Raw genomic sequence first — 115,343 nt, 5'->3', positions numbered from 1 at the left:
TCAATACCGAGAGCCGTTACCTGGCTCCGGCGGAAGCCGCCGCAGCCGTCACGACGGCGGCACGGCGGGCCCTTGGGGAGCAGCGCCAGGTCTTCAAGAAGATCGACTCCCTGCTGCGGGGCAATGTGGGTGTGGAAGTCGCGGCAACACTGGCGCAGCTGACCGGTGGTCGGGGCATTGGCCTGGCCGTTGTAGCTCCCGCCTTCCCGGGCACGGGAAGAACCACCCAGGGCGGCGTGGTCCACGTCAACGGCGTTCGGAACTCGGAAGGAAACTTCGGCGGTGATGTCGCCGCGGCACTGGCTGCCGGTGGGTTAACCGTCGAGGCAACCGGCGCGGCCGGACCCAACCCCGAGGAACTGGCGCGGCACCTCCGCGAGATGCAGGAACGCGGGACTGACGCCGTCGTACTGGACGCTGCTTCCGATGACGACCTGAAAACCATCGCGGCGGCGGCGGAACTGCTCGACTTCCCGACGCTCCTCGTGGGCTCCGGCGGACTGGCGGGGCACATTGCCGCGCGTGAGTGCGAAACGGCTGCGCGGAATGCGCAGGCACGGCACATAAGCCGCACACTAACGGTGATCGGCAGCTACTCCGGCCTTGCCCGGCAGCAAACCCAGGCACTCGTGGAGGCCGGCGCGGAACACATCACGCTGGACCACGCCGCGCTGGACGATACGGCGGTCCCCCGCCTCGTTGCCCAGGCGATGGCCCGCACGGATGTGGTGCTGACGCCGGATCCGATGGGCATCGTGGACAAGTCCCAGGCACTGGTGGTGGCAGAGGCCCTGGCCCGCGCCACCGCTGCCGGGATCGGACACTGCGACGCCCTCGTCCTCACGGGCGGCGAAACGGCCACTGCAGTCCTGAAGGCCCTCGGCGCCGGCAGCTTCACGGTCGTCGGGGAGGTTGAACCCGGCGTCGTCATGAGCCTGCTGCCCGAGCCACTCCCCCTGCTGGTCACCAAGGCCGGCGCTTTCGGGGACGCCGGTACGCTGGCCCGGACCAAAAAATTCCTTACTGCCACAACGACTGAAATGAGTATCAAATAATGGGACGCCCGATTGTTGCCATCACCATGGGCGATGCGGCCGGCATCGGTCCGGAGATCATCGTCAAGGCCCTGGCTGACAACGAACTGCGGTCAAAGGCCCGCATGCTCGTCATCGGCGATCTCCGCCGGCTGCAGCTTGCCGCGGACATCGTCGCCAGCCCGCTGACCCTGCGCAAGGTCGCCGAACCGTCGGAGGCCCTGTTCGACGAGGGCACCATCGACGTGCTGGACATCGACTGCATCCCGGAGGACCTGGCGTGGGGCGAACTCTCCGCCGCAGCCGGCCACGGCTCCTACCTGTTCATCGAGAAGGCCGTTCAGCTGGCCATGGACAAGAAGGTGGATGCAATCTGCACCGGCCCGCTGAACAAGGCCGCACTGCACGCCGCCGGCCACAAGTACCCGGGCCACACCGAACTCCTCGCCGAACTGACCGGCACCGAGGAAGTGTCCATGATGCTGACCGCCCCGAAGATGCGCGTCATCCATGTGACCACCCACATCGGCCTCATCGATGCGATCGCCAAGATCAACGGTGACCTGGTGTACCGGACCATCAAGCGCGGACACGAGCTGCTGCAGGCTTCCGGCATCGAAAACCCGAAGATCGCGGTGTGCGCCATCAACCCGCACGCGGGCGAAAACGGACTGTTCGGCTATGGCGAAGAAGCCGAGAAGATCCAGCCGGGCATCGAGAAGGCCCAGGCGGACGGCATCAACGCCTTCGGCCCGCTCCCGGCCGACACCCTGTTCTTCCTCGCCGGCCGCGGCGACTTCGACCTGGTGGTGGCCCAGTACCACGACCAGGGCCACGGCCCGGTGAAGGTCCTGGGCCTGGAGAACGGCGTGAACATCACCGTGGGCCTGCCCGTGGTGCGCACGTCCGTGGACCACGGCACCGCCTTCGACATCGCCGGCAAGAACATCGCCGACCACGAGTCGCTCCTTGAGGCACTGCGGCAGGCAGTAGACCTGGCGCCGGCACGCGAAGAGACGCTCTGAGCACTCCGCATGAGACAAACGGCCGGTCAGCGTAATATTGCTGACCGGCCGTTGCCGTCCCGGCCCTGTGGTTGAACCTGTTGAAACCCCAAGCCGGAACTAGCATGGTTACCACTGCCACCGCCATGCCCACGGGAAGGAGACCGGGAATGCTGAGCGCAAACGCGCGGCGCGAGGAGATTTACCACCTTGCCGTGACCACCGGCCTGGCCTCCGTGGAGGAACTCTCGGCCCGGTTCGAGGTGACCGCATCCACCATCCGGCGCGACCTGGCGCTGTTGAACGGGCAGGGCCGGCTGGCCCGCACCTACGGCGGCGCCATGGCCCTGGGCGCGCACCCGGAGGCGTCCCTGCGGCAGCGCACCGGCGAAGCATTTGAGCAGAAGCACGCCATCGCCCGCTGGGCAGCGTCCGTGATCCGGCCCGGGGAGAACGTCCTGCTCGACGCCGGCTCCACCGTGGGTGCCCTGGCCCACGAACTGCGGGGGTTCGAGAAGCTGTCCGTGACTACCCCTGGCATCAACACCCTGCAGGAGTTCGCTGAGTCCGAGGGCGTCGAGGTGGACTGCCTGGGCGGCCGGCTGCGCAGCGTTTCGCAGAGCTTTGTGGGGCCGCTGGCCGAAGCGGCACTCGAGCGGATGAGCTTCGACCGGGTGTTCCTCGGCGCCGACGCCGTCACCGCAGAGGACGGAATCTGCGAAGCCGACCACGCCCAAACCCGCCTCAAGGAACTTATGGCCCGCCGCGGCAGGGACGTGTACGTCCTGGCGGACTCGTCCAAGCTCGGGCTCCGGCCCTTCCACGCGTGGGCACGGCTGGCACTCCCCTGGACCCTGGTGACGGACGACGGCGCCGACCCCGCCCAGGTGCAGAAGTTCCGTGACGCGGGGGTACAGGTTGAGGTGGCCTCCGTCGGTGGTTGAGCTTGGGCCCACGCCCGCAGGGTTCCCTGGCCGAGCTTGCGAGGTTAGGGCGCGGGCGGGGAGCGAAACCAGAGCCGCTGGGCACGCTGCTGCTACAACGATTGAAACACCCAAACAGAATGGAGACGCGCTTGCACGCCGTGCTCGAATACACCTACGCAGACAACTACCTTGAGTCCCGCGAACAATACCGCGCGGACCACCTCAGGGCAGGGTGGGAAGCAGTCGAACGCGGCGAGCTTCTGCTGGGCGGGGCAGTTGGCGAAGGTCCCTTCACCGGGCTGCTCATCTTCACCGGCGAGAACCCAGTCGAGGCCGCCGAAGCTTTTGCAGCGGCTGACCCCTACGTGATCAACGGCGTTGTGACTTCGTGGACCGCCCGCCCATGGACAACAGTGCTCGGAAACGAAGCGGCCGCACCCGTTCGCCCCTAAGTCCAGCCCACCACACCTGATCTTGCGGCGGCAGATGACCATCCCGAAGGGACAGCCGACGGCGAGCCAGGAGTGGTGTTCCACCCCCCTTGTGCCTGTGCAGTTCGGGCGTATGGTACTGCCATGGAACCGTTTCGGGTCATCCTGCTTCCCGGCTCAGTGCTCCCCGCGGGCTTGGCTTATAGAGCCCTGATCCAAGCCCTGGGGCCGGAGGTGCAAGCCGTCGCCAAAGACCTCGAGCTCTACAAGACCGATGAGCCGCCTGCGGACTGGACCCTGGACACCGAGGTGGACGGCGTCCAGCGCGAAGCCGACGAACGGGGCTGGCAAACATTCCACCTCGTCGGCTACTCCGGTGGCGGCGCCGTCGCACTTGCGTTCGCCGCCAAACATCCCGACAGGCTGCAAAGCCTGGCCCTGCTGGAGCCCGCCTGGGCGGGCAACTGGGACTGGAGCGCTGCGTACACGCGTCACTGGAAGCAGTACCAGGAGTTGGAGGCCCTTCCTCCCGAGCAGTTCATGCCCGCCTTTATGCGTCTGCAGGTGAGGCCCGACGTCGTCCTTCCGCCGCAGGCGCCCGGCCCGCCGCCGCCGTGGATGGCCAAGCGGCCCGCTGGGATCAGGGAGTTCCTGCGCAGCTTCAAAGAATATGACCTGGACAGGGCACGGCTGGCCGCTTTCGACCGGCCGGTATTCTTCGCCCTGGGCGGCTTGAGCCATCCGGACGACTACGGGGAAATTGCAGCCCGGCTGGCCAGGGTTTTCTTCCCGGACTTCCACCTGGAGGTGTTTCCCCACCGCCACCACTTCGATCCGCCGCACCGGATCGAGCCCGACCGGCTGGCAGAGGGGCTCCGGCGGCACTGGGCGTCGGTGGAAGCCGGCACTCCCGCCGCATAGAAGCACACGGGGTCCAACGGCGACATTCCTTATGCCGGACGCCCCGATGCGCCGGACGCCTCGAGGACCTGCTGAAGCCCGGTGATGGGCATGTCCGGGAACTCTGCGCGCCCCGGCCCGAACTGGAACGCGGCTGCCCCCGAGTCTTCCCAGACGGCCGCCCCTGCAATCCTGGCAAGGAGCGGTGAAACCGGGCGCGCGGCCACGGACAACAACCGAATGGCGGCGGCTGGAATGCGTTGAACGGATCCGTGGCCGGCCTGGGCGAGCAGAGCCTCCGCCACCTCATTTGCAGTGAGCGTCTGCGAGCCCCACTCGATGACACGGTTCCGCAGCGCCGGGTCGCGGAGGGCACGGACCACGATGGCGGCCGCGTCCCGGACCGAGGTATAGGTCACCGGGGCGGACCCCGAGCCAAACACGGGCAGCTTGCCCTTCGACTCAAGCGGCGCCCTCATGATCTCCAGCCGCTGTTCCAGGAGCGCGCCGATCCGGACAACCGTCCAGTCCATGCCGGATGAGCGGACCGCGTCCTCCGCCACCGCCTTGCAGCGCAGAAAATCAATGGCCCCATCAGCGGCCGCACCGGGCATGGACATCATCACCACGTGCCGCACTCCGGCGGCGGCTGCGGCGCGGACCAGCCGGATGGCGCCGTCACGGTCAACCGCGCGCGGGTTGGAATCCTTGAACCCAAATCCCGAGGCCGTGAACACCACTTCTGTGCAGCCGGACACCGCTTGCCGGCAGTCTGCGTCGGAGCCGAGGTCCCCGCGGAGGAGTTCGACGCCGTCGCCCATCTTTTGGGGGAAAGGCTGGGACTTGCCCCGGGCCATGATGCGGACCTGTTGCCCGGCGGCCAGGAGCAGGGGAACCACCGCGCTGCCCAGGCGGCCCGTGCCGCCGACCACCAGGATCATGGCCGGTCACCTCCGGCTGCCCCCTGGACTGCCTCCCGGACGGCTTCGTTCACGTCGCCGGGGTCGTGATCCACGGGTTCGAGGTAGAACTGGGCCGCGCCGATTTTGTCGTCGCGGAGGGTGAAGATGGCCACCCCTGCGGCGCACTGCACGGATCCGTCCGGCCGGGTGCCGCGGTTGCTCCATTCCATCCAGAGTTTGCCGTTCGGGCCGGTGGCCGCGTCGTGGACGGTAAGGGTGAGGTCCGGCAGGCCGGCGAAGAGCGCCGTCCAGTTCTTCCGGACCTGCGCCGAGCCCGTGAAACTGCGGGCCGGATGGACGGGGGTGGTGTTCCTGTAGTCCTCCGCGAACTCGGACACCAGGGCCTCAAGGTCATGGCGGTTGGCCGCGGCCACCATGCGCCGCACCGGGCCTTCGGGGACGCGCCCGATTCCTGAAGCGTCCATGATGTGCTCCTTAGTCTCCGTCCCGGGAGGCGGAGCGGCTGCTAAGCCAGTATTTGATACAGTGAGCTGTATCAAACTGATACAAGGAGCTTAGGCCCGATGGGACCCGCGGTCAACGGTGCGCCACCCCGCTCCCGTGGCTACGACGCCCGGCGCCGGCAGGAGGCGGCCGAGGAGGCCAGGAAGCGGGTGCTGGCCTCCTCGCGCGCGCTGTTCCTGGCCCACGGGTACGGGCGGACCACCATCGCCGCCATCGCCCACGCCGCCGGCGTCTCTAAGGAATTTATCTACAAGGGGTTCGGCGGGAAGCCCGGGCTGGTTCGTGCCATCTTCGAGCAAAGCCTGCTGGGAGCCGGGGGCCCGCCGGCGGAAGAGCGGTCGGACCGGGCGCAGGCCACAGCCACCGATCCCCGCGAACTCATGGAGCAGTTCGGCCGGTTCATCGCAGAGATCAGCCCGCTGGGCTCGCCCGTCTACCTCCTCATCAGGGACGCCGCGGCGAGCGGGGACCAGGATATGGTCGGGCTCCTGCGTGACGTGGACGACGAGCGGTACCAACGCATGCTGCACAACGCGCGCCAGGTGCTCGGAAGGGGATTCCTGCGGCCGGGCCTGACCGTGGAGGAGGTGGCCGACGTCTTCTTCATGTGCACCTCGGCCGAGCTCTACGAGACCCTGGCCATCAAGCGCGGCTGGAGTGCGGAGCGCTTCGGGACGTTCATGGCCAGGACCTTGGCGGCCAACCTCTTACCGGACAGATAAGGTCGGCAGGCGCGATCAGCGCCAGCCGAGCTGCGGGGCCACATCCTTCAGGATCGACTCGATAACATGCGCGTTGTAGTCAACGCCCAGCTGGTTCGGGACCGTGAGCAGCAGGGTGTCTGCCGCGGCGATTGCCTCGTCTTCGGCCAGCTTGGCGGCCAGCTCGTCCGGGGCACCCGCGTAGGACCGGCCAAAAACCGCACGCGTTTTCTCGTCAATGTTGCCTACCTGGTCTGAGCTGTAGCGGTCGCGGCCGAAGTATTGCCAGTCGCGCTCGTCGGTCAGTGCGAAGATGCTGCGGCTGACCGAAACGCGCGGCTCCCGCTGGTGCCCTGCTTCCGTCCACGCCTGCCGGTAGAGCTCGATCTGCTCGGCCTGCTGGACGTGGAACGGCTTGCCGCTCTCGTCGTCCTTGAGCGTGGAGCTTTGCAGGTTCATGCCGAGCTTGGCCGCCCAGACGGCCGTGGCGTTGGAGCCCGAACCCCACCAGATGCGGTCGCGCAAACCCTCGGAGTGAGGCTCGATGCGCAGCAGGCCCGGAGGGTTCGGGAACATCGGGCGCGGGCTCGGTTGCGCGAACCCCTCGCCGGTGAGCACCTCAAGCAGACGCTCGGTGTGCCTGCGGCCCATGTCCGCATCCGACTCGCCCTCGGCGGGGACGAAGCCGAAGTGGCGCCACCCGTCGACCACCTGTTCGGGTGAACCCCTGCTGATGCCCAGCTGAAGCCGGCCACCTGAGATCAGGTCGGCCGCGCCCGCGTCCTCGGCCATGTAGAGCGGGTTCTCATAGCGCATGTCGATCACGCCGGTACCGATCTCAATGCGGTTTGTCCGTGCCCCGATCGCGGCAAGCAACGGGAAGGGGGACGCGTATTGCTGCGCAAAGTGGTGTACGCGGAAGTAGGCGCCGTCCGCACCCAGTTCCTCTGCTGCGACTGCAAGGTCGATCGCCTGCAGCAGCGCGTCCGATGCACTCCGCGTGCCGGACTGGGGGTGGTCAGTCCAATGACCAAAGGACAAAAATCCGATGTTCTTCACACCGGAGAGCAACAGGGCGGCCCCGGTCCCTTATTCCCGCACCAGCCCCGCGCGTGCTCCAGCCGCTTCAGCCAGCTAGGGCTTACCGGCGGGCGAGGCTGCCCGAGGGGATGCCGCATATCCAGGCCGGGCTTGCAAACGGGGCCCGGAACCTGAGCAAAAGCTGAGCTAAACCTGGGGCAGCAGCCTGCGGCCGGACTATACGATTTCCCTGGACATCCGGGGCCATGGTCTTCCGGCGCAACGTAAATGGGGGAATTGATGCAGGAACTGGGCCGCATCTATTGGACACGGCAAGGCCTTCGCCTGGCCTACTCGGCGGTGATGATCTGGTTTGCTGTCGCGTTGATGTCAGCGCTCATGGCGAAGGTAACCCCGGCTGCCGGAGCAGGGCCCTCCTCCGCCGCCGGGGTTCTGCGCGGCCTGTTCGATGGCGTCGTCGCCGCGGTCACTCTCCCCGGCGTGGCCGCCGTCGTGCTCGGCATTGTCGCGGCCGTGATGACGAACCGGGACGTTCGACGCCGCGACCCGGTCCGCCGTTTCACCCGCCAGCAGCGCCGCGAGGGGATGGCCCGCGCCGGTGGCTTGTGCGAGCTGGAAGCCGACTTCGGGAGGCGCTGTGGCCGCCCGGCCGAGCACGGCGACCACTTCTATCCGTGGTCCAAGGGCGGTTCCACCAGCCTGCAGAACTTCGTCGCCGCGTGCGCCCGGTGCAACCGCGCCAAGCGTGCCAGGATTCCGTCGCCGGCCCAGCAGCAACGGTTGGAACGACGACGGCGTGACTACGTTCCGCCGTCGTCCTCCGTCAGCGTCGGTGAACGGCAGCCGCTTCCCTAGGCAGGTGCTCTGCCGACGCGTCCACGCGGGTCATTCTCAGCGGACCGTCGCCTTGGCCACGGTGATCGTGATGCGGCCCGTGACCGCGTCTGGGCTGGCCCCGTTGGTGGCGGTCACCCTGAACGTGAACTTGCCGGCCTTGGTCGGGGTTCCGGACAGGACTCCCGTGGTGGTGTCCAGGCTGAGCCCTGCAGGCAGTGCACCGGAGGACACCCGGAAGGTCGGGGCCGGGGCACCCGTGGCGGCGAACGTGTAGCTGTAGGCTGCACCCGTGTTCGCTTTTGTGGGCGGTGTGGCCGCGGTGAACACCGGCGGTGCGTCCGCGGTGACGACCGACACCGTGTTGGAAAAGGTGTTAACGACGTAGACAGTCGACCCGCCCGGGGCGACCGCAACACCGGTAGGGTGCGTCCCGACAGAGATTGTCGAGGTCACCATGCGCGACCCCACATCGATGACCGACACCGTGTCCGAACCGGAGTTCGTGACGTAGGCTGTCGACCCGTCCGGGACAATCGCAACACTGTCCGGGGCCCACCCGACCGGGATGGTGGAAGTCATCTTGCCCCTGGCTACATTGATGACCGAAACTGTGTCGCCCTCGTTGTTGGCGACGTAGGCTGTGGACCCGTCCGGGGTGAAAGCAACGCCTGTCGGAGACGACCCGACCGGGATGGTGGAAGTCATCTTGCCCTTGGCGACATTGATGACTGACACCTGGTTGGAATCCTGCCCGTTGGTGACGTAGGCCTTCGACCCGTCCGGGGTGAACGCAACGGCGTTCGGAAGCGGCCCCACCGGGATCGAGGAGGTCATCGTGCTGGAGGCCACATCGATGACCGACACGGTGCCAGAACTGCTGCTGCCACTGGTGACGTAGGCCCTCGACCCGTCCGGGGCGAACGCAACGGCGATCGGAGTCGCCCCGACCGGGATCGAGGAGGTCATCGTGCTGGAGGCCACATCGATGACCGACACCGTGTCGGAACTGGCGCTGGTGACGTAGGCAACCGACCCGTCTGGGGCCACCGCGACACCGATCGGAGACGGCCCGACCGGGATCGTGGAAGCCACCGTGCCCGACCCGACATCAATGACCGACACCGTGCTGGCTTCCCAGTTGGTGACGTAGGCTTTGGACCCGTCCGGGGCGAACGCAACATTCCTGGGGCTTGTCCCGACCGGGATCGTGGAAGCCACCGTGGCCGCAGCGGTTGCAGGGATATTGCCAACCGGCATGAGGGCCGCCAGGATCATACCCGTGATGGCCGCACGCCGGCCGCGAAGGCGGGCAGCGGACGAACGCATGGCAAACAGGCGTTTCCCCGGCCCCAGTGCTCTAACGACTTGGCCCGAAGATGGACCCTGGTGTCCCCTGGACAATGTGCTGAGTAGCTGCATCACGTTTCCCCCTGTTGAGAGCGAATCCTGTTGTGGCGCGATCCTGCGGCCTTCGGAAGATCACCTGCCGTCGTTGACGGCCGGAAATCGTTTCGGCGCAGCTTTGCGTCGAAACCAACGGATGCCGCAGGCGACCCCTCTACCGTGGACGACATAACGGCTTGAGCCGGAGTCTAGACACCAGGCAAACCCACGGTCACCGTGGCCGGTACCTGTTCTTTTCGGCTGGAACTACCTGTTTCGCCGGCAGACCCGTTCCCCTCGGCAGTAACGCGCCAGTAACGCCTCCGGGGGTGTAATGCCCGCAGGGTCTGGGCTCGGTCGCAGAAGGTCGTGGGCAATGACTAGTTCTCTCCCGAACGCAACGGGCCGGATCTTCATCAGTTACCGGCGGGAAGAGACCGCCTACCCGGCCGGCTGGCTCTACGATCGGCTCGCGGACCGTTACGGCGGCGGCCAGGTCTTCAAGGACGTGGACTCGATCCAGCTGGGCGACGACTTTGTTGAGTCAATCACCAGGGCCGTGGGCTCCTGCGACGTGGTGCTCGTGCTGATCGGCGATGAGTGGCTGACCATCGCTGACGAGCATGGCCGGCGCCGGCTTGACGACCCTGACGACTTTGTACGCCTTGAGGTCCAGGCTGCCCTGACCCGGAACGTCAGGGTCATCCCCATCCTGGTGGACACGGCCAGGATGCCGCGCGCCGATGAATTGCCCGAGAGCCTGGTCAGGCTGGTGCGCCGGCAGGCCCTGGAATTCAGCCCGGCCCGCTTCGAGTTCGACACCAGCCGGCTCTTCAAGGTCCTGGACACCACTCTTGCCGAGGTGCGGAGAACCCAGGACGACGGCGGGATCCCGGCGGCGGCAGCACCTCCTCCAGCCCCTGCACCGGACCGCGCGCCCCTCCGCGCCCAGCAAAATGGCAGCACCGAAACATCGCGCCGCCGGCCCCTCTCCAAGCGGATGCTTCTTCTGGGCGGGGCGGCCGCCGCCGTCGTAATCCTGCTGGTGGTCCTGCTGGTCGCCAATCTCCAGACGAGGACCTCGCCAAATGCCAACTCTGTTGACCGGCAGGCGCCCGTCCAGGGAGGCGGCGGAATCGACGTCGACTCCTCCCCCGTCACGAGCGAAGACGGGATCGAGCTGACTGAGCTGCAGGCGGCCAGCCGGCGGGATCCCGATCCTCCCCGCGTCGGCGACACCATCACGGTGAGCTACGCCTTGACCAACACCACGGACCAGCCCCTGCAACTGGAGTACACGTTTGTTGGAGCCCGGGATGCGGAAGGGGAACACCACGATGCCGAGGACATGAACGAAGGAAAAGCCCTTGAGCCCGGAGAAACCCTCACCGCCCAGGGCAGGGTCCTGATTACCAGCGCCGGCAGCTGGGAGATGTGGCCCTGCTACGTGCTGACCGGGGACCGCTTCTGCCCCGATAAGTGGCAGGTGTTCTTTGTCCTTGCCGAGTAGCTGACTTCAAGGGAAGGGAAAGCCCATGGCACGCCGCGAGGAGGAATCGGATCCGGCACGACCCATCACAGCCGTGCGCACTCCCGCCGCTGAGGATCCCACATGGGACCGGCTGGAGGACCAGATCAGCTGGTATGACCGCAAGAGCGCGGACAACCAACGCCACTACAAATGGCTCAAGCTGCTGGAACTCGCGGTGGCCGCGGTGCTGCCGGTGGTGGCCGGCATACGCAGCCCTGTCCTGGTGACCGGCGCACTGGCCGCCGTCATCGTGGTCCTGGAGGGCGCCCAGCACCTCTACCAATTCCAGGAGCGCTGGATCACCTACCGTTCCACCGCCGAGGCCCTCAAACACGAACGCTACCTGTACCTTGCCAAGGCAGGGCCGTACCTGCGTGCGGACCGGCACCAGCAGCTGGCAGAGCGGATCGAGGGCCTGATCTCCCAGGAACACGCGAAGTGGACCAGCAGCCAGCAGCAGACCCCGAGCCACTCGGAGGAAGGCCGGTAGCCAGGATTCCGCTCCCGGGCCAGCAGCAACGGATGGAACGACGACGGCGGGACTGCGTGCCGCCGTCGTCCTACTCAGTGCCGGCGAATGGCAGCCGCTTCCCTGGGCAGGTGGTCTGCCGGGTCATTCTTGAAGCCACGTTGTACCGCCGCGACGGCTTCGACGGCCGAGCGGGGGCTGGTGAGGAAAGGTGTTTCGAGGCCGGCCAGCAGGGCGGCGGCAGGTTCCATGCTCGCCTGGGCGAGGACCACGACGTCGCAGCGGCCTGCGAGCATACGCGCCGCCTGGGCGATACATGAGTGGTAGGCCTCCGCGTCTCCGGCCAGGAAGGCATCCCACGCACCCTCCACCACGCTGACCTCAACAGTGATGTCAGTTTCCGCGTCCGCGGCCTCCTCGGCGAGGACACGGGTGGTTGGCTCGATGGTGCTCGTGAGAGCCACGAGGACTCCGATGCGTGGGCCGAGGGTCACGGCCCGGCGAAGCATCGGCCGGTCGATCCGGATAACGGCCAGTCCGTCACCCGACAGCTCCTCCGCTACCTCGCCCAGAGTGGAGCAGGTGCACAAGATGATTCCGCATCCGGCATCCCGAAGTTCCGCCAGATGGGCTGCGACGACGGCACGTACCCTCTCCGCCATCCCGTCCTGCCGGGCAAGTTCCAGGGCTTCGGGATCCACGCGGTGGACCGTGGAGGCGGACGGCAGATGCTTGCGCGAGAGGGCGTCGAATGTCGCCACGTGGACCTCCGCGGTGTGGAGGAAGCCGACCTTAGCGGCGGCATCGGGTCTAAGTTGCGTCATGGTGCCCGACTGTAACAGAGCGTGCCTTCTCACCAATGGACGGCGAGGTCTGCGTTCACCCGGCCATGGCTCCAAAAAGTCCCGATGCCCTCAATGGTGTTTGTGCTCGCTTCGACCTTGGCGCGGACTGTCCAATTGCTTGCGCCGGGGTTGGCACTCCAGGCGAGCGCGGCAACGGCAGCGACAATCGGTGACGACATGGACGTCCCGCTGCCGATGTCATAACCCTGGGAACGGTTGTACTCCCTGGCAAGGACAAATTTGTGGTTGGGGAAGGTGGAGTAGACGCTGACCCCTGGCGCTGCGACGTCCACCCAGGTGCCATACGTGGAAAACGATGCCTTCTTGTCGTTGTTGTCGGTTGCCCCCACGGCAATGACGTTGGGGTAGGCGGCGGGGTAATTCATGCTGGTGTTTCCACCGTTGCCGGCTGCAGCAACGAGCAACACGCCAGCATTCCAAGCGTTGTTCACCGCAGTTTCCAGGGTGGTTGACGCCCCAACGACCAAGCTCATGTTGATGACCCGCGCACCATTCTGGACTGCCCAGTTGATGCCGTTCGCCAGTCCTGCGCTGGATCCCATCCCCGTGTCGCTGAGGATTTTTCCAGCCAGGATGGTGCAGTCCCGGCACACACCGGCAACGCCGATGCCGTTCTCGGCGACGGCAGCGACGATGCCGGCGACATGCGTGCCGTGGCCGTAGTTGTCCTCATTGTTTCTCGACGTGGTGAAGTTGGCCCGTGCAACCACCTTCGGGTTGATGTCCGGGTTGTCGGTGGCGACGCCGGAATCGAGGACAGCAACTTTGGTCACGCCGCCCTTCGTGACGTCCCAAGCTTCGACGGCGTCCACATCCGCGTCAGCTGTGCCCTTGGCAACAGTCACCGTGCCCGCGGTGTTCGTGAACGGTTGGGCAGTGTTTTCCAGGGCGTACTGGCTCGGGAAGTAGGTGTCGTTAGTGGCCGGAGTGACCACAAAATCCGGTTCCGCATACTCAACCGCCGGGTTCCGGCTGAGTGCCGCAACGAGCTGCAGCTCCTTACCCGCCGGCACCGTGATGAGGTGCGCGCCAGTACTGCCGACGCCGGGCCCGTCACTGAGCCCGTGCGGGCGGAGGACTCCCGGGGCCGCGCCGCTGTCGCGGAACTTTACGAGGATCTGCCCCGCCGTGATCGAGGGGCTTGGGGCGGCATTGCCCGGGACGACTGCGCCCAGCAGGGCGCCAACAACCATAACAAGAGCGGTGAGACCGGCCAGCACGAGTTTTTTCATACGGTCATCTTCCGCGCACGGGCACATGCTGGATAGGGGGAAAGACCCTCATGTCCCGCAGCCGCCATCCGGGGCGAGTGCCGCCGTCGTACTTGCACGTGGCAAGGCCCGTTACCGGAGTTGTTCGAGAACCCGCTTGAGGTTCTGAAGGTTCCTCGGGAGCTGTCTCCTGGCCGCGAACCGGGCCACGCTGGGAATGAGGAACCTGCCTATGCCATGTCCTTCAAAGTCCACATCAATGGTGACCCGCGATTCGGCGCCGTCCCCCGCAGGTTCGATCGTGCCGTGGGCATGAGCTGTGAGTGGTCCGCCCACGCCCTCGACCGTCCAGGTGCGCGGCGGATGATACCGGCTGATCACCTCGGTCCTCGCGAACCGTCCTGGGCCAACTCTTCGGGTGACGGCAGCCCGCGCACCAGGTCCGGCGGGAGAATCACTGATGGGGCTTGCCGTGACTGCACCCACCTGCCATTCGGGGAACCTGGCAAAGTCGGTGGCGTAGGAGAACACGTCCTCAGGCCGACGGGCTACTTCAATGCTCTGACGGATCGGTTTCATGTGTTCTTCCTTGAGGAGTTCGGTCTCCCCCTACAGCAATTTTATCGCCGCGAGCACCGGCTCCGTGAGAAACCTCATGGACCCAGCAGGATTCCTTTCCCCACCCACAACCACAAACGGTCCCTAGACCTTGCTGTGCGCTTGCCCTATCGTTGGGGAACCGATCACCGTCGACCGGAAGCTCCGCACTGGAGGTGCATGATGGGCATCATTTCGTCCGGCTTTCATGGAAAGCGGCCCTCCGGCAATCCAGCCTTACCTCCAGGCCAGTACGAGACGGCGAGTTTTCCGGTCCTGAGCGCCGGACCTGCACCGCACATCCCCCAGAATGACTGGGAATTCTTCATCACCACTGAAGCCGGTCGGCGGCACGCCTGGTCGTGGGAGGCGTTTATGGACCTCCCGCAGGTGGACGTCCCGACTGACATCCATTGCGTGACCAGCTGGTCCAAGCTGGGCACCACGTGGCGGGGAGTCTCCCTGGACACGTTGTTCGAGGATGTGGAAACGAGCTGCGGGTACACGACGGCCCACTCTTACGGCGGCTACACCACCAATGTTCCGCTGCCGGATCTCCTGGGCGGCCGGTCCTGGGTGGTGTGGGAATTCGACGGTGAGCCGTTGGAGCGCGCCCACGGCGGACCCGCCCGGCTGCTCGTGCCGCACTTGTACTTCTGGAAGAGTGCAAAGTGGGTCAACGGCCTTGAACTGACGCCGGCCGATATCCCGGGCTTCTGGGAATCCAACGGGTACCACGTCCATGGGGACCCGTGGCGTGAAGAGCGGTATTCATGAGGCCGCACCCATGACGGGGCTCTGGCGCGTCGCCGAAGTGGTCAGCGGCGTGCCCGAATCGGAAACGTCCAGAACCATCGGTTTGCGGGTTGACGGTCTGATGGGCAACCTTGCCGGACAGCACATCGATATCCGGCTTACGGCGGACGACGGTTATTCGGCGGTCCGCTCCTACTCGGTCGCTACGGCCGGCATGGATGAGCTGTTGGAGATCACTGTTGACGAATTGCCTGACGGTGAAGTTTCCCCCTATCTGGTCAGGGATGTTGCCATCGGTGACCAGCTGGAGATCCGTGGCCCTGTGGGCGGCTGGTTCGTCTGGCGTCCGACGGACACGAACCCGGTGCAGCTGATCGCGGGCGGATCCGGCATCGTGCCGCTGATGTCCATGATCCGGGCGCATGAGGCCTCGGAAAACCCGTCCCAGTTCCGGCTGCTGTATTCGCTCAAGTCACCCAGGGCGGGGTTCTACCGCGAGGAGCTGCTCACCTTGAGCCGGGAATCCCGTAAATTGACCGTCGACTACGTCTACACACGCGAAGCGCCACCGGGCTGGCCGGCCGCTCCTCAACGGCTCACGGCGGAGGTGCTCCTGGCGAGTATCCTGCCGGCGGACCCTGCACCGGACATCTTCATTTGTGGCCAGACTGTGTTCGTCGAAACGGTCGCAGAATGGCTGGTCCAGGCAGGCTATCCCGCCGCCTCGATCAAGACCGAACGCTTCGGCGGGACGGGAGGAACCCGGTGACCGGCAAACACGCTTTCCCCGGAGCTGAGAACCCGGGCCCTGAGGACCGGGACATCGCCGGTTTTGAGCACAACCCGATACCCCATCTCGATGGCAACGCGGCGGCAGGCCCCCTGTGGGAAGTGTTCCGCTTCGATATCGTCGCGGCGATCGGACGGTGCAAGCACTGCGGCGCGGTCCGGGCTTTCGCGGAGGCAAAGGTCTACGCTGACGCTCCAGGCATCGTGGTTCGCTGCAGTTCCTGCGGGGGCGTCCTGTTGCGCCTGGTGGAGACTCCCACCCAGTTCTGGCTCGACCTCAGCGGACTGAGCTACCTGCAGATTGACCGCGAGGGCTAGGAGTTCCCCAGGATTCGGTCGCCGGGTCAGCAGCAACGTTTGGAAGGACGACGGCGGGATTACGTTCCGCCGTCGTCCTCCGTCAGTGCCCGCGAACGGCAGCCGCTCCCCTGACATGCGGCTGCCCTCCGCCCCTACGGGTGCACCAGCACCTTCACGGCCGTGTCCTTGTGGTTGATCAGGGTGTCGAAGCCCTGCTCCACCAGGTCCTCCAGCGCGATCCGGCCGGTGATGAAGGGCTTGAGGTCCACCTTGCTCTCCTGCACCATCCTGATCACGGCGGGGTGGTCACGGATGTAGGCGATGGTGCCGCGCAGGTCAATCTCCTTGAGCACCAGCTTCTGCATGTCCACCATGGCGGGCGCACCCCAGATGGACACGTTGACCACCACGGCGCCGGGCCGGACGGCGTCGAGCATGGTGTCCAGCACCGCGTTCACGCCCGCGCACTCGAACGCGACGTCGGCCCCAGTCCCGCCAGTCAGTTCCCGCACCCGCGCCGGGACGTCCTCCTTGCTCGGGTCCAGAACATGGTCCGCCACACCGCTGGAGGTGGCCTTCTCCTTGCGCGCCTGGCTCAACTCGCTGATGATCGTAGCCACGCCCATGCCCTTCAGGACCGCGGCGGTGAGCAGCCCGATGGGTCCGGACCCGCCAACCAACGCCGTGTCACCAGCCTTCACGCCGCTGCGCGCCACCGCGTGGTGCGCCACGGACAGCGGTTCGATCAGCGCCGCCTCGTCCAGTGGAATGTCCCCGATGGGGTGCACCCACCGCGCGTCCACCACGATCTTCTCGCTCAGCCCTCCACCGCCGCCGGACAGCCCGATGAAGCCCATCTGCCGGCACAGGTGGTAGCTGCCCGCCTGGCACATGTCGCAATCGCCGTCCACAAAATAGGGTTCGACGACGACGTTGTCACCAACTTCCAGCCCCTCCACGCCTTCGCCGACTTCTGAGACAGTCCCGGAGAATTCGTGCCCCAGGGTCACCGGGGAGTCCTCGTGGGACAGCGGGTGCGGATGGCCGGGCGCCGGACAGAAGATGGGCCCTTCCAGATACTCGTGCAGGTCGGTGCCGCAGATGCCGCACCACGCGACGTCGATCTTCACCGCCCCGGTGCGAAGTTCCGGCTCCGGGATGTCCTCGATCCGGATGTCCTTGCGGGCGTGGAATCGTGCTGCCTTCATGATGGGTTCTTCCTTCTAGCGGGTGTGGTGGCTGGGCTGCAGTTCGTACACCGGCGTCTCCAGCCCTTCCATCCGAGCCTTGAGCTGCAGGGCCAGGTAGGAGGAGTAGTGCCGGCTCTGGTGCAGGTTGCCGCCGTGGATCCAGAGATTGGGGACGTTGGTTGGTTTCCACATATTGCGCAGCTCCCCCTCCCACGGGCCAGGGTCTTTTGGCGTGTCCGAGCCGTATCCCCAGCATTTTCCTACCTTGTCCGCGATTTCGGGAGAGACCAGGTCCGCCAGCCAGCCGTTCATGGACCCGTACCCGGTGGCGTAGACAATCAGGTCGGCCTCCAGCTCGGTCCCGTCCGCCATCACCACCGCGTTGCCGGTGATCTTCGAAACCTGCCCGGACTTCAGCTTCACCCGGCCGTCGATAATCAGCTGGGAGGCGCCGACATCGATGTAGTAGCCCGAGCCGCGCCGCAGGTATTTCAGGAACAGGCCGGACCCGTCCACGCCGAAGTCCAGCTCGAACCCGGCAGCCTCCAGCTGCGAGTAGAACTCGGCGTCCCGCTTGGCCATCTCCTGATACACCGGCACCTGTGCCTCGGGCAGGATGCGCATCGGCAGCGAGGCGAACAGCAGGTCGGCTTTCTCCGTGGTCACCCCGGTAGCCAAAGCCCGCTCCGAGTACAGGTCACCCAGCGCCAGGTCCATTAGCGATTCGCTCCGGGCGATGTGAGTGGAGGAGCGCTGGACCATGGTGACGTCTGCGCCGTGCTCCCAGAGGTCGGCGCAGATATCGTGCGCGGAGTTGTTGGAGCCAATTACCACGGCCTTCTTCCCGGTCCAGTCCCCGCCGCCGGGGTGCTGGGAGGAGTGCCGCTGCTCCCCCAAAAAGGACTGGGCGCCGTCGAACGTGGGAATGTTCGGATAGCCGGACACGCCCAGGGCGAAAACGAGCTGCTTGGGCCGCAACGTCACAGGCGACCCGTTGCGGAGGACGTTGACCGCCCATTCCTGCGTGCCGTCGTCGTACTCGGCGCCCACGCACTCGGTGCCGGACCAGTAGTTCAGCTCCATGATGCGGGTGTAGTGCTCCAGCCAGTCGCCGATCTTGTCCTTGGCGGCGAAGACGGGCCAGTCGTCCGGGAACTTCAGGTAGGGCAGGTGGTCGTACCAGACGGGGTCGTGCAGGTGCAGGGACTTGTAGCGGTTGCGCCAGGAGTCGCCCGGGTTCTGGTTCTTCTCGATCACGATGGTGGGTACACCGAGCCGCTTCAGCCGGGCCGCGAGTCCGATGCCGCCCTGCCCGCCGCCGATGATCACGCAGTAGGGCTGCTCCTCGTAGCCGAGCTGCGCTTCCTGCTCCTCCTTGAGTTCCTTCCAGGAGCGGCGGCCGCGGATGATCTCGTGCGCCACGCCCTGCTCGCGGCGCGGACCTTTCTTCTCTTCGAAGCCCTTCAGCTCCTGCATGGTGGTGAGCAGCGTCCAGCATTTGCCGTTCTGCAGCCGGAGGTGGCCGTAGCCGCGGGCGGCGCCGGTTTCGAACGTGATCCAGGCCTCCACGGTTCCGTCCGGGCCGGCGCTGCCGGTGGCATCCTCGGCGAGCGCCCAGTTGGCCGGCTGCACGTGGTCCAGCCTGGCCTTGAGCATGCGGCGGATGTCCGCCTTGCCTTCCAGTGTTTTCAGGTTCCAGGTGAACGCCACGAAGTCGCGCCAGTAGCTTTCATCCTCGAAGAGGTCCAGCGCGGCGTCCACGTCGCCCCGCTGCAGCGCGGCGTCCAGGCTGGCCAGCCAGGCCTGCGCGGCGGCGATGGGTGTTTCAGTCATCTCCACTCCTTTGTTTCGGTCCCTCAGGTGGTCCGGGCGGCTCCGTCCCGCCGGGGTCCCTGCGGTATGCTGGGGCGGTCGTGAGCTGCATCACTATTGGAATGCGGCAGGGGTAACAAGCGCGTTACACGGGCACTGCCGGCAAGGACGCCGGCGGTGAGGAGGAGACGGTGGACTACGGCCTGAGGTTTTCGGACCCGGCGAAGTACGCGCGTGCTCTGCGCCGCGCCCACGAGCTGGTCATCTCCGGTGTCACTCGCCCGGAGATCCCCACACCGCTGGCCGAGTCGTGGCGACGGTCCATGGCGCTGGGCATCAGCCCTGACCAGCACAGCCCGCGGCACCTGCACGATCCGTCCGAGGTGCTGCAGCTGCGGCGGGAGCACCGGCTGCAGCTGGTGATGCCGGCGCTGCAGGACCTGCTGGCCGACGATTCCAGTTCCGGCCGGCACCTGCTGGTGCTCACCGACGACACTGGCGAGATCCTGTGGCGGGTAGGCAGCCGGGAAGCGCTGCGCCGGGCGGACCGGCTGGAGTTCTCCGAGGGGGCGGACTGGTCCGAGGCGGGCATTGGCACCAACGCCATCAGCGAGGCACTGGTCACCGGCGGGCCGGTGCAGCTGTTCTCCGCCGAGCACCTGGTCCGCACCCACCACGATTGGGCCTGCACGGCGGCGCCCATCACGGACCCGGCTACCGGCCGGCTGCTGGGCGTGCTGGACGTCTCCGGGCCGCTGGACACCATCAGCGCGGACACCCTGCGGATGGTCCGGTGCGCGGTCCGGGTGGCGGAGTCACTGTTGGGAACGTCCGACGGCGGCGCCTCCTTGGGTGCTTCGTCTTCCACGCGTGCGTCCCGGCAGGATGTGCGTCGGCCTGGTTCCGTGGTTTCGTGGCTGGAGCTCCTCGGGGACAGGCCCGCCGCGGTGTTTGCCGATCGAAGCCGGGTGCCGCTGACGCTGCGCCGGGCGGAGATCCTGGCACTGCTGGATTCCCGGTCGCAGGGGTAGTGCGCCGAGGAGCTGGCGTATGAGCTTCATGGGGATGCCGGGACGCCGCAGGCCATCCGCACGGAGATGTTCCGAGTCCGGTCCATACTGGGCGACGCCGTGGAGTCGAACCCGTACCGGCTGGCCGCGGGGCTAGCCGGGCGCTCCGATTCGGGCCGGGTGCTGGGGCTGCTGCGCAAAGGCCAGGTAGCGGAAGCGTTGGAGGCCTACACCGCTCCCCTGCTCAGCCGCTCCGGCGTTCTGGCGGTGCAGCTTCTGCGGGACCAGCTGGACCTGGCCGTTGGGGCGGCTGTCAGGGCCAGCGGGGATGCTCAGCTGCTGGTTCGATGGTTGTCCACGGATATGGGTGCCGCGGATTTTGAAGGCGTCGACGCCCTGCGCCGACTGGTGGGGCGGGGGGATCCGCGCTATTTGTCGTTACTTGTTTCATCTAGTAGACAGACGTGACTTTTTGCTCAAATGGTTCGTAGAGGACGTCCGGAGCAAAGAAGTCACGGCCTTCGGCGCCCATCCAAGCGGGGCTGGGCGACGGCGGCCTGTGCATTGAGGGCTGCTCATGTGGGAGCTGGACGGATACGGCTCAGCTGGTTGAGACGTAGTTCCGTCTACCCAGAATGCTGCTCCCATTCCGCCGAAGATGCGGTCAGACCAACTAGTGCCGCCAGCGTGGCTGCTCCCACTGCGAGGAATGTTCCACTCCGATTTCTCAACGACGGCCAGCACCTCATCGACGATGTCGGTCGCGGTGACCGTCTGACGATCTCCCGACCGAGCGCGTCAAATACCTGATCGCGGCCCGGGCCGGGCACCTCTCGGTGATTCAGCCCTTCCAGCCCGGAGGCTCGTCGCCGCCAGTCCGGCTTAGGGAACAAAGTACCCCCGCATCGGTTGAACAGTGACAGCCGGACGAAAGCAAAGTAGCGCCGCCGTGGAGTCACATCGAAAGATCCAGGAGCCGGCGCAAGACCCACACGATCCGAGCCATGGCCAGCACTGATGCGGACGCCAACCAAAGCACCACGATATCCAGGCCGATTTGTCGGATGCGTCCGTCCCACAGGACATCAAGTGAGACAGCGGCCAAGGCAATAATGGTAGTCATGGCGAGCTTTGGTAGTGCTGAGAGAAAAACAGAGCCTACTTGTCGTTTATCTCCCTCCAGAAGTACCTTGTCCAAGACACCCAAAGGCGTTCGTATCAGGTTAATGAGGATGCTGACAGACGTGAGAGTCAGCCCTGCTGTCGTTCCTGCCAGAGTCGCAATGGACTGAAAGACTACACGCCGCTCCGCTTCCGAGGAATCCAAAAGAAACTTCGGCAAGATTCCACCGATCCCCAGCCAAAGCCAAATTCCAATCGGGATTATCGTTAGAAAGTCCATCCAAGGAAGCCTGACCCAGGCGTAGACTCGACGTTTTCGCCAGCTCTGATTGGCGAGTGGAGAGCCGAGGTCACGTGGGGCGTTGCTGTTCATTGTCAATTGCCTCGTCAAAATCACCGAGTGCTATATAACTCGCGGGAGCCACGGGGAGAGTGCCCTCCAAGTAGTCCTTGGTTCGATCGGCAACCGCAGTCAGCACATCCCGTGCATAATTCGTGGCTCGTTCAGGGTCGCCGAACTTGTCGGGGTCCACGTCCACCCGCTCTACAAATCTGTCATTGATGAGGTCGACAACTTGGCGGTCACCGCGGACACTTCCTGCCACTCTCGCTGTGGTGAGGTCACCAAAACCCGTGGCCTGCCGCAATTGGTCAACCAGAGTCCGCACGTGCTCGCTGAACGACGCCTTATAGAAAGCATCTCCCTTTTGCCCAACTGAGAGTCCGATCCTGATCACACCATCATGGCTGAGACTTCGAGCCCCATCGAGGGCGGCCACCCAGTCCCCACCTACGAGTTCCCGGTCTAGACGCTCTGCAGGGACCGCGACCTCCACTTCCGTGATGCGCATGCGCCTCAGCACTGCATCAAGATCACGGCGTAAGACTGGGACAAGCCCGACAGGAGTTCGAAACTTCAAACGAATGTATTCCGCAAGTCGTTGCGGGTGTGGTCCATTCCCGTTTACCAGCGCTGCGACGACGTTGTTGTCCAGGAAGGAGAAATAGGTGGGCTCCAAGAGACCTTCCCCTTCCTGCAATCGCATGGGTTGACGCCGACCAGCCCGGTCTCCGACACTCGGATAGTTTTCACGCCGGACCTTATCGAGGAGAACCATGGGGTGAGGAGAGATTCCAGCGGAGTGCGCTATTACTGTCATACCGTTTCGGCAAACGCGGTGTCTATCCAGGTCATTAGCCTCCGCCTCCCGCAGCACCTTAACGAACTCGGCGGCGGGAAAAGTGCCGGGCATCTCACTACCGCCCGAACCGCTCAGTCGCCAAAACTGAATACTGCGCTGCATCAATAGCCCTATCTCTACGGTCGCTCTCCTTGAGCTGTCCCAAGACTACAAGTCGGGTCCGACAATGGGCATCAAGACCTCCCCGCAGGAGCCAACGCCCCCGCGCCGTGCCCAGCGGGGACCAAAGGAAGGAGATCCAAACAAACCGCTCACGGAAGAAGCACGACCAGGGGCACGGGCCGGTGAAGGTGCTGGGCATTGGCCGGCGTGAACATCTCGGTGGGCCTGCCGGTGATCCGCACGTCCGTGGACCACGGCACGGCCTTCGACATCGCCGGCAAGGCGATCGCCGATTCCCCGTCCATGGTGGAGGCGCTGCAGTTGGTGGTGGAGATGGCCACCTGCAGTCGGTGGCCGTGTAACCCCGGATTTTTTGGGGGCCGAACTAGCATGGGTAGCACTGCCACCGCCATGCCCACGGGGAGGAGACCGGGAAAGCTGACCGCAAACGCGCGCCGCGAGGAGGTCTACTACCTTACCGTGACCACAGGCGAGGCCTCCCTGGAGGAACTCGTTGCGCGGTCAAGGTGACTGCCTCCAACATCCGTCGTGACCTGGCTTTGCTGAATTCGCAGTTCCTTTTGGTCCGGACCTACGGCGACGCGATGGCGCTGGGATGCGCACTCGGAGGCATCGCTGCGGCAGCGCACCGGTGAGGCGTTCGAGCGGAAGCATGCGATCGCCCGCTAGGCGGCGTCCGTGACCCCGCGGGGAGAACTTGAGAGGCGCGGACCAAGCATTACAATCCGTTCGCCTCAAGGATCGTCAAAACCTTGCGGTGCAAGCTTCTACACGGAGCAGTTATCCCGATGCGACTGGGATCTCCCCTCGACCTACGGGCTCGGAAACTTCAACACCCCGTGTCATGCTCCAATCTAATAGAAGTGATTCGATGCGGAGTCAGCGAAGCAAGATAAATACGTCCGTAAGGCGATCCCACGATGGGGCAGCTTTTGTCGCCATATGGCAATCCGTCCGTGATAGCCCCTGCTGTCATCCGTGCCGCGCCTTCTGAATCTGACATCCGCGGCCACGCCGGTTGTGCAGAGTGTCATCAGATGGGCGACGTCACGATACTAAACTGGGGAAGTTGTGACACCTTTTCGGCCGGATCGGTAAACGATCGGAGGCCCGGAGCAGAGTGTCAGGAATCACGACTAATTTTTCTACACTCGCACTAAAGCGGCGAGAAGGGACTCGATGAACAAGCAACAGCTCGCAGCGCGAATCTGGGAGTCGGCCAATGCGATGCGGTCGAAGATCGATGCCAACGAGTACAAGGACTACATCCTTGGCTTCATCTTCTACAAGTTCCTGTCTGATAGTCAGGAGCAGTTTCTTCTTCGCAACGGGATGCCGGCTGAAGAGTTCTCCGAGGCGCTAATCGAGTCGGATGGTGACACTGTCACCTACCTGCAGAACAACGTCGGGTACTTCATCGCTTACGACCACCTCTACTCGACCTGGCTGGCCAAGGGCAACGACTTCAACGTTGGCGATGTTCGGGACGCCCTGTCGGCCTTCTCTCGTCTCATCTCGTCGAACAGCGAGGGGCTTTTCAAGGGGATCTTCGACACGCTCCAGACCGGTTTGTCCAAGTTGGGCGAAAGCACTGTGTCGCAGACCAAGGCCGTGCGTGAGCTCCTCAAGCTCATCAAGGACATCCCGATGGACGGGCGCCAGGGCTACGACGTATTGGGGTTCATATACGAGTACCTGATCGCGAGCTTCGCAGCCAATGCCGGCAAGAAGGCCGGCGAATTTTACACGCCACACGAGGTGTCCCTGCTGATGAGCAGGATCATCGCCAAGCATCTGGCTGGTCGCTCAGAGATTCGCATCTATGACCCGACCTCGGGTTCAGGCTCCCTGTTGCTCAATATCGGCCAAGCCGTCGCACGGCACATGGGCGATCCGGACAGGATCAAGTACTTCGCCCAGGAGCTAAAGTCCAATACCTACAACTTGACCAGGATGAACTTGGTTATGCGCGGAATCAAGCCAGACAACATCGTCGCGCGCAACGGCGACAGCCTGGAGCAGGATTGGCCGATGTTTGACGAACAGGACCCCGCCGGGACCTACAAGCCGCTGTATGTGGACGCGGTGGTATCGAACCCGCCCTACTCCCAGCACTGGGAGCCCGCCGGCAAACAGGCCGATCCTCGCTATGCACGCTTCGGATTGGCGCCCAGTAGCAAGGCGGACTACGCCTTCCTGCTGCACGACCTGTTCCACGTCAAGCCTGACGGGATCATGACGGTCGTGTTGCCCCACGGCGTGCTGTTCCGCGGTGGCAATGAGGCCACGATACGCAAGGAGCTAATCGAGCAGAACCACATCGACGCCATAATTGGGTTGCCGGCCGGGATCTTTTACGGCACTGGCATCCCGACGATAATCATGGTGCTCAAGCAGAGGCGTGAACACGACGATGTGCTGTTCATTGACGCTTCCCAGGGCTATAAGAAGGTCGGCAAGAGCAACCAACTCCGCGCCTCTGACATCCGCCGCATTGCTGACACCGTGGAGAGTCGAGTAGACGTTGAGCGCTTTGCGCGTGTGGTCAGCCGTGACGAGATTCGCACCAATCACTACAACCTGAACATGCCCCGCTACGTGAGCGCGACTCCCCCAGCTGAACCGGTCGACCTATACGCCACCATGTTCGGGGGTATCCCCGAAGTTGAGGTCGACACATTGATGCCGTTCTGGGAGGTGCTCCCTGGCCTGCGAGAAGAGCTGTTCACCGTTACCCACGATGGGTATGCGCAGATGGCTGGAGCCGATCTGCATGCGCGTATACACAATCATCCTTCGGTTGCCGCGTTCCGTGCTCGTGTGCCCGAGGCATTGACCGGCCTGTCCGAGCGACTGCGCCGCGAACTGGTACATGAGCGCGCGTCGGTACCGCTCCTGCCAACCGCGGATTCGCTGACTGAGGACGTGTTCGCTCGGTTCACCGAAGTCCCGCTGGTGGACTCCTTCGAGGTGTACCAGATCCTGCATGACCAGTGGGCCGAGATCTCCACCGATCTGGAAATTATCCAGACCGAGGGCGAGCAGGCAATCCGTCAAATCGACCCCGTCATGGTGATGAAGACCAAGAACAAGGAGAAGGTTGAGGTGCAGGACGGCTGGGAAGGCAGGGTCCTCCCGTTCGAGCTCGTCCAAGAGCACCTGTTGCCGGAGCAGAAGAGGCAGGTTGCGGACCTGACCCACGAGATTGCCGCGATTGACGGTGAGCTGGAACAGATGTTCGAGAAACTCTCCGAGGACTTGAAGGTGGACCTAAGCGCGGTACTGAACGCGAACGAGGACGGTTTCCTCAAGGGGGAGCTCAATAATTCAGTCAAGGAGCTCCAGAAGTCAGGGGACTCGTGGGCGGAAGACAGTCCGGAGGCCATCCAGATCCGCGCCAAACAGCTCTTGGACGACCAGGGGAAGGCGAAGAAGCAGCTCAAGGCGGCCGCTGCAGATCTCGAAGCCGCTACACACCAGGCAATCGAGAACCTAACCGAGGAGCAGATCAACAAACTTCTGGTGGCGAAGTGGGTTGAGCCGTTATTGGAGCAGTTGAACACGATGCCTTCGACTGTGTTGAGAAGACTGGACCAGCGAGTCCAGGCGCTCGGTGACAAGTACGCAACCAGCATGATCGATCTCCAGGTCGAGATCGAGCGGACCGAGCGCGAGCTGGGTGACATGTTGGGGTCCTTGACCGGTTCATTGCCCGATGTCGAAGCGCTACAAGTGTTCCAGCGCTCATTGGGAGGGCCCGATGCCCTCCTACAACGAATGTTCCCAAAGGCGGGTGCCGATGAACCTGAAGTCCGGTTCGAGGGATTCACCTCAAAGTGGGAGCGACGCAGGCTTGGGGACTTAGGTTCCCCCTATGGCGGTCTGACCGGCAAGACCAAGGCGGACTTCGGTCACGGGGAGGCCCGATACGTGACCTATATGGATGTCTTTCAGAACCCCACGATTCTCGACACAGCGCGCTGTGGCGCAGTAGAGGTCGACCCCAAGCAGCATGAAGTCAAGACGGGGGATGCATTGTTCACCGTCTCTTCCGAGACCCCGCAGGACGTTGGGATGGCCTCCGTCTGGCTTGGGACCGACAACAACGTGTACCTGAACAGCTTCTGTTTCGGATTTCGGCCGCAAGTTGACCTGGACAGTTCCTTCTTTGCATATGCATTGCGCGCCGTTCCTACGCGTCAGCAGTTCGAGCTTCTAGCACAAGGCATTTCGAGGTTCAACATCTCCAAAAACAAGGCAATGGATATCAACATCCAACTACCGTCCCTCCCGGCGGAGCAGCACGCGATTGGCAGTCTTTTTACTAAGCTCGACTCCCTAATCGCGGCCAGGCAGCTCTATATGGACAAGCTCCAGCAGGTGAAGTCGGGGCTCATGCAGAAGATGTTCATCTAAGGCGGCATGATCATGGGATTCAGCAGCGAGACCGATTTTGAGAACGCGGTTATAGCGGCCCTCCAACGCAACGGGTGGGATGAGGTCATTGACTATCCCTCCAGGCAGAGACTCGTAGACAACTGGGCATCGATTCTGTTCGAGAACAACCGCTCTCAGGACCGGCTGGGGGACGTGCCGTTGACTCAGAACGAGATGGCCCAGGTCCTAGAACAGATAACCTGCCTCCGCACTCCGTTGCGATTAAACGAGTTCATCAATGGCAGGACCGTGGCGATCCGTCGCGATGCCCCCGGTTCCAGCAACCTCGGTATGGAGGTCAGCCTCAAGATTTACGACCGCTTGGAAATCGCCGGCGGGCAGTCGCGCTATCAAATCGCCCGGCAGCCGCGCTACAGCACCCGCAACGAGATTCTGCCTGACCGCCGTGGCGACTTAATGCTTCTCATCAACGGCATGCCGGTGATCCACGTGGAGCTGAAGCGTTCCGGTGTGCCGGTGAGCCAGGCTTACCACCAGATCGAGAAGTACGCCCATGAGGGGGTATACAAGGATTTGTTCAGCCTCGTTCAGGTTTTCGTGGCCATGACTCCCGAGCAAACCCGCTACTTCGCAAATCCTGGGCCTGATGGCAGATTCAACTCCGACTTCTACTTCCAGTGGGCGGACTTTGACAACGAGCCCATCAACGACTGGGACCAGATCGTGCGTTCCCTGCTCGCCATCCCGATGGCCCACCAGCTAATTGGTTTCTACACGGTGGCGGACCGCGCGGCGGGCACTTTCATGGTGATGCGCAGCTACCAGTATTACGCTGCCAGCCGCATCGCCGACCGAGTGACCAAGAAGGTCTGGAGTGACAACGAGCAGCGCGGAGGTTACGTCTGGCATACGACTGGCAGCGGTAAGACCGTCACGAGCTTCAAGACTGCCCAATTAATCTCGGACTCCAAGGACGCCGACAAGGTAGTGTTCCTGCTCGACCGCATCGAGCTGGGGACCCAATCGCTGGAGAACTACCGCAGCTTCGGGGGAGATGCGATCGACGTGGAGGATACGTCGAGCTCCCTGCAGTTACTGTGGAAGCTGAAAGATGATCAGACGGTGTTGATCGTCACCTCGATTCAAAAGATGAGCAAGCTCAACGATGAGGAGGGCGTAGGCTCCAGCGACATCGCGGCCATGAGGCGCAAGCGGGTTGTGTTCGTGGTCGATGAGGCCCACCGCTCGACGTTTGGCGAGATGCTGGTCGCCATAAAGCAGACTCTTCCCGACGCCATGTTCTTCGGCTTCACCGGGACGCCGATCCATGACGAGAACCAGCGGAAGAACAGCACGACCACCACCCTGTTCGGTGATGAGCTGCATCGTTACTCGATCGCAGACGGCATCCGAGACAAGAATGTCTTGGGCTTCGATCCAGAGATGGTCGAGACCTACAGGGCGCAGGACCTGCGCAAGCAGGTCGGACTGCAAGCAGCCCGGGCCTCTGATGAGGTCGATGCCCTGTCCGACCCGGACAAGGCGAAAATCTTCCGGAAGTTCATGGACAAGAAGCAGGTTCCAATGGCATCCACGGTTGGCGCCAATGGGCGCACGCTGAAGGGTGTCGAAGACTATCTGTCCTCGGCGCAGTACAAACGTCCGGAGCACCGAGCTGCTGTGGTCTCCGACATCGTGGAGAACTGGATCGCACTAAGCCAGAACGGGAAGTTCCACGCCATTCTGGCTACCAGCTCCATCCCGGAGGCCATCGAGTACTACAGGTTGTTCCGCTTGAAGCACCCAAATTTGACGGTGACTGCGCTGTTCGACCCCAGCATCGACAACACCGGCGACGCGCAACTCTTCAAAGAGGACGGCCTGGTCGAGATCCTGGAGGACTACAACGCGCGGTTCGGTCAGAACTTCAGGATGTCCACCTACGACGAATTCAAGGCTGACGTCGCCGCTCGGCTGGCGCATAAAAAGCCCTACCACCTGGCCGATTTCACGCCTGACTACCAGATCAACCTCCTCATCGTGGTCGATCAAATGCTCACGGGCTTCGACTCCAAGTGGCTCAACACTCTGTATCTGGACAAGGTGCTGGAGTACGAGAACGTCATCCAGGCGTTCTCGCGCACCAACCGCATCTTCGGGCCTGACAAGCCCTTCGGTTCGATCCGCTATTACCGCCGCCCGCACACCATGAAGCGGAACGTTGACCGCGCCGTGGAGCTGTATTCAGGCCACAAGCCGCTGGGACTGTTTGTCGAGCACCTAGATGGGCACCTCATACGGATCAACGAGTGCTTCACGAAGATCAAGGAGACCTTCGCCGGTGTGGGCGACTTTGCCACCCTGCCCGCGGAAGCGGCGGCTCGCGGGGAATTTGCCAAGGTGTTCAGCGAGCTCTACCACGAGCTGCAGGCCGCGCGTATCCAGGGGTTCACTTGGAGCGTCGAGGAGTATACGTTTAACGATCCCCGGCGAACAATCACCGTCGAGCTCAACGAGGACTCTTACGGTGCTCTGATCGCCCGTTACAAGGAGCTGGCTTCCTCGGATGATTCGGGCAACGATTCGGGCGGTGGCAGTTCAGCAGTGCCCGCATTCGACATAGACGTCCACATCACTCACATTGACACCGATCGTGTTGATGCGGACTACTTGAATGACAAGTTCCAGAAGTACATCCATGGCCGTCGAGATAATCTTCCTGCTGATCGGCTGAGCGAACTGCTGGAAGAGGTGCATGCAAGCTTCGCACGACTGCCCAGTGAGGACCAGGTGTTCGCGAATCTGTGGCTGCATGATGTCGCCTCTGGTCATGCAGTGCTCATGGAGAACAAGACGGTCGCGGATTACATCAACGATTACAAGCAGACGCACCAAGACCGGCAGATCGCCCAGCTCATTAAGGCGATCGGCGTCGACGAGTCGCAGCTGCGCGTATTGCTTGCCGCTCAGCTGACTGAAGTCAACATTGATGAATATGGGCGATTTAGCAGCCTGAAGGCCAGCGTCGACCAAGCTCGCGCTACAAACTATCTGGAGCACCGCGAGGGGACCTCGCTCTCGCTGTTCAAGGTCAACAGGGAGGTCGAGAAGCTGTTGCGCCGGTTCATCCTTTCCGATGAGTTGCCTGAAGACCTGGACGTCCCGGCAGGAAGGGCTGCTTCTGGAGAGAACGAGGAGCCGTGAAGATCGGTATCGAAAACCTCCTGGCTCACGCGAGGGCCAGGAAGCCGCTCTGACTGACCCAGGCTGCTCCAAGGTGTTCCGGAACGGCCGCAGCGATCGATTAGCTAGAGGCGCACACTTGCTCGAGAACCATGTTACAACCGTGATGAAGGCCTCCCGGCCTTCGCTCATCCATGACTAACTCGCCCGCCAACCTTGGCGGTTCTTTTTCAGATGTCCAACGTCCAGGGTTGCGAATCGCGTCCCTGAGCATGGCGCTGAACCACTGCTTCGTACTGACTCAACTGGGTTGATGACAACTTGGTACGGGGTGCCCAGATCCAGCTGCCCCTAGTCCTCGGAGTTGATATCAAGCAAGTCGGTGGCGCCTTCCAGCGGACGCGAATCGGGAGCAATGGCACCGCGATCTGGCCAAGATTATTCGTCAGGAAAGACAGTTGGTGTGAATTGGCCCGCTTATCATCGGCGCCTTTGCCATCTTGGGCATATTCCTGATCGCTGACAATGCCGGCCACCCTACTTTTGGGTGATCTGCACCGCCGTCTTCATCAGATTGGCAGCCCTGGCACCGATCTCAGTTATACACCACCGGTCGAAGACGGAGGTGCTTATCTCCCAACTGCTTGCCCGCCCCAAAAGGAACCAGTCGCCGTGAAGGCAGAGCTCTGACGAACTCCTCGCATAGCCTAGGGACATCGACTATTGGGGGTACTAATGAGTTTGAGTCCAGCCTTCGGCATCATTGGGGTTTCTGTAGGTAATCTTCATGATCGCGGCGGCCGTCCTGCCTTTGTACGCCCTGGTGCTGACTATCATCATTTTGCGGCTGCGGCTGCGGATCGAGGAGCGGAAGCGGCGGCCCGGGCCGGGGCCAACTGATGCGCCTCAACGCCTGCATCTTCCTGACCCGCACCATAGCACTACCGATCGGGTGTTGGCTCCTATCCCCCATAACTTGCCATGCAGGAAAGGAGGCGTACCGAAACGACGAGGACCTCTATACGTCCCTCTCGCTATGCGGCGAAATGCTGCTGTTGCTCGGTGTCGCCCTGATCGTGACCGCGGTCTTCCGGGGCCTCCGCAAGATTGACTGGCTCACCGGCGCCGGCCTCCACGGCGCACCGCAGCCCGACCAATTTCGATGACACAGACCAAGCGTTTGACGCCGTACCCGGAGTGGGTGTTGATGTACCGGAACGGCATCCCGGCCAGCAAAATCTCGGCAGTGACAGGGGTGGCCCAGTCGGTGATCCGCTATCACCTCGCCATCGCTGCAAAACAGGACCCGGGCCTGCGGGATACACACCATGCGGCGGCCAGGCCCGTTCCGGGTCGTGTGACGGAGGCCGGCCAGCGGAACCTGCAGGACGTCCTAGCCTTCCATGAGACCGAGGGCCGGTTGCCGGTCAGCGGCCTGTCCCGCCGTGAATCAACCATGGCTGAGTGGCTGACCCGCCGCCGCAAAGACGACGCGAAGGGCACCCTCTCCCCCACCTACGCTGAAGCCCTGGACTCGATCCCTGGCTGGCGACAGAATACCGCCAAGCGCGAAGCCGACGCCGTCCGATGGAAGGACCGCCTGACTGAGGTCGCCGCCTGGCTGGCCGGCGGTAACGACTGGCCACGGCACCAAAAGACCGACGAGCGGGACGAACGCACCCTGGGCGTATGGCTGCACACGCAACGCATCGACCACCGGGCCGGGAAGCTGACCGCGGCCAAGGAAGCCCAGCTTAACGAGGTCATCCCCGGCTGGCGGCAGGGTAGGAGACCGAAGAGCAAGAGCAGGGGACCCCATTCGCCCTGACCTAGGCGCTCCAGGGTCTTGTCAGCGGGGCGCCCAGTGGCCGCCAGGGGGACGGCCGCCGGGCCTCCCGGTTCACTAGAAGAATTCATTCCGAGATCGCCCTGAACGCCGCCGACTGCAGCGCTTCCCTCAGGTCGTCCCGGGAGAAGAATGCCAGCGCAGTGTCCACGCTGTTGGGTGGATTACCAGGACATTGTCGGGGGTCATCTGCCACCCGGTGCACCGACTCCTCGGTAACGCCGCCATCCTTTTGCCTACCAGCGACCGAGTCGTAGACCTTCCGTCCCGCGTCGTAGCCGCCACCCCCGGTGCAGGACAAGTTACATCGCCATAATGCTGCTCCTTGTGATCTGCTGCTGCCGCTATCCCAGGAAGCCGGCAGGCTCATTCCGTTCATGGCCGTGGTACTCCTGCCCCTGCCGGGTGTCAGTGGACTATTTTTAGGCCAACTAGTCGAAGTCCGTGCTCTCGCGCCAGTCCCAACAACATTTGCGGTATCTTTGCCGCCGCACCCACAAAGTCGCTGCAGGGTAGGCCAGGAACAAGTCGGCAAGCACGAACCTGACAGAAACTTTGCCGAGAATGCACAGGGATGCTAATTGTGAAGAAGTACGCCCACGGAACAAACAACCGCGCGTATCAGAAGCTCAATGGGACTCGACTTCGCCATAATTTTTGCCCGATTACGGGGACTATCCGTGTTTCCAGAAGATCGATAACTCTTTTATTACCGGAACGGCGCTGGCCCTTCTCATGATTGGGGGTAGCGCTGCGCGCGGCATCAATCAATCATGGGTGCAAGGCGACGGGGCAGCACCTCGCCGGATGGCTGGAGTGCGCCTGTTCAGCGACTCCGGGCTCGCAGCGAGTCCCACCCGGCCGCCTTCTGTCAGCAGGTTCACTGACCGGATGCCATACGAGGGCATACATTTGCGTTCCTTCCCGGCGATCTATCGGCGTTCCGGCGGGATCTCTCACATCTTCAAGTCTGTGGGACGCCCTGAAGGCTTAAGGTTTAATAGACGGAGCTGGAACCGCAAGGAGCCCCTCCCCGGCGTAGCTATCCCCTGATTCCAGATTCCTGAGCGGGCCCGGCGGGGAGTAAGGATGCGAATAAACACCCTGAACCGACATGGTTTTGGAAGGCGCCGATTGGAGTTCCGACGCCTACGTATCTGAACTACCGCCACCAGCGAGTAGACCAACTTTTCCATGAACGCGGCTACCAGAGCATCCAGCACGCTGCGTGTGCCAAACAGCATTCGTACCTCGACGGCAACCACGTAGAACAGCACGTAACCGACCGCCAGTGCCAGATATGGTGACGCCGAAGCCACTTCATCATGGCGAGAGTCCAAGGGCGGCCTCGTACTTCCGCTACGCCTCCTCGGCCTCCGACCCGGCACCCTCGAGGTCGCCGACGGCAATGCGCTCTTCGGTGCGCCGGTAAGCCTCGGTGATGTAATCCTCTAAGTCCTGGGCGCCGATGCGCCAAACACCACGGGCACCGATCTGAATTCCGCGGAGCTCTCCGGTCTTGATGAGGACCCGGACCTGCGTTGCCTTGACGTTCAGCTCGTCCGCGACCTGTTCGATGGTCAGGAACCGGCGCTTCGGTTGTTCTTCAGTCACCCCGCCATCCTAGGGGCTGTGCTCGGGCAGTGGAGGTCGACACCAGTGAGTCATATCCGGAGCGTGTATTGGATGAGGAGGTCTCCAGGGTCTCCCAGCCGTGGGTCGCGACGAAGGGAGCTTCGGCTGAAAAGGAGCGACAAAAGGCATGCAACGACGAGCAGCCCAACAGGGTCCTCGCATGTCGAATGTGACTGGTTGGTACCGGAATACCGACGTAAAAGGCTTCAAGGCGGGGGTCAGGGTCGAGGGCTCCCGCGGGGAACGTACCGCTCAAAGTGGCCGCGGCGGACCATCATCAAGAATTCAATGCGGACCGGTGCCTTGCCTGGCAGGGCCAATGCATCACCCCGCAGCCCCTCAGGCTCGCATCAGGAAAGTTGGGTCAACCGTCGTCAATGTGCCACTGCCGCCGCTGTAGCAAATACATCCGCCGGCATCGACCGGTGAAGCTTCCAGGTGATCGCGATCGGCTTCTCGCCCGAATGCTGCACATAGTCCACTTGGCCCAGGCACGTGTACGGAACTGTCAGTCCGGTCTCGTCTTCCGCCGTGTCCCTCGTGAAAATCAAAATCCGCGAACCCCGATCCAGGTAGCGCCGTCCCGTCGGGCTAGAAGGCGACGTAGCATTCTGCGACTCCCAGTGAAACAGCTCTGGACTGATGGCATAGTCCTTGTACATTGTGGTCGCCGAGTGCTTCTTGTCATCCTTATTCAGGGTGACAAAGAAGGCATCTGTGGAGGTCGCCGGGCACCATGCAACGCCCTCCCGGTGCTGGACGTTCTTCCCCTGTTCCAGGGAGCCGTACTGCAGCGCCGCCAGAGTCTCCTCGCGCCGATACGTGGCATGTGAGAGCAGCGGTATGTGCTGCAACCCTGCACCAAGGCCCTTGGCTGCGTGTTTGGACGCCGCCACTCCCAGCTTCACAACCTGGCGGATCTCGCGGCACACAAACTGGTAGCTGCGCAGATGGTCCAGCCCGCCGTCGTACGTTGTAAACCCCCCGCCATCATCCCACAGCGTGTAAAAAAGCATTCGCGCGAAAGCTTGCTCGCGCATGCCAAGATCTGCGTAGCGAGGTGCGTCTGGAGCAACCAGCATGGAATAGGCAGCGGCGCGCTCCGGATCGTCCACGTGAATCAGCGCGGCCATGCGGCCCAGCAGCTTCTTTTCCTCCGCGTCCGACAGCTCCTCAATTTTCCCGCGAAGGACGGTCTCCAGGGGCGAGAACCCCTCGAGCAACCCTGATTGGCGGAGGTAGCCGGTCCACGAGTCCCTGGTGGAACGGTAGATCGTCTTCACGTCGTTCCCCGACCGCTCCAGATAGGCCTCCAGCTCGGTCTCGGCGTACGAGGCAATCTCCCGGATCAGCTGTGCCCGGTTGAACCGGAGCTGTGCCTTAATATTGTCCAGCACCACCTTCTGCGCGACCCGGTCCAGCACGATCTGCGAGCCGGACGGCAGGTACGGGAACTCATCCTCAACAGCCTTCTCCAGCTCCTTGCGCCCATAGCCCGTCAGCGCCCGGTAGCGCAAATCAAAGCGGAACTCACGGCGCTGCTGGCCGATGAAGTCCAGGACCGTCAGCACCGCTTTACCCTCCGCACGGCGAAGCCCGCGTCCCAACTGCTGGAGGAAGATCGTGGCGCTCTGCGTGGGCCGGAGCAGCAGGATGGTGTCCACTTGCGGCACGTCCAGGCCTTCGTTGAAAAGGTCGACGGCGAAGATGCAGTTGATCTCCCGCTTGCCCAGGCGCCGCAGGGCTTCCTCGCGGTCAGAATTATCAGTCGTGCCGTCGACGGCTACCGAGGCGATGCCGGCCCGGTCGAACACCTCGGCCATGTAGCGGGCGTGCTGCACGGAGACACAGAAGCCGATGGCCCGCATCTGGTCGGTGCTGGTGACTTTATCCCGGAGCTCGCGGATCACCTTGGCGGCGCGGGCGTCGTTTCCGGTGTACAGGGCGCTCAGCTGGTTGGTGTCGTAGTTGCCGCGTTTCCACTCCAACTGGCTCAGGTCGACATCGTCCGCGACGCCGAAATAGTGGAACGGCACCAGCAGGTCAGCGTCCAGGGCGTCCCACAGGCGCAGTTCGCTGGCGGTACGGCCGTCGAAGAATTGCTTGGCGACGTCGACACCGTCTCCGCGTTCCGGAGTCGCCGTAAGTCCAAGGAGCTGCTGCGGTTTCAGATAGTCGAGCAGGCGGCGGTAGGTGGGTGCCATGGCGTGGTGGAACTCATCGATTACGACGACGCCGAAGAAGTCCGGTTCCAGCTGCTCGATGCCGAGTGAGGACAGCGATTGGACGGAGGCGAAGACGTGCTTCCACTCTTGCGGCTTATTCTCCCCCACGTAGAGTTCACCGAAGGCGCCGTCCTGCATGACGTCGCGATAGGTGCGCATGGCCTGCTTCAGGATTTCCTGCCGGTGGGCGACGAAGAGCAGCTTCAGGTCGTGGCCGGCAACTTCGCAGAGTCGTTTGTAGTCCAGTGCAGCGATGACTGTTTTGCCGGTGCCGGTGGCGGCGACCAGGAGGTTGTGGTTGAAGCCCTTAAGCCGTTCCGACTCAAGGTCCTCCAGCATCTCCTCCTGATGAAGGAACGGCTGGACTTCGAGACCCGTGGTTGCATCCGGCGCCGCCGTGCGGCGGCCCCCGTTGCGTCCCAGTGCGGCGTCGAGCTTGTCGCCGTCGCGTTCAGGGTCGTAGCTTTGGAAGGCTCGCTGCTCCCAGTAGCTGTCGAAGGTGACCTCGAACTTTTGCAGGAGGGCGGGCGTTGCGACAGAACTGAGGCGAACGTTCCATTCAAGCCCGTCGAGGAGGGCAGCCTGACTCAGGTTGGAGCTGCCTACGTAGGCGGTGTCGAATCCGGTGTTACGGCGGAACAGCCAGGCCTTGGCATGCAGCCTTGTCGCCTGGGTTTCGTAGCTAATCTTCACCTCGGCCCCGTAGCGGTTGACGAGCTCGTCGATGGCGCGCCGTTCCGTGGCGCCCATGTAAGTGGTGGTGATGACCCGTAGTTTTGCCGGGCGTTCCTTCAGTTGCTCAAGCACTGGCTGGAGGAGCCGCAGGCCGGTCCAGCGGACGAAGGCGCATAGGAGGTCCACAGTATTGGCGGACTCTATCTCCGCCCTAAGCTCGGCAGCGAGATTGGGATCACCCTTGCTGTTGGTTAGGAGCGCTGAATCGCTGAGTCCGGTGGTGGGGCGACGGAGTTGGCGGCGTCTAAGCGTAGCCGGGCGGTGGAGCGACTGGAGTTGGGTGGGACCCTCGGCAATGCTGTTAGTGTGGTGAAGCTCTTGGAGGAGTTTGTTAGCGAGCGTAACGCGTTCGGTTGGCTCTGCTACAGCAAGTGCCCGCCGCACGGCCTCTGCGACGTGACGGGAGAGAATATCTGGGGAGTCTTCGTCCTCAACTGGCTCGAAATGCGGTTCCAGTTCAGGAACCTCAGACAGGCTCGCCACCAGCCTCTCGGTCCTCAACAGTACATATAGACCTTTCTGTGAATTGTTTTAACGACGGTCCCCCAGTTGATGTGTTCACTGCGCCAAGCTAATAACTGCAATCGGGAAAGGCCAATCCCGCCCAGTTTCCCGGACGTCGTCGCTTCTCAGTTGATAGCCCACGACGTCACCGGCTGTTGGGCCTGCCGAACAGTCATGTCCGGCAGGCTTTCTAGCCGCACTCTCTTGGCGAGCTTCCGGTTCTCCCGAATCTGCCGAAGTACTTACCGCCTCCAGTTTTCGAGAATCAACTTTGCAAAGTAATCATTCCGAACCTGAATCTTCTCATCGGTCCAAGAATCCAACCAATTCGGGTCTTCGACATCAGGGGGCGGCTGCAGCACCGATGCGGAGGTGATTAGCATTACGGCGTTCTTCTGAATTCCGACACGCTTCTTATACCAAGGAGCATTGCCAACCATAGAGTTAAGACCTTGGGTTAGGAGCGTAAGATTTCCGAGGCGATTAACCATAAACTCTCTTCGCTGCTTCCCTTCAATGGACGAATCGGTCAGCGGATAATTCTGTTCCCATTCTTGAGGAAGAAGATGTTCTATTGACAACTCGATCGAACGGTCAAAAAGTGCTTCCGAGCGCTTTTGACGTAGAGCGTTTTCAATTCCAACCAGCAAGATGCGAATATTTAGACGCGACATAGTGTTGTAAATAGGGTAGTTCTCAAGCCTCTGGGCCACCTGAGAATCTGTGGGCCAAGCCCTAGAGCTTGCTGACTGGCGTAGAAGGTAATCACGGACTGCCACCACCGGGTCCACGCCGTCCTGGCTCACCACTCGAAGAAGCTCAGCAGTAAGCTGGTTGTAATCCTTAGTGGATAACCTGCATATCATTCGCCGGAAAAAGTACGAATCAAGCATATCCATGATCGAATCACGACCATGCGGCTGAAGTGAAGGAAGCGTCTGCAGTTTTAGGATAAATGGCCAGATAACTGATATCTGCATATGGGCTAATCGATCGATAAGCCGACCGGTTGGAGTGTCTATCGGCGAGTTTTCTAGGGTGAATTGAACTTGGCTCAGATCGTGGATAGAACGAACTACACCGGAAGCGGACTCCTTTGAGTCCTCCAGCCACTCGCGGAACTCACTGAAGAAACCAGCCGTAGAAACGGTCGCCTTTTTCTCGATTACAAGCCAATTCGAGACTAGCGTATCGAGTTTACTTCGCTTGAAGCGACCGAGAGTCCTTTCCTGCTGCCATTCAGCCCGATCGAACTGCACCCAGTACTTTTGATGAAGTTCATCCGCGTTCCCGCCTTCTCGCTGGATCTGCCGAAACAACGAGTTCTTTACCAGATCCGAGGGCGAAAGCCGCTGCCCTTCGTAGTTGAGATTTTCAAAAATGACTTGGGGATCATCCTTTTCATCTAGCAACACTTCCACAATTGCCAGTCTGTTGCGGATGGCGGAGGAAAGACCCTCCAACCTTAATTCCGGATCGGATGCTTCGTCCAACCACTCGGCGATAGCTTCGTCAAAGAAGTTGCGTGCGCCAAGAGGGCCCCGGGTTGCGTCACTCCTTAGCGGAAACTCGGAGGTGGCTGAGAAGAAGGCTTCCCTATCAGCTAAGGACGGGACCAGCATAGGTCGGTCCTCCGGATGTTCCCAGTAGTCCTGATTGAATACCAGTGCATGCAGATTGCGCTGCAACTTCGGATAGCCCCGCTTTTTTGCTTGAAAACCAGCGCTTGACATCAGAATCTGGAGGGTCGTTAGCCGCTGCTGACCGTCCACTACCAGAGACCTATTGACCCTACTAGGTCGATTTGCCATGGGTTCAATGACTATGGCGCCCACAAAATGTGTTTTGGGGGACTTCTCGGAATGCGGAGCGGCTGCGACTCGCTCCGCTTCTTCAGCTGCCATTGATATATCCGTCCAAAGAGAATCCCAGTGTTTCTCCTCCCAGACGTAGGGTCGCTGATATACCGGGATCACAAACTGATGATCCGTACGGATAAGCTGCTGAATCTTCGTATCTTGAGCCTTCAAGCGCTACCTCCAGAGTCCATGGGCTGGGAATTCAACATGACTAGAACTCTATGGCCTCAATCGCATTTTGACGCTAGAACACCAAAATGAGCTTGGCAGATTGGGGAGAAATATCGGTTTTACAAAGCGATCGGGTCACAAATCCAACCAAGGCGGCATCGCTCGTTCTCAGTTGGCAGTGAAGATCCGGCACCCGGGACTAGCAGACCAGCAGAACCTGCGGCGGCCAGTGGCTTGGCAACGTCAGGGAACCGCAAGCCGTAGCAGGTCATCAGCCCGAACCGCACTCCCCCGTGCTCGAACGCCACAGGCGTGGTGGACGGGCCCGGCTTGATGAACGTTGACTCCCCGAAGCCCTGCGCGTCGAAAAGGTGGATCTTCCGGTAGGAAGCCAGCCGGCCGCCGTCGGGCCCGAACGCCACCAGCGTGTTGTACACCCTGCCCGGCTCGTCCGAGGTTTCCACCACGCCCGCCACAGTGCGATACGGTGGCGGCAGGCGGTGGCGAGATTCCGGCAGGCGGGGGCCGTCCGTCCAGTGGCTCGGCCACCCCAGGGAACGTCGCTTACACCTTCTTCTTCTCATATGTGGCGTACTCCGGGAAGGCGACCAGCGCGGCGCCGCCGCGCGCTGCCTGCGCTGTAAGCCGGTCGATCGCGGCGAGGTTCGCCCGGATGTCCCGACTCCAGCTGCCCCAGCGCAATCCTCACGGCTTCCCTTCCCTCGACCCGGCGGCCACACTACAAACTGTCAGGGTCAGGCGGCGGCCTCGACCGTCGCCTTCTCCGTGGCCGTCAGCTCCGGCGTCGACGCCTTGAACCCGCGCGTTATCAGTTTTACAGTCCGTTTTGGCCGTTCGTCTTGGCCTCCACGTCTGTGGGCCAAGAGGGCATCGATTTCCACTGGTGGGCCCACTCGGTTGTCCATTGGAATGTTCTTGGCAACCCTGTCGATTTCGAACAGCGGGAGGGGCGTGTGCACCGGTATCTGGGGGATGCCGTTCGAAAAAATGTTGCTGCTGCTCATGGTGCTGCAGTGCTGAAGCCCGGGGTGAGTGACCCTTGGGGGACGCTGTTCGAGGTTGCGGCGGGCCGACATCGCTGCACAGCCCGAGACCGCAAGCACTGAGTTTGCTCCTCATTGGATTCATCCTGGAAATCACAAGATTGAGCGCCGGTTGCTGGACCACCCGCTAAGCCGGGATGTCCCGCGGACCAAGCACATGGTTGCTGGCTTGGCGAAGTACCGTCTGACTTTGGGCCAGGCTCGGCAGGACGACTTGTTGGGGTTGATTAAGGACGGGGCCGAGATAAAGCCACTGAACTTGCGGCCGTAGAACGTGAGTCTAGGCAGTTTTCAATTGGCAGTTTTCGACAGCGTCGGGACGCGGACGGCGGCAATCGACTTGCAGCACGTCGAGTCCGTCCGGGCCCGATATGCTCTATGGATGCCGTCTTCCGGGCCTAGGCCAAGATTGTCGGCGGTGGGTAGTAGTTTTATGCAAACGCGGCTGATAGCCGCTCGTGGTTTCGCGTCATGGGCGCGTGTACAGAGGTAGTAAAGAGGCAAGCGTGGGAGTTATCCCCATCATTGATATTTTCGCCGGGCCAGGCGGCTTGGGCGAGGGGTTTGCATCAGTCACGGCTGAGGGGCAACCTGCTTTCGAATCCGTTTCTGCAATCGAGATGGAACGCTCGGCCCACTCGACCCTGACGTTGCGGAGTGCCTTTCGGGATCTGCGGGACCGAGGCCAAGTGCCGAGTGCCTACTACCGGTTTCTTCGTGGAGAGATAACTGAACACGAACTCCGTCGAGACGGCAAGATGGCGGCTGCTCTGGAGCGCGCCTCACACCATGTCCATCAACTCGAACTCGGACCTGATACTCGAGAAGTGTCCGACCTTCACATAAAAGTTGCGCTGGATGGCGCCAGAGACTGGGTTCTGATCGGTGGGCCGCCCTGCCAGGCTTATTCCCTAGTTGGGCGTTCTCGAAGAGCGAACGACTTGACCTTTGAAGATGACAAGAAGCACTTCCTCTATCAGGAGTACCTTCACATCATCAGAAAATTCTCGCCGGCCGTTTTCGTCATGGAGAACGTCAAGGGCCTACTCTCATCGACCCATGGCGGACAGCCGATGTTTGCCCGTATCCGCGAGGATCTCAGGAACGAGGGCGGCGATGCGGAGTATGTCATCTACTCACTGACAGTGCCTAACGAACCTGAAAACTTAGCGCCCCGGGACTTCATCATTCGGTCGGAGGAACACGGTGTGCCGCAACAGCGCCACCGTGTGATCCTCCTAGGAGTCCGGTCCGATATAGGCAAAAAACCAAACATCCTTCAAAGGCGGGACACGCAAGCAACGGTCCGGGAAGCTATAGGGCATCTTCCTGCTATACGGTCCCGTATTTCCCGTGGTCGAGATGACGTTGGCCTCTGGGCAGGCATCCGCAGCTTGGCGCACCGCATGGTGAAGGAGTCCGTGGATGGATTTGCGGAGCCGTTGCGACCAGTCCCGCCTCTTGGGCAAGAGTTTGTTCGAGGGCAAAAAGTCGTTGAAGCCCAGACCGACCTCCAGCGATGGTTGGCTGATTCGGCTATTGGCGGCTTCGCCAACCACGTGTCCCGGGGCCACATGGAACCAGACCTATACCGCTACTTCTTCGCGGCAGCGTTTGGGGCCGTCAACCTCCGGTCGCCCCTCCTTTCCGAGTTTAATGTTGATTTGCTTCCTAACCACAACACGGCCCGATTGGAATCCAAAGCATTCGCCGACCGGTTCAAAGTCCAAGTGTGGGATAAGCCGTCTTCGACTGTTGTTTCACACATCGCGAAGGATGGCCACTACTACATCCACCCGGATCCCTCGCAGATGCGGAGTCTGACGGTCCGGGAAGCTGCAAGGCTTCAGACTTTTCCGGATAACTATGCATTTTTGGGCAACAGAACACAGCAGTACACGCAGATAGGGAACGCGGTTCCACCGTACCTGGCGTACCAAATCGGCGACATAGTACGGGCACTGCTGAACTAGCTGCTCGACTTGAACCAAGGGGTTGAATTGAACATCAATGGTGATGACTGGGATCTTGTTGAACCCAGCGCAAGTCCAATATTTGAATCGCTGCGAGCTTTCGGCTACACGCCAGAAACTGCTATCGCTGACTTAGTGGACAACAGCATTGCGGCCAAAGCAAAGAACATATTTATCTCATTCCAGTGGAATGACGGCGACTGCTACGTTGTCGTCAAAGATGACGGTTGTGGTATGGGGGCACAACAGCTTCTAGACGCCATGCGCCTAGGAAGCAGAAGCCCGCTTGAAGAACGCTCTACCGGCGATCTGGGTCGTTTCGGCCTAGGCTTGAAGACCGCTTCCATCTCTCAAGCGCGGGAGCTCACCGTGGTGAGCTCCGACGGATCGGGCATTGCTGTGCGTCGCTGGGATTTGGACGAAGTACGAGCGACCGGGCAATGGCGACTAAGGACCACCCTGCCAGAACAAGTCATCGACGATATTTCAATACCCGGAGCAGGAACAGCGGTTATTTGGACAAAGTGTGATCGCTTGGTCGGACTTGATGATAGTGGGGGACGTGCCACAAAGACACAGTTTCTCGCAGTGGCTGATCGCGTTGAACGGCACTTAGCATTGACCTTCCATCGCTTCCTGTCAGCGAGACGAGCCCTAAAGATTAACTTAAACGGGGAACTGATTACCCCATGGGACCCATTCATGGCATCCCACTTGGGGACTTGGTCAGGCGGCGAAGAGCACCTCCCCTTAGACGGCAGCGTAGTGAAAGTCACCTCGTACGTCCTCCCGCACAAGAGCAAGATATCCGATCACGAGCACCGTGAGGCAGCGGGGGTTGCAGGGTGGAACGCGAACCAAGGTTTTTATGTCTATCGCAATGACAGACTTCTCGTGGCCGGCAGCTGGCTGGGTGTGGGCGGAATGAAGGAAGAACATGCGAAGCTTGCCCGGATCGCGCTCGACTTTCCCGTTGAATTGGACCACCACTGGCAAGTGGATGTCCGAAAGTCGCATGTACGTCCTCCAGCCGCCCTGGTAACCGACCTCCGCCGCATTGCCCGTGATACGAAGTCCAAAGCGCAATCGGTATACAGATTTAGGGGGCAATTCAGCGCCCGAACTGCTGCCCAGGACTTCGTCTTTGCTTGGCGGGAATACAAAGACCGCGACGGGAAGATCACTTACAGAATCAATCGTGAAAACCCGGTCGTTACGCAGTTGATGGAGGCAGCTCCTGGAGCCCAAGATGAGATACGGCGTCTACTTCGCTTCGTTGAGGAGACGCTCCCGCTAACGCAGATAGCAATTCATGTAGCCGACGGTATCGAGTCATCGCATCGGCCGTACGAGGGCAACGCGAACGAGGTGATGGCAGATCTCGATTTTCTATGCCAACGAATGACAAATCGAGGGCGGGACGTCGCCACCGCCCTCAATGACCTATCAACCGTGGAGCCTTTTTCGCTTTACCCTGAGATCGTGGCCGCCTACAAGGAGAAAGTTGGAGTCGAATGAGGATTCTTGAACGCGTTATTAAGCTCGCTCGGGTCGACCTTGAGGACTTTCAGCAAGATCGATCCCTCCTTACGAGAGAAGACATCGAGTCTGCAGTCAATGATGCTCATGACTTCTCTGTCCAAAGAGGTTTAGAGCCCGCTGATGACAAGGATCTGAACGAGATTGTTCGCCAGCTTGAGAAAGAGTTCAACACCTACGTAGGAAGCGGTGACGGCCTCTATGACCCGACGGATCATGAGCCTTGGCTGACAGCGCGGAAGTCAAACATCGAGTGGCGCTTCTGGGACAGATACCGACGCCTGATGATCGAGGATGAGGGCCGACCTAGCCATATTTTCGATAAGTCCGTAGGACTAGTTACCGACAAGATACTGGATGCACTCGAAGACCCCACGAAGGAGGGAAAGTGGGAGCGCCGGGGCCTCGTCGCCGGCCAGGTGCAGTCGGGTAAAACATCCAACTACATCGGACTCATCAACAAAGCCATTGATTCAGGGTATAAGCTCGTAATTGTTTTAGCCGGCGCACACGATAGTCTACGAAGCCAAACGCAGCAGCGCGTCAATGAAGGTGTGCTGGGCTTCAATACAGTTGACACCTTTAGCAATACCGGACAGTCGCCCAAGACAGGTGTTGGTCTTAAATCAGGACCCTTCCTAAGAATCAACTGCTCGACAACGGTTGAGTCGAATGGTGATTTCAGCCTTAGTACCGCGAAGAGAGCGCTGCAATCATTAGGTGGCGACCCTGTAATCCTCGTGGTGAAGAAGAATGCCTCAATACTGTCCAACGTCTTCAGGTGGGCTACCGAGCTCACGCACACGGTAGACCCCGAGACGAATAAAAAAATAGTTCAGAAGCTTCCACTCCTGGTGCTTGACGATGAGGCAGATTACGCGTCCGTCGACACCAGCCAGAGAAAGCTCACAGACGACGAGGCAGACCCGTCCAAGATCAACGGACTCATCCGTCAGATCTTGGATACCTTCGAGCAGAGTGCTTACGTCGCCTACACTGCCACGCCGTTTGCCAACATCTTCATTGACCCGAAGGCAAAACACCGTTCTGTCGGTAACGACCTTTTTCCAGAACACTTCATCATCAGGCTCCCGGAGCCTTCCAACTATTCCGGTCCGATCCGCTTTTTTGGATTGGACGAAGACACAGACGTTGGACTGGAAAGCGTAGCCCCAATTCCCACTCTTCGGACCGTCGAGGACCACGAATTTTGGTTGCCCGACGGGCATAAAAAGATAGATGTGCCAGACGGCGAGCTTCCCGAATCAATGAAGACCGCAATTCAATCGTTCATTATTTCCTCCGCGATCAAACGTCTTCGTCCGATTAAAAGCAAGCATTCTTCCATGCTTATTCACGTGACGCGCTTCAAAGATGTTCAAGAAGGTGTCCGACTTCAAGTAGACGACTATGTCAAGGAACTCCGCGATTCCGTCCGGCACGAAAATGGCAGCGACTCAGGGTATCTCTCCCAATTGAAACAGTTGTACGAGCTGGATTTCGTTAGCACGAACTCCACGATGCTGCGGCAAGAGGAATCAAGGTCCGACTGCATGGAGATGTCGCCGTGGTATGAAGTCGCCGGCGCTATTTCTTCCGTCCTGAATGAAGTCGAAGTGCAGGTAGTTAATGGGTCTGTTAAGGATTCACTGATGTATTCCTCTCGACCTGAGGGGCTTACCGTTATTGCCGTTGGAGGAGACAAACTTTCTCGCGGACTTACTCTCGAAGGGTTAACGACCTCTTACTATCTCAGGGCATCGAGAATGTATGACACTCTAATGCAGATGGGTAGGTGGTTTGGATATCGCCCAGGATACCTCGACTTGTGCCGAATTTTCACGACCAGCCAGTTAGTAACCTGGTATGAGCGAATTACTAATGCGACCGCCAAGCTGTACCGTGAATTTGACATTATGGCGCAAATGAACAAAACACCGAAGGACTTTGGCCTGCGGGTCCAACAGCACCCTGATGGCCTCATGGTCACTGCGCGCAATAAGTCAAGGAACGCGCAAAGCCTTCGAGTATCCTTCGCAGGCACTCAATGCGAAACTCTGCTTTTTGACACTTCTGCCGTTTCCCGGGAAAGGAACTGGGAGGCGTTAGATGACCTGATGACTGCTTGCGACGTTAGGCCGGGCATTTTAGAGCGATCACAAGTTGCAGAAGTTAACGCTGGTGTCGTCCTTGATTTCTTGAGTTCCTATGCCGCGCACAGGGATGCTGGCCGCGGCCTCCCGAAGCCGCTCGTTGACTACATTCGGCAATGCAGGCATTTGGACGATCCTGAGCTTGACAATTGGACTGTTTTGATCGGATCGCGCCAATCGCCTAATGATGCGGAGGGATTCGGAACGACGTCCACCGGTAAAGTATTAGGCTTGTTTGTTCGTGCACCTTTCCCTAAGCGCGAGGACCAAATCCAGGAATCAGAAAGCGCTCGGGTTCGGCAGCCGAGGGTGACGATCAAAAGACTTGTGAGTTCCGGAGACGAACTTTTGCCGCTCCAGAAGGGATCTGAAGAATGGAACCGAGCCCTTGGCTGGGCTCAGGAACGCTTCGATGCTGGAGAGGCCAAGGCGGGGACCGAGAGGCCAACTCGTCCGTCAGCTGCTGCTGAAAGGATGGTTCGGGACAAGACCAAGGGCTACCTGATGGTGTACCCGTTGAACCCCAAGGAACTACTCCACGAAGATCTGCTCCAAGAGTCCCAAACAACGGACGGAGGGCCTACTCCCCTCGTGGGATTTGCTGTTTCATTCCCTCAAAGTGATAACGATCTGGCCGTTGAGTATCAGGTGAACTCGGTCTATTGGGATGCCATGTTCGAAGACGACGATGAAGGTGAAGCAGGTGAATAGCGGACCTGACAGACCAGCCCTCCAAGACCTTGGTCTCAACGACGCCTGGAGGTCGTTGGAGTCGAGTCACTCAAGCCAAGGGGAGGTTCGAAGGCGGCTGCCGTCGCCACCAGGCCAAGACCGTTTCGCGCTGGTCAGCTTCACATCTGGGCGGCGAAGGGGCCTCCTCTTCAGGGCGCCCGCTCAGCTTAGTGAGATCCAAGAAATCCTTCCTCCCGTAGCGGGGCTCGACATCAGTTTGATCGATGCGGGAGGGGGAATTCTTGAATTGCGAGTCTTGGAGTCAGCTGCAGAGGTCACGTCTGTGTTTAAGGCTCTAGCCCGCGATATCACCGGTTCAGTGGATGGCTTAGAGGCGGGGAAGCTAATAAGGTCAATTGTCCGCCGCCTGGCCTTGTGGCAGGGATTCTTTAGCGTTGCCCATCGAGGTCTCAGTGCCCAAGCACAAGCTGGATTAGTAGCAGAGCTACTAACGCTGCGGGACTACTTCATTCCATACGCTGGAGCGGAGAGGGCGGCTATTAGTTGGTTCGGCCCGGAGCGAGCACTTCAGGATTTCTGTGACGGCAGGCTTGCCGTCGAAGTCAAGTCAACATCCTCTACTGGGTCGCGCCACGTGACCATCGCCAATGAACGGCAACTTGACCTAGTTCAGACGGAGACCTTCCTCCTGGCCACCTACAGTCTCGACATCAGGGGAGACGGGATCGGATTCAAGCTTCCGAGTTTGGTGGCCGATGTCCGGGCCGCTATGAGCGGTCATGAACAGGCCAGTCTGACATTGGAAGCCAGGCTCATCAGGAGCGGCTACATCGATGAGCACTCTGACCAGTACACCAACACCTTCGAAGTGCGCAAAAAGCAGTGGTTAGAAGTGCGTGATGATTTTCCTAGGATCACGGAGGCGGACCTGCCAAAGGGAGTTAATCAGGTCAGTTACAAAATCGACTTGGAATCTTGTGGTCCGTGGGTTCTTTCGGCCGACGATGTCTTGGAAGTTTTTGGGAGGACCTACGCATGACTACGGTCGAACAGTTTCACGGCGAGCTCACACAGGAAGTTCGTTCCACCGCGGAGAATGAGGAGTCTCCCCAGAGCTTGGCCCAAGCCTTCACAGAGTATGCTGCGAACCTCCTCCTCGAGGCAGGTGAGGCAAATGATCCACGGATCGCGGTAGTGTCCAAGCCAGGGTTGATTTGCTCAGGTATGGACTGGGATGAGGAGAGAAGCCGCCTCACTGTTTTTGGTACGCTCTTTCGCTCGACAGACGGTATCTCCAGTCTGACCAAGGCCGACCTACAACCGTTGTTAGCGGGGATGAGCGGATTTACGTCGCACTCATCAATGAACCTGGACCAGTACGTTGACGAATCATCTGATCTTCACGATGTGGTTTCTGAGATTAAGACCCTATGGCCGACAGTCGAGAGCATCCGGCTGATGGTTCTGAGCAATTTGCGCCTCCGAACGGAAATCCCGGCTCTCGGAGATATCCGCGAGCGCCCAGTGACCGTCGAGGTGTGGGACTTGGAGCGCATTCACAAAATTGACAGCTCCGGGGAAGCGCAGGAGCCGGTGTATATCAACTTTCCCGATTACGGGATCGATGGCATTCAAGCGCTTGGACCCTTTGGCGACCCGGATGATTATGAATCCTATCTGGCGGTTATCCCGGGAGATGTCTTAGCTCGAATCTATGGCCTGTATGGCCCTAGGCTTCTGGAGCTTAATGTCCGTTCCTTCCTACAAACGCGCGGCAAGATCAATCAAGGGATTCAGTCCACGATCGCAGCCGAGCCCGATCGGTTTCTCGCCTACAACAACGGTCTTTCGCTGACGGCGGCCGGCGTTGAGAAAACTACCAGGGGGGAACAGACTTTGGTGACAAATCTGCATGACGTGCAGATCGTTAATGGTGGGCAGACGACAGCTTCGCTCTACCACGCGCTCTCCAAGAGCAAGCGAGATCTCTCCGAAGTCCAAGTGCAACTGAAGCTGACAGTCGTCGCCGATGAAGTCCGTCATGAATTGGCTCGATCAATTTCTCAATTTTCCAACGCGCAAAATCCCGTTCGCATGGCCGACTTTACGGCAAATGATAAGTTCCACGTGGCCATGGAACAGATTTCGCGTTCTAAGTGGGCTCCAGGCAAGGATGGCTCCCACCAAATGACGCGGTGGTTCTTCGAGCGAGCTCGGGGCCAGTACGCCGACGCCGTCGCACGGGAACGGACACCCGCGGCGCAGAGGAGTTTCAAGAGCGAGCATCCAATCTCACAGAAGATCCTCAAAACCGACGTCGCCAAGTACGAACACATGTGGCTGCAAAAGCCACACGTTGTCAGCCTAGGCGCCGAGAAGAACTTCCGGGAGTTCCTCCAATCACGCACAGAGAATGGCGACCGAACTCTACCTGACGAAGCCTACTTCGAGCGCTTGGTGGCCAAGGGGATCCTCTGGAAAGAAACCGAACGCATAGTAACCAAATTGGCTCTAGGAGGCTATAGGTCTGTGACTGTCGCCTACACGTTGGCATTTCTGTCGCGAGGATCAAAGCAGCGACTCGACCTCAACAAGATATGGCAAGAACAGCAGCTTCCTGAGCGGCTGGCAGAGGTCATCAGGGAATTGGTGCCCCGAGTGCATGAGGTGATCCTCCAAAGTGCTGGCACCAGGAACGTTACGGAGTGGGCCAAGAAGAAGGAGTGCTGGGACGCGGTGTGCGGCATTCCTTGGCTGGCCCCTGATGACATCCTTACAAAGTCCTCGACGCCCTACCTCGGGCCCAACAACATGGCTGACACGCCCGAAGCCGCCGCGGCTAAATCCGACGAAGAAACGGAAGCGCTGAAGCGAGTCATCATGGCCTCTTCCCACACGTGGAAAGCTATCTCTTCATGGGCGAAAGAAACCAGTAACCTGCAGTCCTTTCAGCGATCAATTGCTTACTCTTTGGGCAATCTCCTCGAAAAGGGGCGAGCGCCTTCTGTAAAGCAGGCACTTCAGGGAGTGAAGATTTTGGACGAAGCCGAGCGCCTAGGGTTCGACCTAAGGGCTGACCACAGCCGTACCGGATAAGCAATTTTCTATGGCAGCTTATGTTTGGCCTGATCGCGCCGGGGATCAGTCGTCAGCTGCCGTGGAAAGGATGCGTTCTGTAGCTTGGCCCAACTACCGGGGGGCCTGCGCAAGCCGCAGCATGTGCAAGCCCCTGTAGTTGAACGGCACCAATAAGAGACCTGGATCGCGACCATTGCTTTGGGGTTTTCAGGACCAGACCACCTGTGCGGAAGGAGTTCGATTCACTCTGTAGTCGGTTCATAGCAGTCGGTGACTGTGAAAATGCGCACCTACTCTCAGCACGCCAAGAAGGTGTGGAACTTGTTCGGTATAAGAAACCGTGGCTCAATCAAAGAGGGCACTTCGGTTTACCCGATCAAGACTTCGGCGACCGGTGCACGAAATTGCATTTTCATGTCCCTTGGCGGTAACCCGACTAAGCAGGCGGCCAAGCGAACTACACCCTTCCAAGTGGCTTCATGCACCAGCAAACCGGAACGATTATTGAGATCGACGAGTTCCTGCACTTCACCAGCTTTCGGCTGCAATCATTCGAGCACTATCCAACCGGCTCTCCTTCGGGTCGAACTCAACGAATACGAAGAGCTCTTGCGCCGGTTCGCTCCGACTGCGGACAAGTACAGACAGTCGAAGAAAGCTGTAGCTTTTGGCCCTGGTGCAGAGGCGGCGCGCTTATTATCACGCCCTGCGCGATCTGGCGGCGCCAGCGATAGGACTTCCTTCCGTAATCCGGATACCGGTACCCGACGGCAATGGTATAGCTGCGTTCGAGCGAAATTGCGACCGAATACTGCACGCCATCTCTTATCCACGAACTGCCCGCAGCTCTCGGCCAATTCTGATAAACAGATTCCATGACGCAACCGCACGTTTTCGTAGCCCTGGCCGACATCCTGAATCTCCGGTGTGACGCATGGCTGCTGCCTACGGACTGCACTGTCAAAATCGAGGAGCCTTGGCTGCGGGCACATTCGGAGCTACGCAGCATGGCAGCGGCATCTGCATCGGCGGAATTCCGTGACGGAAGCACACTCGCCGAACCCATCCGCTCTTGGGAGTCCGCATCACCCCTGCCAATCATGACGGCAGTACCGAACGACGGTACATGGGGGCCCGACGTCGTCGCCGAACGTCTTGAGGCGTTCGTCCGTAGCGCCCTCATGACTGTGCCAGTGCTGCCCGACGACCGACCTTATCGACTCCTTGCCTTACCCTTCTTCGGAACCGCCGGTGGGGGCGCCGGGAATCATCTTGGCGCTGCTCTGCGTGCCATCCTCGATGCCTCCGCCGGACTGGCCAGTCGCTACGACGTCGACATTGTGCTCGTGCTGAGAGACCGAGCCGCGTTCTCACTGGCTCAGAAGCTGCGCCGAGAGGCGTCCGACGGCTCGTCCTGGCCTTCCCTAGAACCCCACCTGCATGCCAAGGCAAAATCCCTTGGGCAGACTGCAGGCGCCGGTCACCTAGTCCCATTCCTGGGCGCAGGAGTCAGCGTCAGCGCTGGCGCACCCAGCTGGGGCCAACTCCTCGACACGTTGCGGACCGGCGTCCGCCTGAAAGAAGCAGAGTCGGCGGCGTTTCAGGGGCTGGGACCGCTGGACCAAGCCGGAGTGCTGGAGCAGCTCTATGCCGACCAGCACGGATCTCGGGCGGCCTTTGGCCGAGCCGTTGCTGCGGCGGTCGACGTGCCGAGATATGGGCTGGCACCCGCGCTTCTCGCCGCGCTGCCCTCTGCCGGGGCGATCACCTTGAACTATGACCGGCTTTTCGAAATGGCCTGCGGAGATGCGCAACGGCCGCGAACGGTCATGCCCGAGAACATTCCTGCGGTTGGCAATGACTGGCTGCTGAAACTCCATGGCTCGGTCAGTGCGCCGGAGAGCATTGTGCTGACCCGTGACGACTACCTCGGGTACAACAGCAACCGGGAAGCGCTGTCCGCTCTGGTCAAGGCACACCTGCTGACCCATCACTTGTTGTTTGTGGGGTTCGGGCTCGCCGATGACCACTTCCATGAGATTGTCCACGACGTCAGGCGTGCGCTACCGCCAACGGGCTCCAAGGAGCACCAGATGGGGACCGTACTCTCGCTCTTCCATGAACCCCTCCAGAGCCTTGTCTGGTCTGGAAATCTGGACATCCTTCCCATGTCCGGCGCACCAGGGCAGAACGCGGGCGAAGAAGAAGTGCACACAGCCCTCGCGGCAGCAGGACGCGAACTTGAAATATTCCTCGACATGATGGCCTCGTACGCAACCGACAACCACTCGTATCTGCTGGCCCCCTCCTATGACGCCGGACTAAATGAGGCCGAGTCCAGGCTACGTGCCCAACTAATGGAACTGGCTGCGCAACCGCGCTCTCCAGAAACGAAGGAAGTCTGGGAGCTACTCGACAAGACACTCGAACGGCTGGGCCGCAGCCGTTCCCATCAAGGACGGACAAACTATGAAGGTTGAGAAAAAGGTCCTAGAGCAGGTTGCCGAGTATCTGGGCAACTACGTGTACCTGCTGATAGACCCCCGAACGGGGAATCCGTTCTACGTTGGCAAGGGCACCAGAACGCGGGTACTCGACCACGGGCTGGAGGCCGATGCTCTAACAGCGCCGACAGAGGAACCCCAAGGCGAGCACTCTCGAAAGATCACTGCTATCCATGGCATCCGCCAGGACGGTCTCGAACCGGAAATCTGGATACTGCGGCACGGCATGGGGTCCGAATACACCCAAGTTGAGGCGGCAGCCATTGATCTGCTCAGTTCCTTCCAACTGATGCCGAGCCAAACTCCTCACCCGCTCGCGCACTTGGATCAGCTCACGAATGCCCGACGTGAATCGTCGCACGGACACGGGATCGAGACCTTGGAGAACATCGTCTCAGAGTTCGCAGCGCCGGACCTTGGCGCCGATACGCCGCCACTGTTGTTGGTCACCCTAAAGTCATGGGTTGATGCGGAGGAAGTGACCCCCGGAGGCTCTGTGCGCGCTGGTTACGGCTTCAAGTCCGAGTGGCTCAGTACCGGAGATAGAGCGTTGTTTGCTGCGGAGCTCGGCGACTCCGTGCGCTGCTGGTGGAAGTTGAGCCAGTCCCGCATTGAAAGGGACGGGATCGAACATGTTGTGGCTGTACACCGCGGTGTGACGAGGGGCCTATTCAAGATTCGGCAGGACGCCTGGGAGCAAGACCCGATTACTGGCAGGCGCGGCTTTCAGGTCAGCCCGGTGCTTGAAGGTCCGGTGTTCGACAGGGTGATTGGCCAGTACGGTTACCGAACGCCGGCCAAGAAACGAGGTGCCGTCACGCCGCTGACCTACTGGCCAACGGTGACGGGCTAGGGGTTTCTCCGCGAAGATTTCCTGACTGCGGCGGGCGGCTTCAGGCCGAATTGCCCTGCCGGTCTCCCCGTAGCCATAACCGCGACGGCCTCCCCCGCGTCCCGTCGGACATCTGCCCGGTCCCCTTCAGCTTCGGTTCCATAAACCGCCGGAACGTGTCCCGCATCAGCGGTGCGCGAGCCACCACCTCATGCAGCTCCCGCAGCTCCTTAAGGGTGAACGGCTCATGGAGCAGCGCCCCAGGATCCGGCGCCTCCGCATAAGCAGCACGCAGCCAATCCACCGCCTTGGCCACGATGTCCGCGTGTCCATAGGGAAGCCCGGCGATCAGCTCCGGTTCCCCTGTCACGGAAGCCAGCCGTACGCCGTCGGACGTCAGCGCCTCCTCCAAAGCCGCCAGCGGTACCACATCCACGTGCGCCACTGACAGGACCCAGCCGCGGTCATCACGGCCCGGCTCGTCAAAGACCTGCAGCTGCCGCGGCACCCGCCCCGTAATCCAGGCTTTCTCCTGCAGGCACCGCAGCACCGCGTCCGCCAGGGTCTCGCCCTCACGCAGGAACGTTCCCGGCAGGGCCCACTTCCCGTGTTGATGATCCTCCGCGCGGCGAACCAGCAGCACGCACACGCTCCCCTCCGCCACGGTCAGCACCGCCGTATCCACCGCCACCGACGGCCGCGGGTAGTCGAGCAGGGACCGGCCTGGAGTGTTCTTGGAATCCTTCACATCTCCATTTATCGCAGTATTGCGCTAAAGAAGCAACCCGTGCATACTGGAAGCAATTAACGCAGAACTGCGATAAATAAAACGGAGGTCATCATGAAAGTTCCGCAGCTTCACGTCGGCGCCGGCAGCAGCCTCGGCCCGCTCAGCATCTTCCCCGTCTGGACCTCCGCCCCCGGAAGCCTCGGTATCAGCACCGGCACCCACGCAAACGTCGCCGTCACCGAACTTGCCAGCGGCGCCCAGGTGTCCCGCCTCACCGTCACCAACAACGGCCCGCACCCGGCACTGCTGGTGGAAGGCGAGCTGCTCGAAGGTGGCCAGCAGCACCGGACCTGCGCCCGCGACGTCGTCCTCGGCGCAGGCGAAAGCCGCGACATCGACACCTTCTGTGTAGAGGCGGGCCGCTGGGAAGCCGGACAGAACAGCCACCGGCGACAGGCCCGCCGCGCGCCGTTGAACGTGTGGTCCGAGCTCGCCAATGGCCTGAACAGGCAACGGGGCGGCGACCGGCAGGACCGCATCTGGGAGCGGGTCCGGCGCTTCGACGCCGCCCGGGGCGCCTCCGCCACCAGCTCACTCCTCCAGCATCTGGACTGGTTCAAGGAGGACAAGGAGGAACGGAACAGGTTCAGCGCCGCGGACGCGCCTGCCCCGCTGGAGGGCCAGCGCGGCGTGGTGATCGGCCTGGGCCAGCAGCCCCTGCTCCTGGAGGTGTTCGGCACCAACACGCTCTTCCGCCGCCACTACCGGCAGCTGATCGAGTCAGCGCTGCTGGACCTTGAACTCCTGCCGCCCCAGGCGCTGGCCTCCGGGCCGATGCCAGGTCAGCGGGCGCGCGACCTCGCCGCGCAGGTGCAGGCGATGGACTTCGGGACGTTCGACGGCGGCGCCGCGGCCGTGGAGGTGCGGAACCACGGCTCACTCCGGAGCCGCAACGTCTCCCGCGCCGCCGGAGCGGTCACCGCCGCCGGCATCGCCGTCGCGCTCCCCCAACGAACGCCCCAGCTGGCGCACCTGACCGGCTGGAACACCCAACACCCCCTGATGGAGATGGCATGAAACTGAACCCTTTGCAGAATGACCGTGCGGCCGGTGTCCTCGTCGCCCTGGCCGCCGGCGACGCCCTCGGAGCCGGCTACGAGTTCGGCGCCCCGCTGCCGGATGGCGCCGACGTCACCATGAAGGGCGGCGGCCCGTTTGGGTTCGCGCCGGCCGAATGGACCGACGACACCTCCATGGCCTTTCCCATCGCTCAGGCCCTGCTGGAGTCCCCGTCCGACGGCGGTTCCTACTCCCCCGCGGCCCTCACCACGGTGGTCCGGGCATGGACCTCGTGGGCGGTCGAAGCGAAAGACGTTGGAGCGCAGACGAGTGCCGTCACCGCTGCTGCACGGAGGCTGGCTACCGCTGCTGGCCGCGAGGTTGAGGCCGCGGACTTCACTGCCGCGGCCGCTGACTTCCATGCCCGGACTGGACGGAGCGCGGGCAACGGTTCGCTGATGCGCACTGCTCCCCTCGCGCTGGCGTACCTGGACCGGGAGCCTTCTCAACTCATGGCTGCTGCGGCTGAGCTGAGCGCCCTGACCCATGCCGATCCTGATGCGCAGGAGGCGTGCGGGTTGTGGTGTGTTGCTATCCGTCACGCCGTTCTTACCGGGTTGCTCGATGTCCGGGTGGGCCTCCGGCTGCTGCCCGCCGAGCGGGCTTCGCTGTGGCTTGAGCGGATCGAAACGGCCGAGCGGTCCCGGCCCCGCGACTTCAGCCGGAACGGCTGGGTGGTTGAGGCGTTCCAGGGGGCATGGAGCGCTATCCATTATGCGGGCCTTTCGGCTGCCGGTCCGGCCCATCTTCGGGCTTCCTTGGAGGAGGCGGTACGCGGCGGGCGCGACACCGACACGGTGGCGGCCATCGCGGGCGGCCTGCTGGGTGCGGCGTACGGCTACACTGCGGTGCCCTTCGAATGGCGGCAGCGGCTCCACGGGTGGCCGGGCCTGCGTGCCCGCGATCTGATGGGGCTGGGCATGGAGCTGGGCCGAGGCGAAGGCCACCGGTCCACGTCCTGGCCGCGCGCTGAACGGCACGACTACAGCATGTGGAGCCGCACCGACGCGTTGGTCCGGCATCCGCACGACGACGGGGTGTGGCTGGGCGGGGTCGGCTCGCTTCAGCGGGTGGATGAGCTGGGCATCGACGCGGTGGTGTCACTCTGCCGGTTGGGCACGCTGGATGTGCCGGGCATGTCACCGGAGAACCATGCCACCTTCTGGGTGGTGGACTCCGCGGTAGGAGACGACAACGCTCATACAGCCTTTGTCCTCGCAGAGGCGGCGGCCGCCGTCGAACGCTACCGGGCGGAGGACAAAACCGTGCTCCTGCATTGTGTCCGAGCGGAGTCCCGCACCCCTACTGTTGCGGCCCTGTATGGCGCTCGTGTTGCCGGCGTTTCTCCACTGGAAGCATTGGAAGAACTACAGCGCGTGCTGCCCGGGGCGCGGCCGAATTCGCTGTTCATGCGGGTGCTGAGGGAAGCCGATGTCAGCACTGATCCGCTCGTGGACTGAGCCACGCCCGCTGGTGCCAAGTAATGTCCGAGCCTGCTGATAGGAATATGACCATGACAACTACTCCTGAACTCAGCCGGGAGCAGCGTGACGCTGCAATGGTTGAGCGCTACGCCGACGGTGAGACGCTGGACGCCATCGGCCAAAGCTTTGGCATCACCCGCGAGCGGGTCCGGCAGATCATCGCCAAGGTGGGCGGAACGAACGCCGAGGAATCCCGCAGGAACCGGATCGCGGCACGTGAAGCGGCCACCAAGGCGGCGCATGAAACCTTCCTCGCTGAGTACGGGGACCTCGCCCGCCAGATGGCCAAGCGCGGCGTGACCCGGCCTGATGCCGTGCTGAAGCTTCAGGCGCTGTACCCGGCGATCGACGTTGATCTGGCCGAAGAAGCCCTAAAGGGATCGTCCGTTCTTTTCTCCAAGGCGCAGGTCGATGACATCTTCTCCCAAGAGGCGCTGGCTGCCGGGATCTGGTTCCTGCTGGGATCCGACAGGAATCTTGCGCCCGACCGTGAGTGGGCGGCAGTGAACCTGGACCTGTCCCTCATGAGCGAGCTACGGGCCGCCCTGGAATCGGCAGAAGCGTCCGCCGATGACGTGGCAACCATCCTGGGAGTTATTGGCGCCGCCCAGAAACACGTCACGAAGGATCCGACCACCAGCATCACCGGCGCCCGTTACCAGGAGCTCCGCGACGAACTTGTTGTGGCCTTCGGCCTAGTGTCTCGGCAGGGAGCTTTCCCGTGGCCGCCTACCCGACAGACAGTGATGAAGCGCTTCGGGGGCTGGAACGAGGCCTTGGAAGCAATGGGAATCGGGACCACAAAGCAGGGCCGATCAAAGGGACTGCTGAAGTTCACCCGTGAAGAGTATGACGACGCGGTGAGTGACTTCTGCTTCCATGCGGCGGCTGCCGAAACGAATGCGACGTACGCAGCCTACGACGACTGGGTGAAGCAGGAACTAGCAGCTGGCCGGTCCCGGCCCTCCGGCGCATCGGTCAGAAACATCTACGGCACTTGGGCGGACGCCCTGCGTTCGGTGAAGGGGTAGGCGAGAAGCGTTGGGGGCATTTGCCGGCAAGGAACAGCACCAGGTGGGCATTCGTGTGCCGTCAGACTGGATGATCGAGTCTGACTTTATGGACTCGTACAGGAAGGGTGATCCGCTCCGTGCGATCGCCAGGGCGACGGAGCGCGACCTTGGAGAGGTCTGCCTCCTGATCATGGCGGAGAGCAGCCCAAGCGATGAATTGGAGCGCTCACGCGCTGTTCGGCGGCGCGCATCGGCAACCAACGAGGTGCTGCTCGCCAATGAGGAAATGGTTGAGCGGCTCCACGCCTCGGGAATTGATCGCGATGAAATACCCAAAGTGTTAAAAGCACTGGGTATTTCAATCGACATCCCGCCCGCCGCGGAGCTGCTGCACATCCCCGGCATTCCCGGGGGTCAGACGGTCGAGGACATCCCGACACGGCGGATCTGTGACAAGCTAAGCCTGCTGTATGTCGCGGGAGTCCACCATAAAATAGAACCGGACTATCAATTGGCCTTGGGAAAGATGTCCCTCACCGCGGTGTCGGAGCTCCGGGGCATTCTGAATGCACGCTTGCCATATCGGCGCATGGCAGAGATTCTCGGCGTCATCGAAACGACAGCTCTTGCCATCCGAGCTAGAACAATCACGACCATTTCTCACGAGGACTACGAGAGCGCTACGCGGGCAGTGTCGAGGCGCCTTGGTTCAATTACGAACGACCCGGATGACCCCTGGCCCGTTCCGGGACGAACCTTGCGCGCACGCTACGGTCACGGGTCCTGGGAAAGTTTGCTGAGCTCGGTAGGTATGCGACTTCTGTCCAGTGACCACCGCTTCACAGAGCTGGACTACTTGGACGTCCTCGACCGTTCCACCGAGGAATGCATGCAGTTCGGGAAGCCCATGGACATAGAGTTTTACGACCAGTGGATCATCGCGGCCGCCGCCGTGGGAGAAGAACATCCTTCAGCCGTAGAGCTGATCCGTCGTTACGGTAGCTGGGAAGCCGCCATCGAAGTCATACTCCCCCAAGAGGAAGAAGTCGACGAAGAGCCGGACACCCACGAGTTTTACTGGGGCTTTCCATTTGGATTTGAGGATGAAAGCCTGGCCATCAATGACGCGAAATCCCAACGTGAGGCGGAGGAATGGCACCAAGCAGGCGAACTCATCGGTCAACTCTTGGCAAAGATGCCGTGGAACAGCTTTCTGCGCGTCGAATACGACGGGAATGAGGAGGTCACAACTCGGCCCTACGCGCAGGCCACGCCGAGCGCCGACGGCGTGTGGTGCGAAATCGTGTCTGAGCAATACCTGTCGGCAGCTGAGTGGCCCATCAACAGGCGCTATTTTGCGAACAATGACTGGGCAGCACCGGATGACGAGGTGCCCAATTGGTGGAAGACAGGTGTGCCCCTGGCCGATGCGGGTCACCAGATTGTGCGTGGGCTCAGACAAGGCCGGGGTTGCCAAGACGCTAATAAGCTGCGCTGGAGTACGGGCGAGTTCCCGGCCGGACCTGGCCCGGATGGCGGCGTCACGATAGAGCGAGCGCTGGAAGGCGAAGTCCAGACGTTGCGGAATGCGAGCTGACTCAAACGGAAATTGACGCTACCGTCAGGCTCTCTTGCTACAACTCGCCTTACCGAGTTTGACGGCTGGAAGTCCAGGCGCAGCAAGGTACGACGCCGCGTCATCGGAGCGGGCCTCGGGAATGGGTGGAGATAGCTGCAGCTGGGCTGCGCTGTTCCAGAGCGAGTCGTAACCAGCCAAATCCGCCAGTCCACTGGCGGAAGTGCCAATCACCAGCGTGACGTTGGTTTGATTAGCGGTGTTGGCAAGGAACTTGATTAGGGTTTCCACAGCCTCAGCTGCGTCCACAACGTCAGTCTGGTTTGCTCTGCCTTTTATCAGGCCATCAAGATCATCAATAAATATTGCGATGGGCCGTGCCAACTCGGCAGAAATCCGAAAGTCTCTTACGTCTTTGGTTCCTAGTCTTCGGCACGCATCGATGCGCGGAAGAACCCGATCGAAAACGAGCCGCAGGAGTTCTCTTGTCTGCACGACTCCCGTGGCCATAGTCCCCTGATGGTGGCGCCAGTTGGCGCTCACTGCGGACTCTGGGGCTGACGTGGCGACCCAAGTGAGCGCTCCAGAGTCTTGGGCAGCCATTGCCATGTCCGCGATCAGCTGCGACCGAGCTGAACGTGAACTGCCCTTAACCACAAGGTTCGGTGCCCACGCGGTCGAGAAGGTTGCCCCTTCAATTCCTGTCGGCAGCTCTAAAAACGCGTCTCCCACGGAGTTACCATCGGGGCCAACAAGAGGGCTAAAAAACGTTGATGGGGACCCGAGAGGCCCTTCAAAAATGGCAGCCCCGGCAGGAATAACGGCATCCCGCAGGTCACCGTGCAAATACTGAGCGCCCTGCAACCCTTCACAGTTGCTGAGCTGGATGCGATGGGCTCCGTTCAAGCCGCCCACCAGAAGCTCGGAAACGTCCAAGTCGCGACCCGCCAGTACCAAGGACGCTCCTCCTCGAGGCGGCGAAGCGATGAGGTGGTTCAGCTTCTCGGCAAGGAGGGATGAATACTCATGGGCATCAGCCTGGAGTGACTCGGCGCCGTTGATGATGACAGTTGTACCGCGCGGATCCTCATGCATTCCTCCAAATATCTCGCCGACACTCATGCAGGCATGGCCCATGGACCTGGAGAGTGTCCTCATACCTTCCAACATCCAGCTGTAGTCACCTCCGACGAGGTCGATCACATGTGTTGCACTTGTACGGCAAAACTGACTGATGATCTCGTCGAGGTATGTCTTCCCGCTCGTAACTGGCTCCTCACCTCGAATCAGTAAAAGACCCCCGCTGGCCGGCCAATATCCCGCCACGCCATCGAGGTGGAGACGACGGCCGTCAGGCAGCGTCCCAAGCACTATCGGGCGGTCATTCATGGGCAGGGCTCCGATCACGGTTGAAGGCTGGAAGAAAGTGTATTGCCAAGAACCGACACTGGCTTACAACGATTGTCAGACCCGTTATTCATAATGCTCCCAAGGCCTCGCAAAGATGCCTCGAAATACTTTGGGAGGTACCAAAATGGCAGACGGGTATGAAGTCTTTGATACGGGGCACAACAAACTGGTTTTTCAACATCAACGACTAAATGCAAAGCAAGTCGAACAAGTCATGGCCGGCCTTCGTGCGCTCCATTTGAGTGGTGCCGAGGAGGCACGAATGGTGCTTTTGAAAGCATGCGGCCGGCGCGTCACGCTGCTTACGGAATTGTATGACGTGGAACTTCACAAGGTGCTTGCCTACATTGCCCGAGAAAAGCGTCGGCGACTACTGCCGGGGCCCTGATCTCGTCCGGCGAAAGAAGCCATATTCGTGGCGCCTCCACCAGACGGACAGCAACTCGCCCAAGCCCAGGACTACTTCACTGAGCGCGTGTCCTTCCTGCGCAGGCAACCCCGCTCACTCCACCGAATCCGTTTCACCGATGGGGGGTGTCCGCTTAGGGTGACCGAACCCTTTCAGACGACGTGGATCCGTAATCCCGGGATGTTTCTCCGGCCTTCAGGAGAGCACCAATTCAGGGCGCTGCTGGAGCCGCGATCCATCCAAGCAACTAATGTCGGGCAGTGCTGATGCATATATGATCTGAAACATCTTCTGAACTCAGCGCGGAGCAACACCACGCTGCCGTGTCCGGAGCTTAGGAACCATGCGCGTGCAAATGCGCAGCAGCGGAAAGATTGATACCCCGTGATTGAAATGCTCAGCGGAGCCAGCGTAGGCACGTTCAAGAATCTTGTTTGGATCATTGCGGTGGTGATCGGCCTTCTGTTCCTCATTGGAAGCCGCCCTTCCACTCTGCGAAAAACTGCGGCGAGGGTGATCACTGCCCTGACGGCAGGCACGGCGGCTTTTGCCGCAGCCAACCTTGCGGTGGTCTTCTACATCCTTGCCCACCTTATGGATCCGCGCTGGTCTGTCGGGCGGGACGCAACGATCGACAGCCCTGAACTGTCCGCGGGGCCGTTCTTCCAGCCAATAACCGACACGCTGAATGACATCCTGGACGGCCTGACCGGCAGCGTCAACAACGTCATCGCATTGAAGAACGCGTTCCTCACGATGCCGGACTTTATTGTCACCGCGGGCTGGGCGTCCGTTGTGCTGGTAGGTCTCGCCATCACGAATCGCATCCTTTCCTCGATTATCGAAAAGGACCAAATGAAGCAGATCGACCGGAATACGCGGGATCTGGCTGACATTCGCGCTCAGTTCGGGCTGGCCCCCTTCCAGGACGCCAGGGTCGGGGCACGATGAGGTGCATTCCGGAAGAACCGGAGTTCGGTGAGGGACACCACGCGGAGAAGGCCGTCTGGACCGCCCTGCGGAACAGCCTCCCCGACGACTGCGTCCTGGCCCACTCGGTCCACGTCCGGGACGGCCGGAATGAATACGAAATTGACCTTCTGGTCCTCTGGCCCAACGTGGGAATGGCAGCGATCGAGGTCAAGGGCGGCCAGGTCAGCATTACGGACGGGCAGTGGTACCAGTCGGACCGGAACCAGAAGCGCCAGATCCAAAGCCCCGTGGCACAGTCCCAGAGCTCACTCCACGCCCTCAAGAACTGGCTGGAGAACCAGCTCGGTACGCGCCTGAGCAGCCGCTGCGTCTACATGGTCAGCCTCCCCTACACCGACGTGCCGCGGGACTGGACCATGGCAGGCAGCCCTCGGTCGCTCATCCTCGACCAGACCGACAGCAAGTCGCCCGCCGACCTCGTCCGCCAAGCCATCGAAAATGAAGGCGGCGGCGCCTCCCCGCTTGCCCCGGCCTTCCTGGAACGCATCGTTCGCAAGCTGGGCGGAAACCTGGACACCGCCGTCGAACCTTCCACCACCTCGCAGGAGGACGAGGCAGCCCAGGACCACCTCACGGAACGCCAGTCCGTGCTGCTCCACGCAACCCGCTCACTCAACAGGGTCCGGTTCACCGGCGGCGCGGGCAGCGGAAAGACATGGCTCGCCGTCGAGAAGGCCAAGCTGCTGAGCAAGCAGGGCAAGCGCGTAGGCCTCTTCTGCTACAACAAAGGCCTGGGGCAATACCTCCAGGACCGCGTCGCACCCTGGCGCCAGGCCAAACCGGTGTTCACGGGCGAGTTCCACGAATACGTGCGCGGGCTGGGAGTCCCCGACGGCTCGGGGCAGGACTATTTCGACGTCGAAATGCCCCGTCTCTTGAAGGAGCTGGCAGCCGGACTGGAGCCGCACGAGCGGCTGGACGCCGTCGTCGTCGACGAAGCGCAGGACTTCGCACCCCTATGGTGGGACGCACTTCTCGCGTGCACCAGCGACCCGGACGCGGGTGAGGTGTACGCGTTCATGGACGACCGGCAGGACGTCTACCAGCGGTGGGGAGGCGCGACGGCGGACCTCACCAGCGGCCCGATGGCCACTTTTGTACCCATCCACATTGACGACAACCTCCGCAACACCCGCAAGATCGCTGAGACCTTCAAGCCTTTCGCCGGCGACCACTTCACGCCGCGCGGCAGCACGGGCCTGCCGGTCCGCTTTGTGCACTGCCCCACCGAGGAAGCGCTCGACGTCGCGGAAGACTGCTTGAATGCGCTGATCGACGAGGGCTGGGCGAACAACCAGATCGCGCTCCTCACCACCAAGGACCGCCACCCCATCCATTTGGACTACTTTAAGCGCGGCGCCACGGAAGAGTACTGGCGGGACTTCCACGCCAACGACGGTGAGTTCTACGGCCATGTGCTGGGCTTCAAAGGCCTGGAACGGTCCGTTGTTGTCCTTTGCGTCAACGGATTCAAGGACATGGGCAGGGCCCGGGAACAGCTCTACGTCGGGCTGTCGCGGGCACGCAGCCTGCTAGTGGTTGTGGGTAATTCCGGGCTGCTGGAGGAGGCCGGCGGACGCGAACTCAAGCTCGCGCTGTCCCGCGCCCAGGCATGGACTCCGGTGCTGGAAGACGCGTAGTGGCGCTGCTCACCTAAATTGTCAGTGCCCCGCCATACTCTTCAGGCACCAGATCAGAACCGTCCAATGGGGGATGAAATGCCAGAACTAGCCGGCGCCGGGTCACACCCAGTCGCGACGCTTCCGCGGGTGCCCGTCCAGGTTGTGCCCACCGCGGTGCCTGCCTCCTACGACTACGCCTTCCTGTATCCCTGGCAGCAGGAAGCCCTGAAGGCCTGGCATTCGAATGCCCGCCGCGGCGTCGTAGAAGCCGTTACCGGTTCCGGTAAAACCCGCGTCGGCATTGCCGCCGCCTTCGAAGCAGTCCGGCAGGGCATCAAGGTCCTGATCCTGGTGCCGACAGCGGAGCTTCAGCGCCAGTGGCTGGTGTCCCTGCGTCGCGACCTTCCTGCTGCGCGGCGCGGTGCCCTCGGTGACGGCCGGTCCGATTCCCTCGATGACGTAGACATCCTCGTGGCCATCGTTCATTCGGCGTCCAACCGGGAGACGCTGCGCTCACACAAGGCCGGACTGATCATTGCCGACGAGTGCCACCGCTACGCGGCTCCCATGTTTACCGGGGCCCTGCAGGAAGGGTATGCGTGGCGGCTTGGGCTGACGGCCACGTTCGAGAGGGCGGACGGGGAGCACGAGAACCTCCTCACGCCCTACTTCGGTGGCGTCATTTACAACCTCTGGTACGACCGGGCGCTGAAGGACCAGGTCATAGCGCCGTTCGACATTGCCTTGGTCGGCGTTGACCTCACCGCTGCCGAGCAGGCTGACTATGACGAGTTCTCCGCCGTGATGGTGGAGGCGGCACGGAACCTCGAAACGTACGCCGGCATCCCTCGGCGGCCCTTCCCGCAGTTCATCGCTGCGGTGGCCACGCTGGCGGCTTCGGATTCACCCAGCCGGGAAGCAACCATTGCCCGCAGGTACATGCGGGCAATGTCCTCGCGGCTCACCCTGCTGGCCGAAGCGAAGACGAAGTACCTGGCGCTGGCAGCGTTGAAGGAGACTGTTGATGGGTCCCGCGGCACCCTAGTGTTCACCCAGACCCAGGAGTCTGCGCGCCGGGCCCAGGAGCTTTACACCTCCTTGGGGTCGAAAGCCTCTGCGGTGTTCAGCGGCATGGCCAAGAACGACCGCCGGCAGGGCATGGAGGATTTCCGCACTGGAGTATCGCAGATCCTGGCCGCGCCGAGACTCCTGGATGAAGGCATTGACGTTCCGGAGGCCGACCTTGGGATCATAGTTGCCGCCAACCGCAGCCAGCGGCAGATGGTTCAGCGGCTGGGACGTGTCATCCGCAAGAAGACAGACGGGCGGCCCGGCCGCTTGGTTGTCCTCTACTCCAAAGGCACGGTGGAAGATCCGGATGTCCAGGGTGAGGAGTTCCTGGGCAAGGTGCTGCCGTTTGCACGGAACGTTGAGTTCTTCGACATCAAGACGGACTTGGACGGGTTGCAGGAGTTCCTCTGCCCGGCCGAGCCTGAAGAGGTCACAGAGCCCGAGGCTGGCGGGACAACAGCGAGCACACCCGGGAACGGCGCTGGACCGGAGGGCGGCAGTGCGGCCGAGCCGGTTATGGAGCCTCCCGTGGAGGAGGACGACGAGAGCGCACCGACGTCGTTTGATCTTGAGGACTCCGGCTGGCTGGAGGAGCTTCAGGGGCTTGAGGGGTTCAGCGACGACGGGGTTTCGGACTACCTGCAGCGGGCATGCCGCGCGGATCTGCTGACCGCCGAGCAGGAAGTGGAGCTCGCCAAGGACATCGAGGCCGGTCTTTACGCTTCCCATCTGCTGTCGGACGGTACCGCCCGTGGCCGCCGCGAGTCCCGGGAGCTGCGGCTAATCGCTCAGTTGGGTGACCGGGCGGCCGACGCATTGCTTGAGGCGAACCTCCGGCTGGTGGTCTCCATCGCCAAGAAGTACGTGTTCCACGGCATGGATTTGCTTGACCTCATCCAAGAGGGGAACATCGGCCTCCATCGGGCAGTCTGCAAGTTCGACTACACGAAGGGCTTCAAGTTCTCGACGTATGCCACGTGGTGGATCCGGCAGGCTGTCACCAGGGCTCTGGCCGATCAAGCCCGGGTCATCCGACTCCCGGTCCACATGGTGGAGCAGATCCACAAGGTCCAGGCCATTCAGCGTGAAGCCGCCCGGAAGGGCCTCGAATACAGCATTGAGGAACTCGGCAAGCTCACGGATCAGTCCGCCGATAAAGTGGAATACCTTCTGTCGCTGGACCAGCCTGTGCGTTCGCTGGACTACCTCGTACCGGATGGCAGGGGTGGCCTGGAGCCGCTGGCGGACCAGCTCATCGATCCCTCGCATGTGGATGTTCTTGACCGGATCGCCAAGGAACAGCTCAAGACCCAAGTGCACGCAGTCTTGGACACTCTGACAGAGCGGGAAGCCGGCGTCATTGCGATGCGTTTCGGCATTGACGACGGCGAGGAAAAGACCCTGGATGCCATCGGCAAGGCCTATGGCGTTACAAGGGAGCGCATCCGCCAAATTGAGTCGAAGACGATGAAACTATTGCGTCATCCCTCCCGCTCGCACGGCCTCAAAGAGTTCCTGTATACCTGCAAAGACGAGCCTTCTCCCGGCGCGGGTACAGACCATGAGACCGATTTGTCAGAGCCCGTCTCCGACGTGATAGAAACGACCACCAGCCAAAACATGGGGGACAAATGAAGATTGAGTTCGGTTGGCATCTGGACCGGGCACCGTGGGCCTACAACCAGCCGGGGCTCAACCACGTGCGCGTGGGCCGCAAGGGCTTAACCACCCTGCTGCAGACAAGGCTGGGCATCACCCGGCCGGATACGGGGCATGCCGAACGCGTCAACCAGTATCTGGGCCGCCTTCAGTCCATTGATTCGCCCGGCGCCTGGTTCCACGATTCTTTCCAGGTTGACTCGTGGTCCACGGCACAGGAGCTGCTCGCAGCACGCGACGATGCGGTCTCCAACGGCTGGGACGGGACGCTTCCGGAGAATGATGCCGACGTGCCAACTCCTTCCCCATTGCTTCGCACGCTCAGTGCGGCGGAACGTGCCCCCGGGTACCTGGCCCCCTCGCTCGCAGACGATACGTTGGAATTACTCGAAGCACTCGATTCTCCCCTGCCCCTCGGGATCGAACAACTCATCCTCCACCAGGCCGAGACATCCTTTCCCCGGATTTGGCAGCGCATTATCGCCAAACTACGACGGCATGGCGTGCGCGTAAGCATCGCGCCGCCCGCAACTGTCCAACCGCAGTTGACGGTCCTCACGGCCGAAACCGAGTGGGAAGCCGCGGAGCAAGCTGCCCGTTGGCTGGCCAGCGGTGACAATGCCAGCACTGCGGTGGTGTGCTCAGACCGTACCTCCGTTCTGGATCAATACCTCGCCACCCATGGACTGCCGAGGCTGGGCGTCGGCGCTCGCTCCCCATGGCGGGCACAGAACCAGTTAATTCCCCTGTTCTTCGAACTCATTTGGGCGCCGGGTGACGTCCGGCTCCTCGCCGAGTTCCTGTCCCTGCCCGGTGTCCCAGTGAGGCGGCGGGCAGCACGACACCTCCTGCATGCGCTGCAGCAGGCACCAGGTACAGGAGGTGAAGCCTGGGAGAAAGCCATCAAGGAGATCGCCCAGGACAACACACTCGGGTCCGAGCTGGCCGCGGTCCTCGACCGAACTTTCAACACCGGGCTCATCAGCGGGGACACCACCAACGGAGCCAAACTGGCAGAGACGGCCGTGTGGCTTGGCGGCCGGCTGCGTGCCCGGGCGGCAGTCGACCCGGCTTTCCAGTCCGCGTCCGCCCAACTTCAGCGGATTCTGGAGCTTGTTGCGCCCCTTCAGGAAGTCTCCCGCCGTGAGCTTCGCCGCATCGTCTCCACCGTAGTGACGCCGGCGGCCGACCCCTTGGTCGCCGCAGAAGCCAGCCCCTGGCTCCGGCTCAACCAGCTGCACGAACTGTGCGACGACGTCGACAATGTGCTTTGGTGGGGTTTCCGCAACGGATCTATTGCGCACGGGCGCCGCTGGGACGCGCACGACGTCGAGACCCTCGCCAGAATGGGCGTGGACCTGCCCTCGCCGGAAGACCTTGCCGCCCTGTCAACACAGCAGACGATCTCCGCAGCCGGCCGTTGCCGGCACCTGGTCATCGTCCAGGTTGAGCAACTCCTTGGTGAACGCACCGAAGGCAATCCGCTCCTTGAAACACTGGTCGCAGCCCAGCCTCTCCCCAATGCAGAGCGCGCTGCTGAGTCCCTGTCCGCGCGCCTCGCCAAAGTAAGCACCACGCCAGCCGAGCTCACCGGTCCGGATGGCCGCTGGCAGTTCGCCGGTCGAAGGGCCCAACTGGTCCCCGTGAATCGGCACCTGCCCGTCCCGCCCGCACCGGTCCACGAAGTTGGCCCAAGTCCCTCACTCCGGCCGGAGCGGCTGTCCTTCAGCCAGCTTTCGACGTTGCTCGGTTGCTCCCTCGCCTGGGTGCTCGCCAAGAAGTCAAAGCTGAGCGTGGCCGATGCCGCCAGCATCCCCACAGACAACCAAATGCTCGGGACCTTCGCGCACAAAGTAGTGGAGGTTCTCCACCAGCACCTTGACGGGGAAACCCGGGCAGTTCCGGAGGAAGCAGAAATCCGCCTGACCATTGACGAACTGATGCCGCACTTCGCCTCGGAGTTGCTGTTGCCAGGCCAGTCCCGCCGGCGGTCCGCAATCACGGCCACCCTCGTGGCCTCGATCAGCACATTCTTCAGCCAACTCTCGCGCGGCGGCATCGTGCTCCAAACCATGGAACAGGAATTCGAGAAAGACCTCCGGCTCTCCGCAGCGGGCGAAGATTTCAGCGTCGCCGTGAAGGGCAGTGCAGACGCGATGGGCATCGACACCGAAGGCCGCACCGTCGTCGTAGACCTTAAGTGGACCAACAACGCCAAGTACCGCCGCGAGGAAATCCAGCAAGGTACCGCGCTGCAGCTGGCCCTCTACCAGTGGGCCCTTCATCCCGGCGATGCCCCGCCCGATGACCCGACAGCGTTTTACCTGCTCAAACAGGGTGCATTTGCCTCGTCCCACCCGCACTTCGGTACCCAACTGCCCCGGGCCGTCGAGCCCGCCCAGCTTTGGATGCAGGCGGTGGCCGCGGCGGAATTCACCATTGAGGAAGTCCTCGCCGGCCGGATCACGGCAAAACAGCCAGCCGACGACACCCGAGCCGAAGACGCTCCGGACCGTGCTCAGATGGACGCTGATGCTGGACGGCACCACGTCAAGCCACCCTGCCGTTTCTGCGACTTCGGCGTGCTTTGCGGAATAAAGGGGGACTTTTCATGAACCTGCTGGACAACGTCACTATGGTCTCGGCAAGTGCCGGAACCGGAAAGACCTTCCATCTCACCCAGGTCATCGCGGAAAAGATCGAGGACGGACTGCCGGCTGGCGCAGTCATGGCGACAACCTTCACCAAGAAGGCAGCAGGTGAGCTGAAGGAGCGCATTGGTGCGCGGCTTCTGGAACAATCCGGAGCCGCCAGAGACGCCAGTCGCGCCGAGTCACTGCAGCGCGCAGCCCAGCAACTTCCTGCGAGTCTGATCGGGACAGTCAACAGCGTCTGCGGGAAACTGCTCCAGGAGTACGCAATCGACGCCGGGCTCTCCCCCGCGCTCGAAGTAATCGGTGAGGAACAACTCCAGGGAATCTTCCACCTGGCTACTGACGCCATCCTCGCGGAGCATGGGACCGACATCCTGCCCATCGCGCGCCGTATGGGAACGGACGGAAACGGGGCACGTGACGCCCAACCGTGGGAGGAGACCGTACGCGGGATCGTCGACGCCGCCCGCACCAACCTCCTAAGTGCCGATGATCTTGTTGGCTGTGCAGAGCGCTCCTGGCACGGGCTGCGGGAACTGCTGGACGAACCGGGCCAGGACGAACGCCAGGCGTGGCACCGGGAGCTCATTGAGCGGCGGGCACAGCTGGACACCCTTGCGAGAACGGGAATCGGTCAGGACGGCAAGACCGCAAACGTCACGTCGAAGGGTTTCCTCGAGCAGTACCCCAAGGTAATCCAGAAGATAGACCAGGCGGTCAGCGTCGATGACACCCCGTGGGAGATCTGGCGCGGCTTCATCGCGTCCGGCCCTGCCGCCCCGATTAAGGCCATCTTCTGGGACCTTCGGGAACGGATTCACCAGGGACTACTCTCCAACCCGGCATTCCACTCCGACCTGGAGCAATACATTCGGCGCATCTTTGCCTGTGCCGCTGAATGTCTCACCATCTACGCAAAGTTCAAACGGCTTCATGGGCTAATGGACTTCGTGGACCAGGAGACGCTCGTCCTCGAACTGGCCCGGACCAGCAAAGCGTTCCGCGAATCGTTCGCGAGCCGCATCAGCTTGCTGGTTGTCGACGAGTTCCAGGACACCAGCCCGCTGCAGCTGGAATTGTTTCTGCAGCTCAGTCGCTTGGTCAAGGAGGCCGTGTGGGTTGGCGATCCGAAGCAGTCCATCTACGAATTCCGGGGCACCGATCCGGACCTGATGCAGGCGGTGGTGGAGCGTGTGCCGACAAGACGGCAGCTTTCGCATTCCTGGCGATCCCACCAAGCTGTCGTCGACCTTTCCAACGCAGTCTTCGAACCGGTCTTCGCCAGGCATGGGATGGCGCCGGAGACCGTTCACCTAGAGCTGCCGGAAGACCACAAAAGCTGGTCGGCCGGGAATCTCGAAGCCTGGACGCGTCCGCAAACCAACGACGGTGAACGGCTGCGCGCGACGGCGGCCGGCGTGGCTGATCTCTTGTCGCGCCGCGATGGGATCCACCCGGGCGACGTAGCGGTGCTGACCCGGTCGAATGCCGACGTCGAAGCGCTATCTGCTGCCCTTGACGCCCTGGGCATCCGCGCAAGCCGCAATCCGCGCCAGCTCGCCGACGCCCGCGAGATACAGCTGGCCCGCGCCGGCATGGCCTACGTCTCGGACGGCTACGATACTGTCGCCCTCACCGAAGTCGTCGCCCTCCATCCCGGTCATCACGCCCACGGGAAGTGGCAGCAGCAGCTTTTGTCCGCCGTCGACCCGGCCGCGGTGCTTGAAGGTTGGAATATGGATCCCTTGCTATCCTCACTGGACAGCTTGCGAACCCAGGCCAAGACGGCCACGCCGACCGAAATCTTCGAAGCGGTGGCTGGCGTGCTGGGCCTTCCGCCGCTTATCAAGTCCTGGTCAGCGCCTGCCACACGGCTGCGCAATCTCGACGCTTTCCGCGGCGCCCTCGAAGACTACTACGAGCGTTGCCTGGCGCTCCGCTCGCCCGCCACCTTACGGGGATTCTTGACATTCTTCGGTTCCGAACAGCAGCAGTCGGCCGAGAACGCCGGCCCGGACGTCGTCAACGTCCTCACCTACCACAAGGCGAAGGGGCTGGAATGGCCCGTCGTTGTTATGGAGGCGCTGGACAAGGACCTGCGCTTCGCGGCGTTCGGTGCCGCTGTGGAGCAGGACGGAACCCTCGACCTTGAACTACCTCTCGCCGGGCGCTGGATCCGGTTCTGGCCCAGCCCTTTCCCCTACGCAGGTTCACCTCTCGATGCCCGCGGCAAGGAAAGCCAAGTGGCATTGGACGCCGAGGAGCGCGAGCGGCGGAACATGGCACGGCTGATGTACGTCGGCATGACCCGGGCAGTGGAGACCAATGTGTTGACGGGCAAGGGCAACGTTCCCGGCCTGCTGAACAACCTCGGGGCCGAGTCCCTGCTTTCTTGGTCGGCAGCCGAGGAGCCGGGAGCCAGCTACTCCCAAGCGGGCCCGATCGAGGACCCTGAATTGCCAGGTACTACGGGGACTCTGAACGTTGCCGGCGGCGATTTTTCGGCCCGTGTGGCCACGCTCGAACCGGCGGAGCAGAGTGTGGCCACACGCGGATGGGTCGCGCGGTTCACTGATGCGCAGAGTCAGCTACCTCCCGCGCTTTATCCGCCGTCGCGTCTCACTGCCAGCTCCGAGGGTTCGGACGGGGACAAGGCAACCGTATTGCTGGCTGCCGAACTGGGCCCCCGCTTGGCGGAGCACGGCGCGGATGAATGGGGCGCCGTGGGCAGCGCGGTCCATGCCTACCTCGGCACGGCATATGGCGCCCTCGACACCGTGCAGCAGCGTGACCTCGCAGAACGAATCATCGGACGTTGGAAGATCGGGCATCTGGTCGCGCCCGAACTCCTCGTGACATCGGGAGCGCGCTTCGAGGAGTACTTGAACACAGCCTTCCCCGCATGGATTCGGCATCGTGAGGCCGCCATCGGCTGGCGGCCGGAGAACAGGGTGATGGAGGGGTGGATCGACCTTTTGCTTGAAGGGCCTGACGGTTACGTGCTTGTGGATCACAAGACGTATCCGGGTAGCGATCCCGAAGGCCATGTGCGTGAAAAGTATCTTGGCCAAATGGCGGCCTACCGGAGCGCGGTTCTCGCTGCCACAGGAAAAGCTGTGCTGCGGACCCTGATCCACTTCCCCGCGCTGGGAAGAGTGTACGAGATCAGCCAGGCCTAGAACACGGGTGCGGTTACCACCAGCGGTGACCGCACCCGTGATCCTGGCACGCCCAGCCCGGCGTTCCCCACTCAACTTTTCCGGTAGCAGGATAGATCCGTTGTTCTAGGGTTATGACGCAGCCAGCAAACTCCGCTTTCGGATACTGCTCCCTGACGTCGGGCATAACCATGCCGTAGATGATGCGCCAAGACTCATGCCCGCAGACCGGGCACTTCCTTGTCGCAGACCTTTTCCTTGTCGCGCCGTTCTTAGTCATGCTGGCAACATAACGGCTGGCGTGGACATTTCCCCGGCTTACAAAAAGTTCTTAGGGCCAAGCGTTTTTTGTAACCAGCGAGATCCGTTTCGTGCACGGCTGAGATCCCTCCCTGGGAGAGAATGTTCTCAGACAGTGCAGTACTTACAAAGAGACTCAAGGAGCCCTTGTGAATGACGAGATTCAGCTGATTGCTGACGGCGACGGTTTAGCGGTCATCGGTGATCCGGCGGCCGTTGACCGCTTTCTCGTCTCGGAGAGTTTGTCAGGGAAGGATCTCGGGCTGCAACGATTGGGTCCGAAGCTTAGCAGCGCAGCTGGCGTTGTTCAGCTAGGTTCTGAGCTCGCCGCAAATTCCGGACAGTGGGTCAAGCTCACGGAAGAGTCAGCCAATGCAATCAAGAAGTACGGGCTGATGACTAATTCGAAGTCCGGACTCAGCATGGGTGTGATTCAGGCAAAGGGCCAAGCCCACGGCATCAAGGGAATTGTTCAATTCGCTAAGGGGCCAGGTTCGATTGTGACCAATCCCGCAATTCTTACCGGTGCTGCTGGGATCATGGCACAGCTGGCCATGCAGCAGACCATGGATGAGATCACCGACTACCTCGCCACAATCGACGAGAAAGTCGACGATTTACTTCGCGGACAGAAAGACGCCGTCGTAGCGGACATGATTGGTGTGGATCTCGCTATCGAGGACGCAATGATTATTCGGGAGCAGGTGGGTCGAGTCTCTGAGGTGACGTGGTCCAAGGTTCAGGCGACGTCAGTCACCGTTGGCAGGACGCAGGCCTACGCACTCAGGCAGCTCGACGCTTTGGCGGAAAAGCTGGAAAACAAGTCTAAAGTCGGCGATCTCGCCAAGACGGCCAAAGAAGCTGAATCTTCTGTGCGTGAGTGGCTCGCCATATTGGCTCGTTGCTTCCAGTTGCTGGATGCCATAGCTGTGCTGGAGCTTGATCGCGTGCTCGACGCGTCTCCAGATGAATTGGACGAACACCGCCTCGGTTTGAGGGCCGCTCGCCAGAACCGTCTCGAACGCATCTCTCGAAGCACAGAACGTGTTGTGGCCCGCATGCAGGCTGCTGCCAGCGCAGCCAACACTAAAGTCCTGCTTCACCCGATCACCGCCCAGGCCGTCGTCGTCTCCGCCAACCACGTAGCCTCTGGGGTTGTAAATTTCCACGGACTGCTCGGAATTGAACGTAGCCGTGAGTCCCTTGAGGCCAAGCGATGGATCGAGGCAGCCGTGGAGGCAAGAGACAGGGCCCTCGAGACCGGAGCCGACGGCGTGGATGCGGCCAAAAACCTCGGTAACGACACCCTTGACCGTGCCAAGTCGGTCACAGACAAACTTTCGAACAAGATATCAAAGCATTCCCTGTTTCGGCGGGGAAAGGATGACGAGGATTCCTCTGAGGGAAGCTGATTTGTTGGCTTCAGTTGGGGTCCCATTACAAACACGGAGGAAAACGATGCCCAATAGGGGCGATAAAGCCTTGGGCTTGATTAAGAACGGCGGCGCCAAGCTAAAGACGGGGAGCGGGAAGCTCTACTCCTTGGCGAAGGACCCTGCTGTGCAGACTAAGGTTCGGAACATGGTCGCAGACGGCCAGAAGTTTTATAGGGCGGCGACCAGTCCGGAAGCAAAGCAGGCATACAAACAGGCCGCGGAGTTCATCAGGAAGACCAGGAAGAACTGAGTCCGTCTCCAACGATGCGAGTGTTCGCATGCCCGCGACCGATCACTGAAGGCTGAATGTGGACTACGGTGCTTCTTGCGAACTGCAACTCGGCCACCGTTCCAAGCTGCCGCCGCTTGGCTAGGCGGATGAACAACGCCCAGGTCGATCGGGCCCCGCACTACAGCCAGCACCAGTCGTAGAGGACAGGAGGAACAAATTTAGTTGAAATCATCTTCGCAGCGCATAGCGGTGTTGCCGGACAGGCCCGACTCAAGACTGCTAGTGGAACTCACTAGCCACGCGAGCGATCTTTCGGAAGCCTCCCATACGCTGGCCAGTGCATTCGCGGCCGGTGAGAGTTCCGAACTGTGGTTCCCGCTTACATCCCACTCGGTGACGGCTTACATTCGCCCCTTCATTCACTCAAATGTCCGCAGGCGCCTCGACCAGATGCCCGAGGTACCAACCGTGCCGCCGTCGCTGAGTCGGTTGCACGAGGTTGTTCGGCAGTACCGCAACACGACTATCGCACATTCCCAATCAAACTTGGCTCTGCCTCTCCCGATTGTTTTGCTAGACAATGCCGGAAACCCAACAAAGGTTGCTCCGGTATCCCTCATCAATCAAATGCCGATGGCATTCGCAGAACGCTTTGCTGAGTTGGTTGCCGCTATGGAGGACGCAGTGGAGCGTGCAACCCAGCCGGTGCTGGAGCGTCTGCATGCCTGGGTAAAGAATAAAACGGCAGAAGAAATCGGAAATTGGGACCCGCCAGAATTTGTCCACGAGGCCGCTTTGGAATTCAATGCGGGAGAACGGAGAACCGGCGTTCCTCGTTACACAGCCTATTGGCAGGAGCAGTTAGCCAATGATGAGCAAGTATCGGAGCACTTCTCTCACTAACCCAACTTTCCCAAAGTTCATTGCCCCTACAACCGCCGCTGCCGGAACATCGGGAACGACTCCCGCACCCGCTCCACCGTCTCCGACGAAACCTCCACCACCCGCACCCCGGCCTCCAGCCCAAGGTCAGCTTCAACAACACCCATCGGATCCACCAGCACGCTCCGGCCAACCGAGACCGGAGGTGCCTGGCACACCCCCGCCACGTACACGCTGTTCTCGATCGCGCGGGCGGCGTTCAAAGCCAGCCACTGCTCCGTCTTGTGCTCGCCCGGCACCCACGACGAGCAGACCAGCAGAACCTGCGCCCCGGCGTCGGCCAGTGACCTGGCCAGCTCCGGAAACCGCAGGTCGTAGCAGGTCATCAGCCCGAACCTCACTCCCCCGTGCTCGAACACCACCGGGTTGGTGGACGGACCCGGCTTGATGAACGTCGACTCCCCGAAGCCCTGCGCGTCGAACAGGTGGATCTTCCGGTACAAGGCCAGGCGGCCGCCGTCGGGCCCGAACGCCACCAGGGTGTTGTAGGCCCTGCCCTGCTCCTCCGAGGTCTCCACCACGCCCGCCACCAGCGCGATGCGGTGGCGGCGGGCGATGCCGGCCAGTTCCTGGCAGACCGGACCGTCCAGCGGCTCGGCCACCAGAGGGAACGTCGCGTCCACCTTTTTCTTCTCGTAGGTGGCGTACTCAGGGAAGGCGACCAATCCGGCGCCGTCGCGCGACGCTTCGGCGGTGAACCGGTCGATCGCGGCGAGGTTGGCCCGGATGTCGGTGCCCGACTCCAGCTGCCCCAGCGCTATCCTCACGGCTGTTCCTTCCCTCGGCCCGGCGGCCACACTGCAAAACGGACAGGGTCAGGCGGCGGCCTCGACCGTCGCCTTCTCGGTGGCCGTCATCTCCGGCGGCGATGCCTTGAAGCCGCGGGTGATCAGGGCCAAGATCAGCACGCCCAGCACCAGCCAGGACACCCCCAGCGTAATGGCGTTGCTGTCCAGCTGGGAGAGCAGGTAGGCGCAGATGATCGCGCCGATCACCGGGACCACCACGTAGGACATCGGGTTCAGCTGCTGCCCGGCCCGTCGCTGGCGCACGTAGTGGAACACCACCGAGGCGTTCACCAGCGTGAAGGCGGTGAAGGCACCGAAGTTGATGAATGACGTCGACGTGGCCACGTCCAGGAAGATCGCGATCAGGCCCACGATGCCCGTGATCACCAGGTTCGCCACCGGGGTGTGGAACTTCTCGCTGAGCCGGCCGAAGACCGCCTTGGGCAGGACGGAGTCGCGGCCCATCGCGTACAGCAGGCGGGAGGCGCTGGCCTGCGCGGCGAGGCCGGAGGCGAACTGCGCCACCACCAGGCCGGCCAGGAACACGGCGCCGAACAGCTGCCCGCCGATCTGCAGGGCGATGGAGCTGGCCGCGGAGGCCGAGTCCTCGAACGCGCCGCCGGGGTGGACCAGCTGGGTCACGTAGGACACCGCCACGAAGATGCCGCCGCCGATCAGGGCCACGAGCATGATGGCGCGCGGCACGGTCCGGCGCGGGTTGACGGTTTCCTCGGTGAGGGTGGTGACGGCGTCGAACCCCAGGAACGAGTACGCGGCGATCGCGGCGCCGGCGGAGATGGTGGTGAAGCTGGCGGTGTCGTTGAAGAACGGCTGTCCGCTGGCCAGTCCCCCGCCGCCGTTGGCGGACACCACGTTGCCGATGGCCAGCGCCACGAAGAACACGAGGACCAGCAGCTGGAACGCCATCAGCACGTAGTTGGCCTTGTCCGCCACCTTGATGCCCAGGATGTTCAGCAGCGTGGTGATCACGATGAAGCCCACCACCCAGACGCCGATGGGGATGCCGGGGAACTGGGCGGTCAGGTAGGAGCCGCCGATGAGCCAGATGACCATGGGCAGGAAGAGGTAGTCCAGCAGCACGGCCCAGCCCACCAGGAACCCGACGCGGGGGTCAATGGAGCGGCGGACGTAGGTGTAGGCGGAGCCGGCCACGGGGTGGGCTACGGCCATCCGGCCGTAGCTGTGCGCGGTGAACAGCATGGCCACGAGCGCCACGAGATAGGCGGCGGGCGCGGCGCCGCCGGTGGTTTCGGCGATGATGCCGAAGATCCCCAGGACGATGATCGGGGTCAGGTACGCCAGCCCGAACAGGACCAGCGAGGGCAGCTTCAGCGTGCGGGTGAGGGTTGTTGTCACGGTGTTTCCTTAGGGCTTGTAGGACGGCGGTGTCCAGGTGGCCGGGTTGATGCGGCCTTGGTAGACGGAAAGTTCGACGGCGGGCTCCCCCTCGCGGAACTGCGACCAAGGGCGGTTGAGGTTCTCCGTGCCGTGCGTGCGGACGCGCTCGACGGCGGCAAGGTCCAGTTCCGCGGTGAGCAGCTGCGGCTGATCGTCTGTTGCTTCTGCGAGGGTGTTGCCCTCGGGGTCCACGATGATGCTCTTGCCCTGGCCGGTGGGGCCGGCGCAGTTGACGCTGACCATAAAGACCTGGTTGACGATGGCGTTGGCCTTGGCCAGGATGAGTTCCTGTTTGCGGTCCGGGGTGGTGGTTTTGACGACGTTGAGGATCACTTCGGCGCCCATCCAGGCGAGCTGGCGGGACACCTCGGGGTACCAGGCGTCGTAGCAGATGTTCAGGCCAACCCGTCCGATGCCGGGCAGGTCCACCGTGGTGAACCTGTCGCCGGGGTCGTACGGCTCGAACGGGCGCCAGGGGAAAATCTTCCGGTAGTAGCCGGCGAGCTCGCCTTCCGGGGACAGGACCAGCTGGGTGTTGTACAGCTGCCCTTCGGGGCCGCGTTCGCAGACGCTGCCGGGAACCAGCCAAATGTTGAGGTCTTTGGCGAGCTGTTTGAGCTCCTTAACCCGCGGGCCGTCCAGGGGTTCGGCACTTGCCTGAAGGATTTCGGTTCTTTGCAGGTCGGGGTCTTCATCCCCGAACAGGTGCAGCTCGGGGAAGATGACGAGCTTGCTGTGCGGCTGCGCTTCGAGGGCTGCTTTGACCTCGTCCGCGAAGGCGGAGATGGGTTCGCCGATGAGCCGCGGCCGGGCCTGGGCGGCGATGAGGGGAAGGATGCGTTGCATGGGTTTTTCTCCGCGTTGGGGTGTGATCCGGGTTATATTAGATCAGAATGATCCAATAAAGGGAAGGGGGCCGGCGTGGGCCGTAAAGTAGCGGTTATGACCCGTCAGCTGGAGGACACCGCCGAGCCCTCGCGCCTTGGCGCCGGCGGCATGCCCCGGATGGAGCGCCGCAGCGCCATGGACGCGGTGCGGATGCGGATCGGGATGGCGATCTCGCTGGGGCTGTTGAAGCCGGGCGAGCGGCTGCCGGATCAGGAAGACGTGGCGCTGGGTCTTTCGGTCAGCCCGATTACGGCACGGCGTGCTTTGGCCAGCCTGGCGGAGCAGGGTGTGGTCGTGCGCCGACGGGGCCGGGCCGGCGGGACGTTTGTGGCGGAGTCGCCGCCTACTGAAGTTTTGGCGTCACTATCGGCCTCGCCCGCGGAATCCCAGGCTGTGAACCGCCTGGTGGACCGGCGGCTGCTGTTCGAGTGCGCAGTCACGCACTATGCGGCGGTTAACGCCACCGCTGAACAGCTGGACGAACTGGAGCGGCTGACCCGTGAGATGGCTGGCTCGACCGACTGGTCCTACTACCACCGGATGGACGAGCAGTTCCATCAACTGGTGGGGGCCGCGTCATGCCTGGACTCCGCCGTCGAGGTTTACCACGAGACCCTCGCCGAGCTCTACGACTACTTCATCCCCTACCCCATCGAGAAGCTGCACACATCCAACCAGGATCACATCGCCCTGGTGGCAGCCCTGCGTGACGGTCGCGTTGAGGAGGCGGTAGAGGTTTCTAGGAAGCACGTGGACATCCTGCACCGGACGATGTTTATGGGGCTGGCTCAGGTTGCAATCGACGCCACATCTGACTGACTACACTCCTGGCGGGGTAGCGCCGACACCCTTGAATTTATTCATTGACCGCTGCGATGTGCCCGTGCTTACAACTGGTCACCTGCTTTGAAAGCGCAGAGTAAATCCCGGGCATACTTATTTGGTGAATTGGGTAACTGAATTTCTTGTACCGGTCGTTGCCGTAATCGGTTCTCTGGTCGGCATCCTGGTGGCTTTGGATCAAATCACCGCTGGTTCCCGCCTGCGCCGTCAGGCCATCTTCTGGCGTGAGATGTCCCAGAACGTCGAAGTATCCCATGACGCCGCGGTGTTCCAAAGCCTTGAGCGGGAGGCTAGCGCCAAACTCATCGCGCTTCAGGCTTTACCAGCCCGGAAGCTCCTGTTGCCAGCTTTCATGGTCACATCTGCAATTGCCTTCGCCTTTTCTATCGGAATGGCTCTCGGCCATATACCCGCCGCGGACTGGAACTGGACTCGGGCGATCGAGAAGACAAGCGAGCAAGGCGCCGATATGATCTTCTGGCCCTTGATCCCGTTTCTAATCGGTAAGGGGATACTGGACTTCCTTAACCTCCTCCTTGAACGATCGCAGATAGCGACAGCGTATTTGGACGGTAGAACAGTCGATGTCAAAAGGTTCCGCATCGACGATCGCTCTCCAATGGATGCTTTCGGGTGGGCAGGTTTGTTTCAGCTGTTGGCCGTTAGCCTGGGTCTGGCGTCCACAGCTACGGCTATCGGAGCATCAACGGGCGGCATGTCCCCAAATTCGTGGACGTCTTGGCTCCTTTTAGGAGGAGCAGCCCTCCTGTTCTGGCCAGCACTGATGCTCTTTGCGAACGTTCAGCATGTTACGACGAGAGAGTGGCGGCATCCACGTCCGCTCCCACGCCAACACCGTAGGGTTCCTTCCACCTTTGGTGGTACCAGGAAAGCACACCGCTTGGGCAGGCCTCGCCGATAAACACGTGTTCCCCCTTCTCCTGCTGATAACGCAAGCAGGAGAAAGCTTCAGGTGCCCGCCAACCTAGAGCAGTCCCGGCGCAAGCGGCCCTGCTGAAACAGGAAAGCCCCCAGCTATCAGTAGTCTTGTAGTGAACTAGTTATCTAGTAATGCTCAATCTAGGAGATTCACAGTGACTTCGACAATCAGCTCTGCTTTACATGAGATCCGGGAATTGGTAACCGACTACCCGGTGCGCGCTTATTTAGAGCAAACCAAGCGCTACATAGAGATTTGCGATGCAATGGATGCCGCCCGGGATAAGACCGGAATGGAGCAGCGAGAAGCCGTAAACGTCCTTGCTGGATGGCAGGGCCTACCGGAGTTGAAAGTTGACGACAACCTCCTCACGGTCCTTACGGATGTGCGAGACCGACTGCTCAACGAACGTAAAAACGGTTTGTACAAGATGTTTGTTAAGACACCTGTGGCAGAAGTTTTTGGAACGGGCACTGGCTATGCGTTGGAGAAAATTGCAGGAGCCACAGGAACCGGAATTAGCGACCCGATGTTCGCGGAAGCCGCAGTCGAGGAGCTGCGGGTGAGTATTAGTGCATTCCGATCTGCACTTAATGAGCGTGGACTCGCCGGCGACGACATGACCGACGACGCGCTCTACATCGTAGAACGAGCAAGTCACTTCCTCAGCAATTCAGATGACCAGCCAACAGAGAGGGACCTATACATCATGACCAGGATGCTTAGGATTTTGGTCAAAGAGATGGAAAAAGAATCCGCATCTATTGATTTAGACGACAAGAAGAACGTCGAGAAATAGCTGTTATGGGACCGAGTCCACATGACATCTCGGCCGGGGGCGACTAGGCGAGGGAGACGGGGAATGGATAGAGCGGGTCTGCCAGACCGGATTGCTGCAGGAATGCAGGTGCTCATCTGCGGGGATAAGCCAAAGCCAGACGGCACCAGCCTCCAAGTAGGCCACTACTACGCTGACGGCAACAACAAATTCTGGGCCCTGCTCTACGACTCTGGGCTGACCTCCGTGACCCTGACTTGGCAGGACGACGAAGACCTTCCGCGACTGGGGATCGGCCTGACCGACCTAAACAAGTTCGACGGACTCGGCTCGGGCCATGCCCGATTGGAGGCACTGGTGCGCGAGTTCCGCCCGCAGTGTGTGGCCTTCAACGGCAAGGGTGTTGTCACCGACTACGTCAGGCAGGCCGGTACCCGTCAACGCGTCGAGATCGGCCTTCAGGACTGGAGAATCGCCGGCGCCGAAGTGTTCGTCCTGCCAAGCAGCTCAGGCCTGAACACGCACCCACTACTGTCAGGCCGGGACGGACTGCTTTTGGACAGGCGCGGCTGGTGGGCGCAGCTAGCCATGCATCTGGGGCGGCGATGTTGACCCAAATCAGCGGCCAACGTCAGTCAACTATTCACGGTGATACCAATTGGCGCGCTGACCATTCACTAATGCCTAAGGCCCTTCAAGGTTTGCATAGTGGGACGGGTTGCGGTCAGAAGCTGTTGTTTAGGAGACGCCTGGGACTTGTCGCGCAAGGGACCGAGCCGGGAGAGGCATCGGAGAAGTAGCGCTGATGATGTCGCGCGCGACACCAAGAGCAGCCCGGTATTCTTCCTCCTCGGGAGTCGCCCCTCTATGCGCCGCCATATTCCTGACCTTCGCGAGTTTCTCTTGGATGGCGTTCTTGCTCGGGACTTCTAAGCCAAATCCCCGTACCACGTTGGTAAGGCCGACCAAGCCATTGGCCTGCGTAATGAGCAACTGGACCACATCATCCGATATGTCGTTGCCTAATTTCTCAGCAAATGCCGTTTGTGCTGCTACTTCAGCGGCGGAAGCAGCCTCAATAACGGACTGCCGACGATCTTTGTTGCGCGACGCATTCATGTATAGCAACCATTCGAGGGGAGGTGCCTCGCCGGCACTCGCGCGATCAAAACCTGACGCCACGGCATCTGACGTCAGCACTTGGTCTTCGCCGAGGAGTTGGACGTGGCCCAGTGGCCCACGCCATCCAGTAAGCATCTGCACTGCGCCATTTTCATCATCTAGCCACAGCTGACCTTCCGGATGGAGGGACAGCTCGCGGTTAACCAGGTCTTGCGGCGTCCAGAGTTCGAACCACTGTCGCGCAAGGCCGTACCAGAGCTCGAAAAGCTGCCCAAAGCGTACGCCGACATCCACGGTTTTCACGTCCTGCCCCCAATTGCGACAGTCCGCACGGAAAGCCAGACCGGCGACGCCGACGGCGCGGATGCGGACACGGCTACCAACCTGGGAAACGAGGCTTATGCTCACTCTTCCCCAGGGGCTCTCACCGTCCTGGTCCCAGGACCTCGTATACTCCCAACGCTGGCTTGGGTAGGGCGGCTCAAGTCGAGCGCCGATATCACCTCCAGGTGCAAGGACCGGGAATGTGATAGTGACCGAGGCCCCCTCGATAAGGCAGTTGTACGATAGCCCCAAGACCTCCGGGCTTACCTGCAGGGGCATTGGTAGATGCAGATATCCCGCGAACCGCAGCGTCATTAGCGACCACCCGAATACGTCGTTGCCTAAGTCCGCCCAGCGTACCTAGGCCTTTGTTCGTTTGCCATCCTACGGTCGGCTATAGAGGCAACGGTGACCCTCCGTGGCGGCGGGTGAGCTTTCACTCCTCGATGGCCGCAGTACCTTTTCCACATTGACCTCCGATAGATCAGATTCTCTACCTCAGGAGGTCATCAGTTCAGCCTAGGAGGATTTCATCTAGATAGTGGAGGCTTCTATCAGCGCGAGCGGAAAAGCGGAAGGGCCAGCACTTTATTTGTGCCGGCCCTTTCCTGGGTTTCCCTCTGCAAAGACTTCTCACAGTGCTAAGGCTCAAGGGTTAGTGCCAGCGAGTCCGATCTCTCCAACGGGTGCGCCCAAGCCCTACCAAAGGCAGGAACACTCACAACTGACATAAAAGAGTTTTGTGATAAGGGGAAAAGTTGTACTGTCGGCCGCATGTCGGATTAGGGGTGGAGCCCAAGTTTCTTTAGCGCTGTAGGAACTGTCACCGCCGCCCGAATGGGTACTTGGACGCTACTCGACGCTTTTCGCAAACTCGCAGCCGACTACGGTCGCCGATTCCATGGCCTTGTTGTTGGCTAAAACGGTCTTCCGTCCGGCTTTCTGTTCCTCGGGTATCGGGCCGCGCGCCCAACTCAGTCGATGAGCACCGGCTGCTTGTCATCATCCGAAGACTCAACCCGGCCCGAAACTTTCCGGTTCCGGTGGTTCAGCCAGTTCGCCACCGCCAACAGCGCAACGAGTCCGAAGGTGCTCAGGAGCTGGGGACGGGAGTCCTCCCCGATGAAGCCCACCGTGAAGATCGCGGCGAGGATGACCAACCCAACCACAGTGAGCCACGGGAAGCCGGGCATCCGCAGGGGAAGCTCCGTTCCCTCGCGGTCGGCGCGGAGGCGCAGCGCGAGCTGGGCCAGAAGCGCTGACGTCCACACCAACAGGCACGTCGAACCCACGATGTTGAGCAGGATGGGCAGCACCATCTCGGGGAATGCCAACTCCAGCACCACAGTGACAACGCCGAACGCGACGCTGGCCAGGACAGCAACCACCGGCACCCGGGCCTTGGACACCGAAGCGAGCAGGCGTGGCGCCTCGCCCCGCTCCGCCAGGGAGAATGCCATCCGGGAGGCACCGTAGAGGTTGGCGTTGAGGGCGGAGAGCAGTGCGGCGACGGCCACCAGCGTTATGGCGGTGGCTGCGCCGGGCATGCCGGCGGCGTCCAGCACTGCGGCGAACGGGCTCTTCAGCCCTGCTGAACCCACGGGAACTACGGCCGCGATCACGAAAATGGCACCGATGTAGAACACCAGGATGCGCCACAGCACCGTGCGGACCGCCTTCTTCACGCTGCGGGCCGGTTCTGCGGTCTCGGCTGCCGCCACGGACACAATCTCGGTCCCGCCGAACGCGAACGCCACCACAAACAGTGCGGTGGCAATCCCGGCGAAACCGCTGGGCGCGAAGCCGGCACCGGTGAAGTTGGCCAGGCCCGGCGACTGGACGCCCGGCAGCCAGCCGAAGAGCAGCGCAGCGCCCACCAGGAGGAATCCGACGATCGCCGCCACCTTGAGCAGCGCGAACCAGAACTCAAACTCGCCGAAGTTCTTCACGCTCGTCAGGTTCACGGCGGTCAGCACCACGATGAACACAAAGGCCATCAGCCATACCGGCAGGGCCGGGAAAATGGTGGCCAGCAGGCCTGCAGCACCGAGCGCTTCGGCCGCGATGACCACGACGAGCTGCAGCCACCACAGCCAGCCCACCGTGGCACCGGCCACCGGCCCGTAGGCCTTGGCGGTGTAGACGGAGAAGGCGCCGCTGTCCGGATTGGCGGCGGCCATCTCGCCGAACGCCCACATCACCAGGATGATGAGCGTGCCGGCCACGAGATAAGAGATCAGCACCGCCGGGCCGGCCGCCTGGATGCCCGCGCCGGAGCCGATGAAGAGGCCCGCGCCGATGGCACTTCCAAGCCCCATCATGGTGAGCTGACGGGGTTTGAGGGCCGCGCCGAGCGCGCGGGCAGACGCCTTTGTCTGTTGTTCCATGGGATTCCTCTAGTCAGTAGGTGGAACGGATTTGGGGGGTTAAAAGGTCAGGCTGCGTGGGCTGCCAGTATCTGGAGCACGCGGTCGTTGGCGGGGGCGTCAGCAACGGTGATCCGCACGCCGTCGCCCTGGTAGACCCGGACCATGATGCCGGCGCCGTCGAACGCCTCCACCAGCCGGCCCCGGAGGTCCTCATCGGCACGGATCCACAGGAAGTTGCCCTGGCTCGGCTGCAGTTTCCAGCCCTGCGCTTCCAGCTGCGCGGACATCCGTGCGCGCTCCTGCTTGACCGAAGAAACCCGCGCCTCCATCTCCTCCCCCGCGTCCAGTGATGCGACGGCAGCCTTCTGGGCCAGCGCGCTGACTGAGAAGGGAAGGGCGGTGCAGCGCAGTCCTTCGGCGATTGCCGGCGTCGCAATGGCATATCCCACGCGCAGGCCGGCGAGGCCGTAGGCCTTCGAGAAAGTGCGCAGGACGCAGACGTTCGGGTACCGGCGGTAAAGCGCCAGGGAATCGGGGCCGCTGCCGGCGTCGGCGTATTCCACGTAGGCCTCGTCGATCACCACCAGGACGCTGGACGGCACAGCCCGCAGGAAGGCTTCGACGCGGCGGTGGCTGATCGGCACGCCGGTGGGATTGTTGGGGGTGCAGAGCAGGATCACTTTGGTGCGGTCGGTGACGGCGGCGGCCATGGCGTCGAGGTCGTGGCCCTCGGCCTCGTCGAGTGGGATGCGGACCGGCCGGGCGCCTGCCAGCTCCACCAGGATGGGGTACGCCTCGAAGGAGCGCCACGCGAAAATGACCTCATCCCCGGCGTCGCACAGTCCGGTGATGATCTGCTGGAGGACGCCCACGCTTCCCGGTCCCACCGCAATCTCCCCGGCCGTGACGCCGAGGTGCCAGGCAAGCCGTTCGCGGAGTTCGACGGCGGCCATGTCCGGGTAGCGGTTCATGGCACCTGCCGCTCCTGCCACCGCAGCGATTGCTGCGGGCAGCGGCTCGTAGTGGCTTTCGTTGCTGGCGAGGGCTGCGATGTCCACGCCGGCGCTGCGCCGACCCGGGACGTAGGACGGGAGGCCGGTCACCGCATCGCGAAGGGTGGGGCGCGCGGCGGCCGGTGCCGATTGAAGCTGAGTGAGGGTCATGAGGACTGATCATGATTGTGACCCGGCGCACATTGCAAGATACCCTCAAGGCATTGGGACTTCTGCTCAACTTCTACTGCATGTGGTGAAAATATGACCATCGCTAACTCCCGCACCCTGGATTCGCTCGACGGCCGGATCATTCTGGCCCTGGACAAGGATCCCGAAGCCAGCGCCCTGGCACTCTCCCGGACGCTCGGCGTCGCCCGGAACACCGTCCATGCCCGGCTGTCGCGGCTCGAGCGCAGCGGCGCGCTCCGCTCCTTCAGCCGCAGGCTGGACCCCGCCGCGCTCGGCTACGACCTGATGGCCTTCCTCTCACTGGCCATCAGCCAGACGCGGGCGGGTGCAGTGGAGAACGGGCTCGCGGCCATCCCGGAGGTGATAGAGGTGCACGCCACCACCGGCGACGCGGACCTCATGGCCAAGGTAGTTGCGCGGAGCACGGCCGACCTCTACCGCATCACCAACCAGATCCTGGCCATCGACGGAATCCAGCGGACCAGCACCGCAATCTCCGTCGTAGAACTTATGCCGCCCCGGTACGACGGCCTCCTGAACCGGCTCTCGAAGCAGGAATCCCATCCATCGGATGAATTCGCGGGTGACGCAGGCCACAAGTAGGCATATTTTCAATTACTCCTGTTCCCGACTGCCAATAATCCCAGCCAAATCCAGCTCTATTGCTTATCCGCAAGCCGGCCCGCAGGATTCCTGCATGACTACTCTCACCGTCTCGGGCCGCGTGGCACAGGTTCTCAGCAGCTACCTCAGCGACGTCTTCGGCGTCATGGGCAACGGCAACGTCTACTTCCTGGACGCCGCCGAAAAGATGGGCCTGCGCTTCTCCGCCGTCCGGCATGAGGGCGCCGCCATCGCCGCGGCCGACGCCTACTACCGGACGTCCGGACGGCTCGCAGCGGGCACCACCACCTACGGCCCCGGCTACACCAACGCGCTCACCGCACTGGCCGAGGCTGTCCAGGCGCAGATCCCCGTCGTGCTCGTCACCGGGGACGCCCCGAGCAGCGGCGCCCGGCCGCAAGATGTGGACCAGGCGGCCATCGCCGCCGGCCTCGGCGCGGCCACCTTCACCGTCACCCGCGACGCCGCCGGCTCCATCACGCAACAGGCGGTGGAGTACGCACTCACCAAGCGCACCGCCGTCGTGATTGCCATTCCCTATGACCTTGCGTCACTTGAGGCTGCGGACGAGGAACTTCCGGCGCTGCTCGCGGCTCAGGTGGCGGACGACGTCGACCGCGGCCTTGCGCAGGCAGCCCGCCTGCTCGCCGGGGCCAGGCGCCCGCTGATCCTCGCCGGCCGCGGTGCGCACCTCGCCGGAGCCGGCCCGGAGCTCCGGGAACTCGCCGATCGGCTCGGCGCCCTGACCGCCGGAACCGCCCTGGCGCTCAACCTCCTCAACGGCGAGGGGTACCTCGGCGTCGCGGGCGGTTTCGGCACGGACACCGCGGCCGGGCTCATGGGCGAGGCCGACGTGGTGCTGGTGGCCGGGGCGAGCCTGAGCCCCTTCACCATGCGGTTCGGGCACCTGCTCGGCCCGGACAGCACCGTCATCCAGATCGACGCCGCGCTGCAGCCCACGAATCCCCGGGTGGACCTGTTCGTCAACGCAGACGCGAAGTCCGCCGCGGCACGTCTTCTTCACCTACTTGATGGCGCGGCTTCGGCTCAAGGTTGGCGCGCGGAAGCTTCTAAGCGTCTGGCTGCGGGACCGGGGCATCACCCGGGCTCGGACGAGACGCCGGACGGCCGGCTGGACCCGCGCTCCCTCGCGACGGCACTCGACGCCGTGCTGCCGGAGCGCCGCACGGTGGTCCAGGACGGTGGGCACTTCGTGGGCTGGGCACCGATGTACTGGAACATCCCGCGGCCGCAGGACCTGGTGATGGTGGGGACCGCGTTCCAGGCCATCGGGCTGGGCCTGGCCAGCGCGGTGGGGGCAGCCCGCGCGGTGGAGGACGGCCGCACCCTGGTGCTGGCCTCCGGCGACGGCGGATTCCTGATGGGCCTTGCCGACCTCGAATCACTCATCGGCGCGGCGAAGAGCGCCATCGTGGTGATCTACAACGATGCCGCCTACGGTGCGGAGATCCACCAGTACGGCTCGCAGGGCCTGACCGAAAAGCCGATGCTGATTCCTGAGGTGGACTTCAGCGGGATCGCCCGCGCTTTGGGCGCCGAGTCGGCGATCATCCGGTCCCTGGCGGACCTCTCGGCGCTCACGGACTGGATCGACGCCGGAGCTCAGGGCACCTTCGTGGCCGACTGCCGGATCACGTCCAGCGTCCGCGCGCCCTGGCTGAGTGAGTGGATGAACGCCAAGGAGGCAGCGAAAGCGGCGGTGGCTGGCTGAGCCCGGCGCATCCCTCGTGTGACTGGACCGAACGTCGGTTGCCTGGATCAAGGAGGATCGCGTGCGAACGGTGGCCAAGCGGCAAGAGTGGTCGCCGGGAGACCGAACATCAGGTTCAGCTACACGAGGCTTTTCCCCGAAGCGGTTTCTCATCCGCGGCCCATTCATACCTCAGATTTGTCGTCAGGGACTGGTGGGAACGATGTTTATCCCCGTCGGACCTCAATGTCGGGGTGGTTCTCCTCGACCCAGTCGGCCATCCGGTTGCCCCGCAGCGTTATGAATTTCAGCGATGCTTCCCGAACCCTGATGTACTCGTCCTTCGTGACCGGGACGCCGAGGCGCGTGAAGACCTTGTCCTCATCCTCATCGAGGAAGAAGTCAATCTTTCCCTCCGGCGTCACGAGATCCTGGAAGTGGAAGAACTCCACGAACTTCTCGAACGTGCAGAAGAGTTCGAAGAAGTCCCCATAGTTAGTGGTGACATCGTCGAGGGGGCTGCCTGGCTCCTTGGCGTAGTGGCGCCGGATGCATTCCAGAGTCAGGTCCATCCGGTCCGCAATCCGTATCCGCATTCCCCTGGCGGTGTTGAGGGTGGGCAGGTGTATTTTCCTGACGGGCCAGATCATGGCGCTGCCGATCGTGTACGGCGGGTTGAAATAGCGGCGCTTCTGCTCCTCACTCAACTCGGCCTTAGTCTCGACCAAGGCCCTGGGCTTTCCCCACCTGGTGTAGGAGTTCGTGATGGCGTCACTGCCGACCGTGAACCACTTGTCGGGCGTCTGCTCGAAAATCAGGTAGTTTTTCCGACGCACCTTCGGATCTTCCGAGACCGCCAGTTCGAACAGCTGCCCCTCGCCTAGCTCCTTCCTCCAGAGCAGCTGATGGTCAGCCTTGAGCCGCGGACTATGGGAGTCCGGGTCCTTTCCCGGAGGCGTGGTGTCGAGCAGGTAGTCGAAGGCAATGTCGAAGACGCGCATAGAAGGGAGTCTATGTGCCCGCGTATTGCGAACCGCGGAACCTACAGCCGTTTCGGCTCCCGAGACACGGGCAGCGGCGTGCCAGGAGACGGAGCCGGGGACACCGCTGTCGAAAGCTATTTGAGCCGACACTGCCCCTGAAAAAACGGGGCGCAACGGCGCGTTCAGATCCATTACGTCGGCGCAGGCAGGAACAGGCGCGCCCTGAACCCATGGACGTACTGCTTGGCCGGGCGGTGCGGGGCCGGCTCTCTGACTCCGACCGTGTCATTTTTCGTGAGGCCGATGGCTCTACCGAACTGTCGTGGAGACTGGAGTCAGAAAGAACAAGCAACCCTGGTTGGGCTTGTACTCGCCAACTTCAGCGACAAAGCGGAATTTATCGCCTTCGGTCACGTAGGACGGAACGCTACTGTCAGTGAACTTGAGGTCGAACATGTTCACGTTTGCGTATTTGAAGTTAGGGCCAACTGTGGTCTTTGGCCCCGCGTCTCCGGGACCGAGAAGGATCTCATACCGAGTCTTGTACTTCTCATATTGCTGCAAGTTGGTTATCGAGCCGTCGAACTCGATTTTTCGGTCGTGGTACTTGGTCGCGAAATCCGCAATCGAGGGACCGCAGGTGTCGGTGGTGGCCAGGAGTGCAGCGAATTCTTTGTTGTTCTCGGGTGTGATGACCTGATCGACTTCTTCAGCCCCATTGGGAGCAGGCGACGGGCCTGAGGTCTCAGTCGAATCGGTTGGCTTGGTAGCAACAGTGTCCGGAGTGATCACCTGACCGGTTTCTTCGGCCACCGTGGGAGCCGGCGATTGGGCTGGCGTCTCACTCAGGGCCACGGAGTCGGACGACTTAGCGTCGCCTTTTTCCTGTGCTGCAGAGACGCCAATGCCTACTGCCGCTATTAGCAGGAGAATGGTCATTCCTGCGACGATCGCACGTTGCTTGGCGGGCTCCAGTCGCCGGAAGACGACCCACGCCTTCGACAAAGGTGTCTCTGGCTTTACACGCCGGAATTTCAGTGTGGTCCGAAGCGTCCCATGGGTCTGGTCGACAAGTTCCCAGCTGCCTTCCTTCTGCTCCTTAGCGATGGAACGGCTCTCAAAACCGCGCACGGCCTGAACAGACTTGTATTCGTATTTGATGTCGTTCGACATGCCGCCCCAACCCCTTGAATGAAGTACCTCGGGTCTAATAGAGGCTCGCCATCATTAGGATCCCACCGCGCTGTTCGCAGTTGGCTCGATCAGCATAAGACGTGATCCCGTCCTCTACGAATTGGGACTCGGACAGACGGATGAATTGAAAATCCTGCCACCTCCTGCACTCGCTCTACAGTTCACAGCGAAATCTCCGCGGCCCGGTCACCGGCAGCCAGCCTAGGGGTCAGCCTCGACAACCCCCATCGGGTCCACCTGCACGCTCCGCCCCACCGTCACCGGCGGCGCCTGCAGACACTGCCACACACACGCTGTTCTCGATCGCCCGAGTCTCGTTCAGCGCCAGCCACTGCTCCGCCTTGTGCTCACCAGGCAACCAGGAGCAGCACACCAGCAGGACCTGCGCGCCGTCGTCGCCCAAAACCTTGCCAGCTAGGAGCTGCAGCTGTGGGCGAGGCGGAGTAGCCCCGGAATTTCATCGCGAGGGTCAGATCCTCGCAGCAGTAATATTGGGCGCATGGATGCCGACGCCGGGTCAACGGACGAATTGGAAACGGCATCAACAATTTTCGCCGAGGTCCGTCCTCGATTGTTCGGGATCGCCTACCGCATGCTCGGCAGTGTCAGCGAGGCGGAGGACGTCGTCCAGGAGACGTGGGTTCGATGGCAGACCTGCGACCGCAGCCTGGTCCGGCATGCGCCGGCGTTCCTGGCGACCACCGCCACCCGGCTAGCCATCAATGTTGGGCAGTCGGCACGTGTCCGTCGTGAGACGTATGTGGGTCCCTGGCTGCCCGAGCCTGTGGACACCAGCGCCGACCCTGAACTGGGCGCCTTGCACGGTGAAGCGCTCGAGTTTGCGGTGTTGCTGATACTGGAAAAGCTGTCGCCGACCGAGCGGGCGGCGTACGTGCTGCGGCAGGCGTTCGACTACCCGTATGAGCAGATCGCTGAGGTCATCCAGCAGACCGAAGGGAATGCCCGCCAGCTGGTCAGCCGCGCCCGCAAACGCCTTGCCGAAGAGAAACGCGCCGAGGTGAGCGTGAGTGAGCAACGGCAACTGCTGGAGGCATTCCTGGCTGCGGCCCGGACCGGAAACCTGGCTGCGCTGGAGGCACTGTTCGCCGCCGACGTGGTCAGTTACTCCGACGGCGGCGGCAAGGTCCGGGCTTCCAAGTTCCCTGTTGTGGGACGGGAACGGGTGGCGAAGTACTACCAGGCTTTCGCGTCGCGTTTCTGGCTTGGCGTGGATACCCAGCCGTTCATGGCCAACGGCCGGCCCTCGGCACGGCTGGTCCAGGACGGGGTGGTGTTTGCGGTGGTGACGCTCACGGCGTCTGCCGATGGTATTGATCGGCTGTTGTGGACGATGAATCCAGACAAACTCTCCGGCGTGACGAGGGCCGGCGCCTGACCTGCCGGCCTTACAGCGCATTTTTCCAAAGCCTGTCACAGATTGATCCGGTACCCGGTCATAGCTGGTGGAAGGAATGCCACTGCATTCCGCTCAGCCATTATCGGAGGGAAGATCATCATGAAGATCGTTGTAATCGGCGGCACTGGGCTGATCGGCAAGCAGGTTGTGGAGATCCTCAGCAGTCAGGGCCATGAGGCGAAAGCGGCGTCCCCTTCCACCGGGGTCGACTCCGTGACCGGCCAGGGATTGGATGAGGCGATGGTCGGGGCGGACGTCGTTGTCGACTTGACGAACACCGCCGATTTCGATGAGAAGGTAGTGGTTCCCTTCTTCTCCACCTCATCCCGCAACCTTCTCGCGGCCGAAAAAAGGGCCGGCGTGCGGCATCACGTGGCTCTGTCCGTTGTGGGAACTGACCGCATCGGCGTCGGCTACTTCGCCGGAAAGACTGCACAGGAGAAGGCAGTTAGGGAAGGCGGAGTCCCGTACACCATTCTGCGGGCCACCCAATTCTTCGAGTTCATCCCGCTCATCGCCGACGCCGGAACACGCGACGGGTCGGTCTACGTGACAAATCACCTGATGCAGCCGATGGCCGCCGCCGACGTTGCCCGCATCGTGGCGGAAACGGCCGTCTCGCCCGCAATTGACGGCGTCCTTGAAATGGCGGGCCCTGAGCGCGCCGGACTTGATGAATTCGTAGGTCGGGTTCTCGCGGCCCGCAATGATTCGCGCCCAGTAGTCACTGATCCCCAAGCCGGCTACTTCGGCATACCGATCGAAGAAACCAGCATCGTTCCCCTGGGTGAATCCCGCATTGGGGACATCACCCTCAAGGACTGGCTGAACTCAACGTCCCAGCACGGCCTGTAGCTCGATGTCACCGCATCCCCTCACAAACTTATCGAAAGGAAGATCATGAAGATCGTAGTTATCGGCGGTACTGGCCTGATTGGCTCGAAACTCGTCAGCAAGCTCCGCGAACGCGGACACGAAGCCGTGGCCGCCTCCCCTGACTCAGGGGTGAACACGCTCACCGGCGAGGGCCTCGCGGACGTGCTGCAGGGAGCGGACACTCTAGTCGATGTGTCGAACTCGCCCTCGTTTGAAGATGCGGCCGTGCTGGATTTCTTTACCACCTCCACCCGCAACCAGCTCGCCGCGGAGAAGGAGGCCGGTGTCGGGCACCATGTCGCCCTGTCGGTGGTGGGCACGGAGCGCCTGGCCGAGAGTGGCTACTTCCGGGCGAAAATCGCCCAGGAGAAGCTCATCAAGGAATCAGGCGTCCCGTATTCGATTGTTCACGCGACGCAGTTTTTCGAGTTCGTGAAAAGCATCGCCCAGGCCGCGACCGAGGGAAACACTGTTCGGCTGTCACCCGCCCTGATCCAGCCCATGGCCGCAGAGGACGTGGCCACCGCTGTTGCACGCACCGCCGTCGGAAGTCCACAAAACGCCACCGTTGAGGTGGCCGGGCCCGAGCAGTTCGGTCTCGATGAGCTCATCCGCAGGGGCCTCAGCTTCCGTGGCGACCCCCGCGAGGTTGTCACTGACCGTACCGCACGCTACTTCAACGCAATGCTTCAGGACGGCGAACTGCTTCCCGGAGGCGAAGCGACCATTTACAACACACGCTTCGAAGAATGGCTGAACCAGCAGTAGCCGGACCGTGCAGGGTGTCCTTCACAGCGGCCTCTGGAGGACACCCTGCTCCCACTTTTCCCTGCCCTCAGGCGAGAATGAGCAGATGGAATCAGCAGTGAGTACCTTCGTCCTGATCCCAGGTGCAGGTGGCGCGGCCTGGTACTGGAGCCGTGTGGTCCCCCTGCTTCAAAGAGCCGGCCATGAAGCATTCGCCGTCGACCTGCCAGGCGACGACGAAAGCGCCGGTCTGCCCGAATACACGAACCTGGTTCTCGAGGCGATCGGTGAGCGCCAGGATGTGGTGCTCGTCGCTCAGTCGTTGGGCGCCTTCCCAGCGCCGCTGGTTTGTAACCGGGCGGCTGTTCGAGAGCTTATCCTCGTCAATGCCATGATCCCCGTCCCGGGCGAGACTCCCGGTGCATGGTGGGAGAACACCGGGTGGGCTGTGGCGCAGCGAAGCGCGGCGGAAGCCCACGGCTACAGTACCGAGTTCGACGTCGGCACCTACTTCCTGCACGACGTCCCGCCGGACGTCGCCGCCGAAGGAGAAAAGCATCAACGCTCCGAGGCAAATGCAGTCTTCGAATCAGTGTGCAATTTCGACGAATGGCCCAAAATTCCAATCCGAATACTCGCCGGAGAGGCAGATCGGTTCTTTCCGATCGACTTCCAGAGACGAGTCGCCCGCGAACGCCTCGGGCTGGAGCCGGACGTCGTCCCCGGTGGCCACCTCCTGGCACTGGCCAACCCGGAGACCGTGGCCAACTACCTGATCCAAGACCTGCCCTAAGCAGCACGCCGCCTTACCCTGAATGGGGCCCATCGGCTATTCCCGGCTCCTTTGCCCGGGCAACATTCTTCGAAAATTACCGGAAAGGTAACCACACATGCGGATACTCGTCGTCGGAGCCGGAGCAACAGGCGGGGCGTTCGGAACGCTCCTGCAGGAGGCAGCACGGGATGTCACGTACCTGGTGCGGCCACGCAAGCAGGAGGTCCTCAGCCGCGACGGATTACGCTTCGTCTCCCCCGCCGGTGACCGGACACACGCAGTGAAAACCATTACCGCCCCCGACGCGTCAGGGGCGTTCGATCTGATCCTCATAACCGTCAAAGCCACGGCCTTCGACGGCGTCGTGAGTGAAATCGGCGCTTTCGTGGGGCCGGAAACCGCCATCATTCCGATCCTTAATGGCATGGCCCACGTGGACCGGCTGGAGCAGCAGTACCCGGGGCAGGTGCTCGGCGGCCTGGCGCGGATTGTCGCCACGCTCGACGGCGATGTGGTCCGCCAGCAGGTGCCCCTCACCTCCCTCATGGTGGGCGGGCTGAACGGAAACCCTGTCCCTCCGGAGGTTTCCGAAGCTCTGAACGTGCCCGCCGTCGATTTCTCGGTAGTGGACGACGTAAGGGGCGCCCTGTGGGACAAATGGGCCTTCATCGCCGCCGCAGGGATTGTCAATTGCCTGTTCCGGGCGCCGGTGGGACGGATCATCGAGGCCGGCGGGCAGTCCAGGATCCTGAAGGCCATCAGTGAAACCGAAGCGGTGGCGGCCGCGGCGGGACATCCAGTTTCCGACGCCGCTCATGCACAGGCGGTGGGCATACTCACCGAGCCGGGCTCTGCATTCACTTCTTCCCTCTACCGGGATCTCAGCGCGGGGCTCCCTTCCGAAGCTGAACACATACTCGGCGACCTCGCCCGCAGGGCCCGCGGCCTCAACGTTCCCACGCCGCTGCTGGACCTCACCCTCATCCAGGTCAGGGCCGGCCTGCAGCTCTGAGCCATCGGCGACGGCGGCACTCACGCAAGTCCCGCCGTCGTACGTCCCTGCTCTACATCACCTTCCGGGCCGTCCTTTGTGCGAATCCCGGGCGATCTCCAAACTCTCGAACGGCAGCGAGTCCAGGTCCAGCAGCGGGTTGTTGTCCTGCGTCTCCACCAGCTTCCGGGCGGCTTCCTCCGAATCCACACTGGGCATCGACCCGGGCAGGTTCCGCCCGGCCGATTCGGGCAGGAACCGGATGGCCACGGCGGCCACCACGGCCACGGCCATGAGGTAGTACGCAATCGCCATATCGTCCCCGGTCAGCTCAATGAGGGCCGCGATGATGAACGGGGCAGTTCCGCCGAAGATGGCAACTGCCAGGTTGTAGGCGATTCCCATGGCTGAATAGCGGTGCTCGGTGGGAAACAGGGCAGGCAGCGCCGAGGCGAGGTTCGGCACCGAAAACGCCACCGGGAAGGCAATCAGGGCCAGGCCGAGCAATGTCATTGGAAGGCTGCCCACCGCTATCGCCAGGAACGCGGGAACCGCGAACACCACCGTGCTGAACGCCCCGATCCACAGCACCCTGCGGCGGCCGATCCGGTCCGAGAGAAGCCCGGTGAACGGGATGCACAGTGCCATGGCCACCAGGACCGGGAGGGTCAGCAGCGTCCCCTGGACCTCGTCGTACCCCTTGTTGCTGGACAAATACGTGGGCATGTAGGACGTCAGGGCGTAGGCAACCGTATTGGCAGCCGCCGCCAGGATCATGGCCAGCACCAGAGGCCGCCAGTGCGCCTTCACAATGCCCAACGGTCCCATGGGACGAATCTCTTCGGCGCCGGGACGCTTGGCCGCCGCGGCTTCGGCTTCCTGCGTGGCTTTGAAGGCTGACGACTCCTCGATCTTCATCCGGAAGTAGACGGCGACGATACCCAGCGGACCGGCCACCAGGAACGGGATCCGCCAGCCCCACTCCCCCATCTGCTCCTGGCCAAGGGTCAGCTGAAGGGCGGACACCACCGCCCCACCCGCCGCAAAACCGAGGTAGCTGCCCATGTCCAGGAAGCTGACGTAGAAGCCCCGGCGCCGGTCCGGCGCGTGTTCGCACACAAAGGTGGTGGCTCCCGAGTACTCGCCGCCGGTGGAAAAGCCCTGCACCAGCTTGGTGGCCACCAGCAGCACCGCCGCCCAGAGGCCCAGCACCTCGTAGCCCGGCAGCAGGCCGACGGCGAACGTTGCCGCCGCCATCAGCATCAGCGTCATGGCCAGGACCTTTTGGCGGCCGATCTTGTCCCCCAGCCAGCCAAAGAAGATCCCGCCCAGGGGCCGGGCGATAAACGTGGCGGCGAACGTCCCCAGCAGGAACAGGTTCTGCACTGCCTTGTCCGCCTCGGGCAGGAACACCGGCCCCATGGTGGTGATGAGGTAGCCGAACACCCCGACGTCGTACCACTCCATGGTGTTTCCGACGATGGTCCCGCCCAGCGCCTTCCGCAGCGTCCGGTGGTTCACCACGTTGACGTCGGACACCCGCAGCCGCCGCTGCCCGTTGCGTTCTGTCATGGCCCGCTCGCCGCCTCAGTCTTGGGGCTGGGCATGTGCCGTGGTTCTTCCGGCCCGCCTGGCCGGCAGGAGCCCAACACCTTCGATCATCCTGCGACTGCCGCGCGGTGGCAACAGTGAAAGCAGGAGGTGGCCGAGGGTGAAAGGGCATCTAGGAAGAAGAACCAGGTCGGATGGGTAGATCAATTTCCTCAAGGTACGCCGAGGTTTCGCCAAGGATCGCGCACCACGCATCCAGCTGCCCACACACTAGTAGGAAAGGAACAAACAGCGCCGTTTCGCTGCGCACCACAGTTACGACCAGAGTTCTTTGGGGGAACGATGAGCAATGAATACCAACTCGCCGACGGCTCGCCACGCTATGGGCACAGGACCGAGCCAACGGCACGCGAGCAGACAGCGCTGGCAGTCACTGCATCCATCGAAGAAGCAGCAGGTGGCGCTGCAAAACTAAGCCTGGATGCTTTGGCGGCCGCCATGGATCGCCGGCTGAGAAGCGCCTGGGCTGACAAACCAGATCCGGCGGTGGAAGCGCTGCGGGACGACAACCCGGAGGAACTGGCCGCCGCGCGGGCCCTCGTGCGGATCCACCTCGGTTCGCAGCGGGAATGGCGTATCAAAGCACAAGCTGTCCGGGACACAGAGTTGGCCGGAACGATGGCCCGGCGCAGGGCTGCGGGCAGTGCCCGGGAGATCATGGCACTTCGATTAGGTCTAATGGCTGCGTTGGTTGCCCTGCCCACGTTCGTCGTGGTCACAAGCCCGGATGACATCCTTAAGCTCCTCATCGTCGGAGCCCTTTGCATCGCAGCCGCTCTGGCAGGCGGGCACTTACTTACTTCCCGTGCCCGTGTGCCGGTCATGCCCAACATCCGTGGCACCTGGTTGAACGAGCTCCGCGAAGACGTCGTCAACGCGACCCTCGTGGCCATCCTGCAGAACAAGGGGACTCTGGTGGATCCTCCCACTGCAGCGGCTGCCCGCCGTGGCTGGGAAAGCATGCAAGTTGCCTCCGGAGCCGTTGACCTACTGCATTCCTAACGCCGGTTCGTCCCGCCGTTGGAGTCCAGTTGCGCCCCAAGGTGACCCCGCCGCATGTTGCCAGCGACCGCCGTCGTACTTTACGACGGCGGTCCACCGGCCGGGTGCCCTGTCTCAGCGATCAACATGCAGTAGCAGGATCTGTTCGCGCAGCTTGCCCTGCACCGCGTAAATATTCCTCAGCCGTACCGCCGAGAATGCAAACACCGCAACCCCCAATGTTGCGGTGGCCACGGCACAGCAGAGGAAGAAGAGACCCCCTGCCGGATCGCGGAGAACACCATAGACGTCGATCAGGATGACCACCGCTGTCACTGCCGGCAAGGCGTGGAGGGCCAGCGAATACGTCTCCCGCTTTTGTGCGAGTTCGTCCCGCCAGTCACCGAACAGACTGGCCAGTGGCAGGACTCGGCAACGGATGGCGTATTTCAGCTGGTCCTGATACCCCTCCGGCATGGCGTCGGGCATCGTTCGGCCCGGCAGTGGCTTCAATGCCGGAAGGAGTCCTGCAAAGAGAACCACCGTGGAGGACAAATGGTCCATGTAGGTGGTGCCTGGATAAAGATCCAGGCACAGGACCATGCTGCAGGGCAGAAGAGTGACGAAACATGCTGCGGGAAACCATGGCAGCCTGCTACCGGGTTCGCTTGCCATGTCACACAAGCTAGCTGGTGACCGGATTCGCCGGCTTGACGGCACTCCGGACCCGGGGGCGGATCCGGGCGAAGCCCCAGCGCAGGCTGACCACCGCCATCCACAGCACCACCACCAGGAACGGCCAGAGGAAGAAGTCCTCGTTGGCGGGAAGTCCGGTTGCGGCGAGCACGGCAATGCTCGTGGCGCCGATCGCCATGCCGGCCCAACTCAGCACCCGTCCCAGCGCGCCGGTCACCATCGCTGCCGCAGATGCGAACAGGGCAAACACTCCCAGCGGCAGTAGTTGCACCAGGTGTCCGGCTCCATCAAGGTCTATGAGCGCCCGGGCCAGCTCCGGTGAGATGTCATGCCGAAGGACGAACACGGCAATCACTATGGACATGGAGACGAGATACGCCATGATCGCGGCGATCCCTCCAACGAGCGCGGTGGTTGCCAGCCAGCCGGCGTCCCGCAACCGCGAGTACAGGTAGCCAACGAATACTATGAAGGCCAACTGAGCGAGGACCAACACAGCAAACGCCGCGTGCGACCACGGGTTCTCGGCGATTCTCTGCTGCTCATCCAGAATCAGCTGTCCGGGCGATTCCACACGGGTGGAAGCCTCACCCACCAAGGCGCTGCCAACGTTGGCCAACAGTACGAAGGCGGCGCCGCTGAAGGCTCCGACCCTGTCCATGGCGGTGATGGCGCCGCTTGCCGCCGGCTGTCCCGAGCCTTTGCGGCCGCCGGATTCAATGTCCTGTGCTGGGTCTGGACGCGTTTTCATAATGATTCCTTTCACTTGCTGGTGGTGCCACGGATCTTTAGGGCCTCATCTTTGGGTGAGGCGGCGAAACTTCCAGAGTTCCGGTGAGCCTTCCAGCGGCGTGTCCGTATGGTCCTGCTGATGTGGGATGTCGCAGCCAGTTGGTGCTGGAGGTACTGTGCTTTCCTGTGTGCCCTCGGGGGGAGCTGTCGCAATGAGGCCGAGGCTGAGGAGGATGGTGATGGTCAGCCGAGCTGTTCGTGGTCTGGATTTGTGGGCCATGGTGCTCCTTGGCTTTTCTCGTCCATGAACGTCGACTTCACGGAGTTGATAGCCATCAGTGTTGATCGCGGAAGCGATGTGCCGCGTCGACCCCCGGTAGCCATTCCGGCGTACATCCACAGTGGATGCGGCGCGGTCAACAGCTACATCCCGTGGCGTAGGAATCCTCCGCCCGCCAGATCCACCTGACCGTGGCTTTTCAGTTCGCGGATGGATAGTGTCCATTCATGGATGGCACACGAAGCGGTGGGCCCGTGCCGGCCGGTGAAGCCAAGCACCGCCTTCGTGTGGTCCTCATTGACGACGAAGCCCTGATCAGGGCCGGCCTCGCCCTGCTGCTGGAGTCGGAGCCGGACATCGAGGTGGTTGGGGAGGCTGGCGACGGCCGCGCCGGCGTCGAAGTGGTGGCAGGGCTGCAGCCCGACGTTGTGGTGATGGATATTCGGATGCCTGTGATGGACGGCGTCGCCGCCACGCGGGTCCTCACATCCGAAGAGTTCAATGCCCGCCGCACGGAAGCAATACCGGTGCTCATCCTGACCACGTTCAACGAGGATGAAGCCGTCCACGCCGCCCTCCGTGCAGGCGCCTCCGGCTTCATCCTTAAGAACTCGGCGCCACGCATCCTGGCCTCCGCCATCCGTGCCCTTGCCGAGGGAGCAGGCTGGCTTGACCCCAATATCACTCGCAAGCTCCTTGAGGAATTCTCGAACAGGCCGGAACCGTACCTTCCCGGCCACGCCGAGCTGGATCAGCTGACACGGCGCGAACGGGAAGTGCTCGCCGCGATTGCCACCGGAATGAACAACACCCAGATCGCAGGCAAGCTTTTCCTGAGCGAGGCCACTGTGAAAACGCACGTGCACCGCATCCTCATGAAACTCGGAGTAGCAGACCGGGCGCAGGCTGTGGCAGCGGCGTACCGGTCGGGCCTGGTCAAGCCGGACGGTACTGCTTAGGCACTCGGCCTGGGAGAGGCTGCGGAACATCCCCTGAACCCGCAGGTGTACGTCACTGCCATACCGGGGATGGATGACGTCCGGTACGAGCGGGCGCAGACTAGGGATGGGGACAAGGCCGTTGTCCCACGGCCCCCGGTTGTGAGGTGGGTAATGATCCGAGAACTTCTGCCGATCAAGGCGGCCAACCATAGCCCGGCGCGGTTCACGGGGGCACTCGGCTTTACCAGGTCTGATCTTGCCGTGGTGCTGGTAGCCTTCGTCGTTGAGCTGTCGGCTTTTATTCCGGCCGCTTCTGGCTCGCTGTCAGGAGCCATGGCCGTGGCAGCTGTTGTTTACGTAGCATCAGGTTTCATCGCGCTCCGTTGGAGGCACCGCGCCCCTCTCATGGTGTTCGCCGTGCTTTTGCTGCATCAATCACTCTTCGTGGTGTTCTTCACTCCGAACTATTTCAATTTCTCAGACCTCTTCCACGTTCCTTACATGCCGGTCATGGCTGTCCTGGTTGCGTTGGCCGCGGTAGCATCGGACCGGCCGCTGCCGTACTCCGTGCCTGCCTTCGTGGCCGCGGTTGCCCTTCCCGTCCTTATTTCGTCGCGGGGCACACCCTTTGACGATGCCTGGTTCATCTTTACCGGAGTCATGTGGATGGGAGGAGCTTGGGCTTTTGGCCGCTTTGTGGCCCGGAACCGGCAACGGATCAGCGCCCTTGAAGAAGAGCAGCGCAAGGCTGAACTGGCCGTAGCGCAGGAGCGTGCCCATATCGCCGCGGAGCTGCATGACATCGTCTCCCATGCCGTCACCGTGATGATGCTGCACGCGGCCGGCGGGCGCAGGGTTATTAATTCCGATCCTCAACGGGCCGCCCAGGCCCTGGAGGTGATCGAGTCCGTTGGCACGGAGGCGACGCAGGAACTCGGCCGCCTCCTGAGGCTGCTGAAGCCACCCGGTAAGAACTCAGACGAAGAACAGCAAACCCCGCTCCCCACCCTGGGCGATATCCATTCGCTGATCGAGCCTGTCCGTTCAGGAGGAGTGCAGGTGGACGTGAGGGCATCCGGGGAAGCTGGCAGGCTTGATCCCAGCGTGGGCCATGCTGCGTACCGTGTTGTGCAGGAGTCGCTGACGAATATCTCCAAGCACGCCGGATCAGGAACGACTGCACTCATCGATGTTCGATGGGAGCCGCGGACGCTGACCCTCAACATCTCCGATGACGGTGGAGGCACGCCCGAAGGCCATCCGGATGGTGCATCAGGCTATGGGCTCCTGGGGCTCAAAGAGCGGGTGGAAGTGGCCGGGGGAAGCATCGAATGGGGGCCCAGAGATCGAGGGTTCTTCCTGAGTGCCCATCTTCCCTCGTCGCCTTAGTAGAACCGCCTTGCCTTGGAACATCGGGGACAAAGCCCCACCCCCGGAGGAATTCACAGGTCAACCGCCTAACATGGCCAACATGAAGGCTGCCCGGGACGCTCGCTCTGCCGCCGTGGTGATCAACGCCGGATCACGCCGAGGGGCGGCACACGAACTTGCCGTGGACGCCATGCGGAAGGCAGGCGTGCCCATCTCATCGGTACATCCTGTGCACTCCGGGGCGGACCTGGCCGGAACGCTTGACCGGGTGCTTGCGGACGGGCACGACCTGGTGGTTGTGGGCGGCGGCGACGGGACTGTGTCCTACGCCGCCGGCCGGGTTGCCGGCACCAACACTGTGCTGGGTGTTCTTCCGCTGGGCACCGCCAACGACTTCGCCCGCACGCTGGAGATACCGGGCAATCTTTCCCAGGCCTGCGCTGCCCTGGCCGACGGGAAGGTGGTGGACGTCGACCTCGGCCGCGCCAACGGTGAGCCCTTCCTCAACGTCGCCTCCGTGGGTCTGTCGGTGGCTGTGACGGAAGCCCTCAGCCCCCGCCTGAAGCGGTACATCGGCCCATTGGCGTACAGCATCGCCACGTTATCGGCTTATGCCCGGCACAAGTCGTTCCGGGCCCGCCTCGAATTCCCCGAGGGTGACCATGAGCCGATGGAGCTCGAGGACCTGCTGCAGGTGGCCGTGGGCAACGGCAGGCATTACGGCGGCGGCAACACGGTCTCCCCCACGGCCGGGATCGACGACCACACCCTGGACATCTATGCCATCGTGGCCGGGCCGCTCCGGGAACACGTGAGCATCGCGCGGCTGCTCAAGGACGGAAGCTTCATCAAACACGACCGCGTGCACCACGTGACCAGCCGGGCTGTGCGGCTGGTCACCGACCCGGCGCTGCCCGTGAACCTCGACGGCGAGATTGCGGCCGTGACGCCCACCGACTTCACCATCCAGCGCAACGCCGTCCACGTCGTGGTGCCCCAGGGCAGCACCAGCGCGCTGTTCGACGGACCGGGCGCGGAGAACTGGCCGCCCCTCTAAAAGCTCAGGTGACGGCCCGCCGTCGTACATTACGACGGCGGCCCGTCACCCAGGTGCCTAACTCCCCTGCTGTCCCGGGGCCCGGTAGGACGGGGTCTTCTTGGCGGCTTCGTCGAGGTCTTCCACGGTCAGGAGCGGCTTCAGGCGGACGTTGACGTTTCCTGTCGAGTTGATCAGCAGCGACAGTGCTGCGGCACTCGCATCATCCGGGACCTCAAAAACGCCCAGGACGTCGTAGTAGCCAAAGGCGTAGTAGAAGCTTTCCAGCGTTCCGCCTACAGACTTGAGGGCCTCCGCCAGCGCGTCACGCCGCTTGGTGCCGCCCTCCTGCATCAGCCCCTTGACGCCCGGGCCCACGTACGTTCCTTCAAAAAGATACTTCGGCATAATCTTTCCCTCCTGGTGGCCCCAATACGCAGAACCTATTCCTCCGGCTACAGGCAGTCAATATGCGCCGGATACCTAATGACACCGCCGTTGGGGCGATGTGAGGAGGGTGGCTGGAACTGCGCCGCCGGCGTGGCTTCAGGCCCTCCGACTGGCACGAGCCGGGAGGCGCCGCAGCGGCAAAAGTAGGGGCATTTCTCCCCTTTGCACCGCCCGGCACCGGGACTAGCCTGATCCGCACCAGCGTCCACCGCAGCGAAGGAGCCGTCATGGCCGGGTTTGTGCAGATCATCGAATTCAAGACCTCCCGCATCGAGGAGATCGAAGCGCTGGGCGGTCCCTCAACAACCGAGGGAAGCCGTCCAGCCACGTTCCGCCGCATTATTGCCACGGCGGACAGGGACCACCCGGGAACCTATTTCACCATCGTCGAATTCGATTCCTTCGAAACGGCCATGGAGAACTCCGGGCGCCCGGAAACGTCAGAGTTCGCTGCCAAAATGGCGGCGCTGTGCGACGGCCCGGTGACCTTCCACAATCTGGACGTTATCCGGGAGGACACCGGAGAAGGTGCGGGCAACGGCTAGCAGCAGGACACGGCTCCTGTAACTGCGACGGCCACCCTCTCAGTCAGGGTGGCCGCCAGTTTCAGTCCTCGCTGCCGGGGTTAGTGCTCTGCTTCCGCCGCAGCCTTCCTGGCGCTTTTTTCGGCGTCTTTTTCGGCGCGCAGGGCTTCTGTCTCGTGCCGTTCCTCGGCTTTTTCCTGGTGGATGACCTCGGCGAAGAGCTTCTCCATCTCCTTGGCCACCCCGGCAGCCGACGCCGGGTTCTGGCCGGTCACCAGCCTGTCGTCAACCACCACCTGTTCCTCAAAGACGTCTGCGGAGACGTGGGTGGCACCCTGCTCCTCCAACCGGTCCGCCAGGAAGAACGGGATGACTTTGTCCTTCCCTGCGGCAACCTCCTCGTCATTGGTGAAGGCGGCAACCTTCCGGCCCTCGACGAGTCGCAGCCCGTTCTCAAGTTCCACGTTCAGCAGGCCGGCCGGTCCGTGGCAGACCGCCCCCACCAGGCCGCCGTTGTTGTAGACCCTGGCCACGAGGTTCTGCAGGCCTTCGCTGTCCGGGAAGTCCCACATGGTGCCGTGGCCGCCCACGAGGTAGACGGCGTCGTACTGGTCCGGATCAACCACGTCCACGCGGGCGGTGTTGTACAGGCCGGCGCGGGTGGTCTCATCCTCCGTGAAGGCGACCTGGATGGGATCTTTCGAGTCCACCTCGTCACGCGGGGGCTGGCCGCCCTGGATGGACGCAAAGTCGACGAAATGCCCGGAGTCCTTGAAGACCTTCCAGGGATGTGCAGCCTCGGCCACGTTGTAGCCGGTCTTCTCTCCTGTATCGCCGATCTCGGAAACGCTGGTTAGTACCATGAGGATTTTCTTCATGAAGTGCTCCTTTTCGTCCATCTCCCACCCTACGCCCAGCCCAAAGCCTGGATTAGGCAGAGAATATTCGCGGGAGCCTTCCCAAGAATTGCTGCCGGCAATCGTCGATCCGGGCTCCTCCCGCGCGTCGGATATGTAGGGCCGCAAAGGACGGCCTTACAGATAACAGATGAGGGGATAACAATGTCCAAGTATTTGATCCTGATCTTCCAGGACGAGGCAGTTGCCAGACAAGCGGAGGGCGAGTCCATCAGCCCCGGCTACCAGGAGTTTATGCAGCGCCGGAACGGGTCCCTGCTCAGTGGGGCCGCACTGCACCCGGCCTCGACGGCAACGTCAATCCGGCGCGATGGATCTGGTGGATTCTCCGTAACGGACGGTCCCTTCGCCGAGTCGAAGGAGGTGCTGGGCGGCTACTTCCTGATTGAGGCAGCCGACCTCGACGAGGCGCTGGAGATCGCCAAGGAGGTTCCCGCCGGCGTCGGGGTAGAGGTCCGGCCCGTCCGGGTGGTCAGCTGATGTCCCCGGCCGCCAGCTCGGAAGTTGCTGCCGCGGTGGCGGACGCACACCGCAGGGAGTGGGCCTTCGTGCTGGCGGCCACCGTCCGCGTCACCGGCGATATCGACACGGCCGAAGAAGCGGTCCAGGACGCCTACGCCAGTGCCTTGTCCACGTGGGGTCCGCGTGGCATCCCGAAGAACCCAGGAGCGTGGCTCACCGTGGCCGCGCGGCGGCGGGCCCTGGACATGCACCGCCGCGCCGCCACTGAGCGGCGGGCGCTTCCCAAGCTCCTGGCCCCTGGGGACTTCGGGCAAGGCGAGCCGGATCGGGATGGCGGTGTGCCCGATGACCGGCTGCGGTTGATCTTCACCTGCTCCCACCCTGCCCTCGCCCCGGAAGCCCAGGTGGCGCTGACGCTGCGGCTGCTCTGCGGGCTGTCCACGGCCGATGTGGCGCGTGCATTCCTCGTACCGGAGCCCACGATGGCGGCCCGGATTACCCGGGCGAAAAAGAAGATCGCGGCTGCCCGGATCCCCTACCGCATTCCGGCGGCGTCAGAACTCCGGGAACGCCTGGACGGCGTCCTGTCTGTTGTCTACCTGGTGTACACAACCGGGCATACTGCGCCTGTGGGCGGGAGCCTGATGCGCCGGGACCTGGCGGAACGGGGGCACGAGCTCGCCCGGATGCTTCGCGTCCTGCTGCCCGACAATGGCGACATTGCCGGGCTCCTTGCGCTGATCCTGCTCACCGATGCCCGCAGTGCCGCCAGGCTGGACGAACATCGGGAGATGGTGCTGATGGAGCACCAGGACCGATCGAAGTGGGACCAATCAGCCATCACTGAAGGACTTGCTCTCCTGCGCGAGGCTTTGAGTCTCCGTCCGCCGAGCCGTTTCGCCCTTCTGGCGGCCATTGCCGCGGTCCACGATGAAAGCACGTCGTGGTCCGGGACGGACTGGCAGGAAATCTTCGGCCTGTACAACCTGCTCCTGGAAAAGTGGCCATCCCCCGTCGTCAGGCTTAACCGGGCGATCGCCCTCGGCTTCGCGGTAGGCTACGCCGAAGGCCTGGCTGAGCTGGACGCGCTGGGAACCGAACCCATGCTGGCCCGCTACCCGTACCTTGCCGCCGCGCGGGCCGACTTCCTGGTCCGCCTGGGCCGGTTCGAGGAGGCACGCGGCGCTTTCGAGGAGGCACTGATCCTGACGGAAAACGACACCGAACGGCGCTTCCTCCAGGCCCGGCTTAGCGGACTGGCGGGTTGATTGTCCTCTTGACGTTCAGGACCGGCCGGCCGGCTTGGTCCCGTAGTGCCCGGCCAGGCGCGCCAGGCCCTCATCGATCGAGACGGCGGGTGTCCAGTCCAGGAGTTCCCGGGTCTCGCGCTGGTCGAACCAATGGGCAGTGGAGAGTTGCTCGGCGAGGAACCTTGTCATCGGCGGCTCCTCCTGGCGCCCGGCCCAGGTCCAGGCCTTCTCCACCACTGCTCCCGCCGCCCGCGCCACCCCACCGGGCACAGACCACGACGGCGGGCGGACACCTCCCGCGGCACAGATCCCTGCCAGCAGCTCACCCACCGGGCGGGGCTCGCCGTTGGTCACCACCATAGCCCTGCCGTGGATATGGTCCATCCGGTGCAGTCCGGCGACGATTGCTGCCGCGGCATTGTCCACGTACGTGGTGTCGATCAGTGCCGCTCCGGCGTCGAGCAGCGGGAGGCGGTTCCGGCCGGCGCGGGCCAGGACCCGTTCCACCAGCTGGGTGTCCCCCGGGCCCCACACAACGTGGGGACGAACCGCTGCCACCCGGAAGTCCGGCGTGTCCGCTGCCAGGGCCAGCAGTTCCGCCTCGGCCTTGGTGCGGGCGTAGTCGCCGTGCGCGTGCTCCGGGTCCGCCGGCTCCGCGCCCTGCCCGGCGATGGCGGCGCCGGAATTGGCTACCGATGGGGAGGACACAAACACGACGTCCCGCACGCCGGCGGCACGGGCGCAATTGAGCAGACGGCGGGTCCCTTCAACGTTCACCTCATTGAACTCCGCAGCCCGTCCGGTGAAGGAGACCTTCGCCGCCAGGTGGATGATTCCGTCGGCGCCTGCAACTGCTGCCCGGAGCGCCGCATCATCCGTGACGGACCCGCAGAAGTCCGTCGCGCCGTCGACCCCCGCTGGACGGCGCTGGAACGTCACCACATCATGGCCCTGGCGTACCAGCAGCCGCGCCACCTCTCCCCCGAGCAGCCCGCTGGCGCCCGTGACCAGGACCCTCATGGCTTGCCCGGACGGCCGCCGGCCAGCACCCGCGAAGCCCAGCGGGAAAGGCGGGTCCTGTCGATCTTGGCGTTGTGCCGGATGTCCGTGGGCTGCGCGGGGACAACCAGCACGGCGGAGACTTTCACGCCGGCCTCCAGTGCGGCCTTCCGGACCCGCCCAGCCAGCTGTGGCTCAGCGGGTCCGGCTTTGCGGACCGGAGGGGAAGTTTCGACGACGGCCACCACGGCCTGGGTGCCCGCCGGTCCGACCCCGGTGATCGCCGCCAGCCGTACACCCTCCAGGCGTTCGATGGCCTGTTCGGCACCCACGGGGGTCACCACACCGTCGGGTCCCGTGACCACGTGCGCGAGGCGTCCTTCCACCCAGAGCCGGCCTTCGGCGTCGAAGTGCCCCACATCGCCGGTACGGTGCCAGCCGGGCAGGCTGGCGCTTTCCCGCTGGACCAGCCAGAGCCTGTCGTACGTTTCCTTGACGTGCGGGGCACACACCAGAATCTCGCCGGCGATGCCGGCCTCCGTCACGGGATCGGCCCCGGGGGCGGTGCCGTCCGGCGCCAGTGGGACGATGGCCACCTGCGCGCCGTGCACGGGCCTTCCCACGCACACGCCATTGCCCGCTCCCGCCACGGCGTCTGCTCCAGCGGAGGTGCCGGCGGCAGCATCGGCGTCGGCCGTTTGGATCTCCTCCAGGCTGATATCGGTGACCGGCAGCGCCTCGGTCATCCCGTAGGGGGTGTGCAGCGAGGCCCGGGGCAACAGCCGCTGCACATTGGCCAGCAACGGTTCCGGGACGGGGGCGCCGGCAGAGAGCAGGAGATCAACACGTTCCAGGGCTTTTTGCCCTGCGCTGCTGAGGCCGTCTTGCGTGGCAAGGACGTTGCGCAAAGCCGCCGGCGAGGCGAAGACCACCGTGGCGTCAATGGCCGCGGCAGCGTCGGCGAGCGCGCTGGCCGTCAAGGTGCGCGGCGCGGTGACGTCCATGGCCGGCGTCACCGACACCGCACCGAGCGCCGGTCCCAGCAGCGCGAACGGGGCGAACCCTGCCACCAGCCGGGCACCGGGACGGATCCCGAACGTTTCGGCCACCGTGTCCCGCATCGCCGCCAGCTTCCGGTGCGTATAAAGCACACCCTTGGCTGGGCCGGTGGAGCCGGAGGTGAAGAGCACGGCGGCCGGGGCATCCGGGTCCACCATGTCTGTTGAATGACCCGGTCCGCGGCCGGCTCCGGAGCGGGCCAGGGTGTCGAGGGACGTTTCCGCTCCCAACAGCCGACGGCGGGTGGCCGGGAGGTCCCGCACGCTGATCCGCTGTCCGGGCCAGCCCAGCATTGAAGCGGCCGCGAGTGCCTTGTCGATGCCGATGAGGAAATCGGGGGTGGCGCCTTTGACGGCGCGGCTCAGGCCCCTGGTTCCCAGTCCGGCGTCGGCCACCACCACCACGGCGTTCAGCCGGAGGCAGGCGTAGAGGGCCACGGTCAGGTCCACCCCGGGCGGAACCATCAGGCTGACCCGGCTGCCGCTTTCCACCCCCGCATTCTTCAGCCCCGCGGCGAGGTCCAGGATATTGCGGTCCAGTTGCCGCCAGCTGAGCGACCGGGAAGCGGTGCCGTTCGGGGTCATTTCGACGACGGCGGTATCCGCTCCCGCCGGTCCTGATGCCTGATGCTGAAGCGGGTGCCAGAGGGGCCGGAACTCGCCCGGCGCCGGCTGGGCCGCGTCCTGCTCCTGGCCGCCGGCAGGCGTGGCTACAGGTTTTGTGGACTCGCCCTCGCTGACACCCTCAACGTTCCCGGCAAGCCACTGGAAAACCGGCGTGGCAATGTCCCGGTCCTCCGCCACAAGATGGCCGGCGCCTTCGAAGCGGTGCACCTCCGCATGCGGGAGCCTGTTGATGAGGTCCTTGAGGTACCGGTCGGAGAAGATGGGATCCCGCGGGCCCCAGAGCATCAGCGCCGGGACCTTCAACCCGCGCAGCCCTTCCGCCACCCCACTGAGCGCCGGAAAGCTGGGATGGGAGGCGTCAACGGGGATGTCGGCAACGAAGTTCCCCACTCCTGCCCTGCGGTCGGCTCCGCGGTAGGGGGCCATGTAGGCGCTGCGGACGTCGGCAGGAAGCGGCGGGTGTGCCAGTGAGTGCGTCACCCGCAGGAAAGCGTCCGACGTCGTGGTCCCCCACTTGTGCACGGCCGGGTGCAGGGCAAGCCGCAGGGCCGGCGGGATGGCCTGGCCCGCGGGCTGGTGCACGGCGGTGTTGGTTAGCACCACCGCGGCCAGCTGTTGCGGATGCGCGAGCGCCCAACCGAGGCTGATGACGCCGCCCCAGTCGTGGCCCACAGTGACCACCGGCCCGTCCAGGCCCAGGGCGTCCGTGAGGTCGCCGAGGTCGTTGATCCGGTCGGCCAGCCGCCGGAACGTGCCGGTGCGCTCCGAGTAGCCCATGTCCAGCTGGTCCACCGCCACAACGCGCCACGGGCGGGCCGGATCGGATCCGGCAGCCAGCAGCGTCCGCCAGAGATAGGACCAGGTGGGGTTGCCGTGCACGCACAGCAGGGTGCCGGCGGGAGCCAGGCCACGGCGGGACAGCTGTGGGCCGTTGTCCAGCAGGTGCCAGCGGCGCACTGTGCCCGGGGCATCGGCGGCGGACGTGGAAGCAACCTCGATTTCACGCGGCCACTCCGGGTCCACGCCGGGCCAGTTGGCGGCTACCAAACGATTTCCATCATCGCGGTGTTCAGTCCGGATCCGACGCCCATACAAAGCACCCGGTCCCCCGCTTCCAAGGACTGCGCCTCGGCCGCGAGCGTCATGGGCAGCGACGCCGGGCCCACGTTGCCCCAGTGCGGGAACGTAATGGGCACCCTGGCGGGGTCCAGGTCGATGGCGGCGATGATGGCCTGGGTGTAGGCGTTGCTCACCTGGTGCGTGACGTACCGGTCCATGGCGGCCCAGTCCCACTCTGCCCGCGCCTCGTGCCAGGCGTCGACGACGAGCTGCAGGCCGCCGTCGAGCAGTCCCTTGGTGTCGGTGGCCATGCCGTCAATGCCGCCCACGCACAGCTCGTGGTGTTCGGTGCCGGCGCGCATCACGCCGCCCACCACCCGGTGCGAACCGGGGTGCTGGTCCGCGGGGCCCAGGACGGCGGCGGCGGCGCCGGAGCCCAGGGTGAGTGTGGCGAACTCCCGGTTGAAGTCCTCGCGCGTGGTCTCGGGCCGCTGCAGCCGGGCCAGCGTGGCCTCCTGCGTTGCCTCGGCGTCCTCGCCGTTGACGATCATGGCGTAGTTGATCTGGCCGGAATCGATCATGTTGGCCGCCAGGGTCAGGCCGTTAACGAATCCCAGGCAGGCGTTGGCGAGGTCGAAGTTCATGGCCGACGACGGCAGGCCGAGTCCGTGGTGAATCTTCACCGCAACGGACGGCTCAAGGTTCCGCCGGGTCACCGAGGTGTTGATCAGCAGGCCCACATCGGATGCTTCAACGCCGGCCTCCGCCAAGGCCTTTGCCCCCGCTTCGGCGGCAGCATCATCAAAGGACGTTCCGGCCGCCCACCAGCGCCGGTGCGTGACGCCCGCTACGCGTTCCAGCAGCCGGGGCGGGAACTTCAGCCGCTGCAGGGTGGAAGCCAACCGGCGGTCAAAATCCGTAGAGCTCACGATCCTCGGAGCCTCGACGCTGCTTACCGAGAGCAGCGCGGTGTTGCTGTGCCGGAAGGTTGCATTCCCTGCCAATTCAAGCCCCTGTTCGTCCGTCCTGCGTGCATGCGGCAAAGTACCCATCAGGGCAAACGCAGAGCTTAATAATGCCCGTCCGTGCCCGGCATCCGCGAAATGCCGATGGTAAGCATGCTTAGGAAAGGATACAGCCGGATCCAGGGACTGCCCCTACGAAACAGGCTGAGGTAGTACTCCTCAAGGCTGGCTGGCTGAAACAAGCCGGTAGGCGAAGCGGCCCTCCAGCCCACCGTCCGGGATCATCGTGAGGCCCGCTCCCTCGGAAGGCAGCAGCACTGGCGCCTTGAACATCGTCCCCGTGCAGGGCACCTGCACGGGAGCCAGGACTTCAACGCCTGCCGCCGTGGACACGGACAGCTCAGCTCCCGGCAGCCAGTCGCAGACGAACTGGAGCTCGTACTGGCCCGGTGCTGCCATCAAAGCGGCGGTGCTGGTGGTGTTTCCGCTGCTGGTGCCGCGAAGCTCGCCGGGCAGCCGCGGCTGCAGCTGCTCCTCCGACCACTCGGACAGATCCTCCAGCTCGGAAGCCCGGTGGTCCGGATTGGTCTGGACTTTGACCCCGGTTGCGGCAGGCCCGTCATGATGGTCAGCTTGGCTCCGTACGTCCCGGCACAGGCACCGGAAACCATATCCATTCCTCCGCACCGTGCCGGCACTCCCCCAGAAGCTGCCATGGCTCCGAGTCTATGGCCTCCTGCTGGCGACGCCGGCTAGGGAGACCCGCGGCTGCCCGGCGTAGGAAGGAGTGGCCAAAGGGCGCATAGTTGAACCATGACCAGTCCTTACACCCGCGGCGACTCCTTGAGCAGCGGTGCTTCCCGGGAACACATCAGGCTAGCGCTCGTGGAATACGGCGCCACGGACGTTGTTTTCAGCCAGCGCGGTCATCAGAGCGCCATCGCCTTCAGGGGCGGCGGAAGACAATTCCGGATAGTCGTTTCCTTGCCCGACTCTGACGGGAGTGTGATCACCCCGGGGGACACAGCGCAGGGCCCCATCGGCGAAGCGAAGGAAAAGGCGCTTGAACGCGCCAACCGCAGGTTTTGGCACGCCCTGTCCGTGTCAATAGACGCCAAACTGGCAGCGGTGGCGGCAGGCCTTGCCACTCTGGAATCCGAATTCCTGGCCCACGTGGTCCTCCCCGGGAACCACACCGTTTTGGACGAGCTGGAACCGGTCATCGAGTCTGCATACCGCTCCGGCCGGCGTCCTTCCTTCGGTGATTCCGCACCATCGCTGAGGCTGGCTCCGGCGGTCCCGTAGCTTGCCGTAGATTGCCCCGGCTGCACCCGCTGAATGTGCGCTGTTGGAGCGTAGACTCGCTGTACGTCGGGACGGCCGTGACTGGACATCCGGTTCCCTGATTACGAGGACGGCCATGATGGCACCACAGGCCGGAACGGGCATCAACCGTCGCCCCTCCCTGCAGTGATCCGGACCCGGGCCGCTGACCCCCTGCCACAACCGTTCCTCGTTTCCTGCGGACGGACAGTGGACCACAAGATCGTTGGCACGCAATGACCGACACTTTTATCCAAGACCAGTGGCACCGGCTCCCTTCAACGGTTACGCAGTGGTTGATCGAAAACCCCGGCTGCATGATCCTTCCCCGGACCTTGTCTGCGGAAATCAGTGCAGCCACCGGCCACCCCCTCAACGAGGACCCGCACGGCGAGACTACGCTCTGCCAGGAGGACGTGGATTTCATCCGCATGAAGTCGCACGAAGCCGAGACCGCGAAGCCAGATTCCGGGTACACGTTCTTCGACTCCGTGCAACCCTAGGCAGCGCCAGGAAAGCACCCCGGCGAAGATCCGTCAGATGGTGGTGAGGGCACCTTTGGCGCTCTCCACGAGGACATGCGTGCCCGCCTGGACATGCACCACTTCGCCGTCGATCTGGCAGGGAACTGCATTGCGCGTGGTGAAGGCATAACTGCTGACCGCGGGTTGATGGCCCAGGCCCAGCGTGACGGCGCGCAGTGTCATCAGCGCCATCTTCCACCGACCGGCATGGGGCAGCGTCACCACCTCGAACCGGCCATCGTCCGGGTGGTGCGCTTCGCTGACTGTTCCGTACTTCGCCATCCGGGAGATGTTGGCCAGGATCAGGCTGTCGAACTGCGCCGTGGCCCCGTCATCCCGCACAAGCTCGAACGGCCGCAGGCCGGAGAGGGTCCGGGCAACGGAGATGAGTTCGAGGACCTTTCCTTTTCCGCCCTTTTCGATGCCGATCGCCATCAACGGTGTGAGCCCGAACCCCACGTAGGAGTGGGCGTACTGGACCTGTTCACCGCCTGCGCGGCGGAATGTGATGCGCAGCAGGTCAATGTGCCGTACCCGGCGGTCGCGGATGGCGTCCGTCAGCGGCCTCGCGGGCAAGCTCCGGTGATGGTCATTGGCATTACCTGCAGGAAGGACCGTGCACACCGCCCTGCTGCCGGGAACGTCCATCACCCCGTTGACTACCTCGTTGTATCCGCCATCGCCGCTGACTGACACGATGAGCGGGGTTCCTCGCCCGGCCTCGGACCTCGCCAGGTCCCTGGCATGCCCCGCAAAGCCTGTTGGGAGCAGCTCCACAGGCAGGCCCTGCAGGTCGAGGGCCAAATCCCGCTGCAGCACTTCTATGCGCCCGGCCATTCCGGCCCTGCCCGGATTGAAGATCAGGACTAAGCGGTCGAAGGGGGCGGCAGGTGCCAGGTCATCAGCCATGGTGTTCATCCTTCAGGCGCTGCTGCGGTTAAGTCCAGCCGAGGCCTGGCCGCCGCCGTTCTGCCGCACTGAGGGACACCGCCAAACCGGCCACACCCGGAAGTTATGGCCACCCGCCCGCGGCAGTGCCAGTATGTGGAGAACCAGTTCAACTCCAGCCGCCCCTTCCGGGCAACAAGGACGCGTTCATGAGCTATATCAATGATCTAGCCAAGGTGGGTCGCGGCGACGTCGCCGGGGCCGGCGGCAAGGCCGTGGGCCTCGGCGGCCTCATCCAGGCCGGGCTGCCGGTCCCGACGGGGTTTGTGCTCACCACTGCCGCGTATGCGGATTTCGTCACCGACAACAACTTCGCGACGGCGGTTCAAGACCTGGCCACGCTCCCGCCGCAGGCACAGCCCCGGGACTATGAGGAGGCCTCGGAGCGGATCAGCTCACTGTTCCAAGGCGGCACCATGCCCGCCGGGATCGCAGCCGAACTGGCCGAAGCCTACGGGCGGCTCGGCAACGGCGATGCAGCTGTGGCGGTGCGCTCCTCCGCCACCGCCGAGGACCTGGCGTCGGCCAGTTTCGCGGGCCAGCAGGACACCTACCTGAACGTGCGTGGCGCGGAGGCCCTGATAAAAGCGGTCATCGACTGCTGGGCTTCGCTCTGGACGGCGCGCGCCATGGCGTACCGTGCCCGCGAAGGCGTGGCACCGGATGGGGTGAGGCTCGCCATCGTCATTCAACAGATGGTGGAGGCGGACGCGGCCGGGGTTATGTTCACCGCCAACCCCACCAACGGGCGGCGGGACCAGGCGGTGATCAGTGCCGCGTGGGGCCTGGGCGAATCGGTGGTCAGCGGGACGGTCACCACCGATGACGTGGTGGTCGACGCCGGCACCGGCGCTGTGGTCTCGCGGCAGACAGCGGACAAGGACGTCATGACCGTCTACGCGGAGAACGGAACGCAGGAGCGGCCGGTGGCGGCAGCCCGCCGTCGAGAGCCAGTGCTCGATGACCACGCCGCCGCCCAGCTGGCCCGGTACGGCCGGCAGATCGCAGACCATTTCGGCACGCCGCAGGACATCGAGTGGGCGCGGGCCGGCGGCCGGTTCCACATTCTGCAATCCCGGCCCATCACAGCACTGCCCGAGCCGTCGGCAGACACCCCGGACACATGGCCCCTGCCCTATCCGAACGGGCTCTATTTCCGGGCGAGCATTGTGGAACAGCTGCCGGACCCGCTCTCACCACTGTTCGCCGATATGATTGACGGCTCCGTGGCGCGGTCGCTGAAATCCCTGATGGCCGAAGCCCTGGGCAGGACCGTGATCCGCGACGGCGACGTGGGGCTGCCCACCATCAACGGCTACGCCTACTACTATTACCGCAACTCGGGCATGTGGCGGATGATGCGCAAGCTGCCAAAGGCCTTGGGCGCCCTGGCCCGCGGCAAGGCGCACATGGGAGTGGCCGGCTGGCGCGGGTTTTCGCACCCGCGGTACGTAAACGTGATCAAGGACTGGTCCACCAGGCCGACGGCGGAGCTCACCAGCGAGGAACTGCTGGCGGGAGTGCAGGCGCTGCTCGACGCCGGCACCGTCTACTACACGGCCGTGCAGTCCATCATTCCGCTCGCCGCCACCAGCGAGATCTCCTTCCAGGCCTTCTACGACAAACTGGTCCGGCGCGACGGCGATCCCCCTGCCCAGACATTCCTCCTGGGCTACGACAGCGAACCCATCCGTGCAGAAAAATCCCTCTACGACCTCGCCGGCTGGGCCCGCAGCGATCCCGGGCTGACCTCG

96 protein-coding genes (2 of these 96 only partly in view) are annotated in these 115,343 nt (G+C 62.7%); 60 read left to right on the top strand and 36 right to left on the bottom strand.

Annotation, left to right across the window (positions count from 1 at the left end; translation table 11 throughout):
• The 5 genes from BMX78_RS06355 to BMX78_RS06335 all read left to right on the top strand — a co-directional run.
• On the top strand, positions 1-1,055 hold the 3' portion of the coding sequence (locus BMX78_RS06355; RefSeq protein ID WP_091417812.1) for a four-carbon acid sugar kinase family protein. 148 nt of this gene lie to the left of the window's left edge; the window shows 1,055 of its 1,203 coding nt (coding positions 149-1,203); its start codon lies off the left edge, out of view; its stop codon occupies positions 1,053-1,055.
• On the top strand, positions 1,055-2,059 hold the full coding sequence (pdxA, locus tag BMX78_RS06350) for a 4-hydroxythreonine-4-phosphate dehydrogenase PdxA (RefSeq protein WP_091417809.1): 1,005 nt from the start codon (positions 1,055-1,057) through the stop codon (positions 2,057-2,059). Before BMX78_RS06355 ends, pdxA begins: the two co-directional genes overlap by 1 nt.
• Positions 2,060-2,208: 149 nt before the next feature.
• Positions 2,209-2,982 (top strand): DeoR/GlpR family DNA-binding transcription regulator, encoded by a 774-nt coding sequence (locus tag BMX78_RS06345; RefSeq protein WP_091417806.1) that lies wholly within the window; start codon positions 2,209-2,211, stop codon positions 2,980-2,982.
• Positions 2,983-3,113: 131 nt separating this feature from the next.
• Complete coding sequence (locus BMX78_RS06340; RefSeq protein WP_091417804.1) at positions 3,114-3,416, top strand: YciI-like protein; 303 nt, start codon at positions 3,114-3,116, stop codon at positions 3,414-3,416.
• A gap of 123 nt (positions 3,417-3,539) precedes the next feature.
• Positions 3,540-4,316, top strand: coding sequence for an alpha/beta fold hydrolase (locus tag BMX78_RS06335; protein WP_091417802.1), 777 nt, complete (start codon positions 3,540-3,542; stop codon positions 4,314-4,316).
• 29 nt (positions 4,317-4,345) lie between these two features.
• On the opposite strand, the gene BMX78_RS06330 is transcribed toward BMX78_RS06335, so the two are convergent.
• On the bottom strand, positions 4,346-5,236 hold the full coding sequence (locus BMX78_RS06330) for an NAD(P)H-binding protein (RefSeq protein WP_091417800.1): 891 nt from the start codon (positions 5,234-5,236) through the stop codon (positions 4,346-4,348).
• Positions 5,233-5,682 carry a nuclear transport factor 2 family protein gene (locus tag BMX78_RS06325; protein WP_091417797.1) on the bottom strand — a complete coding sequence of 150 codons (450 nt, stop codon included), beginning with the start codon at positions 5,680-5,682 and terminating at the stop codon, positions 5,233-5,235. The genes BMX78_RS06330 and BMX78_RS06325 overlap by 4 nt, the downstream gene beginning before the upstream one ends.
• A gap of 99 nt (positions 5,683-5,781) precedes the next feature.
• On the opposite strand from BMX78_RS06325, the gene BMX78_RS06320 reads away from it, so the two are divergent.
• Positions 5,782-6,444, top strand: a complete 663-nt coding sequence (locus BMX78_RS06320; RefSeq protein ID WP_091417794.1) for a TetR/AcrR family transcriptional regulator — start codon at positions 5,782-5,784, stop codon at positions 6,442-6,444.
• 15 nt (positions 6,445-6,459) lie between these two features.
• Here the strand turns inward: BMX78_RS06320 and BMX78_RS06315 are convergent, their stop codons facing one another.
• On the bottom strand, positions 6,460-7,482 hold the full coding sequence (locus BMX78_RS06315) for an LLM class flavin-dependent oxidoreductase (protein WP_091417984.1): 1,023 nt from the start codon (positions 7,480-7,482) through the stop codon (positions 6,460-6,462).
• A gap of 261 nt (positions 7,483-7,743) precedes the next feature.
• On the opposite strand from BMX78_RS06315, the gene BMX78_RS06310 reads away from it, so the two are divergent.
• Positions 7,744-8,319, top strand: coding sequence for an HNH endonuclease (locus tag BMX78_RS06310; RefSeq protein WP_091417792.1), 576 nt, complete (start codon positions 7,744-7,746; stop codon positions 8,317-8,319).
• Between the two features lie 36 nt (positions 8,320-8,355).
• Here BMX78_RS06310 and BMX78_RS06305 read toward each other — a convergent pair whose 3' ends face one another.
• On the bottom strand, positions 8,356-9,627 hold the full coding sequence (locus BMX78_RS06305; RefSeq protein WP_286138823.1) for a beta-propeller fold lactonase family protein: 1,272 nt from the start codon (positions 9,625-9,627) through the stop codon (positions 8,356-8,358).
• Positions 9,628-10,060: 433 nt separating this feature from the next.
• Here BMX78_RS06305 and BMX78_RS06300 point away from each other — a divergent pair, with 433 nt between their 5' ends.
• Together BMX78_RS06300 and BMX78_RS06295 are read left to right on the top strand one after the other, a co-directional pair.
• Entirely contained in the window at positions 10,061-11,194 is a 1,134-nt protein-coding gene (locus BMX78_RS06300; protein ID WP_170850707.1) for a toll/interleukin-1 receptor domain-containing protein, read from the top strand.
• Between the two features lie 25 nt (positions 11,195-11,219).
• Positions 11,220-11,705 carry a DUF4231 domain-containing protein gene (locus BMX78_RS06295; RefSeq protein WP_091417786.1) on the top strand — a complete coding sequence of 162 codons (486 nt, stop codon included), beginning with the start codon at positions 11,220-11,222 and terminating at the stop codon, positions 11,703-11,705.
• Positions 11,706-11,779: 74 nt separating this feature from the next.
• Here BMX78_RS06295 and BMX78_RS06290 read toward each other — a convergent pair whose 3' ends face one another.
• The 3 genes from BMX78_RS06290 to BMX78_RS06280 all read right to left on the bottom strand — a co-directional run bounded on the left by BMX78_RS06290 (position 11,780) and on the right by BMX78_RS06280 (position 14,340).
• A complete protein-coding gene (locus tag BMX78_RS06290) occupies positions 11,780-12,508 on the bottom strand; it encodes an aspartate/glutamate racemase family protein (RefSeq protein ID WP_211482551.1) in 729 nt (242 codons plus the stop codon).
• 29 nt (positions 12,509-12,537) lie between these two features.
• On the bottom strand, positions 12,538-13,782 hold the full coding sequence (locus tag BMX78_RS06285) for a S8 family serine peptidase (RefSeq protein WP_091417784.1): 1,245 nt from the start codon (positions 13,780-13,782) through the stop codon (positions 12,538-12,540).
• 111 nt (positions 13,783-13,893) lie between these two features.
• Entirely contained in the window at positions 13,894-14,340 is a 447-nt protein-coding gene (locus tag BMX78_RS06280) for an SRPBCC family protein (RefSeq protein WP_091417782.1), read from the bottom strand.
• A 201-nt stretch (positions 14,341-14,541) separates the two neighbouring features.
• On the opposite strand from BMX78_RS06280, the gene BMX78_RS06275 reads away from it, so the two are divergent.
• Genes BMX78_RS06275 through BMX78_RS06265 form a run of 3 tightly spaced genes read left to right on the top strand, consistent with a single transcriptional unit; the run spans position 14,542 to position 16,221 of the window.
• Entirely contained in the window at positions 14,542-15,135 is a 594-nt protein-coding gene (locus BMX78_RS06275) for a molybdopterin-dependent oxidoreductase (RefSeq protein WP_091417779.1), read from the top strand.
• 10 nt (positions 15,136-15,145) lie between these two features.
• Positions 15,146-15,883, top strand: coding sequence for an FAD-binding oxidoreductase (locus BMX78_RS06270; protein ID WP_091417777.1), 738 nt, complete (start codon positions 15,146-15,148; stop codon positions 15,881-15,883).
• Complete coding sequence (locus BMX78_RS06265) at positions 15,880-16,221, top strand: DUF6510 family protein (RefSeq protein WP_286138822.1); 342 nt, start codon at positions 15,880-15,882, stop codon at positions 16,219-16,221. Before BMX78_RS06270 ends, BMX78_RS06265 begins: the two co-directional genes overlap by 4 nt.
• A gap of 134 nt (positions 16,222-16,355) precedes the next feature.
• Here the strand turns inward: BMX78_RS06265 and BMX78_RS06260 are convergent, their stop codons facing one another.
• Positions 16,356-17,411 (bottom strand): 2,3-butanediol dehydrogenase, encoded by a 1,056-nt coding sequence (locus BMX78_RS06260; protein WP_091417774.1) that lies wholly within the window; start codon positions 17,409-17,411, stop codon positions 16,356-16,358.
• A gap of 15 nt (positions 17,412-17,426) precedes the next feature.
• The gene (locus tag BMX78_RS06255) at positions 17,427-19,226 is read right to left on the bottom strand and encodes an NAD(P)/FAD-dependent oxidoreductase (protein ID WP_091417771.1); all 1,800 of its coding nucleotides are present in this window, start codon (positions 19,224-19,226) and stop codon (positions 17,427-17,429) included.
• Positions 19,227-19,396: 170 nt separating this feature from the next.
• Here BMX78_RS06255 and BMX78_RS06250 point away from each other — a divergent pair, with 170 nt between their 5' ends.
• Together BMX78_RS06250 and BMX78_RS23630 are read left to right on the top strand one after the other, a co-directional pair.
• Positions 19,397-20,236 (top strand): GAF domain-containing protein, encoded by an 840-nt coding sequence (locus BMX78_RS06250; RefSeq protein ID WP_353615429.1) that lies wholly within the window; start codon positions 19,397-19,399, stop codon positions 20,234-20,236.
• Positions 20,237-20,302: 66 nt separating this feature from the next.
• Entirely contained in the window at positions 20,303-20,683 is a 381-nt protein-coding gene (locus BMX78_RS23630; protein ID WP_353615428.1) for a hypothetical protein, read from the top strand.
• 487 nt (positions 20,684-21,170) lie between these two features.
• Here the strand turns inward: BMX78_RS23630 and BMX78_RS23020 are convergent, their stop codons facing one another.
• Together BMX78_RS23020 and BMX78_RS06240 are read right to left on the bottom strand one after the other, a co-directional pair.
• The gene (locus BMX78_RS23020) at positions 21,171-21,338 is read right to left on the bottom strand and encodes a hypothetical protein (RefSeq protein ID WP_170850706.1); all 168 of its coding nucleotides are present in this window, start codon (positions 21,336-21,338) and stop codon (positions 21,171-21,173) included.
• A 349-nt stretch (positions 21,339-21,687) separates the two neighbouring features.
• Positions 21,688-22,356, bottom strand: a complete 669-nt coding sequence (locus BMX78_RS06240; protein ID WP_139204891.1) for a hypothetical protein — start codon at positions 22,354-22,356, stop codon at positions 21,688-21,690.
• Positions 22,357-22,848: 492 nt separating this feature from the next.
• Between BMX78_RS06240 and BMX78_RS23625 the strand changes: the two genes are divergently transcribed.
• The 3 genes from BMX78_RS23625 (at position 22,849) to BMX78_RS06220 (ending at position 30,264) form a co-directional block, all read left to right on the top strand.
• On the top strand, positions 22,849-23,172 hold the full coding sequence (locus BMX78_RS23625; RefSeq protein ID WP_353615430.1) for a 4-hydroxythreonine-4-phosphate dehydrogenase PdxA: 324 nt from the start codon (positions 22,849-22,851) through the stop codon (positions 23,170-23,172).
• Between the two features lie 669 nt (positions 23,173-23,841).
• Complete coding sequence (locus BMX78_RS06225) at positions 23,842-27,078, top strand: type I restriction-modification system subunit M (RefSeq protein WP_091417765.1); 3,237 nt, start codon at positions 23,842-23,844, stop codon at positions 27,076-27,078.
• Positions 27,079-27,084: 6 nt separating this feature from the next.
• Complete coding sequence (locus tag BMX78_RS06220) at positions 27,085-30,264, top strand: type I restriction endonuclease subunit R (protein ID WP_091417762.1); 3,180 nt, start codon at positions 27,085-27,087, stop codon at positions 30,262-30,264.
• A 1,013-nt stretch (positions 30,265-31,277) separates the two neighbouring features.
• On the opposite strand, the gene BMX78_RS23365 is transcribed toward BMX78_RS06220, so the two are convergent.
• On the bottom strand, positions 31,278-31,412 hold the full coding sequence (locus BMX78_RS23365; RefSeq protein ID WP_286138821.1) for a hypothetical protein: 135 nt from the start codon (positions 31,410-31,412) through the stop codon (positions 31,278-31,280).
• Between BMX78_RS23365 and BMX78_RS06205 the strand changes: the two genes are divergently transcribed.
• Entirely contained in the window at positions 31,406-32,071 is a 666-nt protein-coding gene (locus BMX78_RS06205; protein WP_139204890.1) for a helicase associated domain-containing protein, read from the top strand. The genes BMX78_RS23365 and BMX78_RS06205 overlap by 7 nt on opposite strands.
• Before the next feature lie 1,377 nt (positions 32,072-33,448).
• Here the strand turns inward: BMX78_RS06205 and BMX78_RS06195 are convergent.
• The 4 genes from BMX78_RS06195 to BMX78_RS23360 form a co-directional block, all read right to left on the bottom strand.
• A complete protein-coding gene (locus BMX78_RS06195) occupies positions 33,449-33,703 on the bottom strand; it encodes a helix-turn-helix domain-containing protein (RefSeq protein WP_091417752.1) in 255 nt (84 codons plus the stop codon).
• A gap of 395 nt (positions 33,704-34,098) precedes the next feature.
• Entirely contained in the window at positions 34,099-37,167 is a 3,069-nt protein-coding gene (locus BMX78_RS06190; RefSeq protein WP_286138820.1) for a DEAD/DEAH box helicase, read from the bottom strand.
• 263 nt (positions 37,168-37,430) lie between these two features.
• Positions 37,431-39,218 carry a DUF262 domain-containing protein gene (locus tag BMX78_RS06185; RefSeq protein WP_091417747.1) on the bottom strand — a complete coding sequence of 596 codons (1,788 nt, stop codon included), beginning with the start codon at positions 39,216-39,218 and terminating at the stop codon, positions 37,431-37,433.
• Between the two features lie 119 nt (positions 39,219-39,337).
• Positions 39,338-39,685 (bottom strand): nitrilase-related carbon-nitrogen hydrolase, encoded by a 348-nt coding sequence (locus tag BMX78_RS23360; RefSeq protein ID WP_286138819.1) that lies wholly within the window; start codon positions 39,683-39,685, stop codon positions 39,338-39,340.
• Positions 39,686-40,093: 408 nt separating this feature from the next.
• Here BMX78_RS23360 and BMX78_RS23620 point away from each other — a divergent pair, with 408 nt between their 5' ends.
• From BMX78_RS23620 to BMX78_RS06140, 8 genes are all read left to right on the top strand, one after another.
• The gene (locus BMX78_RS23620) at positions 40,094-40,345 is read left to right on the top strand and encodes a hypothetical protein (RefSeq protein WP_353615427.1); all 252 of its coding nucleotides are present in this window, start codon (positions 40,094-40,096) and stop codon (positions 40,343-40,345) included.
• A 443-nt stretch (positions 40,346-40,788) separates the two neighbouring features.
• Positions 40,789-42,255, top strand: coding sequence for a DNA cytosine methyltransferase (locus tag BMX78_RS06170; protein ID WP_091417744.1), 1,467 nt, complete (start codon positions 40,789-40,791; stop codon positions 42,253-42,255).
• A 27-nt stretch (positions 42,256-42,282) separates the two neighbouring features.
• On the top strand, positions 42,283-43,773 hold the full coding sequence (locus BMX78_RS06165) for an ATP-binding protein (protein ID WP_170850705.1): 1,491 nt from the start codon (positions 42,283-42,285) through the stop codon (positions 43,771-43,773).
• Positions 43,770-46,658, top strand: coding sequence for a Z1 domain-containing protein (locus BMX78_RS06160; protein ID WP_091417740.1), 2,889 nt, complete (start codon positions 43,770-43,772; stop codon positions 46,656-46,658). The genes BMX78_RS06165 and BMX78_RS06160 overlap by 4 nt, the downstream gene beginning before the upstream one ends.
• A complete protein-coding gene (locus BMX78_RS06155; protein WP_091417738.1) occupies positions 46,615-47,679 on the top strand; it encodes a PD-(D/E)XK motif protein in 1,065 nt (354 codons plus the stop codon). The genes BMX78_RS06160 and BMX78_RS06155 overlap by 44 nt, the downstream gene beginning before the upstream one ends.
• On the top strand, positions 47,676-49,736 hold the full coding sequence (locus tag BMX78_RS06150; protein WP_091417735.1) for an AIPR family protein: 2,061 nt from the start codon (positions 47,676-47,678) through the stop codon (positions 49,734-49,736). Before BMX78_RS06155 ends, BMX78_RS06150 begins: the two co-directional genes overlap by 4 nt.
• Positions 49,737-50,593: 857 nt before the next feature.
• On the top strand, positions 50,594-52,198 hold the full coding sequence (locus BMX78_RS06145; RefSeq protein WP_091417733.1) for an SIR2 family NAD-dependent protein deacylase: 1,605 nt from the start codon (positions 50,594-50,596) through the stop codon (positions 52,196-52,198).
• The gene (locus BMX78_RS06140; protein ID WP_091417732.1) at positions 52,188-53,075 is read left to right on the top strand and encodes a GIY-YIG nuclease family protein; all 888 of its coding nucleotides are present in this window, start codon (positions 52,188-52,190) and stop codon (positions 53,073-53,075) included. The genes BMX78_RS06145 and BMX78_RS06140 overlap by 11 nt, the downstream gene beginning before the upstream one ends.
• A 40-nt stretch (positions 53,076-53,115) precedes the next feature.
• On the opposite strand, the gene BMX78_RS06135 is transcribed toward BMX78_RS06140, so the two are convergent.
• On the bottom strand, positions 53,116-53,802 hold the full coding sequence (locus BMX78_RS06135) for an NUDIX domain-containing protein (protein ID WP_091417729.1): 687 nt from the start codon (positions 53,800-53,802) through the stop codon (positions 53,116-53,118).
• A 93-nt stretch (positions 53,803-53,895) separates the two neighbouring features.
• Here BMX78_RS06135 and BMX78_RS06130 point away from each other — a divergent pair, with 93 nt between their 5' ends.
• From BMX78_RS06130 to BMX78_RS06115, 4 genes are read left to right on the top strand one after another with little or no spacing between them, the layout of a single operon-like run.
• Entirely contained in the window at positions 53,896-54,861 is a 966-nt protein-coding gene (locus BMX78_RS06130; protein WP_091417727.1) for an ARPP-1 family domain-containing protein, read from the top strand.
• Entirely contained in the window at positions 54,858-56,363 is a 1,506-nt protein-coding gene (locus BMX78_RS06125) for an ADP-ribosylglycohydrolase family protein (protein ID WP_091417724.1), read from the top strand. The genes BMX78_RS06130 and BMX78_RS06125 overlap by 4 nt, the downstream gene beginning before the upstream one ends.
• A gap of 53 nt (positions 56,364-56,416) precedes the next feature.
• A complete protein-coding gene (locus BMX78_RS06120) occupies positions 56,417-57,418 on the top strand; it encodes a sigma factor-like helix-turn-helix DNA-binding protein (RefSeq protein WP_286138817.1) in 1,002 nt (333 codons plus the stop codon).
• Between the two features lie 43 nt (positions 57,419-57,461).
• On the top strand, positions 57,462-58,997 hold the full coding sequence (locus BMX78_RS06115; protein ID WP_091417719.1) for a TY-Chap domain-containing protein: 1,536 nt from the start codon (positions 57,462-57,464) through the stop codon (positions 58,995-58,997).
• Between the two features lie 24 nt (positions 58,998-59,021).
• On the opposite strand, the gene BMX78_RS06110 is transcribed toward BMX78_RS06115, so the two are convergent.
• Entirely contained in the window at positions 59,022-60,383 is a 1,362-nt protein-coding gene (locus tag BMX78_RS06110; protein WP_139204889.1) for an AAA family ATPase, read from the bottom strand.
• A 127-nt stretch (positions 60,384-60,510) separates the two neighbouring features.
• Between BMX78_RS06110 and BMX78_RS22710 the strand changes: the two genes are divergently transcribed.
• The 9 genes from BMX78_RS22710 (at position 60,511) to BMX78_RS06070 (ending at position 74,823) form a co-directional block, all read left to right on the top strand.
• Complete coding sequence (locus tag BMX78_RS22710; protein WP_139204888.1) at positions 60,511-60,774, top strand: hypothetical protein; 264 nt, start codon at positions 60,511-60,513, stop codon at positions 60,772-60,774.
• Between the two features lie 405 nt (positions 60,775-61,179).
• Positions 61,180-61,746 (top strand): hypothetical protein, encoded by a 567-nt coding sequence (locus tag BMX78_RS06105; RefSeq protein ID WP_091417714.1) that lies wholly within the window; start codon positions 61,180-61,182, stop codon positions 61,744-61,746.
• A complete protein-coding gene (locus BMX78_RS06100; protein ID WP_091417712.1) occupies positions 61,743-63,428 on the top strand; it encodes an NERD domain-containing protein in 1,686 nt (561 codons plus the stop codon). Before BMX78_RS06105 ends, BMX78_RS06100 begins: the two co-directional genes overlap by 4 nt.
• A 78-nt stretch (positions 63,429-63,506) precedes the next feature.
• On the top strand, positions 63,507-66,116 hold the full coding sequence (locus BMX78_RS06095) for a sigma-70 family RNA polymerase sigma factor (RefSeq protein ID WP_170850703.1): 2,610 nt from the start codon (positions 63,507-63,509) through the stop codon (positions 66,114-66,116).
• Positions 66,113-68,755, top strand: a complete 2,643-nt coding sequence (locus BMX78_RS06090; protein ID WP_091417707.1) for a PD-(D/E)XK nuclease family protein — start codon at positions 66,113-66,115, stop codon at positions 68,753-68,755. Before BMX78_RS06095 ends, BMX78_RS06090 begins: the two co-directional genes overlap by 4 nt.
• Complete coding sequence (locus BMX78_RS06085) at positions 68,752-71,973, top strand: UvrD-helicase domain-containing protein (RefSeq protein ID WP_091417705.1); 3,222 nt, start codon at positions 68,752-68,754, stop codon at positions 71,971-71,973. Before BMX78_RS06090 ends, BMX78_RS06085 begins: the two co-directional genes overlap by 4 nt.
• Before the next feature lie 428 nt (positions 71,974-72,401).
• Positions 72,402-73,664: a hypothetical protein gene (locus BMX78_RS06080; RefSeq protein WP_091417703.1), complete on the top strand. Its 1,263-nt coding sequence runs from the start codon at positions 72,402-72,404 to the stop codon at positions 73,662-73,664.
• Positions 73,665-73,710: 46 nt separating this feature from the next.
• Positions 73,711-73,938: a hypothetical protein gene (locus BMX78_RS06075; RefSeq protein ID WP_091417700.1), complete on the top strand. Its 228-nt coding sequence runs from the start codon at positions 73,711-73,713 to the stop codon at positions 73,936-73,938.
• A gap of 264 nt (positions 73,939-74,202) precedes the next feature.
• On the top strand, positions 74,203-74,823 hold the full coding sequence (locus BMX78_RS06070; protein WP_139204887.1) for a hypothetical protein: 621 nt from the start codon (positions 74,203-74,205) through the stop codon (positions 74,821-74,823).
• A gap of 26 nt (positions 74,824-74,849) precedes the next feature.
• Here BMX78_RS06070 and BMX78_RS06065 read toward each other — a convergent pair whose 3' ends face one another.
• From BMX78_RS06065 to BMX78_RS06055, 3 genes are read right to left on the bottom strand one after another with little or no spacing between them, the layout of a single operon-like run.
• Entirely contained in the window at positions 74,850-75,629 is a 780-nt protein-coding gene (locus BMX78_RS06065; RefSeq protein WP_091417696.1) for a carbon-nitrogen hydrolase family protein, read from the bottom strand.
• A gap of 48 nt (positions 75,630-75,677) precedes the next feature.
• Positions 75,678-77,027, bottom strand: coding sequence for an APC family permease (locus BMX78_RS06060; protein WP_091417693.1), 1,350 nt, complete (start codon positions 77,025-77,027; stop codon positions 75,678-75,680).
• Positions 77,028-77,036: 9 nt separating this feature from the next.
• Positions 77,037-77,915: a carbon-nitrogen hydrolase family protein gene (locus BMX78_RS06055; RefSeq protein WP_091417692.1), complete on the bottom strand. Its 879-nt coding sequence runs from the start codon at positions 77,913-77,915 to the stop codon at positions 77,037-77,039.
• Positions 77,916-78,011: 96 nt separating this feature from the next.
• Between BMX78_RS06055 and BMX78_RS06050 the strand changes: the two genes are divergently transcribed.
• The 4 genes from BMX78_RS06050 (at position 78,012) to BMX78_RS06035 (ending at position 81,130) form a co-directional block, all read left to right on the top strand.
• Positions 78,012-78,776 carry a FadR/GntR family transcriptional regulator gene (locus tag BMX78_RS06050; RefSeq protein WP_091417689.1) on the top strand — a complete coding sequence of 255 codons (765 nt, stop codon included), beginning with the start codon at positions 78,012-78,014 and terminating at the stop codon, positions 78,774-78,776.
• A 124-nt stretch (positions 78,777-78,900) separates the two neighbouring features.
• The gene (locus tag BMX78_RS06045; RefSeq protein WP_091417686.1) at positions 78,901-79,722 is read left to right on the top strand and encodes a hypothetical protein; all 822 of its coding nucleotides are present in this window, start codon (positions 78,901-78,903) and stop codon (positions 79,720-79,722) included.
• A 172-nt stretch (positions 79,723-79,894) separates the two neighbouring features.
• Complete coding sequence (locus BMX78_RS06040) at positions 79,895-80,539, top strand: hypothetical protein (RefSeq protein WP_091417685.1); 645 nt, start codon at positions 79,895-79,897, stop codon at positions 80,537-80,539.
• A 63-nt stretch (positions 80,540-80,602) separates the two neighbouring features.
• Positions 80,603-81,130, top strand: coding sequence for a mismatch-specific DNA-glycosylase (locus BMX78_RS06035; RefSeq protein WP_170850702.1), 528 nt, complete (start codon positions 80,603-80,605; stop codon positions 81,128-81,130).
• A gap of 126 nt (positions 81,131-81,256) precedes the next feature.
• Here BMX78_RS06035 and BMX78_RS06030 read toward each other — a convergent pair whose 3' ends face one another.
• From BMX78_RS06030 to hisC, 3 genes are all read right to left on the bottom strand, one after another.
• Positions 81,257-82,048 (bottom strand): hypothetical protein, encoded by a 792-nt coding sequence (locus BMX78_RS06030; protein ID WP_139204886.1) that lies wholly within the window; start codon positions 82,046-82,048, stop codon positions 81,257-81,259.
• Between the two features lie 890 nt (positions 82,049-82,938).
• Positions 82,939-84,351 carry an amino acid permease gene (locus BMX78_RS06025; RefSeq protein ID WP_091417678.1) on the bottom strand — a complete coding sequence of 471 codons (1,413 nt, stop codon included), beginning with the start codon at positions 84,349-84,351 and terminating at the stop codon, positions 82,939-82,941.
• Positions 84,352-84,398: 47 nt separating this feature from the next.
• A complete protein-coding gene (hisC, locus tag BMX78_RS06020) occupies positions 84,399-85,496 on the bottom strand; it encodes a histidinol-phosphate transaminase (RefSeq protein ID WP_091417675.1) in 1,098 nt (365 codons plus the stop codon).
• A gap of 93 nt (positions 85,497-85,589) precedes the next feature.
• On the opposite strand from hisC, the gene BMX78_RS06015 reads away from it, so the two are divergent.
• Complete coding sequence (locus BMX78_RS06015) at positions 85,590-86,120, top strand: Lrp/AsnC family transcriptional regulator (RefSeq protein WP_091417672.1); 531 nt, start codon at positions 85,590-85,592, stop codon at positions 86,118-86,120.
• Between the two features lie 94 nt (positions 86,121-86,214).
• The gene (locus tag BMX78_RS06010; protein ID WP_091417633.1) at positions 86,215-87,873 is read left to right on the top strand and encodes a thiamine pyrophosphate-binding protein; all 1,659 of its coding nucleotides are present in this window, start codon (positions 86,215-86,217) and stop codon (positions 87,871-87,873) included.
• Between the two features lie 206 nt (positions 87,874-88,079).
• Here BMX78_RS06010 and BMX78_RS06005 read toward each other — a convergent pair whose 3' ends face one another.
• Together BMX78_RS06005 and BMX78_RS06000 are read right to left on the bottom strand one after the other, a co-directional pair.
• The gene (locus BMX78_RS06005) at positions 88,080-88,853 is read right to left on the bottom strand and encodes a DUF6994 family protein (RefSeq protein ID WP_091417630.1); all 774 of its coding nucleotides are present in this window, start codon (positions 88,851-88,853) and stop codon (positions 88,080-88,082) included.
• 291 nt (positions 88,854-89,144) lie between these two features.
• Positions 89,145-90,008 (bottom strand): DUF4839 domain-containing protein, encoded by an 864-nt coding sequence (locus tag BMX78_RS06000; RefSeq protein WP_091417627.1) that lies wholly within the window; start codon positions 90,006-90,008, stop codon positions 89,145-89,147.
• 520 nt (positions 90,009-90,528) lie between these two features.
• Between BMX78_RS06000 and BMX78_RS05990 the strand changes: the two genes are divergently transcribed.
• From BMX78_RS05990 to BMX78_RS05970, 5 genes are all read left to right on the top strand, one after another.
• Positions 90,529-91,425 carry an RNA polymerase sigma-70 factor gene (locus BMX78_RS05990; protein ID WP_091417624.1) on the top strand — a complete coding sequence of 299 codons (897 nt, stop codon included), beginning with the start codon at positions 90,529-90,531 and terminating at the stop codon, positions 91,423-91,425.
• A 120-nt stretch (positions 91,426-91,545) separates the two neighbouring features.
• Positions 91,546-92,301, top strand: a complete 756-nt coding sequence (locus BMX78_RS05985; RefSeq protein WP_091417621.1) for an SDR family oxidoreductase — start codon at positions 91,546-91,548, stop codon at positions 92,299-92,301.
• 45 nt (positions 92,302-92,346) lie between these two features.
• Positions 92,347-93,090: an SDR family oxidoreductase gene (locus BMX78_RS05980; RefSeq protein WP_091417619.1), complete on the top strand. Its 744-nt coding sequence runs from the start codon at positions 92,347-92,349 to the stop codon at positions 93,088-93,090.
• Positions 93,091-93,175: 85 nt separating this feature from the next.
• Positions 93,176-93,862, top strand: a complete 687-nt coding sequence (locus tag BMX78_RS05975) for an alpha/beta fold hydrolase (protein ID WP_091417617.1) — start codon at positions 93,176-93,178, stop codon at positions 93,860-93,862.
• A 97-nt stretch (positions 93,863-93,959) separates the two neighbouring features.
• Positions 93,960-94,856, top strand: a complete 897-nt coding sequence (locus BMX78_RS05970) for a 2-dehydropantoate 2-reductase (RefSeq protein ID WP_091417615.1) — start codon at positions 93,960-93,962, stop codon at positions 94,854-94,856.
• A gap of 57 nt (positions 94,857-94,913) precedes the next feature.
• Here the strand turns inward: BMX78_RS05970 and BMX78_RS05965 are convergent, their stop codons facing one another.
• The gene (locus BMX78_RS05965) at positions 94,914-96,407 is read right to left on the bottom strand and encodes an MFS transporter (protein ID WP_091417612.1); all 1,494 of its coding nucleotides are present in this window, start codon (positions 96,405-96,407) and stop codon (positions 94,914-94,916) included.
• A 321-nt stretch (positions 96,408-96,728) separates the two neighbouring features.
• Here BMX78_RS05965 and BMX78_RS05960 point away from each other — a divergent pair, with 321 nt between their 5' ends.
• Positions 96,729-97,448, top strand: a complete 720-nt coding sequence (locus BMX78_RS05960; protein ID WP_091417610.1) for a hypothetical protein — start codon at positions 96,729-96,731, stop codon at positions 97,446-97,448.
• Between the two features lie 114 nt (positions 97,449-97,562).
• On the opposite strand, the gene BMX78_RS05955 is transcribed toward BMX78_RS05960, so the two are convergent.
• Both BMX78_RS05955 and BMX78_RS05950 read right to left on the bottom strand, forming a co-directional pair.
• On the bottom strand, positions 97,563-98,030 hold the full coding sequence (locus BMX78_RS05955) for a hypothetical protein (RefSeq protein ID WP_211482549.1): 468 nt from the start codon (positions 98,028-98,030) through the stop codon (positions 97,563-97,565).
• A gap of 82 nt (positions 98,031-98,112) precedes the next feature.
• Positions 98,113-98,874 carry a hypothetical protein gene (locus tag BMX78_RS05950; RefSeq protein WP_091417605.1) on the bottom strand — a complete coding sequence of 254 codons (762 nt, stop codon included), beginning with the start codon at positions 98,872-98,874 and terminating at the stop codon, positions 98,113-98,115.
• A 488-nt stretch (positions 98,875-99,362) separates the two neighbouring features.
• Here BMX78_RS05950 and BMX78_RS05945 point away from each other — a divergent pair, with 488 nt between their 5' ends.
• The 3 genes from BMX78_RS05945 to BMX78_RS05935 all read left to right on the top strand — a co-directional run bounded on the left by BMX78_RS05945 (position 99,363) and on the right by BMX78_RS05935 (position 102,504).
• Positions 99,363-100,094 (top strand): response regulator transcription factor, encoded by a 732-nt coding sequence (locus BMX78_RS05945; RefSeq protein WP_091417602.1) that lies wholly within the window; start codon positions 99,363-99,365, stop codon positions 100,092-100,094.
• Positions 100,095-100,247: 153 nt separating this feature from the next.
• On the top strand, positions 100,248-101,465 hold the full coding sequence (locus BMX78_RS05940) for a sensor histidine kinase (protein ID WP_170850701.1): 1,218 nt from the start codon (positions 100,248-100,250) through the stop codon (positions 101,463-101,465).
• 73 nt (positions 101,466-101,538) lie between these two features.
• Positions 101,539-102,504, top strand: coding sequence for a lipid kinase (locus BMX78_RS05935; protein ID WP_502686274.1), 966 nt, complete (start codon positions 101,539-101,541; stop codon positions 102,502-102,504).
• Between the two features lie 57 nt (positions 102,505-102,561).
• Here the strand turns inward: BMX78_RS05935 and BMX78_RS05930 are convergent, their stop codons facing one another.
• Positions 102,562-102,891, bottom strand: coding sequence for a GYD domain-containing protein (locus BMX78_RS05930; RefSeq protein ID WP_091417596.1), 330 nt, complete (start codon positions 102,889-102,891; stop codon positions 102,562-102,564).
• Between the two features lie 269 nt (positions 102,892-103,160).
• Between BMX78_RS05930 and BMX78_RS05925 the strand changes: the two genes are divergently transcribed.
• The gene (locus BMX78_RS05925) at positions 103,161-103,478 is read left to right on the top strand and encodes a hypothetical protein (RefSeq protein WP_091417594.1); all 318 of its coding nucleotides are present in this window, start codon (positions 103,161-103,163) and stop codon (positions 103,476-103,478) included.
• Positions 103,479-103,558: 80 nt separating this feature from the next.
• Here the strand turns inward: BMX78_RS05925 and BMX78_RS05920 are convergent, their stop codons facing one another.
• Positions 103,559-104,335: a type 1 glutamine amidotransferase domain-containing protein gene (locus BMX78_RS05920; protein WP_091417976.1), complete on the bottom strand. Its 777-nt coding sequence runs from the start codon at positions 104,333-104,335 to the stop codon at positions 103,559-103,561.
• A gap of 183 nt (positions 104,336-104,518) precedes the next feature.
• Between BMX78_RS05920 and BMX78_RS05915 the strand changes: the two genes are divergently transcribed.
• Both BMX78_RS05915 and BMX78_RS05910 read left to right on the top strand, forming a co-directional pair.
• Complete coding sequence (locus tag BMX78_RS05915; protein WP_091417592.1) at positions 104,519-104,854, top strand: YciI family protein; 336 nt, start codon at positions 104,519-104,521, stop codon at positions 104,852-104,854.
• Complete coding sequence (locus BMX78_RS05910) at positions 104,854-106,104, top strand: RNA polymerase sigma factor (protein ID WP_091417589.1); 1,251 nt, start codon at positions 104,854-104,856, stop codon at positions 106,102-106,104. The genes BMX78_RS05915 and BMX78_RS05910 overlap by 1 nt, the downstream gene beginning before the upstream one ends.
• A gap of 15 nt (positions 106,105-106,119) precedes the next feature.
• Here the strand turns inward: BMX78_RS05910 and BMX78_RS05905 are convergent, their stop codons facing one another.
• The 4 genes from BMX78_RS05905 to BMX78_RS05890 all read right to left on the bottom strand — a co-directional run bounded on the left by BMX78_RS05905 (position 106,120) and on the right by BMX78_RS05890 (position 111,481).
• A complete protein-coding gene (locus tag BMX78_RS05905) occupies positions 106,120-107,106 on the bottom strand; it encodes an NAD-dependent epimerase/dehydratase family protein (protein WP_091417586.1) in 987 nt (328 codons plus the stop codon).
• Entirely contained in the window at positions 107,103-109,817 is a 2,715-nt protein-coding gene (locus BMX78_RS05900; RefSeq protein ID WP_091417583.1) for an alpha/beta fold hydrolase, read from the bottom strand. Before BMX78_RS05900 ends, BMX78_RS05905 begins: the two co-directional genes overlap by 4 nt.
• The gene (locus BMX78_RS05895; RefSeq protein ID WP_170850700.1) at positions 109,811-110,833 is read right to left on the bottom strand and encodes a 3-oxoacyl-ACP synthase III; all 1,023 of its coding nucleotides are present in this window, start codon (positions 110,831-110,833) and stop codon (positions 109,811-109,813) included. Before BMX78_RS05895 ends, BMX78_RS05900 begins: the two co-directional genes overlap by 7 nt.
• A gap of 180 nt (positions 110,834-111,013) precedes the next feature.
• Entirely contained in the window at positions 111,014-111,481 is a 468-nt protein-coding gene (locus BMX78_RS05890; RefSeq protein ID WP_091417578.1) for a hypothetical protein, read from the bottom strand.
• Between the two features lie 126 nt (positions 111,482-111,607).
• Between BMX78_RS05890 and BMX78_RS05885 the strand changes: the two genes are divergently transcribed.
• Both BMX78_RS05885 and BMX78_RS05880 read left to right on the top strand, forming a co-directional pair.
• Complete coding sequence (locus BMX78_RS05885; RefSeq protein ID WP_091417576.1) at positions 111,608-112,099, top strand: hypothetical protein; 492 nt, start codon at positions 111,608-111,610, stop codon at positions 112,097-112,099.
• Positions 112,100-112,353: 254 nt separating this feature from the next.
• Positions 112,354-112,620 (top strand): hypothetical protein, encoded by a 267-nt coding sequence (locus tag BMX78_RS05880; protein WP_091417574.1) that lies wholly within the window; start codon positions 112,354-112,356, stop codon positions 112,618-112,620.
• Between the two features lie 33 nt (positions 112,621-112,653).
• Here BMX78_RS05880 and BMX78_RS05875 read toward each other — a convergent pair whose 3' ends face one another.
• Positions 112,654-113,550, bottom strand: coding sequence for a diacylglycerol/lipid kinase family protein (locus BMX78_RS05875; protein ID WP_091417572.1), 897 nt, complete (start codon positions 113,548-113,550; stop codon positions 112,654-112,656).
• A 188-nt stretch (positions 113,551-113,738) separates the two neighbouring features.
• Between BMX78_RS05875 and BMX78_RS05870 the strand changes: the two genes are divergently transcribed.
• Positions 113,739-115,343, top strand: partial view of a PEP/pyruvate-binding domain-containing protein gene (locus tag BMX78_RS05870; RefSeq protein ID WP_091417569.1) — the 5' portion only. Its footprint extends 1,143 nt past the window's final position; only the first 1,605 of its 2,748 coding nucleotides appear in the window; its start codon is at positions 113,739-113,741; its stop codon lies beyond the right edge, outside the window.

Origin of the sequence: Arthrobacter sp. OV608 (genome assembly GCA_900110595.1) — a bacterium.
GTDB lineage: Bacteria > Actinomycetota > Actinomycetes > Actinomycetales > Micrococcaceae > Arthrobacter.
Note: the sequence above shows the minus strand (reverse complement) of the source record. Positions and strands in the feature narration are given on the sequence as shown.

Coding starts and splice junctions, on each gene's coding strand:
- BMX78_RS05940 (WP_170850701.1), top strand. CDS start 100,248: ATGATCCGAGAACTTCTGCCGATCAAGGCGGCCAACCATAGCCCGGCG.
- BMX78_RS05965 (WP_091417612.1), bottom strand. CDS start 96,407: ATGACAGAACGCAACGGGCAGCGGCGGCTGCGGGTGTCCGACGTCAAC.
- BMX78_RS06055 (WP_091417692.1), bottom strand. CDS start 77,915: ATGCAACGCATCCTTCCCCTCATCGCCGCCCAGGCCCGGCCGCGGCTC.
- BMX78_RS06205 (WP_139204890.1), top strand. CDS start 31,406: ATGACACAGACCAAGCGTTTGACGCCGTACCCGGAGTGGGTGTTGATG.
- BMX78_RS05880 (WP_091417574.1), top strand. CDS start 112,354: ATGACCGACACTTTTATCCAAGACCAGTGGCACCGGCTCCCTTCAACG.
- BMX78_RS06010 (WP_091417633.1), top strand. CDS start 86,215: ATGACTACTCTCACCGTCTCGGGCCGCGTGGCACAGGTTCTCAGCAGC.
- BMX78_RS06300 (WP_170850707.1), top strand. CDS start 10,061: ATGACTAGTTCTCTCCCGAACGCAACGGGCCGGATCTTCATCAGTTAC.
- hisC (WP_091417675.1), bottom strand. CDS start 85,496: ATGACCCTCACTCAGCTTCAATCGGCACCGGCCGCCGCGCGCCCCACC.
- BMX78_RS06320 (WP_091417794.1), top strand. CDS start 5,782: ATGGGACCCGCGGTCAACGGTGCGCCACCCCGCTCCCGTGGCTACGAC.
- BMX78_RS06000 (WP_091417627.1), bottom strand. CDS start 90,008: ATGTCGAACGACATCAAATACGAATACAAGTCTGTTCAGGCCGTGCGC.
- BMX78_RS06050 (WP_091417689.1), top strand. CDS start 78,012: ATGACCCGTCAGCTGGAGGACACCGCCGAGCCCTCGCGCCTTGGCGCC.
- BMX78_RS06150 (WP_091417735.1), top strand. CDS start 47,676: ATGACTACGGTCGAACAGTTTCACGGCGAGCTCACACAGGAAGTTCGT.
- BMX78_RS06310 (WP_091417792.1), top strand. CDS start 7,744: ATGCAGGAACTGGGCCGCATCTATTGGACACGGCAAGGCCTTCGCCTG.
- BMX78_RS05955 (WP_211482549.1), bottom strand. CDS start 98,030: ATGGTCCTGTGCCTGGATCTTTATCCAGGCACCACCTACATGGACCAT.
- BMX78_RS06305 (WP_286138823.1), bottom strand. CDS start 9,627: ATGCGTTCGTCCGCTGCCCGCCTTCGCGGCCGGCGTGCGGCCATCACG.
- BMX78_RS06280 (WP_091417782.1), bottom strand. CDS start 14,340: ATGAAACCGATCCGTCAGAGCATTGAAGTAGCCCGTCGGCCTGAGGAC.
- BMX78_RS06100 (WP_091417712.1), top strand. CDS start 61,743: ATGAGGTGCATTCCGGAAGAACCGGAGTTCGGTGAGGGACACCACGCG.
- BMX78_RS06095 (WP_170850703.1), top strand. CDS start 63,507: ATGCCAGAACTAGCCGGCGCCGGGTCACACCCAGTCGCGACGCTTCCG.
- BMX78_RS05875 (WP_091417572.1), bottom strand. CDS start 113,550: ATGGCTGATGACCTGGCACCTGCCGCCCCCTTCGACCGCTTAGTCCTG.
- BMX78_RS06130 (WP_091417727.1), top strand. CDS start 53,896: ATGAAAGTTCCGCAGCTTCACGTCGGCGCCGGCAGCAGCCTCGGCCCG.
- BMX78_RS05905 (WP_091417586.1), bottom strand. CDS start 107,106: ATGAGGGTCCTGGTCACGGGCGCCAGCGGGCTGCTCGGGGGAGAGGTG.
- BMX78_RS06085 (WP_091417705.1), top strand. CDS start 68,752: ATGAACCTGCTGGACAACGTCACTATGGTCTCGGCAAGTGCCGGAACC.
- BMX78_RS06270 (WP_091417777.1), top strand. CDS start 15,146: ATGACGGGGCTCTGGCGCGTCGCCGAAGTGGTCAGCGGCGTGCCCGAA.
- pdxA (WP_091417809.1), top strand. CDS start 1,055: ATGGGACGCCCGATTGTTGCCATCACCATGGGCGATGCGGCCGGCATC.
- BMX78_RS06015 (WP_091417672.1), top strand. CDS start 85,590: ATGACCATCGCTAACTCCCGCACCCTGGATTCGCTCGACGGCCGGATC.
- BMX78_RS06090 (WP_091417707.1), top strand. CDS start 66,113: ATGAAGATTGAGTTCGGTTGGCATCTGGACCGGGCACCGTGGGCCTAC.
- BMX78_RS05960 (WP_091417610.1), top strand. CDS start 96,729: ATGAGCAATGAATACCAACTCGCCGACGGCTCGCCACGCTATGGGCAC.
- BMX78_RS06275 (WP_091417779.1), top strand. CDS start 14,542: ATGGGCATCATTTCGTCCGGCTTTCATGGAAAGCGGCCCTCCGGCAAT.
- BMX78_RS06255 (WP_091417771.1), bottom strand. CDS start 19,226: ATGACTGAAACACCCATCGCCGCCGCGCAGGCCTGGCTGGCCAGCCTG.
- BMX78_RS05920 (WP_091417976.1), bottom strand. CDS start 104,335: ATGAAGAAAATCCTCATGGTACTAACCAGCGTTTCCGAGATCGGCGAT.
- BMX78_RS05910 (WP_091417589.1), top strand. CDS start 104,854: ATGTCCCCGGCCGCCAGCTCGGAAGTTGCTGCCGCGGTGGCGGACGCA.
- BMX78_RS06290 (WP_211482551.1), bottom strand. CDS start 12,508: ATGACGCAACTTAGACCCGATGCCGCCGCTAAGGTCGGCTTCCTCCAC.
- BMX78_RS05945 (WP_091417602.1), top strand. CDS start 99,363: ATGGATGGCACACGAAGCGGTGGGCCCGTGCCGGCCGGTGAAGCCAAG.
- BMX78_RS06155 (WP_091417738.1), top strand. CDS start 46,615: ATGCCATGTTCGAAGACGACGATGAAGGTGAAGCAGGTGAATAGCGGA.
- BMX78_RS06005 (WP_091417630.1), bottom strand. CDS start 88,853: ATGCGCGTCTTCGACATTGCCTTCGACTACCTGCTCGACACCACGCCT.
- BMX78_RS06025 (WP_091417678.1), bottom strand. CDS start 84,351: ATGGAACAACAGACAAAGGCGTCTGCCCGCGCGCTCGGCGCGGCCCTC.
- BMX78_RS05990 (WP_091417624.1), top strand. CDS start 90,529: ATGGATGCCGACGCCGGGTCAACGGACGAATTGGAAACGGCATCAACA.
- BMX78_RS05975 (WP_091417617.1), top strand. CDS start 93,176: ATGGAATCAGCAGTGAGTACCTTCGTCCTGATCCCAGGTGCAGGTGGC.
- BMX78_RS22710 (WP_139204888.1), top strand. CDS start 60,511: ATGGCAGACGGGTATGAAGTCTTTGATACGGGGCACAACAAACTGGTT.
- BMX78_RS06140 (WP_091417732.1), top strand. CDS start 52,188: ATGAAGGTTGAGAAAAAGGTCCTAGAGCAGGTTGCCGAGTATCTGGGC.
- BMX78_RS05970 (WP_091417615.1), top strand. CDS start 93,960: ATGCGGATACTCGTCGTCGGAGCCGGAGCAACAGGCGGGGCGTTCGGA.
- BMX78_RS06120 (WP_286138817.1), top strand. CDS start 56,417: ATGACAACTACTCCTGAACTCAGCCGGGAGCAGCGTGACGCTGCAATG.
- BMX78_RS06220 (WP_091417762.1), top strand. CDS start 27,085: ATGATCATGGGATTCAGCAGCGAGACCGATTTTGAGAACGCGGTTATA.
- BMX78_RS05935 (WP_502686274.1), top strand. CDS start 101,539: ATGGCCAACATGAAGGCTGCCCGGGACGCTCGCTCTGCCGCCGTGGTG.
- BMX78_RS06335 (WP_091417802.1), top strand. CDS start 3,540: ATGGAACCGTTTCGGGTCATCCTGCTTCCCGGCTCAGTGCTCCCCGCG.
- BMX78_RS06225 (WP_091417765.1), top strand. CDS start 23,842: ATGAACAAGCAACAGCTCGCAGCGCGAATCTGGGAGTCGGCCAATGCG.
- BMX78_RS06125 (WP_091417724.1), top strand. CDS start 54,858: ATGAAACTGAACCCTTTGCAGAATGACCGTGCGGCCGGTGTCCTCGTC.
- BMX78_RS06345 (WP_091417806.1), top strand. CDS start 2,209: ATGCTGAGCGCAAACGCGCGGCGCGAGGAGATTTACCACCTTGCCGTG.
- BMX78_RS05985 (WP_091417621.1), top strand. CDS start 91,546: ATGAAGATCGTTGTAATCGGCGGCACTGGGCTGATCGGCAAGCAGGTT.
- BMX78_RS06330 (WP_091417800.1), bottom strand. CDS start 5,236: ATGATCCTGGTGGTCGGCGGCACGGGCCGCCTGGGCAGCGCGGTGGTT.
- BMX78_RS05930 (WP_091417596.1), bottom strand. CDS start 102,891: ATGCCGAAGTATCTTTTTGAAGGAACGTACGTGGGCCCGGGCGTCAAG.
- BMX78_RS05915 (WP_091417592.1), top strand. CDS start 104,519: ATGTCCAAGTATTTGATCCTGATCTTCCAGGACGAGGCAGTTGCCAGA.
- BMX78_RS05885 (WP_091417576.1), top strand. CDS start 111,608: ATGACCAGTCCTTACACCCGCGGCGACTCCTTGAGCAGCGGTGCTTCC.
- BMX78_RS05925 (WP_091417594.1), top strand. CDS start 103,161: ATGGCCGGGTTTGTGCAGATCATCGAATTCAAGACCTCCCGCATCGAG.
- BMX78_RS06035 (WP_170850702.1), top strand. CDS start 80,603: ATGGATAGAGCGGGTCTGCCAGACCGGATTGCTGCAGGAATGCAGGTG.
- BMX78_RS23020 (WP_170850706.1), bottom strand. CDS start 21,338: ATGACTACCATTATTGCCTTGGCCGCTGTCTCACTTGATGTCCTGTGG.
- BMX78_RS06260 (WP_091417774.1), bottom strand. CDS start 17,411: ATGAAGGCAGCACGATTCCACGCCCGCAAGGACATCCGGATCGAGGAC.
- BMX78_RS06295 (WP_091417786.1), top strand. CDS start 11,220: ATGGCACGCCGCGAGGAGGAATCGGATCCGGCACGACCCATCACAGCC.
- BMX78_RS05950 (WP_091417605.1), bottom strand. CDS start 98,874: ATGAAAACGCGTCCAGACCCAGCACAGGACATTGAATCCGGCGGCCGC.
- BMX78_RS06075 (WP_091417700.1), top strand. CDS start 73,711: ATGCCCAATAGGGGCGATAAAGCCTTGGGCTTGATTAAGAACGGCGGC.
- BMX78_RS06145 (WP_091417733.1), top strand. CDS start 50,594: ATGACGCAACCGCACGTTTTCGTAGCCCTGGCCGACATCCTGAATCTC.
- BMX78_RS23630 (WP_353615428.1), top strand. CDS start 20,303: ATGTTCCGAGTCCGGTCCATACTGGGCGACGCCGTGGAGTCGAACCCG.
- BMX78_RS05980 (WP_091417619.1), top strand. CDS start 92,347: ATGAAGATCGTAGTTATCGGCGGTACTGGCCTGATTGGCTCGAAACTC.
- BMX78_RS06325 (WP_091417797.1), bottom strand. CDS start 5,682: ATGGACGCTTCAGGAATCGGGCGCGTCCCCGAAGGCCCGGTGCGGCGC.
- BMX78_RS06285 (WP_091417784.1), bottom strand. CDS start 13,782: ATGAAAAAACTCGTGCTGGCCGGTCTCACCGCTCTTGTTATGGTTGTT.
- BMX78_RS06160 (WP_091417740.1), top strand. CDS start 43,770: ATGAGGATTCTTGAACGCGTTATTAAGCTCGCTCGGGTCGACCTTGAG.